92 protein-coding genes, 3 pseudogenes, 1 riboswitch and 2 other annotated features (1 of these 98 running past the window's edge) are annotated in these 115,343 nt (G+C 39.0%); of the genes and pseudogenes, 67 read left to right on the forward strand and 28 right to left on the reverse strand.

The genetic code is table 11. The features are described 5' to 3' along the window. Positions 1 to 142: pseudogene (locus OXPF_RS23145) on the forward strand (methyltetrahydrofolate cobalamin methyltransferase); the annotation flags it as partial. A gap of 383 nt (positions 143 to 525) precedes the next feature. Here OXPF_RS23145 and OXPF_RS12810 read toward each other — a convergent pair. After that, on the reverse strand, positions 526 to 1,200 hold the full coding sequence (locus OXPF_RS12810; RefSeq protein WP_054875622.1) for a TetR/AcrR family transcriptional regulator: 675 nt from the start codon (positions 1,198 to 1,200) through the stop codon (positions 526 to 528). 483 nt (positions 1,201 to 1,683) lie between these two features. On the opposite strand from OXPF_RS12810, the gene OXPF_RS12815 reads away from it, so the two are divergent. From OXPF_RS12815 to OXPF_RS12855, 9 genes are all read left to right on the forward strand, one after another. Then, positions 1,684 to 2,322 carry a cobalamin B12-binding domain-containing protein gene (locus tag OXPF_RS12815; RefSeq protein ID WP_054875623.1) on the forward strand — a complete coding sequence of 213 codons (639 nt, stop codon included), beginning with the start codon at positions 1,684 to 1,686 and terminating at the stop codon, positions 2,320 to 2,322. After that, positions 2,323 to 3,696: a uroporphyrinogen decarboxylase family protein gene (locus OXPF_RS12820; RefSeq protein WP_152967762.1), complete on the forward strand. Its 1,374-nt coding sequence runs from the start codon at positions 2,323 to 2,325 to the stop codon at positions 3,694 to 3,696. It abuts the gene before it with no gap. 64 nt (positions 3,697 to 3,760) lie between these two features. Then, positions 3,761 to 5,113 (forward strand): MFS transporter, encoded by a 1,353-nt coding sequence (locus OXPF_RS12825; protein WP_054875624.1) that lies wholly within the window; start codon positions 3,761 to 3,763, stop codon positions 5,111 to 5,113. Positions 5,114 to 5,360: 247 nt separating this feature from the next. After that, positions 5,361 to 6,026, forward strand: coding sequence for a DUF1638 domain-containing protein (locus OXPF_RS12830; protein WP_054875625.1), 666 nt, complete (start codon positions 5,361 to 5,363; stop codon positions 6,024 to 6,026). A gap of 192 nt (positions 6,027 to 6,218) precedes the next feature. Beyond that, positions 6,219 to 7,181: a pilus assembly protein PilM gene (gene pilM, locus OXPF_RS12835; RefSeq protein ID WP_054875626.1), complete on the forward strand. Its 963-nt coding sequence runs from the start codon at positions 6,219 to 6,221 to the stop codon at positions 7,179 to 7,181. Between the two features lie 374 nt (positions 7,182 to 7,555). Continuing rightward, positions 7,556 to 9,316: a putative bifunctional diguanylate cyclase/phosphodiesterase gene (locus OXPF_RS12840; protein WP_054875627.1), complete on the forward strand. Its 1,761-nt coding sequence runs from the start codon at positions 7,556 to 7,558 to the stop codon at positions 9,314 to 9,316. A gap of 14 nt (positions 9,317 to 9,330) precedes the next feature. After that, positions 9,331 to 10,218 (forward strand): GGDEF domain-containing protein, encoded by an 888-nt coding sequence (locus tag OXPF_RS12845; protein ID WP_054875628.1) that lies wholly within the window; start codon positions 9,331 to 9,333, stop codon positions 10,216 to 10,218. Positions 10,219 to 10,268: 50 nt separating this feature from the next. Continuing rightward, the gene (locus OXPF_RS12850; protein ID WP_054875629.1) at positions 10,269 to 10,727 is read left to right on the forward strand and encodes a chemotaxis protein CheX; all 459 of its coding nucleotides are present in this window, start codon (positions 10,269 to 10,271) and stop codon (positions 10,725 to 10,727) included. Positions 10,728 to 10,843: 116 nt separating this feature from the next. Then, positions 10,844 to 11,227, forward strand: coding sequence for a DUF2680 domain-containing protein (locus OXPF_RS12855; protein ID WP_054875630.1), 384 nt, complete (start codon positions 10,844 to 10,846; stop codon positions 11,225 to 11,227). Positions 11,228 to 11,266: 39 nt separating this feature from the next. Here OXPF_RS12855 and OXPF_RS12860 read toward each other — a convergent pair whose 3' ends face one another. Both OXPF_RS12860 and OXPF_RS12865 read right to left on the reverse strand, forming a co-directional pair. Continuing rightward, entirely contained in the window at positions 11,267 to 13,057 is a 1,791-nt protein-coding gene (locus OXPF_RS12860; RefSeq protein WP_054875631.1) for an ATP-binding protein, read from the reverse strand. A gap of 1 nt (position 13,058) precedes the next feature. Then, positions 13,059 to 13,742: a response regulator transcription factor gene (locus tag OXPF_RS12865; protein WP_054875632.1), complete on the reverse strand. Its 684-nt coding sequence runs from the start codon at positions 13,740 to 13,742 to the stop codon at positions 13,059 to 13,061. 266 nt (positions 13,743 to 14,008) lie between these two features. On the opposite strand from OXPF_RS12865, the gene OXPF_RS12870 reads away from it, so the two are divergent. The 7 genes from OXPF_RS12870 (at position 14,009) to OXPF_RS12900 (ending at position 25,867) form a co-directional block, all read left to right on the forward strand. Beyond that, on the forward strand, positions 14,009 to 15,967 hold the full coding sequence (locus OXPF_RS12870; protein ID WP_054875633.1) for an efflux RND transporter periplasmic adaptor subunit: 1,959 nt from the start codon (positions 14,009 to 14,011) through the stop codon (positions 15,965 to 15,967). Between the two features lie 21 nt (positions 15,968 to 15,988). After that, on the forward strand, positions 15,989 to 17,167 hold the full coding sequence (locus OXPF_RS12875; protein ID WP_054875634.1) for an ABC transporter permease: 1,179 nt from the start codon (positions 15,989 to 15,991) through the stop codon (positions 17,165 to 17,167). Positions 17,168 to 17,185: 18 nt separating this feature from the next. Next, a complete protein-coding gene (locus OXPF_RS12880) occupies positions 17,186 to 19,105 on the forward strand; it encodes an S-layer homology domain-containing protein (protein ID WP_054875635.1) in 1,920 nt (639 codons plus the stop codon). A gap of 56 nt (positions 19,106 to 19,161) precedes the next feature. Continuing rightward, positions 19,162 to 19,848, forward strand: coding sequence for an ABC transporter ATP-binding protein (locus OXPF_RS12885; protein WP_054875636.1), 687 nt, complete (start codon positions 19,162 to 19,164; stop codon positions 19,846 to 19,848). Between the two features lie 506 nt (positions 19,849 to 20,354). Next, entirely contained in the window at positions 20,355 to 21,971 is a 1,617-nt protein-coding gene (locus OXPF_RS12890; RefSeq protein WP_054875637.1) for an ABC-F family ATP-binding cassette domain-containing protein, read from the forward strand. A gap of 149 nt (positions 21,972 to 22,120) precedes the next feature. After that, on the forward strand, positions 22,121 to 23,566 hold the full coding sequence (locus OXPF_RS12895; RefSeq protein WP_054875638.1) for a DEAD/DEAH box helicase: 1,446 nt from the start codon (positions 22,121 to 22,123) through the stop codon (positions 23,564 to 23,566). 108 nt (positions 23,567 to 23,674) lie between these two features. Further along, positions 23,675 to 23,922 (forward strand) — a binding site (T-box leader). 223 nt (positions 23,923 to 24,145) lie between these two features. Further along, entirely contained in the window at positions 24,146 to 25,867 is a 1,722-nt protein-coding gene (locus tag OXPF_RS12900) for a glutamine--tRNA ligase/YqeY domain fusion protein (RefSeq protein ID WP_054875723.1), read from the forward strand. A 72-nt stretch (positions 25,868 to 25,939) separates the two neighbouring features. Here the strand turns inward: OXPF_RS12900 and OXPF_RS12905 are convergent, their stop codons facing one another. Next, entirely contained in the window at positions 25,940 to 26,458 is a 519-nt protein-coding gene (locus OXPF_RS12905; RefSeq protein WP_054875639.1) for a hypothetical protein, read from the reverse strand. 15 nt (positions 26,459 to 26,473) lie between these two features. Continuing rightward, positions 26,474 to 26,866 (reverse strand): hypothetical protein, encoded by a 393-nt coding sequence (locus OXPF_RS12910; RefSeq protein WP_054875640.1) that lies wholly within the window; start codon positions 26,864 to 26,866, stop codon positions 26,474 to 26,476. 538 nt (positions 26,867 to 27,404) lie between these two features. Between OXPF_RS12910 and OXPF_RS12915 the strand changes: the two genes are divergently transcribed. Both OXPF_RS12915 and OXPF_RS12920 read left to right on the forward strand, forming a co-directional pair. Then, positions 27,405 to 28,877: an FAD-dependent oxidoreductase gene (locus OXPF_RS12915; RefSeq protein WP_054875641.1), complete on the forward strand. Its 1,473-nt coding sequence runs from the start codon at positions 27,405 to 27,407 to the stop codon at positions 28,875 to 28,877. A 207-nt stretch (positions 28,878 to 29,084) separates the two neighbouring features. Then, a complete protein-coding gene (locus tag OXPF_RS12920) occupies positions 29,085 to 29,600 on the forward strand; it encodes a MarR family winged helix-turn-helix transcriptional regulator (protein ID WP_054875642.1) in 516 nt (171 codons plus the stop codon). Positions 29,601 to 29,935: 335 nt separating this feature from the next. Here OXPF_RS12920 and OXPF_RS12925 read toward each other — a convergent pair whose 3' ends face one another. The 6 genes from OXPF_RS12925 to OXPF_RS12950 form a co-directional block, all read right to left on the reverse strand. Next, positions 29,936 to 32,029, reverse strand: a complete 2,094-nt coding sequence (locus OXPF_RS12925) for an FAD-dependent oxidoreductase (protein WP_054875643.1) — start codon at positions 32,027 to 32,029, stop codon at positions 29,936 to 29,938. A gap of 54 nt (positions 32,030 to 32,083) precedes the next feature. Then, a complete protein-coding gene (locus tag OXPF_RS12930) occupies positions 32,084 to 32,455 on the reverse strand; it encodes an FMN-binding protein (RefSeq protein ID WP_054875644.1) in 372 nt (123 codons plus the stop codon). A gap of 277 nt (positions 32,456 to 32,732) precedes the next feature. Further along, entirely contained in the window at positions 32,733 to 33,986 is a 1,254-nt protein-coding gene (locus tag OXPF_RS12935) for an MFS transporter (RefSeq protein WP_054875645.1), read from the reverse strand. Between the two features lie 171 nt (positions 33,987 to 34,157). Continuing rightward, positions 34,158 to 35,519 carry a uroporphyrinogen decarboxylase/cobalamine-independent methonine synthase family protein gene (locus OXPF_RS12940; RefSeq protein WP_054875646.1) on the reverse strand — a complete coding sequence of 454 codons (1,362 nt, stop codon included), beginning with the start codon at positions 35,517 to 35,519 and terminating at the stop codon, positions 34,158 to 34,160. 20 nt (positions 35,520 to 35,539) lie between these two features. Then, the gene (locus tag OXPF_RS12945) at positions 35,540 to 36,178 is read right to left on the reverse strand and encodes a cobalamin B12-binding domain-containing protein (protein ID WP_054875647.1); all 639 of its coding nucleotides are present in this window, start codon (positions 36,176 to 36,178) and stop codon (positions 35,540 to 35,542) included. 784 nt (positions 36,179 to 36,962) lie between these two features. Next, entirely contained in the window at positions 36,963 to 37,661 is a 699-nt protein-coding gene (locus tag OXPF_RS12950; RefSeq protein ID WP_054875648.1) for a response regulator transcription factor, read from the reverse strand. 121 nt (positions 37,662 to 37,782) lie between these two features. Here OXPF_RS12950 and OXPF_RS12955 point away from each other — a divergent pair, with 121 nt between their 5' ends. Next, complete coding sequence (locus OXPF_RS12955) at positions 37,783 to 39,573, forward strand: sensor histidine kinase (RefSeq protein WP_054875649.1); 1,791 nt, start codon at positions 37,783 to 37,785, stop codon at positions 39,571 to 39,573. 171 nt (positions 39,574 to 39,744) lie between these two features. Further along, positions 39,745 to 39,830, forward strand: a riboswitch (cyclic di-GMP riboswitch). Positions 39,831 to 40,553: 723 nt separating this feature from the next. Then, positions 40,554 to 42,359: an ABC-F family ATP-binding cassette domain-containing protein gene (locus OXPF_RS12965; RefSeq protein ID WP_054875651.1), complete on the forward strand. Its 1,806-nt coding sequence runs from the start codon at positions 40,554 to 40,556 to the stop codon at positions 42,357 to 42,359. A 76-nt stretch (positions 42,360 to 42,435) separates the two neighbouring features. Here the strand turns inward: OXPF_RS12965 and OXPF_RS12970 are convergent, their stop codons facing one another. Then, positions 42,436 to 42,738, reverse strand: coding sequence for a hypothetical protein (locus OXPF_RS12970; protein WP_054875652.1), 303 nt, complete (start codon positions 42,736 to 42,738; stop codon positions 42,436 to 42,438). A gap of 154 nt (positions 42,739 to 42,892) precedes the next feature. On the opposite strand from OXPF_RS12970, the gene OXPF_RS12975 reads away from it, so the two are divergent. Beyond that, a complete protein-coding gene (locus OXPF_RS12975) occupies positions 42,893 to 44,197 on the forward strand; it encodes a hexokinase family protein (protein WP_054875653.1) in 1,305 nt (434 codons plus the stop codon). Between the two features lie 188 nt (positions 44,198 to 44,385). On the opposite strand, the gene OXPF_RS12980 is transcribed toward OXPF_RS12975, so the two are convergent. Beyond that, complete coding sequence (locus OXPF_RS12980) at positions 44,386 to 45,384, reverse strand: 3D domain-containing protein (protein WP_054875654.1); 999 nt, start codon at positions 45,382 to 45,384, stop codon at positions 44,386 to 44,388. A gap of 303 nt (positions 45,385 to 45,687) precedes the next feature. On the opposite strand from OXPF_RS12980, the gene OXPF_RS12985 reads away from it, so the two are divergent. The 4 genes from OXPF_RS12985 (at position 45,688) to OXPF_RS13000 (ending at position 49,572) form a co-directional block, all read left to right on the forward strand. Further along, positions 45,688 to 46,566, forward strand: a complete 879-nt coding sequence (locus OXPF_RS12985; protein WP_054875655.1) for a hypothetical protein — start codon at positions 45,688 to 45,690, stop codon at positions 46,564 to 46,566. 156 nt (positions 46,567 to 46,722) lie between these two features. Continuing rightward, complete coding sequence (locus tag OXPF_RS12990) at positions 46,723 to 47,622, forward strand: DUF2156 domain-containing protein (RefSeq protein WP_054875656.1); 900 nt, start codon at positions 46,723 to 46,725, stop codon at positions 47,620 to 47,622. A gap of 10 nt (positions 47,623 to 47,632) precedes the next feature. Then, a complete protein-coding gene (locus OXPF_RS12995) occupies positions 47,633 to 48,196 on the forward strand; it encodes a GNAT family N-acetyltransferase (RefSeq protein ID WP_054875657.1) in 564 nt (187 codons plus the stop codon). A gap of 125 nt (positions 48,197 to 48,321) precedes the next feature. After that, positions 48,322 to 49,572 carry an MFS transporter gene (locus tag OXPF_RS13000; protein ID WP_054875658.1) on the forward strand — a complete coding sequence of 417 codons (1,251 nt, stop codon included), beginning with the start codon at positions 48,322 to 48,324 and terminating at the stop codon, positions 49,570 to 49,572. 140 nt (positions 49,573 to 49,712) lie between these two features. On the opposite strand, the gene OXPF_RS13005 is transcribed toward OXPF_RS13000, so the two are convergent. From OXPF_RS13005 to OXPF_RS13035, 7 genes are all read right to left on the reverse strand, one after another. Next, on the reverse strand, positions 49,713 to 50,540 hold the full coding sequence (locus OXPF_RS13005; RefSeq protein ID WP_054875659.1) for a YihY/virulence factor BrkB family protein: 828 nt from the start codon (positions 50,538 to 50,540) through the stop codon (positions 49,713 to 49,715). Between the two features lie 206 nt (positions 50,541 to 50,746). Continuing rightward, positions 50,747 to 51,457 (reverse strand): response regulator, encoded by a 711-nt coding sequence (locus tag OXPF_RS13010; RefSeq protein WP_054875660.1) that lies wholly within the window; start codon positions 51,455 to 51,457, stop codon positions 50,747 to 50,749. Position 51,458: 1 nt separating this feature from the next. Further along, positions 51,459 to 51,830: a response regulator gene (locus OXPF_RS13015; protein ID WP_054875661.1), complete on the reverse strand. Its 372-nt coding sequence runs from the start codon at positions 51,828 to 51,830 to the stop codon at positions 51,459 to 51,461. Positions 51,831 to 51,851: 21 nt separating this feature from the next. Next, positions 51,852 to 52,334, reverse strand: coding sequence for a hypothetical protein (locus OXPF_RS13020; protein ID WP_054875662.1), 483 nt, complete (start codon positions 52,332 to 52,334; stop codon positions 51,852 to 51,854). Beyond that, a complete protein-coding gene (locus OXPF_RS13025) occupies positions 52,322 to 53,836 on the reverse strand; it encodes a TrkH family potassium uptake protein (RefSeq protein WP_054875663.1) in 1,515 nt (504 codons plus the stop codon). Before OXPF_RS13025 ends, OXPF_RS13020 begins: the two co-directional genes overlap by 13 nt. Positions 53,837 to 53,964: 128 nt before the next feature. Next, positions 53,965 to 54,636 (reverse strand): potassium channel family protein, encoded by a 672-nt coding sequence (locus OXPF_RS13030; protein ID WP_054875664.1) that lies wholly within the window; start codon positions 54,634 to 54,636, stop codon positions 53,965 to 53,967. A 19-nt stretch (positions 54,637 to 54,655) separates the two neighbouring features. Then, complete coding sequence (locus tag OXPF_RS13035; protein WP_054875665.1) at positions 54,656 to 55,267, reverse strand: potassium channel family protein; 612 nt, start codon at positions 55,265 to 55,267, stop codon at positions 54,656 to 54,658. A gap of 276 nt (positions 55,268 to 55,543) precedes the next feature. On the opposite strand from OXPF_RS13035, the gene OXPF_RS13040 reads away from it, so the two are divergent. The 18 genes and pseudogenes from OXPF_RS13040 (at position 55,544) to OXPF_RS13125 (ending at position 76,263) form a co-directional block, all read left to right on the forward strand. Continuing rightward, positions 55,544 to 56,773: a sensor histidine kinase gene (locus OXPF_RS13040; protein WP_054875666.1), complete on the forward strand. Its 1,230-nt coding sequence runs from the start codon at positions 55,544 to 55,546 to the stop codon at positions 56,771 to 56,773. Positions 56,774 to 56,793: 20 nt separating this feature from the next. Further along, positions 56,794 to 57,381, forward strand: a complete 588-nt coding sequence (locus OXPF_RS13045) for a response regulator (RefSeq protein ID WP_054875667.1) — start codon at positions 56,794 to 56,796, stop codon at positions 57,379 to 57,381. Between the two features lie 38 nt (positions 57,382 to 57,419). Beyond that, entirely contained in the window at positions 57,420 to 59,261 is a 1,842-nt protein-coding gene (locus tag OXPF_RS13050) for a HAMP domain-containing sensor histidine kinase (RefSeq protein ID WP_054875668.1), read from the forward strand. Between the two features lie 185 nt (positions 59,262 to 59,446). After that, positions 59,447 to 60,145 (forward strand): annotated as a pseudogene (locus tag OXPF_RS13055) (sensor histidine kinase); the annotation flags it as partial. A 106-nt stretch (positions 60,146 to 60,251) separates the two neighbouring features. Beyond that, positions 60,252 to 60,569 (forward strand): hypothetical protein, encoded by a 318-nt coding sequence (locus OXPF_RS13060; RefSeq protein WP_054875669.1) that lies wholly within the window; start codon positions 60,252 to 60,254, stop codon positions 60,567 to 60,569. Position 60,570: 1 nt separating this feature from the next. Then, complete coding sequence (locus OXPF_RS13065; RefSeq protein ID WP_054875670.1) at positions 60,571 to 61,617, forward strand: V-type ATPase subunit; 1,047 nt, start codon at positions 60,571 to 60,573, stop codon at positions 61,615 to 61,617. Positions 61,618 to 61,631: 14 nt separating this feature from the next. Then, positions 61,632 to 63,584, forward strand: coding sequence for a V-type ATP synthase subunit I (locus OXPF_RS13070; RefSeq protein WP_054875671.1), 1,953 nt, complete (start codon positions 61,632 to 61,634; stop codon positions 63,582 to 63,584). Between the two features lie 25 nt (positions 63,585 to 63,609). Then, a complete protein-coding gene (locus OXPF_RS13075) occupies positions 63,610 to 64,029 on the forward strand; it encodes an ATP synthase subunit C (protein ID WP_054875672.1) in 420 nt (139 codons plus the stop codon). A 1-nt stretch (position 64,030) separates the two neighbouring features. After that, positions 64,031 to 64,339: a V-type ATP synthase subunit F gene (locus tag OXPF_RS13080; protein WP_054875673.1), complete on the forward strand. Its 309-nt coding sequence runs from the start codon at positions 64,031 to 64,033 to the stop codon at positions 64,337 to 64,339. A 10-nt stretch (positions 64,340 to 64,349) separates the two neighbouring features. Continuing rightward, on the forward strand, positions 64,350 to 64,964 hold the full coding sequence (locus OXPF_RS13085) for a V-type ATP synthase subunit E (RefSeq protein ID WP_054875674.1): 615 nt from the start codon (positions 64,350 to 64,352) through the stop codon (positions 64,962 to 64,964). A gap of 15 nt (positions 64,965 to 64,979) precedes the next feature. After that, positions 64,980 to 66,749 (forward strand): V-type ATP synthase subunit A, encoded by a 1,770-nt coding sequence (locus OXPF_RS13090; protein WP_054875675.1) that lies wholly within the window; start codon positions 64,980 to 64,982, stop codon positions 66,747 to 66,749. A gap of 15 nt (positions 66,750 to 66,764) precedes the next feature. Next, positions 66,765 to 68,141, forward strand: coding sequence for a V-type ATP synthase subunit B (locus OXPF_RS13095; protein ID WP_054875676.1), 1,377 nt, complete (start codon positions 66,765 to 66,767; stop codon positions 68,139 to 68,141). Positions 68,142 to 68,153: 12 nt separating this feature from the next. Next, on the forward strand, positions 68,154 to 68,780 hold the full coding sequence (locus OXPF_RS13100; protein ID WP_054875677.1) for a V-type ATP synthase subunit D: 627 nt from the start codon (positions 68,154 to 68,156) through the stop codon (positions 68,778 to 68,780). A 170-nt stretch (positions 68,781 to 68,950) separates the two neighbouring features. Continuing rightward, complete coding sequence (locus OXPF_RS13105) at positions 68,951 to 69,667, forward strand: TetR/AcrR family transcriptional regulator (protein WP_054875678.1); 717 nt, start codon at positions 68,951 to 68,953, stop codon at positions 69,665 to 69,667. A 160-nt stretch (positions 69,668 to 69,827) separates the two neighbouring features. Then, positions 69,828 to 70,532 (forward strand): ABC transporter ATP-binding protein, encoded by a 705-nt coding sequence (locus OXPF_RS13110; RefSeq protein ID WP_054875679.1) that lies wholly within the window; start codon positions 69,828 to 69,830, stop codon positions 70,530 to 70,532. Beyond that, positions 70,532 to 72,910, forward strand: a complete 2,379-nt coding sequence (locus tag OXPF_RS13115; RefSeq protein ID WP_054875680.1) for an ABC transporter permease — start codon at positions 70,532 to 70,534, stop codon at positions 72,908 to 72,910. Before OXPF_RS13110 ends, OXPF_RS13115 begins: the two co-directional genes overlap by 1 nt. A gap of 24 nt (positions 72,911 to 72,934) precedes the next feature. After that, on the forward strand, positions 72,935 to 74,176 hold the full coding sequence (locus OXPF_RS13120; protein ID WP_054875681.1) for an efflux RND transporter periplasmic adaptor subunit: 1,242 nt from the start codon (positions 72,935 to 72,937) through the stop codon (positions 74,174 to 74,176). Positions 74,177 to 74,721: 545 nt separating this feature from the next. Continuing rightward, a complete protein-coding gene (locus OXPF_RS13125) occupies positions 74,722 to 76,263 on the forward strand; it encodes a CotH kinase family protein (RefSeq protein ID WP_242854409.1) in 1,542 nt (513 codons plus the stop codon). A 148-nt stretch (positions 76,264 to 76,411) separates the two neighbouring features. Here the strand turns inward: OXPF_RS13125 and OXPF_RS22510 are convergent, their stop codons facing one another. Further along, entirely contained in the window at positions 76,412 to 76,567 is a 156-nt protein-coding gene (locus tag OXPF_RS22510) for a hypothetical protein (protein ID WP_160317215.1), read from the reverse strand. A 181-nt stretch (positions 76,568 to 76,748) separates the two neighbouring features. Between OXPF_RS22510 and OXPF_RS13130 the strand changes: the two genes are divergently transcribed. Continuing rightward, complete coding sequence (locus OXPF_RS13130; protein WP_054875682.1) at positions 76,749 to 77,618, forward strand: tRNA 2-thiocytidine biosynthesis TtcA family protein; 870 nt, start codon at positions 76,749 to 76,751, stop codon at positions 77,616 to 77,618. Between the two features lie 80 nt (positions 77,619 to 77,698). Continuing rightward, positions 77,699 to 80,425, forward strand: coding sequence for a calcium-translocating P-type ATPase, SERCA-type (locus OXPF_RS13135; RefSeq protein WP_054875683.1), 2,727 nt, complete (start codon positions 77,699 to 77,701; stop codon positions 80,423 to 80,425). A 263-nt stretch (positions 80,426 to 80,688) separates the two neighbouring features. Here the strand turns inward: OXPF_RS13135 and OXPF_RS13140 are convergent, their stop codons facing one another. After that, positions 80,689 to 82,968: an ATP-dependent Clp protease ATP-binding subunit gene (locus tag OXPF_RS13140; RefSeq protein ID WP_083479942.1), complete on the reverse strand. Its 2,280-nt coding sequence runs from the start codon at positions 82,966 to 82,968 to the stop codon at positions 80,689 to 80,691. A 240-nt stretch (positions 82,969 to 83,208) separates the two neighbouring features. On the opposite strand from OXPF_RS13140, the gene OXPF_RS13145 reads away from it, so the two are divergent. The 4 genes from OXPF_RS13145 (at position 83,209) to asnS (ending at position 88,660) form a co-directional block, all read left to right on the forward strand. Then, positions 83,209 to 84,183, forward strand: coding sequence for an ATP-grasp domain-containing protein (locus OXPF_RS13145; protein ID WP_054875685.1), 975 nt, complete (start codon positions 83,209 to 83,211; stop codon positions 84,181 to 84,183). Then, on the forward strand, positions 84,173 to 85,540 hold the full coding sequence (locus OXPF_RS13150) for a YheC/YheD family endospore coat-associated protein (protein WP_054875686.1): 1,368 nt from the start codon (positions 84,173 to 84,175) through the stop codon (positions 85,538 to 85,540). Before OXPF_RS13145 ends, OXPF_RS13150 begins: the two co-directional genes overlap by 11 nt. Further along, complete coding sequence (locus tag OXPF_RS13155; protein WP_083479944.1) at positions 85,527 to 86,867, forward strand: YheC/YheD family protein; 1,341 nt, start codon at positions 85,527 to 85,529, stop codon at positions 86,865 to 86,867. Before OXPF_RS13150 ends, OXPF_RS13155 begins: the two co-directional genes overlap by 14 nt. Before the next feature lie 401 nt (positions 86,868 to 87,268). Beyond that, positions 87,269 to 88,660, forward strand: coding sequence for an asparagine--tRNA ligase (gene asnS / locus OXPF_RS13160; protein ID WP_054875688.1), 1,392 nt, complete (start codon positions 87,269 to 87,271; stop codon positions 88,658 to 88,660). A gap of 86 nt (positions 88,661 to 88,746) precedes the next feature. On the opposite strand, the gene OXPF_RS13165 is transcribed toward asnS, so the two are convergent. Further along, positions 88,747 to 90,291, reverse strand: a complete 1,545-nt coding sequence (locus OXPF_RS13165; RefSeq protein ID WP_054875689.1) for an FAD-dependent oxidoreductase — start codon at positions 90,289 to 90,291, stop codon at positions 88,747 to 88,749. Between the two features lie 227 nt (positions 90,292 to 90,518). Here OXPF_RS13165 and OXPF_RS13170 point away from each other — a divergent pair, with 227 nt between their 5' ends. After that, positions 90,519 to 92,075, forward strand: a complete 1,557-nt coding sequence (locus tag OXPF_RS13170; RefSeq protein WP_054875690.1) for an ABC-F family ATP-binding cassette domain-containing protein — start codon at positions 90,519 to 90,521, stop codon at positions 92,073 to 92,075. 39 nt (positions 92,076 to 92,114) lie between these two features. Here OXPF_RS13170 and OXPF_RS13175 read toward each other — a convergent pair whose 3' ends face one another. Next, complete coding sequence (locus OXPF_RS13175; RefSeq protein WP_054875691.1) at positions 92,115 to 93,497, reverse strand: MFS transporter; 1,383 nt, start codon at positions 93,495 to 93,497, stop codon at positions 92,115 to 92,117. Between the two features lie 613 nt (positions 93,498 to 94,110). Here OXPF_RS13175 and OXPF_RS13180 point away from each other — a divergent pair. Beyond that, the gene (locus OXPF_RS13180; protein WP_054875692.1) at positions 94,111 to 95,004 is read left to right on the forward strand and encodes an AAA family ATPase; all 894 of its coding nucleotides are present in this window, start codon (positions 94,111 to 94,113) and stop codon (positions 95,002 to 95,004) included. After that, on the forward strand, positions 94,976 to 96,289 hold the full coding sequence (locus OXPF_RS13185; RefSeq protein WP_054875693.1) for a VWA domain-containing protein: 1,314 nt from the start codon (positions 94,976 to 94,978) through the stop codon (positions 96,287 to 96,289). Before OXPF_RS13180 ends, OXPF_RS13185 begins: the two co-directional genes overlap by 29 nt. Before the next feature lie 323 nt (positions 96,290 to 96,612). Here the strand turns inward: OXPF_RS13185 and OXPF_RS13190 are convergent, their stop codons facing one another. Beyond that, entirely contained in the window at positions 96,613 to 96,801 is a 189-nt protein-coding gene (locus tag OXPF_RS13190; protein ID WP_054875694.1) for a CooT family nickel-binding protein, read from the reverse strand. A 495-nt stretch (positions 96,802 to 97,296) separates the two neighbouring features. Between OXPF_RS13190 and OXPF_RS13195 the strand changes: the two genes are divergently transcribed. The 10 genes from OXPF_RS13195 (at position 97,297) to OXPF_RS22515 (ending at position 109,378) form a co-directional block, all read left to right on the forward strand. Next, on the forward strand, positions 97,297 to 97,923 hold the full coding sequence (locus OXPF_RS13195) for a DUF3786 domain-containing protein (protein WP_054875695.1): 627 nt from the start codon (positions 97,297 to 97,299) through the stop codon (positions 97,921 to 97,923). 33 nt (positions 97,924 to 97,956) lie between these two features. Next, positions 97,957 to 98,703, forward strand: coding sequence for an ATP-binding protein (locus tag OXPF_RS13200; protein WP_054875696.1), 747 nt, complete (start codon positions 97,957 to 97,959; stop codon positions 98,701 to 98,703). 68 nt (positions 98,704 to 98,771) lie between these two features. Further along, entirely contained in the window at positions 98,772 to 100,739 is a 1,968-nt protein-coding gene (gene cooS / locus OXPF_RS13205; RefSeq protein WP_083479950.1) for an anaerobic carbon-monoxide dehydrogenase catalytic subunit, read from the forward strand. A gap of 14 nt (positions 100,740 to 100,753) precedes the next feature. Next, on the forward strand, positions 100,754 to 102,883 hold the full coding sequence (gene acsB / locus OXPF_RS13210) for an acetyl-CoA decarbonylase/synthase complex subunit alpha/beta (RefSeq protein ID WP_054875698.1): 2,130 nt from the start codon (positions 100,754 to 100,756) through the stop codon (positions 102,881 to 102,883). A gap of 157 nt (positions 102,884 to 103,040) precedes the next feature. Beyond that, positions 103,041 to 104,375, forward strand: a complete 1,335-nt coding sequence (gene acsC, locus OXPF_RS13215) for an acetyl-CoA decarbonylase/synthase complex subunit gamma (protein ID WP_054875699.1) — start codon at positions 103,041 to 103,043, stop codon at positions 104,373 to 104,375. Between the two features lie 36 nt (positions 104,376 to 104,411). Beyond that, positions 104,412 to 106,283, forward strand: coding sequence for an ASKHA domain-containing protein (locus tag OXPF_RS13220; RefSeq protein WP_054875700.1), 1,872 nt, complete (start codon positions 104,412 to 104,414; stop codon positions 106,281 to 106,283). Positions 106,284 to 106,325: 42 nt separating this feature from the next. Next, on the forward strand, positions 106,326 to 107,081 hold the full coding sequence (locus tag OXPF_RS13225; protein ID WP_054875701.1) for an ATP-binding protein: 756 nt from the start codon (positions 106,326 to 106,328) through the stop codon (positions 107,079 to 107,081). A gap of 36 nt (positions 107,082 to 107,117) precedes the next feature. Further along, a complete protein-coding gene (locus OXPF_RS13230) occupies positions 107,118 to 108,092 on the forward strand; it encodes an acetyl-CoA decarbonylase/synthase complex subunit delta (RefSeq protein ID WP_054875702.1) in 975 nt (324 codons plus the stop codon). A 43-nt stretch (positions 108,093 to 108,135) separates the two neighbouring features. Next, entirely contained in the window at positions 108,136 to 108,933 is a 798-nt protein-coding gene (locus OXPF_RS13235) for a dihydropteroate synthase (protein ID WP_054875703.1), read from the forward strand. 283 nt (positions 108,934 to 109,216) lie between these two features. Beyond that, positions 109,217 to 109,378 (forward strand): hypothetical protein, encoded by a 162-nt coding sequence (locus OXPF_RS22515; RefSeq protein WP_160317216.1) that lies wholly within the window; start codon positions 109,217 to 109,219, stop codon positions 109,376 to 109,378. 32 nt (positions 109,379 to 109,410) lie between these two features. Here OXPF_RS22515 and OXPF_RS21870 read toward each other — a convergent pair whose 3' ends face one another. After that, the gene (locus OXPF_RS21870) at positions 109,411 to 109,566 is read right to left on the reverse strand and encodes an aspartyl-phosphate phosphatase Spo0E family protein (RefSeq protein ID WP_083479951.1); all 156 of its coding nucleotides are present in this window, start codon (positions 109,564 to 109,566) and stop codon (positions 109,411 to 109,413) included. Positions 109,567 to 110,234: 668 nt separating this feature from the next. Between OXPF_RS21870 and hisJ the strand changes: the two genes are divergently transcribed. Both hisJ and OXPF_RS13250 read left to right on the forward strand, forming a co-directional pair. Continuing rightward, entirely contained in the window at positions 110,235 to 111,077 is an 843-nt protein-coding gene (gene hisJ, locus OXPF_RS13245; protein WP_054875705.1) for a histidinol-phosphatase HisJ, read from the forward strand. A 109-nt stretch (positions 111,078 to 111,186) separates the two neighbouring features. Beyond that, entirely contained in the window at positions 111,187 to 111,951 is a 765-nt protein-coding gene (locus tag OXPF_RS13250; protein WP_201779722.1) for a 4Fe-4S binding protein, read from the forward strand. 223 nt (positions 111,952 to 112,174) lie between these two features. Here OXPF_RS13250 and OXPF_RS22525 read toward each other — a convergent pair whose 3' ends face one another. Beyond that, positions 112,175 to 112,345, reverse strand: coding sequence for a hypothetical protein (locus OXPF_RS22525; RefSeq protein WP_160317217.1), 171 nt, complete (start codon positions 112,343 to 112,345; stop codon positions 112,175 to 112,177). Between the two features lie 46 nt (positions 112,346 to 112,391). After that, positions 112,392 to 112,589: a binding site (T-box leader), on the reverse strand. A 410-nt stretch (positions 112,590 to 112,999) separates the two neighbouring features. Here OXPF_RS22525 and OXPF_RS23710 point away from each other — a divergent pair. Both OXPF_RS23710 and OXPF_RS22530 read left to right on the forward strand, forming a co-directional pair. Then, positions 113,000 to 113,116 (forward strand): annotated as a pseudogene (locus OXPF_RS23710) (ATPase, T2SS/T4P/T4SS family); the annotation flags it as partial. A 7-nt stretch (positions 113,117 to 113,123) separates the two neighbouring features. Continuing rightward, positions 113,124 to 113,294 (forward strand): hypothetical protein, encoded by a 171-nt coding sequence (locus tag OXPF_RS22530; protein WP_160317218.1) that lies wholly within the window; start codon positions 113,124 to 113,126, stop codon positions 113,292 to 113,294. Between the two features lie 23 nt (positions 113,295 to 113,317). On the opposite strand, the gene OXPF_RS13255 is transcribed toward OXPF_RS22530, so the two are convergent. After that, positions 113,318 to 115,343 carry the 3' portion of an aminotransferase class III-fold pyridoxal phosphate-dependent enzyme gene (locus OXPF_RS13255; protein WP_054875706.1) on the reverse strand. The gene runs 593 nt beyond the window's last position, so 2,026 of the gene's 2,619 nt are visible here — the last part of the coding sequence; the start codon falls outside the window, past its right edge; the stop codon is at positions 113,318 to 113,320.

Consider the following 115,343-nt stretch of genomic DNA (forward strand, 5'->3'; position numbering starts at 1 on the left):
TTCGGCCATAATGGATCCTTGCAACAGAGATATGATGGCATCCCTTTTAGCAACTGAAGCTTTACTAGGAAGAGACAGATTCTGCAGAAACTTTACCAATGCTTACCGTAAAAATAAAATAGGGCCTATAAAAGAGCAGTAAAAGAATTATAAAACGTCCCGTTTTAAAAACAGGACGTTTTTTTATATTTATAGTATATTAACCATGTAGTGGGCATCGAATTTCAAAGGAGCGAAAAATAGCGAGGGACTGTTGCATTTTGAACAACGTAAATGAGCATTGTGAGAGTTCTGAACAAGTTCTTGATGACGCTGCCGAAGAAAATACTTAGAATTTTAGATTGTCTAAGCGATAGCAAGTTATCAAAATTCTTGTATTTTCAAGGCAGGGAGACTTAGAACTTGCAGAACTTGAACATAGCGAATCGAGTGTTCAAAATGCAACAGCCCCTGAGCGCGGCCGTTAAAATCAGGAAGATTTTCCGGCCGATAAGCTCTTTGAAATTAGATGGCATATGTCATTATCTAGACTAAAAATTTGATTTCACTGTAATCAAGAGAATCTGCTAAATCTATGGACTTTAAAAGTATGCTGTCAATTAAATTCTGGTCTATTTTAAGCATTCTGGGCACTATGGACTCTAAGAGATTTACAACCTGATTTACGGACATTTTAATATTATTTTCAAAATAGCTTAAAAAAAACTCCCTTCTTGCTCCGGAACCCATTACTACTATGCTTTGAAACTCCTCTTCAGTTACAAGTACGTTAAATTCTTTCAGCAGTCCTCTGTGTTTGGGTATAACTACATTTTTAAAGAACCTGTAGCTGGATTTATCATGAATAACTTCATAATAAAATCTGGCGTTTTTTTCATTTTCAAGTATAATTCTGTAAAAAATTCTTGATATCAGCATATGTTTAAGGAAACTTTGAGAAGGAGGGACGGTGAAGCTTCTTTCAATAAGCTTGGATATTTCAGAATAATATTGGGTGAATATTTCGCTGATTAAATTATCCTTTGTCTTGTAATGATAGGTAAAGACCCCCATCGGAATATTGATTTCCTTAAAAATGTTGGCAATTGTGGTTTTAAAATAACCTTCTTCAAAAAACTGAAGCTTTGCTGCAGCCATTATAACTTCCTTGGTGTTGTAGTTTGTATTTACTGAACCATTAGCATCTTCCTTGTTTTTCATAAATTACCTCGCATCATTCACAGTATTTACAGGTTACACATTTAAAACGCATTTATATAAATAATAACAATACTTTTAACAATATGCAAATTTTTAAAAAATGCTAAAAATATTAGTATATATTGACAAAAATGCGGAGAAATTTTATAATAATAATAAAAATATGCAAATTTATCACGAAATAGCACTATATATAGAAAAAAACATAACAACATATACATTTCATATTTTCAGCAAGCATATTTTCAATTCTTAAATTTTAGTATCTATGTTCTTAAAATTAAGCCTATATATTTATCCCTATTTTTATATTCAGACTTTTTCCTTAAAACCTGAAACTTATTGAATTAACTTCGGTGTACCGAATTTATATTATATAGCATTATGCAGTCATTATAAAAATAAGTAAGGAAGTTTGCGCCGAAGATGAAAGGGGGATAGTTTTTATTCCTGAATTATTATAAAAAATTGGAGGAAGAAATTATGGTAGATTTAAAAGCATTGACAGAATCTGTTGGGGAATTGGATGAAGAAAAAGTCCTTGAAGTATTAGACAGCTTCGTGGCAACAAATCCTTCAGAAGAAGACGCACAGCAAGTTGTGGCAGCCTGCCAGAGCGGCATGGCAATAGTGGGCGACCTTTATGAGAAAGGTGAGTATTTCGTAGGAGACTTAATATTTGCAGGAGAACTTCTTACAAACGCCATCAATACCTTAAAACCGGTATTGGGAAGTACAAACACCGCAAGCGCAGGCTCAGTTGTCTTAGGAACTGTTGCCGGAGACTTGCATGACATCGGAAAGAACATATTCAAAAGCATGTGTGAAGCAGCAGGTTTTACAGTTTACGATTTAGGAATAGACCAGCCGGCTGAAGCCTTTATTGACAAGATTAAAGAAGTTAAGCCAAATATTATCGGCATGAGCGGAGTATTGACCCTTGCACTTGAAGCAATGAAAGATACCGTCGATGCCATTAAAGAAGCAGGACTAAGGGATAGCGTAAAAATCATAATAGGCGGAAATCCCGTTACAAAGGAAGCTTGTGCTCAAATTGGCGCAGATGCTTTCACGACTAACGCGGCAGAAGGCGTTAAAATATGTCAGGGGTGGGTGAAATAAATGAGCGATGCAGTTTCCTTATCAAATGAAAGAACCCAGATGTATAAGGATTTATACAGAGGCAATGTCCCCACAAGGATTCCGGTAAGCAGTGCATTTACCTTGGATGCAATGATACTTTATGCAGGAATGGATATTGCGGAAATTTATTGGGATATGACCAAAGCTGAGGCAGTTTTTGACAAGGTGTGCCAGGACTTTTTCTCAGACAGTATGCCGGGAGGTACAAGAAGGTATCCTTCTTTTTATCAGTTATTGGGGTCCAAGCCCTTTATTATGGGTTCTACCGGTACCATGCAGCACCCTAATGTCATGGGAATGGGACCGGAAGAATATGACGAATTTATTGCTTCACCATATGATTGTATTATAGAAAAAATTTTACCCCGTCTTTATACCGAGCTTGATTCCGATCCTTTTTCAAGAGCACTTGCTTTAGCCAAAGCAGCAAGGGCACATGGAGAAGAAATGGCTACAACAGGAATGATAGCAGGAAAAATGAGAGCTAAATACGGTTTTGCTGCCATACCCGGCAATGCAACGACTGCTCCCTATGATTTCATGGCAGACTTTTTCAGAAGTTTTACCGGCATTTCAAAAGACATCAGAAGAATCCCCGATAAAGTAGTTGAGGCTTGTGATGCAATTACCCCAATTCTTATCAAAAAAGGCAAAATTCCTGTCAAATCAGAATATGGAGTAACTGTTATTCCCCTTCACATGGCTCCTTATATGAGGACCCAAGATTTTGAAAAATTCTGGTGGCCTTCATTTAAGAAACAGGTGGACACGCTGTCTGAAATGGGAATTAACGTATCCTTATTTGTGGAGCATGACTTCATGAGATATCTGGATCATTTATACGAGCTTCCCGAAAATACAATTATGCGATTTGAATACGGCGATCCAAAGCTCGTAAAAGAAAAACTGGGCAAAAAGCACATCATATCCGGATTCTATCCATTAATGCTGCTTCATACAGGAACAAAAGAACAGTGCATTGACAAGGCTAAGGAGCTGTTGGATATTTTAGCTCCCGGCGGACATTTTATGTTTGATTTTGATAAAAACGCCTTTGATTTAAGCGGAAACATAGTCGAAAACCTCAAAGCCGTTCAGGAGTATGTATATTTAAACGGCAGGTATTCAGAAGCTGAGCGTGCCGGAAATACAGAGCCTAAGCCGCGTGTAAACAGGACAGATGAGATTATAGCTGAGATTGATGCCAATATGAATTCAAAATATTTCTCCACCTGGTCTCAATATAAAGAAAAGCACACCGAGCTATTTGAACGTCTTCATAGTGTAGCAGCACCAAAAATTGAAAAGTTTGAGGATGTAATGTTCAACTTCATAATCAATTTGTGCTCATAAGACATATAAAAGATTACTTATTTATTAAGGTCAAAACCAAAAAAAATTATCGGAGGAGAGTAAAATGTCTGAAAAACTGAGCAATAAAATAGTTTTTGCCTATGGATTCGGAGAATTTGCCCTTGGTTTTTTAACAACCATGGGGGTACAGTACATCTCTTTCTTTTTAACTGATGCAGCCTTAATAGCCCCGGCAGTAGTTGCCACTATATTGCTTATAGGCAGGATAGCCGATACAGTGGATGTGCCTATTATAGGAATAATAGTTGAAAAAAGCAACCTCCCTTGGGGAAAATACAGGTCATGGTTATTTCTAGCAGCGCCTTTAATAGTTATCTTCAATATGCTTATGTTTACTAATTTTAATGTAAGCACACCTGTCAAAATATTTTACTTAAGCGCAGCCTACATTCTTGGATATGTATTCGTTAATTTCTGTTCAACAGGACGTTTCGCTCTTTTGCCCACATTCACCAGTGACCAGAATGAAAGAGCAAAGCTTGCATCCGCCAGGGGGCAGGGTGGCTCCTTAGGACAGATAGTAAGAGGCCTTATAACAGTTCCACTTATAGGGCTTTTAGGCGGAGGCAATGACGCTAAAGGGTATTTTTATACAGTCACAGTGTACGGAATCATAGTTATAATAGGTATGTACTGGCTGGCTTCATTGGCAAAGGATTATGACAAGCCGGGGGCTCAAAAAGCTTCTTCCCAGAGGGTTACATTAAAGGATATGCTTACCCAGGTTGCGACAAACAAACCCCTCTTAATACTCATGATTTCAAATACCGTTATATTGACTGCAACAAACATATTAACTGGATTTAACATGTATTATTTCAGATATGTTGTAGGAAGCCTTCTTATGATGTCCATATATTTCCCCATAAGCTTTGGCGGAGGGTTCTTAGGAAATGCTGCTGCACAATTTCTGGCTAAAAGATTTGATAAAAAGGCTACATATAATATAGGCATAGGATTCTGGTTTTTAGGCATGCTTTTAGTGTACTTGCTTGCAGGAAGCAATGCTTATTTGTTTATTGCCTTTGTCACCGTTGCACAGTTTGGTTTTGGTATAAGCAATGCAGTTGTTCCGGCTTTCTTCTCAGACACAGCGGATTACGGCGAATGGAAGACAGGCAAAAGCTCAAGAGCCGTTAATATGGGCCTTGTTATTTTCCCCATTAAATTAGGGGTGCTTATCGGAGGTTCCATAGCGGCATTTGCTCTTGCCTATATAGGCTTTGTTGCAAATACTCAGGATCCTGTAATCATAAATGGAATAAGGACTATGGCAGCAGTGCTCCCTATGGTTGTCAGCATATTGGCTGCGGTAATTATGTATTTTTATCCTTTGAATAGAGAAAAGATGGAATCAATTCAGCAGGAGTTGAAAAACAGGAAAGGTGTAGCTTAGTGTAAATTTTCAATGTAATTTATTCCATGGCTTATATTGCCGGAAGCTAAGATTATCACTTGCTTAAAGAAATGAAGAGGCGGCGGAGGTATAATTTACAGTCTTCCGCCTTTTTATTCTTTATATGTAAGTTAATGTAACCAATGAAAAAAATCATATATATAAAATGTATTTCATACATGTTATACTGGAGACGAAAGAAAAGTTATTATTTTATAGATTGCCAGTGAGGATTGGAGGTAATGTTATGAAGACAATTGCTGTTGCTTGCAAAACCTTGAAAAGTGAAATAATACACGTAATAGAAGAAATGAATATAGATTTTCCTGTCATATGGATAAAATCAGGGCTTCATAACACTCCTGAAAAGTTAAGCCATGCGCTGCAGGATACATTGGACACAATTGATAATGTAGATAACATTCTCATGCTTTACGGAAATTGCGGAAATTCATTAATAGGGCTTCATCATGATAAAGCCAGAATAATAATACCCAACGTTTCCGATTGCATATCCCTGTTTTTAGGCGGGGATAAAATAAAAAAGCAATGGGATGAAAAAGCGGTTTCCTATTATCTCACAAAGGGTTACCTTGAAAGTGAATCAAATATATGGACAGACTATACTTATTGCTTGAATAAGTATGGAGAAAAAAGAGCCAAAAGAGTAATGGAAGCAATGCTTAAAAGCTATGAGAAGCTGAGGATAATAGAAACGGGAGCATATGAACTTCAGGAGATACTTGAATCAACAAAGCAGATAGCATCAACCCTTGATTTAGAGCACGAAGTTATAAAGGGCTCCATAAATATACTGTATAAGGCCTTGAAGGAAGAGTGGGACGACGACTTTATAATAGTTGATCCGGGTGTACAGATTGACTATAAGCATTTCGGGGTAATGCAGGCATAATGCTTTAAAATTATAAGGGATAAACACTGTATCTTTATTATTGATACAGTGTTTTTTATTGAATACATTTATATGTTTGTGGAAAAGAATTTATCAATGGGGACACTTTTTAAACTCCCTCAGATTCATTCTTTAAAGAGGGAAATTGCCCTACTGCATTAGTGCTCCCTTAACATTAAAGGAGGATAAATTATGCTCTTCAATAAAAATATACTGGTTATGGATATAGGCAGCCGGTATGTAAAAGTAGTGCAGGGTAAAAGGTATAAAAACGGAGTAAGGATAACAGGCCACGGAATATGCGATGTAAAAGAAGGTTCTGAAGATATCGCGGAAGAAGCGGATGTAGTTGAAAAAATACATAAACTTTTAATGCAAAAGAAGCTCAAAGCTAAAAATGTATCTATGGGGATTAAAGGAAGGGATTTGATAATACGCCGTCTGAGTTTGCCCGACATGAAGCATAAGGAGCTTCAGCAGGCTGTATACTATGAAATAACAGAGTACCTTCCTATCGATTATAATGAATATGTGATAAACTCAAAGAAGCTTGATGTTATAAATAAGGATGGTGAAGCAAGAGCAGAGGTTTTGCTTGCTGCCGCACCTAAATCAAAGATAGATAAATATACGGATATATTAGGGAGATTAAAGCTTAAAGCGAGGGTAATAGACGTATTTTCCAACAGCATGTCAAATCTCTTTCAGAACCTGCCGCAAGAGGATGAAAACTCTGATGAGTGTATAGGCATACTTGATATAGGATATATATCAGCAACATTTGCATTGATGGAAAAGGGAAACTTATATCTCGAAAGAGAAATAAGTTTTGGGACTAAAGTGATTGATGAAAGTATATATAATACAAAGAATAAAACAAGAGATGCCATTGATGAAATCTTAGAGCATATAACCAAAATCATGGATTATTACATTCTGTCGGGTTCCGGAAAAAGACTGAAACTTATTTATATACATGGCGGCGGAGCAAAATTAAAAGATATCGAAAACTATATAAAGGCGTGCCTTAATGTAGAAACAAGGTTCTTCGGTCATGAGTTTCTCAATAATATATACGGCCTTGACAAGGAATTGATGGACAATATCCACCTGTATATTAATTGTCTGGGCCTTCTTTTAAGAGAAGCCAAATAAATTAGTTGCCCTTCATTTTTATTCTAAAGAGTGTAGATACAACAAAGGAACTATGCCGGAACACGACGGACTTCATATAATAAATTATAATTTAATTAAGAATTATTTACTTATTATAATTTATTTGCAATATGTTCATATTTTGTTGAAAAATGAAAAATGTTGTAATACAATTAAAACAGGAAATTATTGTAGTAACCTTATAAAAATTGAGAATTATTTATATATATTAGAAGCAGTATAATAAGTTATAAAATTTAATACTTCGAAGCTTGGAATTCCCCATGCTTGTAATATTTGGCATGGGGATTATAGCATACTAAAGTATATGCACACTAAAGTGTGAGCATGCTTAAGCATGAGAGGTGTAATAAATGGAACAGGATGTAAATGAAGTAAAAGAGGAAAATAATAGGTCCTATTGGTATAATTTTTCCGGAGAAAAACTTCCTGGCAGTAAAGAATTTAACCCGGGATATATTTCGGTTCGCATAACGTTAGTTTATATGTTTTTAGGAGCCTTGTGGATTTTATTATCGGACAAGGTGTTGGAAATGATAATTTCAGACAAGCAGGCATTGATACGTATAAGCATGTTAAAAGGATGGATATATGTAGTTGTCACCGGGATTTTGATTTTTGCCCTTATATATCCTGCTTTAAAAAAGATTAAAGCAAACGAAGAGAAGATAATCGAAAGCTACCAGGAATTAACTTCTACCTATGAAGAATTGGAAGCAGCCCATGAAGAAATTGCAGCATCTGAAGAAGAACTTCGCAGTCAATTTGATTCACTTATGGACAGTGAAAAGAAGCTCACAGAGAGTGAAGACAAGCTTCATCACATGGCTTATCATGACATATTGACCGGCCTTCCCAACCGCTGGGCACTGGATGAGAATTTTGGGAGAATCTTTGCCAACAGCGTTTTCGTAAGCGGAGCCCTTTTTTTCATAGACCTTGATAATTTTAAATTTATAAATGACTCAATGGGCCACTCTTTTGGAGATGAATTGATTAAATCCACCGGAGAGAGATTGAAAGAGCTGCTGCTTGATAAAGGAACTGTTTACAGGCTGGGTGGAGACGAATTCATTGTTGTTTTGGAGAACATTGAAAAGCAGGAAGATGCTGAGAGATTTGCCGCTCAAATTCTAATGGGATTTAAGAAGCCTTTCAAAGTAGGTGAAAAAGAACTTCATGTAAATATAAGCATTGGAGTTTCATTGTATCCTTATCATGGAATGGACAGCAATGAGCTGTTAAGATGTGCTGATATTGCAATGTACAAAGCCAAAGAATCCGGCAGAAGCCGCTATGTGGTCTATACCCAGCCTATGAATGAAATGGTTGCAGAAAGGGCTTTGATTGAAAAGAATTTGCGTACAGCCCTTGAGAATGATGAATTTGAACTCTATTATCAGCCACAGCTGGAAATAAAAAAAGGAGCAATTACAGGCTTAGAAGCATTGTTAAGGTGGAAAAGCAAGGAATTGGGGTATGTTTCTCCTTTAAAATTTATAAAAATTGCAGAAGACACTCAATTAATCATGCCCATTGGTGAATGGGTTTTAAATAAAGCCTGTTTATTTTTAAAAAAGCTTCATGACCAGGGAGAAGATGATATTAATATTGCAGTAAACATTTCAATGCTGCAGCTTCTGCAGGATGACTTTGCTGATGTGGTGCTTAAAATTACAGAGTCTCATGGCCTTAATCCTGAATTTTTGGAGCTCGAAGTTACTGAATCGGTCTTGATGGAGTCTTATTCTGCAATAGAAGGAAAACTTAAGCTTTTATGCAGCAAAGGAGTAAAAATAGCTCTTGATGATTTTGGTAAAGGTTATTCCTCCTTGAGCTACTTAAAGCTTTTGCCTATCAGTACATTAAAAATAGACAAATCCTTTATAGACAGCATCTCCACGGAAAGCGAGGACAAGGCTTTGACAGGACAGATAGTCATGATGGGCCGGACCATGGGCTTAAATGTAGTTGCGGAAGGCGTGGAAACTTTAGAACAGCTGGAATATCTGAACAAATATAAATGTCATAAAATACAAGGGAATTATTTCAGCAAACCCTTGCCGGAAAAAGACGCAGAAATGCTGATAATAAGAGGCGACGTTGCTCGCTGATAAAGGATGAGATTATGAGTGAGTTGGAAAGTTTATTAGACAAGCTTCATATTTTTGAAAAAATGTATAATGCCATGCGGATTGTTGACCCTGTCAGAAAAACTGTGCTGGAGCTTAAAAATGGCGATTTAAGCTACGGAGAGCATCCCTGCTTTGACATATGGATGAAAAATGCTATCTGTGACAATTGCATTTCCATGAGGGCATTTATTGAAAATGATACGGTTTTTAAAATAGAAAGCATGGGGGATAAAATATATATGGTCACTGCGGTGCCTGTGAATGTCATGGCAAGAAAACTGATAGTTGAGCTTTTGAAAGAAACCACCCAAAACCTGGTGTTTGGTGATGCTCAGCACGGCCAGGATGTGAGGATTTTTACCATGATTGAGCATATGAATAGGGTAGCTGTAAAGGACGCACTGACAGAGGTATTCAACAGAAGGTATATAAATGAAAGGCTGCCTGTAGACCTTTTAAATGCATACGCCAAGGATGAGCCTTTGTCTATAATATTTGCCGATTTGGACTTTTTTAAAAAAGTCAATGATACTTACGGGCACATGGCAGGTGATGCAGTGCTTAAAGAATTTGCTGGTTTACTGGATCAGCATATAAGTAAAGACAAAGATTGGGTGGCAAGGTACGGCGGCGAGGAGTTTATGCTCTGCCTTACAAATACCCATAAAAGTGCTGCAGTTGAAGTGGCGGAGAGAATACGCAAAAGCATGGAGAATAAGGTATTTACAGTAGGTTCAAATTCTATTAGCATTACCTGCAGTTTTGGAGTCCATACAATAGATGAAAACAGCCGGGATGCTACTGCAGATGAAGTTATTGAACTGGTTGACAAAAAGTTGTATGAGGCAAAACGCCTGGGAAGGAACAGAGTAGTTTATTAATAAAATGCTTTATTATACAAATGATAATGACGTGAAATGAGGAAAATAACATGAAAGTAGAAAATATCAATCCATTTATACAGGCTTCAGTTTCGATCTTGAAGGCTTTGTGCAATGTTGATGTTTCATTGGGGAAGGTATATGTAAAGAATCATCCATATCAGGCGGAACAGATAAATATTATCGTAGGTGTCGTAGGAGATATAAAAGGGCAGGTATGCTTTGAATTATCTAAAGATACGGCGAAGAACATAGCTTCAGCCATGATGGGCGGCATGATGATTGCCGAGCTTGATGAAATAAGCAAAAGCGCCATTTCGGAAATGGGAAATATGATTATGGGAAATGCCTGCAGTGTTTTCGGGGATAAATCCGTACATATCGATATTACCCCGCCCTACCTTATGACTGGTGAAAATATAGAAATTTCCAACAAGCTGCCCACGGTTGCCATACCATTGACCTTGGAAGCCTCTGGTACAATGACTATAAATGTTACCATGGGGTGATGATTGGTTTTTATTGTTACAGTTTTTTTTCATAAGTGCCGCAATTTTGTCACACATTATGCAAATAATAGTGAGGACAGGATAAAATCCTGAATAAAATGGAGGTGCTATGAAGAATGCGAAGAAAAATTTGTTATGCAATTACTGCTGCCATACTGACGGTATTTGTGTCATCTACGGCAGCACTGGCAGCGGAAGAGAAAGGCTTGCCATCTTCGGATGCTCCGAAAATCAATCAGCAGGTAAAGCTGACTGATGCTCAAAAAAATGAATTAAAGGCCATTTCTGAAAAAATGTATGAATTGAAAAAAGAAATGATTAAGAAGTACAGCGAATTTGGTATCATAACAAAAGAGCAGGCTGAAAAAAAGCTTAAAAGACTGGAAGAAATTCAAAAGAAAATAGAAGAAAACGGCTATATGCCAATGCAGCATAAGAATATGAAAAAGTATGATAAGGATAAACACGATAAAGAAACACCTAAAAAAGATTGTGACTAAGATACTCAAATAATTTTTTACAATGAAGAAGGAAGCATCTTATGCTTCCTTCTTCATTGTAAATTCAAACCGGGTACCTTTGTTTTGTTCACTTTCAACCCATATATGCTGGCCATGAAGCTCGATTATGTTTTTGGCAATGGAAAGTCCTAATCCCGTGCCGGAATTCTTATTTGTCCTTGATTTATCAACTTTGTAAAACCTATCCCATATATATGGGATATCTTCTTTAGGTATGCCTAATCCTGAATCTTCTATGGATATTCTGACTGCATCCCCTTCTTCAAAAAGGCTTATTTCTATTTTACCGTATCTTTCAGTGAATTTAATGGCGTTATCTATAAATATTATTATGAGCTGTTCCAATCTGTCGCCGTCAGCCGAAACAAAAAGGGAATCTTTAGGTTTATTGAAGGCAAACTTAATCTCTTTTGAATCAAACTGAGGCTTGAATTTAGCCGACACATTGGATATCAATTCCGTAATATCAACCCTTTGTATGTCAAGGACCACCTTGCCCGCCTGGAATCTGCTCAAATCCAGAAGATCATTTATTAGCTTTTCAAGGCGCAGAGTTTCGCTTCGGATTATGGTATGGTATTTTAAAATGGTCTTATCATCCTCTACAGTACCGTCAATCAAAGGTTCAATAAATCCTCTTATGGAAGTAAGCGGTGTTCGCAGTTCATGGGAGACGTTGGCTACAAAATCCCTTCTCATTTTTTCCAGCTTCACCGATTCGCTGATATCCTGCAAAAGTATTATAACTCCGTAAATATGTCCGTCCTTATATTTCAGAGGAGACATAATTATGCTGACAATTCTTCCTTCACTTGTCTCTTTCTCGTAAGTGATACTTTTGCCGTTTTGCAAGACATCGGAGGCATTTTTAAAAATATCCCCTCCATATATGTCATCTTTTAAAACAGGGGAAGACTTCTTTATATCAAGTAAATGTAGCGCCGCCGGGTTTATATGAATTATGTTAAGGCTTAAATCAAGGGCAATAAGCCCTTCCTCCATGCTGTATAAAATATCCGAGAGCTTGCTTTTTTCATTATTTAAATCCCCGATGGTGTCCTTTAATTTTTCCGTAAGATAATTAAAGGAGGATGCCAGGCTTCCTATTTCGTCCTTCCGGGATATACTGAGCTTTTGAGAATAGTTGCCTTCTGCCACATCCCGGGCAGCCTTTGATATGGTATGGATTGGCCTTGACAGTGTCCTGGAAATGAAAAAAGCTGTAATAAGAGAAAAAGCCAGGGCGGCTAAACTTGCAAAAACCAAAAGCGCAGTAGCCTTGTTTAAAATTTCATTGACCCCTGTAACGGGAGAACTCAATACAATAGCTCCTATTATGGTAGGGATATAATCAGTGTTATATATGGGAATGCCCACGGTTATCATAGGCTCATTAAAGAAAATGCTGTAACCGCTTTTAGATACTGTAGAGCCTCTCAATATCTGTGCAATGTCAGAGTCATCAAAAATTGTGGCCCTTTTAAGCAGCGGAAGGGGCGGTATATTATAGCCCTTTGGCCTGTAGCTGAAGTTTAAAAAATTTCCTGATTTATCGACTATAAGGGTGCGGGAATCTACAACGGCATCTATGGAATTTAAGACATATGCAAAAGTGCCTTCATCTATGTTGTGGTTTAAATAATCCCTGGACAATTCAACAATCCTGTTGCCTTTGCTTTTAAGTTCAATTTCTTTTTGTTCCGTCAGGTAATTTTCCAAGAGGCCGGAAAAAAGTACTCCTATGGAAAAAATGGCTATTAATATGGTAACAATAAATGAAATAATCAGCCTTGAAAATATGGATTTCATGCTATTTCACCTCAAACTTGTATCCTACGCCCCACACCGTCTTAATATCCCAAGGTAAATCATCTTTAATATTAAGCTTTGCTCTTATTCTTTTGATATGGGTATCTACAGTGCGTGTTTCACCGGCATATTCATAGCCCCACACCAGCTCTAAAAGCTGTTCTCGGGTAAATACGCGATTTGGCTTGCTTGCAATAATCCATAGAATCTCAATTTCCTTGGATGTGCACTGTATGGGTGTATCGTTTACCTTAACGGTATAATCGTTTAAATTAATCTCCAGTCCGGGATAGTTTAAAATCTTGTTTGAAGCGCCGGAGAAGTCTTCCACCCGCCGTAATACCGCCTTAATTCTTGCGGCGACCTCCCTGGGGTTAAAAGGTTTTGTTATATAATCATCGGCTCCGATTTCCAATCCTAATATTTTATCTATATCTTCACCTTTTGCCGTAAGCATTATGATGGGAACCTTGCTCTCGCTTCTAATAGCCTTGCACACTTCCAAGCCATTTAATCCGGGCATCATTATGTCAAGTATTATCACCGAAGGAGAGTGCTCCTTAAAAACTTTGATGGCATCTATTCCGTTATATGCCGAATATGTAAAGTAACCTTCTTTTTTAAGATAGAGGTTTAAAAACTCGTGAACATTTTCATCGTCATCTATAATAAGTACTGATTGCATTTTTCTCCCCTCCTATTACTTTATATTATATGTGTTTTATATTATATCAATAAAGCCTTTAACGAGAATTTTTGTTATACTATTTATAACAGAAAAATGTGGCAAAAGTATGGCGCTAAAATTTCAGCCGGAAAGCCAATTCAAATATTAAGATTTTTTGACAATTTGACATACTTTTGCCACATTTATTACTTATCATTATTAGTAATTTAGTCTCTTGAATTATAAAATATATGATGAGTATAAATTAAGGAGGGAAGCAAAAATTGAAGTTGAATCCAAAGGAAGGGCCCGTGGATATTTCTGCAGGAAGGATGAAAACCATAAACAAAAAAAACATAGCAATTATAGTGGTTATACTCATTGCGCTAATTGCAGCAGGCATAAAATTTCTGCCCGATATCATCAATAAAAGGTCAGCCTCCAATACGGACTATGATCTTAGGACTGACAGTGTTAAAAGGGGCGAGATAAGCACAAAAATATCCGGCTCCGGTTCAGTTAAATCATCCAACAGAGAAGAAGTTTACTCAAAAGTAGGTGCAACAATTAACAAGGTGTATTTTAAAGAGGGCGACAGGATACAAGCAGGGGATTTGCTGATGGAACTGGATAATTCCGATGCATTATTAACCGTTGAGAAAAACAGGAGCACCCTGACACAGACACAGTTAAGCCAGCAGAGCAATTTGGATGGTATAAATAGCCTCACTGTAGCAGCACCTTTTGATGGACAGGTTACCGACATATCTGTAAAAGAAGGCAGTGTTATTTCTAAAAACAGCGTAGTCTTAACCTTGGTTGACACATCGAAGCTTAAGCTTTTATTGGAATTCAGCAGTCCGGGAATTGCTGATGTCACCCCTGGAAAAAGTGCCATTGTATACATACAGGATTTCATGGAAATCGTTGAAGGCACAGTAACATATGTAAGCGCCACGCCTTATTCCTCACCATCTGGTGGAATACTCTACAGTGTGGAAATACAAATAGAAAACCCTGGTTCTTTGACTGAAGGGATGAAGGCCAGCGCCGAGATAGAAACCTCAGTTGGGCTTATAACCAGTATAGACAGCTCAGAATTGGAATATACCAACAAGACAGAGTTAAAAACTGACGGAGGAACTGTTGATAAAGTACATGTAAAAGCCAAGCAATACGTAAATGAAGGACAGCTTTTAATCGAAATTGAGAATAAAGATCTGTTAAGCAGCCGTGATACCACGGACATAAAGCTTAAGGAGTTAAACGAACAGCTGGATTCCTCCATAAGGCAGCTTGATTACTATAAGATCTACTCTTCAACGGACGGTGTCATAATACAGCAGGAAGTAAATGAAGGGGATACCATAAAGGCAGCCGATTTGCTATGCGTTGTGGCAGATGATCAGAATATGGAGTTTTCAATAAATGTCGATGAGCTGGACATTGAAAAAATAGAAGTAGGCCAGACGGTGGATGTTACAGTGGAAGCTCTTAGCGATACGGCAGTCAGGCCGTTAAATGGGCATGTATCAAAGATTGCCATGGAGGGAACCTCTTCAAACGGTGTAACTACCTATCCTGTTACAATAAAGATAGACAAGACTGACAAGCTAAGGAGCGGCATGAATGCCGACGGAGATATATTTATAACCCGAAAAACCGATGTACTGCATGTGCCCCTTCAAGCAATACAAAGGATAGGCGGCAGTACCTATGTAATGGTACAGGGTACGGCAGAGCAAATCGAAGAGATGAAGAAAAACGGCACATACATTGATATTTTCGCTCAAAGGACACCCGGTGCCCAGGGGTCACCTGGAGGGAATTCCGGCGGTACCGGAAGCGGGAATAACGGAACTGGCAATCAAGGCAGCACCCAAGCAAGGCCTAATAATAGCGGTGCATCAAGCGGCAATACATCCCTTTCACAAGGAGGTCAGGGTAATTTTAATGCTGCATCCGGAAGTCAGGGAAGCAGCCGGCAAATCACAGGCAGCATAAGCTCAGCCTTAAGACAGTATCAGGAATATTATGAAAAAGCTTTTGCAATTCCCACCCCTGTTGAGATAGGTTTAAATGACGAAGACAATGTAGAAATAGTCAGCGGCCTTGAGGAAGGGGATATAGTCATACTTCCTCCGATGCAGTCAAACACGACACAACAGGGCACAACAAATATGCAAAGACCACAGGGCGGTATGGCCGTACCAGCCGGCGGAGGAACAATGATCCGCAGATAGCACTTAAAGGAGTGAGGGAATTTGAATTTTTATCAAGCATTTAAAATGGCAATAAAAAGCATACTTGGCGGCAAGGTGCGCTCATTCCTCACCATGCTGGGTGTAATCATCGGCGTTGGTGCGGTCATTTCCGCTGTTGCCTTTGCAGAAGGAAGTACCAAACAGATAACGGACTCCATACAAAGCCTGGGAAGCAATCTTATCCAGATTAACATAATGGGCAGAAACAGTAACAGAAATGTGAGCTATGAGGACTTACAGAAGTTTGCGGAAGAAAACAGCGATGAAATAAGCGCTCTGGCGCCGCAAACCAATAGCAGCGTTACTGCCAAGGTAGGCACTAAAACCGTGAATACCAGCATAATAGGCACGGCTCCCGAGTACGAGCAGGTTAGGGATGTCCATGTTCAAAGCGGCAGGTTTCTTTTATCCTTTGATCTGGATTTCAATCAAAAGGTGGCGCTTATCGGTACTTATATTAGTAATGAATTGTTCGAAGGAGTTAATCCCATAGGTGAGAAAATAAAGCTTAACGGTGAGGTTTTTACTGTGGTGGGGGTGTTGCAGGAAAAGGCGGGAAGCCAGCAGCAGTCTGACGACGACCAGATAATAATTCCTGTCACGGTTGCCCAGAGACTATTAAGGACCGGAGCCATAAGAAATTTTTCATTGAGGGCAGTTGACGGAGACATGGTGGACGGTTTAATGGAAAAGTTAAATGCCTTCCTGACGGGGGTATATAATGACAGTAATAGCTTCACGATATTTAATTCAGCTCAGATGCTGGAGACTTTAAATAGCGTGACAGGAACCATGATGGTTATTTTAGGCGGAATAGCGGCCATTTCCCTCATAGTCGGAGGAATAGGCATTATGAACATTATGCTGGTTTCGGTAACAGAGCGTACCAGGGAAATCGGCATAAGAAAGGCAATAGGAGCTAAAAGAAAAGATATCCTTGTTCAGTTTCTCATAGAAGCTTTAATGGTTACAGGATTAGGTGGAATAATAGGAATTCTCTTGGGCATTTCGGTTATCAAATTCATAATCGGTGGATTCAAAATAGTCCCCGAGGTATATTCCGCCTTCTGGATTCTTCTATCCTTCGGAATATCTCTGATTATCGGCGTATTGTTCGGAATGTTTCCGGCCTACAAGGCTTCCAATCTTCATCCTATAGATGCTTTAAAATATGAATAGATAATTGGAGGGAGTGCAATGAAAGTTAAGAAATATATAGCGAGTGTAGTCTTAATGGCCATGCTTCTTTTAAGCTTTACAGTGACCAAGGCGGCGTCTTTTACACAAGATGAGCTGTACAAAAGTTCCATAACAAGGCTTGAGAGCTTGGGAATTATGGATTCAAATGAACTTGAGGCAGGTAGTTCATCAAGCATAGTGTCGAGAGAAGAGTTTGCAAAGTCCATTGTCAAGGCTTCGGGATTAGAGTACTCGGCAGTATCTTTAAGAGGAGTCACAATATTTCCCGATGTGACGCCGGGAAGTGAATTAAGCGGCTATGTAAATACTGTTTTAACAAAGAAAACCATGACGGGGCTTTTAGACGGAAGATTTCATCCCGAAGGGTCAATAAGCTTTGCACAGGCCTGCACTATAATGGTAAAGGCGCTAGGCTATGAGGATGCAGACCTTACAGGCATGTGGCCTAAAAACTACATGCTGAAGGCGGCAGAAGTGGGCTTGGTCAGCGGGATTGATTTAAATGCATCTCAAAGTCTTCCAAGGTGGGCAGCGGCAGTGATGTATGACCGGCTTTTAGATGCAAAAGTAAAAGATTCAGATAAGACTTTCGGTGAAGTATCGGGAGTCACGGCAGAAAGCAATATATACGGGCAAATAAGCAACCCTGTATACAGTCAGCCTGAAATTGTAACTAATTTCAATGCTGAAAGCAAAAGAATAGGAGCTATTGATTTAAGCGGAAATCCCAAAATAATAAGAAACGGGCAGCTGATTGATATTGCCGATATAAATGAAAATGAAGTCGTATACGAGGTAACGGATATATGGGGCAGCAAAAGGTACATACTCGTTGTGGATAACTCCGTTTCGGGAGTCATAACCAATATATCACCAACCGCTGTTCAGATTGACGGAACGGATTATCAGTTTGCAAGAGCCAGTACGGACTACACATCCTACAGCGTCAATGATTATGTTACCGCATACTTAGGCTATGACGGCAAAGTGGTAAACTTCTGGAATTTTGACAGCCAGGAAAATGGAAAATATGCCTTTGTAGTAAATACAAGTGTGGATGGACTATACTACACTGCTAAAATGATGACGGTAGACGGCAATATAAGAACCTATAATACCCAATCAAATTATGCAAGCTTGAAGGGACAGCTTGTTGAATATGAAGTGTCCGGTGACAGGGCAGTGTTAAAGAGTGTTAAATATAAAGAGCCGGGTGAATGCGTGATTCAAAAGGATACAAGGAAGGTAGACGGTGATTATGTATCGCCTAAGGCGGCTATCTTCAACCTTATATCGGATTTGAACGATGTAAAAAAAGATGAGGATGTAGAGGTTTCTGTTATCAAATGGTCGGATATGCCAAATGGCACAATTGACGATGGACAGATTCTTCATCTGGGAAAATCGGGAGAATTCAATGATATAAATCTTATACTGGTTGAGGACGTATTATATGATCAATATAAGAAAGCTATTGTAACGGATGTGACATTCCAGACTGAAATGAGACAGGAGGGGGATACCGAGGTTGAAGAGGTAGTATCCACACAATACACCCTTTTGATAGATGGAAAAGAATATAATTACACTTTCCGCTCATCAAAGCAAAAAGCTGAAGCCAGAGATGTGGTAAGGGTCAGAATGTCAAATGATACCGTAACCTCAATTGTTGATGTGCAAAGGCCGGTAAAAACAGACGCTGCAATAAATGCCATCGATTCAAATAGAATAAAGGCAGACGGAGAAACTTATTATCTAAGCAATAATCTTCAGGTGTATGTAAGAGACAGGTCAGGAAAATATATATTAAGCAATATTGGAGAAATAGCATCAAACAAAGATAAAAGGGTTACCCTTTATCTCAATAAAACCTCAAGCAGCAGCGATACAGCGGATGTTATCATACTGAGAAATTAAATTCACACGAAAACCTATACACTGCAGAAACATAAAATGCAGGAGGATTATAGTTTATGATTAAAATTAGCAATTTAAGCAAAATTTATAACACCGGAAGCATAGAGGTGGCGGCACTTAAAGATGTAAGCTTTGAGGTGGGAAAAGGGGAATTTGTGGCTATTATAGGGCCTTCAGGCTCCGGTAAATCCACTCTCATGAATATGATAGGCTGTCTTGATGTGCCCACCAGAGGGGAATATATATTAGACGGAGTAAATGTATCAAAACTAAATGATAGTCAGCTTGCGGATATAAGAAATCAAAAGATAGGCTTTATATTTCAGGGCTTTAACCTGTTATCAAAATTAAATGCCCTGGAAAATGTTGAGCTGCCCCTCATATACAGGGGGACTCCCGCCAGGGAGAGGCTGGAACAGTCCATAAATGCCCTTAGAGCTGTAGGTTTGGAGGATAGAATACACCACAAGCCCAGTGAGTTATCCGGCGGTCAGCAGCAAAGGGTGGCTATTGCCCGGGCAATAGCCGGTACTCCTCCTATTATGCTGGCAGACGAACCTACGGGAGCCTTAGACAGCAAATCCGGAAAGGAAGTCTTGGATACCCTTTTAAAACTCAATAATGAAGGTTCTACAATAATACTCATAACCCATGATATGAACGTGGCCTCAAAAGCCCGCCGCATAATAAGAATCATGGACGGTCAAATTTGCGGTGACGAAAGAGCAGCAGCAGAAATCTAGCCATCTCAAGCCTTCAAATCCCTTTATCTTATGGTAAAGGGATTTTTTATATAATCGAAAGTTCTCTTTCCCATTATATAAAAAACGAGAATTGCAAAGGACGGGACGTCATTGCCGTCAAGTGGGGGTGCTCAGTAAAAACACATTGGCATTTTTACGCCGAAGGGGGCATAGGTCCCTCAGGTAAGTTGCGCAGCAACTTTTTTATACTGTGGATAAATATATATTGCTATGTTATAATTTACAGGTAGTTTTATAGATTCGTATAATCATATAGTTATTCTAAAGGCAACTAATTGAAAAAAGCGATAAGCTTTAAAGGAAAGGTGACATTCCTTTAGGAGTGTCACCTTACATTAGCGGAATGCCCCCAACTTATGCGAGCGCGGCTGAGTAGGTTGGGAAGATAAGGGGGATATCCCTCAACAAATAAAAGGCGGCATCAATTAATTAGTGATATATTATTGAGGGTGTCTCATAACATTAAATAAAGGATGGTAGAAGATTTGATTAGTACAAGCAATATAAGTTTAAGATACGGCGGACGCAAATTATTTGAGGATGTAAATATAAAGTTTACTCATGGAAACTGCTATGGATTAATAGGCGCAAATGGCGCTGGGAAATCCACTTTTTTAAAGATACTTTCTGGAGAAATAGAAGCAAATACGGGAGAAGTGGCCATAACTCCCGGGGAGAGGCTGGCGGTTTTAAAGCAAGACCACTTCCAATATGATGAATTTGATGTGTTAAAGACAGTGATAATGGGGCATGCAAGATTGTTTGAAATAATGGAAGAAAAGGATGCACTGTATGCTAAGCCTGATTTTACAGATGAGGATGGAATAAGGGCATCAGAGCTTGAAGGGGAGTTTGCGGAGTTAAACGGCTGGGAAGCAGAAGCGGAGGCCGCATCACTGCTTATGGGATTAGGAATAAAAGAAGAGCTTCACGGGAGACTTATGAAGGAGTTAAGCGGTGCCGAAAAGGTTAAGGTAATGCTGGCCCAGGCCCTCTTCGGACATCCGGACATACTGCTTCTAGACGAGCCTACCAACCATTTGGATATAAAATCAGTAAAATGGCTGGAGGATTTTTTGCTGGATTTTGAAAGCACAGTAATTGTAGTTTCCCACGACAGGCATTTTTTAAACAAGGTATGTACCCATATGGCGGACATTGACTTTGGGAAAATAAAATTATATACAGGTAACTATGATTTCTGGTATCAGTCAAGCCAATTAGCACTTCAGATGCTGAAGGATGAAAATAAGAAAAAAGAAGATAAAATAAAGGATTTGCAGGAATTTATAGCCAGGTTCAGTGCCAATGCCTCAAAATCCAAGCAGGCTACCTCCCGTAAAAAATTATTGGAAAAGCTTACCCTTGATGATATACAGCCTTCTTCAAGAAAATATCCCTTTGTAGGTTTCAAACCCGACAGGGAAGCAGGTAACGACCTTCTGACAGTGGAAAGCTTAAGCAAAGTAATTGACGGTAAAAAGATACTGGATAATGTGAGCTTCACAGTAAACAAAGGAGATAAAATTGCATTTGTTGGACCCGATGAAATAGCTAAAACCACTCTCTTTAAAATATTAATGGGAGAAATGGAAGCTGATAGCGGCAGCTACAAATGGGGAATCACAACATCCCAATCCTATTTTCCCAAGGATAATTCCGAGTATTTCAACAATGTGGAATTAAACCTAGTGGATTGGCTTCGCCAGTACTCTACTGAAAAAGCTGAGACATTCATAAGAGGATTTTTGGGCAGGATGCTTTTTTCGGGGGAAGAAGCATTAAAAGAAGCAAAGGTTTTATCCGGAGGAGAAAAAGTAAGGTGTATGCTGTCAAAAATGATGCTCTCCGGCGCTAATGTACTGCTTTTAGATGAGCCGACAAACCATTTGGATTTGGAATCCATAACAGCTGTTAATAACGGCCTTATAAATTTCAGCGGAACGGTGTTTTTTGTATCCCATGACCACCAGTTTATTCAGACCATTGCAAACAGGATTATAGAAATAACTCCTAAAGGAATAGTTGACAGGCAAATGACCTATGATGAATATCTTGAAAATGAGGATATACAAAAAACTGTAGAAAGTATGTATATGTAGTATAATCTAAGAGCAGGCAGAACATAGCCTGCTCTTAGATTATTATTGTTGAAAATTGTGTATTATAATATAGCAAAGATATTTCAAGTATATCTTTATAAAGATTGATTTTTAATTATTATCTATAAATTTTTACGAGGTTAAGTTATATGGATGAAAAAAGCTTTAAATACTATGGGCTGAGCCCGGAAATACTGGAATCCCTGAGAAAACTTGAATATAAAGAACCCACAAAGGTTCAGGTGCAAGTAATACCTCAAGTGCTTGAAGGCAGGGATGTAATCGTCAGATCTCAGACCGGCAGCGGGAAAACCGCCTCCTTTGGAATACCGGTATGTGAGAAAATAAAGACAGAGTTTAAGGACCCTCAGGCCTTAATACTTACGCCTACAAGAGAGTTATGTGTGCAAGTTAAAGAAGATATATCAAATATAGGCAGGTTAAAAAGAATAAGATGCGCCGCAGTTTTTGGCAAACAGCCTTATGATGAGCAAACCAGGGAGCTTAAGCAGAGAGTACATATCATAGCAGGTACACCGGGAAGGGTTATAGACCACATAGAGCGCGGGAATATAATTACCGGCAGCATAAAATATCTGATTATAGATGAAGCGGATAAAATGCTTAATATGGGTTTCATAGGCCAGATAGAGACAATTATAAGCCTGATTCCAAAAGAAAGAATAACGTTGCTGTTTTCTGCAACCCTGCCCGATAAAGTCAGGTATTTATGTGATAAATATATGCATAAACCTGTAAGTATAGAGATAAATCATGATGTTGAAATACCGGAAGGCATTGAGCAGCAGTGGTATAAAGTCAGTGAAGACGATAAGTTTGATTTATTGAACAGGATATTTTATATTGAGAATCCTGAAAGCTCAATTATATTCTGCAGGACTAAAGAAAATACCGACATGCTTTATAAAGAATTGAAAAACAGGGGATATTCCTGTAATGCCATTCATGGAGGGATGCTTCAAAATGAAAGACTTCATAAAATGCAGAGCTTCAAAAAAGGTGAATACAGGTTTTTAGCAGCCACAGATATTGCTGCCAGAGGGTTAGATATTGAGGATATTACCCATATCATAAATTATGATATACCTCTTGAGGATGAAAGCTATGTACACAGGATAGGCAGAACGGGGCGAAAGGGCAAAAAAGGGAAGGCCATTACCTTTGTATGCCCTGATGAAGTTGATATGCTGCATAAAATAGAAGGATATATAGGCAGTGAAATTCAGTATAAGGAGATTCCTTCAATTGAAGAAGCAGAAAAGGGTAAAAAAGCATTTAATGCCAATACTAAATATACGCAGAAAATTAGGGCTGATAAGGGCAGCATGCTTAGTAAAGACATAACCAAAATTTATATAAATGCAGGAAAGAGCAAGAAAATCAGAACCGGTGACATCGTAGGTGCAATCACGAGTATAGATGGTGTTAAAGTTGAAGATGTAGGGATAATAGATTTGAGGGATAATCTTTCGTACATTGACATATTAAACGGAAAAGGTGATTTAGTTCTTGAAGCCCTTCAATATACGACCGTAAAAGGAAAGACTGTCAGAGTTCAAAAAGCCATAAAATAATTTCATTTAACTTTTCATTCGAGGATTTAGAAATTTTAAGCATTTTTTATAGCATGAAGCTTGACATTCTTATAACTGTAATAATATAATAATATATCAATAATATAAATTCAGGCTATGATGGAGAGTAGTAGGGATTTTTTGCCATTAAAGAGAGCCGGTGTGCTGGAAATCCGGTATGGCTGACTTGCCGAACAGGCTTCTGAGCTCCGGTCGAAAAAAGAAGGTGAAATCTTTCGAGTAGGCTTGGCGGTGTTCTCCCGATATAGAGAAGCTGTGCAAAATGCATAGACTCAAGGGGGCTTTTATCAGCCAAATTAGGTGGTACCGCGGAAGATTAACCTTTCGTCCTAAATAAGGATGAAAGGTTTTTTTATATACTAGGTAAGTTCTCTTTCCTGGTATATAAAAAACGAGGATGCAAAGGACGGGACGTCCTTGCCGTCAAGGAGGGTGCTTTAAAAGGGAGGCATAGATCCCTTCGGTAAGTTGCGTAGCAACTTTTTTATACTATAAATTAAAATAAATGGAAAAACTATACTATATAAAGCTAGGAGGTATATGACCATGAGCAAAAATATGGACGCCGGTAATGATGCTCCTGCCGGAAAGGAAGAAGGCGAGGAGAAATTACTATCAAATTTTATACAGGATATAATCGATAAGGACATGGAAGAAAACACATACGGAGGACGTGTCCATACCAGATTCCCCCCGGAGCCCAATGGTTACCTTCATGTAGGCCATGCAAAATCCATATGCCTGAATTTTGGAATTGCAGCTCAAAACAAAGGAAAGACCAATTTGAGGTTTGATGATACCAACCCCAGCAAAGAAGATACGGAATATGTGGAATCCATAATGGAAGATGTCCGTTGGCTGGGTTTTGACTGGGAAGACAGGATGTTTTATGCATCTGATTATTTTGAACAATTATATGACTATGCCGTAGAATTGATAAAAAACGGCAAGGCTTACGTATGCGACCTAAGTTCCGAAGAAATAAGGCAGTACAGAGGCACCTTGACTGAACCGGGAAAAAACAGCCCCTATAGAGACCGCAGCATTGAAGAAAATATTGACTTGTTCACCAGGATGAGAAACGGAGAATTTCCCGACGGTTCAAAGGTTTTAAGGGCTAAAATAGATATGGCCTCTCCTAATTTGAATATGAGAGATCCGGTTTTATACCGCATTTTGAGGGCTACTCATCACAGGACTAAAGATAAATGGTGCATTTATCCCATGTATGACTATGCCCATCCATTGTCGGACTACATTGAAGGCATCACTCATTCAATCTGTACTCTGGAATTTGAAGACCACCGTCCTTTATATGACTGGTGCTTGAATGAACTGAATTTAAAAAGTGCTCCAAAGCAAATAGAATTTGCAAGGCTTAATTTAAATTACACCATTACAAGCAAAAGAAAGCTCCTTGAACTTGTAAAGGGAGGCTATGTAAGAGGATGGGATGACCCAAGAATGCCTACCATATCCGGTTTAAGGAGAAGGGGATATACACCTGAAGCCATCAGGGATTTCTGTTCCAGAATAGGTGTGGCAAAAGCCGATAGCACAGTAGATATCGGCCTTCTTGAACACTGCATAAGGGAAGATTTAAACAAGAGGGCAACAAGAGTTATGGCGGTATTGAGGCCGTTGAAGGTCATAATAGACAACTATCCCGATGATTATGAAGAGGAGTTTGCAGCGGAAAACAATCCTGAGGACCCAAATGCGGGAAGCAGAATGGTGCCCTTCTCAAAAGTCATTTATATTGAACGGGATGATTTCATGGAAGATCCCCCTAAAAAATTCTTCCGCCTGTCTCCGGGAAATGAGGTAAGGCTCAAACACGCTTACTTTATAAAATGCGAAAGCGTGGTAAAGGATGAAAAAACAGGCGAGATAATTGAGCTTCACGTGAGTTATGATCCTGCCACAAGAGGCGGAAATGCTCCTGACGGGCGAAAAGTGAAAGGTACTCTTCACTGGGTATCTGCAAAGCATGGTATAAACGCCGAAGTAAGGCTTTATGAAAGCCTGTTTACCGTACCCAATCCGGGAGAAGAAAAAGAGGGTATGGATTACAAGGATAATTTGAATCCTGATTCCCTTGAAGTTTTAACCGACTGTAAATTAGAACCCAGTCTTAAAAATGCTGACTCCAAAGGCCGTTATCAGTTCCTGAGGATAGGATATTTCTGTGCAGATTTCAGGGATTTCTCAAATGAAAGGCCTGTATTTAACCGTATAGTAGGCTTGAAGGATTCCTGGGCTAAGGTTTCAAAAGAGTAATTTTAAATTGGGCAACATAAAAAGGAGAGCATCTTAACTGTCAGATGCCCTCCTTTTTATCAATTTTGTGTCTTATTTATCTATCTTCATTTTGGGCTTCCCTTTTGCTGTCGCCATAGTTATATCCCAATTATTATCATTTTTTACAGCTTTATATACTACATTTGTCCTATCACTATCTTTATAGCATACCATGACGTCATCCATGTCCTTACTAACAAGTATAGTTGGAACTGTTGAGCCTGCTGGAGCTTTCATAGCTACATCATCTACAAGGACAGCTATGGCATTTAATTTTTCACCAGCGGAGAATGCTTCGTATTTTCCGTTGACAAAATCATCACAAGTAGAAGACGTATAAATGAACGGAGTATATTGTGAATCATCAATTTTATGTGTCTTTATAATATCTTCATATGCATCATTAAGCTTTTCTTCTACCTTTATAGCACGCTGATTATGATCTTCTGATTTATAGGTTTTATTCTCATAAGCAAGTTTATTTTTATTTCTTGCATAAAACACTGTGCTTGGGATACCTACAATAATTATTACAGTTACTAACAAAGTGATTGCTTTTTTTGCTCTCATTTTTCTCACTCCTTTTTATAAAATATCAGAATCTTGTTGTGAAGCGGAAAAAGTCATATCTCTATCACCAGAGTTAACTTTGTAGTACCTTGAAACTTTTCCAACAAATTCACAGCCTAAAAAGCCTGGATCGCTTGGCCATGTACGGCTATCGTCACAAGTGCGTGTATTGGATACTTCCTTAGTCCAGTCAGAAAATTTATCTCCATCCACTGTTATATAATTACGCACCATTATAGCAGCTAATGTAGTATCGTAACCTGTTGTTTCAAAGTATTTTATAGATGAACTGCTTGCGTTCATACTTACTGTTTTGGTCGTAAGCGTTATTGCATATGCTGCGATAGATAATAATAAACTTATTGATATAGAAGATATAATTATAATTGAAAATCTCTTTTTCTTCATAATTTTGCCTCCTTTGCATTTTATGAATTTTTAAGGAAAGCCTAATTTGCTTAATATACGTATTACCCCCCATTCCGTTATAATATTCAACTCTCCTGATATATAGAGAGGAAATTTTTTCAAAAAAGTTTCATAAAATTAAAAAAAACTTGTATTTCTTTAATTGCATTAACTTTACGTAGCTGGCGGTTGAATTGAAAATCAATATGTGGAGAATATGAGCTATAGAATTATTGACAAGAATATGCTGCTATTATAATATGCTTATATAATAAATTTTTTTATTATAAATATATTTATAATAATATATATTTTGCATAATGCCTATCTGAATAGCGTACAAACAGTGTACAAGTTATCTTAGAAATAATATTTCGTAAGTTTAAAAGTCTTTCTCAGGATTGTTAATGTAAAAATTTTTAATTAATCAGGTTTTATTCCTTTACGAGGAGGAGGTGATGTTTGGGGCCGGGTTGTTTATTTATAATTAGCAAAATAAAGCTGCTTAAAAAATTTTTTATTAAAGGAGAATTGCACAATGACCAAGATGATAGTTGAAACTCAAAATAATATTCCTGTATATGATGAGGCGGATATACTGATTGTCGGAGGCGGTGCAGCTGGGCATTCAGCAGCAATTGCTGCAGCACGTGCAGGTGCTAAAAACATCGTCATCATGGAGCGTTATGGTTATATGGGCGGCGATGCCACCGGGGGATATGTCATCATGGTGCCGGATTTGTCCTGGTATGATAAGTCCTTTGTCCGGGGCATTCAAGAGGAATGGTTCACCCGCTTGGAAAATATTCCAAATGCCGTAAGAGCGCCAAGGTTAAATGAAATAGGCAGTGAGGACCCCATACTTGTAGATGCATGGAAGGCTATCCACGACTGTGTAAGCCGCAGTGCACCCCACCGCCTGGTTCGTGCTGTGTACTTTGAGCCAAACCAGCTTAAAATAGAAATGGATAAAATGCTGCTTGAAGAAAAAGACTCCATAAGGGTATGCTATCACAGCTGGGGTACAAAGCCCATTATGGAGGGAAATGATATAAAAGGAGTTATCTTTGAAAGCAAGGAAGGACGCAAGGCAATCCTGGCAAAGATAGTCATAGACGCCACAGGCGATGGAGACTTATTCAGCCAGTCGGGAGCACCTTATGCCAGCCTGTCCGATGGACAATCACGTTCCAGTACAACAGCATTAGTATGGCGAATAGGAGGCATTAACTGGGATCAGTTTGAAGAATGGAAACGTATCCGGCCGGATTTGACGGCCAAACTCAGGGAAACCCTCGCCAAGATTGCAGGCTTTAGGGCGATGCCCATAGCTTCAAACCAGAACGATATATGCTGGATTAACAACTGGCATGCAGATAAGGACTGTACTAAAATAGCAGACCTCACAGACACTGAAATCAAGACACGTGATACAATGAGGGACGTACTGGAATATTTAAGAGAAGCGGTACCTGTTGCCTTCCGGAATGCCTTCTTGTATGATATTGCACCCCAGACCGGTTTGCGCTGCAGCCGCCGTTTGAAAGGCGAATATATAATGACGGCTAAAGATTGGGCATTTGCAAGTCATTTCGATGACGTCATCGCATGGCACTCTACCATCTGCCAGATTAATGACTGCGGTCCGGTAGAAATTCCTTACCGTGCAATTCTTCCTCAGGCAGTGGAGAACATGCTGTGCCCCGGCCGTCACCTGTCATCTGATGATGTTGCAATTGACTGGCTGAACCTTATACCCCAGTGTGTCGGTACCGGCCAGGCTGCCGGTGTGGCTGCCGCTGTAGCAGTTGCAGATGGCACTACTGTTCGTAACGTGAACATTAAAAAAGTACAGGATATCCTGGTCGAGCAGGATGTACCGCTGCCACGCCACCCCAAAACTGATCCATCCTACATGGAATGTTGTGTTGAGCATGAATATGGATTATATACCGAACTCGCGAAGAAGGCTCACCAGGAGGCCGGTTTAGGAAAATACGTACAATGGTAGAGAAAGGTGAAAAAATGAAACCGGTTATATGCTGTACGGTTAATATCAGGCTTTGACCATCCACCTGAGTAGAGCTGAAATTGACAAAAAGTAAATGCCTGCGTATAATAATTCTATTATTATCAATACATGGATAATAAACCGTAATAACTATTATATTATTATGCTTTGAATATTTAAGCAGACTAGGCGGGTGATGTATGGCATATGGATAATGCAAAAGTAGCGAATGATGAAAAATCTACCGGGGTGTATACACAATTATATAAAAAAGTAATGGAAACTTTAGATAGTCAATCTGCAATTAACATTCAGATGAATTTCTGGTTTAATGAAATGATGAAATATCACGGTGTCAGCTATATTGAATACCGTGCCATCAGACTACTTAGAAGATTCCCGGATGGTCTTGAGCCTTCTGTAATTGCTGATAATCTAACTATTTTAAGACAGTCTGTAACTAATATGGCAGACGACTTGCAGGAGCGCAATCTTGTAGAAAGGATGCCCCACCCTGTAGATAGGCGCCGTATTTATATCAGGCTGACACCGGAAGGCCTGGAACTGGCAAATAAATTGGTAGATGAGATGAGCAGTATAGAGGCCAGTATATTTTTTCAATTTTCTAAAGAAGAAATGGAAACCTATCTGGATATACGTACCAGAATAATTAAATATACTGAGGATGAAATAAAAAAGCGTTATACTGAAAAGAGTGAATAAAATGCAAGAGGACGGGTGATGATTGTTTGAAATTTTAAAACAATTATTGTCCGTCCTTTATTTTAAAGGTATTGGGATTTTAACTATGTCTTCTAAGCTCTTGAATCTTAATATTTTATATCAATTGTAAGCCAATAATCCGCCTGCAAAGATGTAAATTGAGGCACTCAGTCGGCTCTATTCTTTTCACAAAAAGGAGAACATCTGAAGGGTAAGATGTTCTCCTTTTGTAAATTTTTTTGTAATCAATTATGAGAAAAATTCAATTTATTATTGAACAAACATAGGTCCCGGGACCCGTTAGCAATCAAAGATTGCTATAGCGGGTGGGGTTCTTATTTTCCGGTTGCTGCATTTATTCCGGCAATACGTCCAAAGGTAAATATATCAGCTATAGCATTTCCGCCCAGCCTGTTGCCGGCATGGAGTCCGCCTGTGACTTCTCCGGCTGCCCATAAACCGGGAATGATTTTGCCGTCCTTGTTTATAACATGAGCTTCGGTATCGATAACAACACCGCCCATTGTATGATGCAATGAAGATTTTCTGGGGCTTATACAAATTCCAACTTCATCATCAGAATCTATATAATCAAGATCTATAGCTCCGGATATAACTTCCTTTCCAAAGTCATCATCTTTTTGAGCTGCTACATAGCTGTTGTATTTTTCAATTGTAGCGCGCAGTTGTTCTTCGGTAAATGCGGGAGCAACACCGGCAGCCGGTTTTTTAGTAGCTTCTGCTAATTCGGCAAGGGTATTGCCGTACCATATATGACCGCCTTCAACCATGGCAGCCACACGTTCATCATATTTGGTGCCTTTTATAAGCTGTTCAGGCTTATTAGCATCTCCTCTGCCTGCATAGATAATATAGAAAATACCATCTTCAAGAGCCAGTGAAGTTTTAGCAAGTACATCACGTTCTGCATATTCATTTACAAACCTGTTTCCCTTGCCGTCAATCCAAATCTGTTCTGAAGCATCTGCCCAGATACCGTCAGTCATGGTTCCTTTGATGGGAGATGAAGAAGGCATCATCTGAGCAACTTCCATACCCGTTAGCTCTGCTCCTATCGTTTCTGCCATTATAATTCCATCGCCTTCGTTAGTGCCCATGTTTGTTGATAATGTTGTATCTGACAGGTCTTTTCCCCAATATTTATCATACTTTTTGACCATTGCCGCATTTGCGCTGTATCCGCCTGTAGCAAGGACAACGCCTTTAGCTGTATTGACAGTGATATTTGTGCCGTCTGCCTGCTCGGCTTTTGCACCAACTACCTTTCCTGATGCATCTGTCAAAAGCTCGGTACCTCTGGTTTCGGTATATATTTTAACGCCTTTTTCCTTTGCGACTTTTTCAAGTTGAGGAATGCGTTCAGCGCCTGACATGAAGCTGTGGGTCCTTGGCCACATAGCACCAAGAACGGTACCCAATCCGGGAGCGCCGCCGTATTTTGCATCAGCGCCATAAGATGAATTAAGGCCGGCTTCTCCCATCCATACGAAAGAATCAAGAGCGCTGTTGGCAAACTTTCTTGCAAGCACAATGCTTGGAGCAATCCATGTACCGTCAGTTAATTGACGAAGGCCTCCGGTATAAACATGCCACATATGCAGTGATACTGAGTCAAAACCCGGCATATCAACTCCGGCTTCCTTACCGGCATTTTTTGCATAAAATGCTTTGATATCAGCTTTAAGCTCTGTCAATACTTCTTGCCATTCGGGATAAACGTCAAATTTAAGCTTGGGATCAGCCGGATCAAGGGCAAGATATCCATCCATTGTAGCCTTTTGGGATTTAGTCAATATCATTACGCTTTGTGCTCCGGGATCAACAGCATTATATGCTGCTCCTGCCATCATAGTATTTCCGCCTAACACGGAACCTTTTTCAATAAGAATAACTTTGGCGCCTTGTTCAGCGGCGTTGATTGCTGCTGACAGGCCGGCACCTCCGCCTCCCATTACCAGAACATCTGTATCCCATGTTTGAGGTTCCTTAGGCTGAGCTGTTACCTTATTTGCCTTTAGTGCATCAACATCCAAACCGGCAGCTTTGGCAGCATTGGCAACGGCATTGATAATGCCATAGCTGGCTAAAGTTGCTCCGGTTACAGTGTCCACAGATAAGCTTTGATGCTCGATTATCTGTTTGGGTATACGTTCAACTGCTACTACCGCAACATTTGGAGTTTCTGAGTTCTTTTTAAACTCAATGGCTGTGATTTTACTGTCTTTAACAGTTATGCTTACAGTTATCGGTCCCTGCATACCATTTGCAGTACCTTCGAAATTGCCGTTAATGGGGTTTACTATTTCGTTTTTGTCTTTATTTTCTCCTTGTCCATTTTTGCTGTCAGTGCACCCTGCAATTGCAATAAGTATGCAAATGCATAATAACATGGAAATAAATCTTTTCATTTTTCTCCTCCTCATATTTAAAATTTATTAAATGATATCTTTTGCTGCTGTTCATTATTTTACTTCAGCCTTTGCTTCTGCAAGAGCGGTTTTTGCCGCTTCTATTGCAGCATTGCTTGTTGTGGTTGCCCCTGAAACTATATCTATTTCCGCTGACTGTTTTGAAATAATATTTTCTGACAGCTCTTTAACTGCCTGTCCACCAATATTAGGAGTTTCCTTTGGTCCTTCAACTGAGACATTGGTTATTTTGTCAGCATCAACAGTAATTGTTACAGTTACATCTCCATTAAAGCCTTTTACAGCAGCTTTGTATGTTCCAGGAGTGTATTTTTCTGATTCTTTGTTTGTACCTCCACAGCCTGAAAAAGCAAGAACAAAGCATAGGATAAGAAAGAATGATGTTAGCTTGTTTAAAAGTTTCATTAATAAGCGCCTCCTTTCATTTTATGCAAACTTTGTTTAAATATTAACATACCTTCGGCAAATAAATGATTAAATACTTATTAATATTTAACCTGGGTTTTAGTGCTTAGCTGTAAAATACATTAAGGTCTAAAAATAATTTCAGAATATTTTGCATAAAAAATCCCTTAAAAAGCCAATGAAGCCATTTAAAGGATTAAGAAACCTTAATAATCAAATAATTTTAATTAATTTCTAATTAACCTGTTTCTCTTTTGAATCAAAATAATATGATTTTTCAGCTTGCTTGCTTAGCAACCTGCAATGTCTCTTTAAGGAAGAATGTACATATAGCTTGTGTGAAATACAAAGCAGCAATTGACATTAAAATTACAAAGTAGCTTCCCGTTATATCGAGAACAATTCCAAAAAGTACCGGAGCTATCACGGAACCTAATTGACATAAGGCATTGTACATACCCATTACAGTACCGACATAAGGCCCCTTTGCTCTTTCAGCCTGCATGACATTGTTGGAATTACCGCCCAGTCCGCCTGTTAATCCCCGTACGAGCACAGTTGCCCAAAGCAGCCTGACATCGGGAGCAATGGCAAGAACTACGATGCATACAGCCTGAATAGTATAGCCTACCATTGCAAGATTCCGGCGTGATTTCAATAAATCAGAAAGCATACCGCACAATGTGGTTGAAAATATTGTCACTACGCCTGCAGCAGCAAGGATTCCTCCCGCTTGCGTCAATGAAAAATTTCTGACTTTCATAAAATATACTATAGCCCATGTAGTATATCCTGTACCTGCATTAATGCCCAGGAACTGAACAATTGTCCCAAGAAAGAATTGACCGGAAAAGAGCACTTTTAAGGTACCCTTCATATTTACAGCCCTTTCCTCGGAGGTTTTTTTCTTGCCTGTCTTGTTAGCAAGAGCAATTCCTTTTTCTTTTGCCATAAAGAAGACTATAACCCCAACAACCAGGCAAGCTGCTGCGGCCAATACATATGCATTCCTCCAGCCATGATTTTTAATAAAAGGGGCGTAAAACGCATTAACTATGAGCCCGCCCACAGCAGGTCCTGTCATGATGAACCCCATAGCTGTCCCCCGCACTTTATCTGTAAACCACCCTAAATTCATCTTTACGGTACCCGAATATACTGGTGAACTGGCAAGGCCTGCCAAAACCATTAACAAGAAAATCACTGTATAAGAATGTGTTAATGATACTAAAAACATGCAGATTGCAATTATTATTCCCGATATAGACAAGCACTTTCTTGGCCCGAAGTTATCAATAAAAACTCCCGCAAAAAAACCTCCGGAAACATTCCCTACGTAAAATGCCGATACAAGTCCGCCGGCCTGAGCCATGGAAATTCCCAACTCAGGAGATGCACTGGCTATGGATGCGGACCATAACTGACGTGCTGCAAATGAAACCGCAAAGGTCGACAGGCATAATACAGCTACTATCCAGCCATACCATGATGATTGTTCATCATTTTGGCTGCTTATCTTTAATTCTGCCACTTGAATTCCTCCCTTTTTATATTGACGGACTAAACTAATAATCACTCTTCCTTAAAAAGTGCATCTCTCCATTTCCTCATTTGTTCAAGCAAATTATTTTTATCCGCTGATAGGAATTTAAGCAAATTAAATCAAGCTCATGTCTTTTTAAAATTTATTAAGCTTATTGAATTACATAAAAGGAAGGACCATATTTGTATATTTGTTATAAGCTGACCGCATAAGCGGCTCAATTCTGTCATCCACCGGCGGGTATACCTTCTTAAACTCATCAAATGATACAATGTATTTTGATTTGAACTCAGGATACAGGTGTGAGTATTTAACGATGGAGTCTTCCGTTTTGGCAGTAGTAACAAGTTCTCCGGCATTATCATACTTGGAGTTCTCAAGTACATATTCCAAGGTAGCTATATAATTTTCAGTATTCAAATCGTTTAATGATAATGCACTCTTGTCAAACCTAAATATGAAATTTCCACCAGGTGCAAGTATATCTATAAGCTCTTTAGCCTTATCAATGCACTGCTGCTTTGTTCCATTCTTAAGGAGTGTCAATGGATAGAATCCCTCAAGGACCATCTTCTTACCGAGTTTATCTTTAAATTTCTGCGGGTCGCCGTATTCCATCCAGAGCCGTGTTCCTTGCGGAAGGTCCTGCATATGATCAACAAAGCGGGTCCAGTCGCTTTCACAGAAAATCTGCATTGCCTGGCCTCTTTCTGCACATATGTGGCAAATCTTAAGGAAGGTTGGCCAATAGAACTTCTCAAAGTCCTTTGTGCTCAGAAATGGTGCCATGTGGGTCATAATCATGTTATTTCCCAATAATGATGTTACAGGATTCATCCCTTTCCACACTAAATAGGGCACCAGTGCCTCGCAGGCATCAACAACCTTTTGGGGCTGCCTCTTAATATCCATGGGAATTTTTGTGAAGCCGCGGTTCATATCAGCTAAAAAGTCGAAGGGAACCGACTGGCCTATAGCCGAACCGGCAGGAGATGCAAAGAAACCGTATTTTTCTGATAACTCCCTGCCGACTTCAGCAACAATCCTGCCAAAATCCATTGATGCAAGCACATATTTTGCAAATGCAAGGCTTCTTGTGATAGGGTCTGTATCAAATCCGGGGTTTTGGCGGGGCAGGACTTTTTCACACAGGAAATCAAATGGATTTTCTATAAACTCGTCATATTCATCAGCTTCCATGTTTGAAGTTTCAGGATGCTGTATAAACCCGTTTGAACCCATGGTCATAGTCCTTGACTGCTGGAACATCAAGGCGACGGGATTCCTGGCATGAGCAGAAGGAAACATGTCGCCTCTTAAAATATCCATTATTTTTTCATACATATTAAGTACTGATTCCTTGGTGAAGGAATATTGAGCTTTCATTATATCAGTATTGCCATATTGTATAATATAGTCAATGCTTATGCCGTCTATTACAGGGAACCTTTCAGGTATAATGCCTGAATATACATCTGTAAAAAGCTTGGTGCGGTATTGTTTTAATTCTTGTGCGTTCATATTCAAACCTCCTTAAAATTCTACTTGACCCATCCCTGGCATATTTTTACTCCTTCTGCAGCATTGGTTGTGAATGCATCAGCGCCTATCTGCTCACAGGCTTCCTTGGTTACAGGATTTCCTCCTATGATTATCTTTACGCTGTCCCGAAGACCTGCTTCCTTAAGGGCATCTACGGTATCCTTCATGGCTTCAAGGGCAAGAGTCAATACACCGCTCATCCCGACTACAACAGGATTAATTTCCTTAACCTTCTCTACAAATGCTCCCGCAGGCTGGTCTATGCCAAGATCATAGACAACAAAACCTGCTGCTTCCGACATACTTTTGAATATGTTCTTACCTATATCGTGCAGGTCTCCTGCAACGGTTCCAAGGACTATTGAACCAACGCTAGCACTGCTGCCGGTTCCAAGTACCGGCTTTAATGTATTTATGGCGCTTGTTAAAAGCTCCCCTGCGAAGATAAGGTCTCCTACGAAATATTCGCCTTTTTCATAAAGATCGCCAACTATTGCCATACCGCTCTGGCATGCTGCAACAACTTTCTGTGCATCCTCTTCTGAAGGGTTTGTGGATACGAAACCTCTTAATACCTCCATTACCTTTTCTTCATCCAATTCTCCCACCGACGCTGTTAATGCCTTTAAGTCTATCATTACAATTACCTCCTCGTTAAAATATTTGAATTAGGCCTATAACAACAAATATTAATTTTATACTTCCACCTCCCCCTAAAGATAATCATCAAATCTATACAGATCAGCCTCATACCAAGTAGATAAAGGTATCGGCCAATCTTGCCACTGATAACTTATTGGCTGTATAGATGCTTCAATGTTAGTAAAGCTATACTGTTTTTAGCTATAGTGTACTTTTCCGGAATTAATAGACAAAAGATAATTTCATAAAGTATGCAAAGTTTAATATATAAAATCTCAGAGAAACTAAATGGCTGGAAATTAAGTCACATAAGATAGATAAGCGAGCAAAACCACGGAGCGCCCGAAGGACTTAAAAAACTTAGAGATACTGTAACCATTATAAAAATAAAGCTAAAAGACGTGAAATAAAAGTAGTATTTTGTGCAGCAGTTGAGGATAATGGACAACCTGTATCTATAGCTGCTGATAAAGAAAATTGTGAGGATTTTAAGTCTCTTTCTAAAATATATTCATAACTGCAAAAATATTAATTAAAAAGCTGTAAAAAATTTCAAACAAAATCAGTGAATAGGAATTTGCTGTATAAATACTAGCATATTTTTAACAGGTTAATGATTAAAAACTTATTAATATTTAATCAGGACTTTTGCACTTATTTATATAAAATATAGATGTATAGAAATAATTACCGGATTTTTTGTATAAAAATCCGGTAAAATGTAAGTGAGCAGTTTAAGCGATTAAGAAATCTTAATATTTAAATTATTAAAATTAATATTTAATTAATTTGTTTTCCTTGAGGATCAAAATAATATCCCTGGCCCCATTCCATTTTCAAGAATCTGGGGTTATTAGGGTCTTCTTCAATTTTATTTCTTATATTGTGTATATGGACAATAACAGTCCGGGCATCGCCCCAGCTTTTTTCTCCCCATACTTTAAAATATAATTCCTTGGGAGTATAATATTTTTCAGGGTTTTGCATCAAAAAAGACAAAATTCTGAACTCAGTTGAAGATAATTTCAGCTCTTCCTGGGATTTAATAATGATATGCCGATTTGCATCCAGTTTAAAACCCATACATTCTAAAACATTCTTAGCCTTATGCGGTACCTTGCTTGCCCTTCTTAAGTTTGCTTTGATTCTTGCTTCGAGGACCTTATTATCAAAAGGCTTTACTATAAAGTCATCACCTCCGCATTCTAAGGCTTGAACTATCGTATTGCTGTTATCAAGACAGGAAATAAAAATAATAGGACAATCATGCCACTCTTTTAGTTTGGAACAAAGATCTACGCCGTTTACATCCGGAAGCAAAATATCCAGCAATATAATATCATACTTATCCCTTGCACTTGCGAAGGCTTCGCCTCCGGTTTTAACCCACACAACTTCGTAGGTCTCTTCCTGCTCAAGATAATATAAAATTACCTTTGCTACCAGTATGTCATCTTCAATTAAAAGAACTTTCGTCATCTCTCTCCCTCCTAATATAATATTAACTTAATTGTTATATTTTTAGCAATACCATTTATAGTTCCTTGACATGGCCAAAAAAACATGGTTATGATTAAATAAGTAAAGAAAGGGAGTAAATATGAAAAGACATTATTTAAAAGCAATAGCGGTGTTTTTGCTTATATGCAGCCTGACATTTATTATATTTATAAAAATAAATAACGCTTTTGGTGTTTTGAACCATGGTGAGACATATCCTGATAATGAAAACAATATATATTCTCTTGCCGATTATCACTGGGATTCAAATAACCATACTTTTTTCATTGATTTGGTCAGGGAAAATGAAGAACAGCAATTAGAGCTTATCTATGCTAAATTGCCATCAGACATCTCGATAAACGGAACCATTCTTAATAAGGTATCCTCATCTTTTTCAAGAGTGTTGATAAATCCGGATTGGTTTAAAGATAACAAAGTAAGAGTGGTCTTTAATACCAATATTAATCCCCGACATACGCCGGTATACTTAACAACCACATCAGGTGCTTCAGCCGCATTATCAGCCTATGATATGGTATTTGCATTCAATCTGGGGATAACGTTCTTGATGTCTATATATGGAATCTCTCTTTATCGGCTGAAAAAAACCGAAAAGTATTTGTTATGGTTTGCGATTTATGCAGGTGCACTTACTTTATGGAGCGCTCTTCCCTTATTTATCGGTTCAGGTTTTAAATTAATACGATATTACGCTTATAACTGGTGCACTATACTGAATATTGTCATATGCTTTAAAATGTTTGACATCAATCTTCCAAGGTATTTTAATATACTTCTCAGCAAATGGGGGGTAGTCGGTGTTTTGGTGGTATGGTCTGTTTTGGAAACTATCTTTCCCATATTGCACAGTGAAATTTGCAATTACAGTTTATTTATATTCTCTATAGGAGCTCTCATATATGCCTGTGCAAACAAGCGGAAGGGAGCATGGTTAGTACTGTCCGGACATGCCATAAGCCAGGGAATGCGTATGGTAATGGCCCTGCCTTACCTTATAAGGATAGATGTAAGTTTTCTATTGAGGTCCATGCAGTATTCAAAGCTTTTTAACCTCCCTTTTGCTTTTTGCTGCATGTTATTAATTAATAGGCTTTTTGCAGAAAAATTTACTGAAGCTGAAGTTCTTGCAAAAGAATTAGAACAAATAAATCACAATTTGGATAAAAAGGTTTTGGAAGGTACTAAAGCTTTAGAAGAGCAGCATAAACGGCGGCATAATTTTATGATGAATATTTTTCATGATCTGCGCACTCCCTTGTTTGTTATACAGGGAAGCACTCAAAAAATTGCAAACCGGCCTGAACTTCTTAATGAGGAGCTGCCTATAATAAGTGAAAGGCTGGATTTCACAAAACATCTGGTTGAAGATTTATTTTTAATGGCCAAACTTGAAGATAAGCAGGTAATTCTTGAGACAGAGAAGGTTCCTCTAACAGACCTGCTTAAGAATATTATAAGTGCCTGCAGCCTGGAAGGAGAAAGTAAAGGGATTTGCATCAAGACAGAATTAAAATGCGATTACATTACCTGGGGAGATGAATATCGTCTTAAGCAGGCATTTCAGAATCTTCTTCTCAATGCCATATATTATACAAAAGCCAGCGGTCATATATACATTACTTCAAGAAAGCAAAAAAATTTTGCTGTAATATCCTTTGAAGATACAGGTATTGGTATAGCACCTCAGGATATAGATAAAATATTCGACCGGTATTATCGCATAAGCGGAAGCGGAAAACACCAATCAACAGGCTTGGGGCTTTCAATAGCAAATGAAATTATACAACAGCATCATGGGAGCATCAGTGTAGAAAGCAAGGTAGGGTATGGAACCATTTTTACTGTCAATTTGCCTATAATATCTTAATGTTGTATCTGTGCTTTCAGTTTCTTCTTAATTTCGACGAAAATATCCTCACAATCATTCAGAATTTTATCGAAATTTGAATTAAAATAAAGAATATATCAAAATATTGTATATTTGATATTGCATTTCCCTTTTTATGGGTATATAATATTTTTAAATACTTGATATAAAACTCGATAAAGGCATAATTAGTGAAAGCTAATGACGCAAAGCTATAGGGGCTAAAGTGTTTTACACTATGCCAGCCAGTTGCCGAAGGTTTGGATGAATACCCAGGCCTAAGGGGCAAGCTATACTTACGTCTCTTGAGCCCGGGTATTTTTGTTCGGATATGAGGTGGATTAGGTTTTATCCCGAAAAAAAGAATAAAAAGCAAATTAATAACTTCCCCATGATGTAGAATGTGCGTAAAGTTACCTTTAGTTTTAAAGTCCATTTCAAAACACCTCGATGAGCATTATTATCCCTGTAGTGGAAAATACACATCTGCTTTAAGTTACGTCGATGTTTTAATCAGTATAATCCTTTGCCGGTGGTACCATGTAATGACGGAAATACATGTGCTTATCCAAGGTATAAGGAAGACGTAAAATATACTGACATAAGTATAAAATAAAAAGGAAGGAGGGCAATTTACAAAAGTATAATCTGCGGTAATGCAGGCGATATACGCTTATTTAAGAGTGCTGCTTTCTATTTATTATTGAACGGTAGGTTGAATCAAAATTAAAATCAGATGAAAAAGCTCTGTCAATTGGCAGGGCCTTTTTACGCGTGTATACGTTGCAATTTTCAAAGTATGCTCATAGTTCTTTTAGTATCTGCAATAATACAATTAATGAACGGGTTAGGTGTTTAAAATATATTTGTATAAGTAAGTTGATTTTCCTTAAAAATTAATATATGTTATAATTTAAAGAAATCCAGGCTATATGGTTTTGGATTTCTTATTATTTATAAGAAAAAAGTGAGGAAAGTCCATGAATTTGCTGAGTGCGGAAAGTATTTCAAAAAGCTATATAGATAGGATTCTTTTGAATAATGTAAGCTTGGGTATAAATGAAGGAGATAAAATAGGGGTAATAGGAATAAATGGTACAGGGAAGACTACATTTCTGAAAATAATAGCAGGTGTAGAGGTACCTGACAGCGGAAGGATAGTAAAGGCTAATGCAGTCAATATAGAATACCTGCCTCAAAACCCTGAGTTTGATTACGATTCAAATGTCTTGGAACAGGTTCTAAAAGGAAATTCTGATAGCCATGACACATGGACTATTGAAAGTGAAGCCAAGACTGTTTTAACAAAGCTAGGTATTTATGATTTCAACGCAAAGCTAGGCATCCTATCCGGAGGACAGAAAAAAAGAGTTGCCCTTGCTGAAGCTTTATTAAATCCGTCTCAGTTGCTTGTATTGGATGAGCCCACCAATCACCTTGACAACGAAACCATAGAGTGGCTGGAGCAATATATAAACAGGAGAAAGGGTGCCCTTTTGATGGTCACCCATGACAGGTATTTTTTAGATCGCGTGGTTAATAAAATAATTGAAATAGACAGAGGCAATATATATACCTATGAAGGCAATTATGGGAGTTTTATTGAGCAAAAGCTTGAGAGAGAGGCTATTGAAGCAGCCAACGAAAAAAAGAGACAGTCTATTTTAAGGAAAGAGCTTCAATGGATAAGAAGGGGTGCTAAAGCCAGGACTACAAAGCAAAAGGCAAGGATACAGCGTTTTGAGGAATTAAGCGGGCAAAATGTTGAACTTAATAATGACAAGTTGGATATATCCGTGGCAGGAAGCCGCTTAGGGAGAAAGGTAATTGAGCTTCAAAACATCAGCAAATCCTTCGGGGATAATTTAATTATAAAAAACTTCACCTACACCCTTTTAAGGGAAGACAGGATAGGAATCATAGGCTCAAACGGAATGGGAAAGACTACCCTTTTAAATATATTAAACGGTACCATATTACCTGATAATGGGAATGTGGAAATAGGAGAGACTGTAAGAATCGGGATATTCTCACAGGAAAACGTTGAAATGGACTATACTTTGAGAGTAATTGAATATATAAGAGAAGGGGCGGAAATCATAACAACGGCAGATAGAGAAAAAATTAATGCCTCCCAGATGCTGGAGCGATTTCTCTTTCCACCGTCAATGCATTACACTCCAATTTCCAAGCTATCAGGGGGAGAAAAAAGAAGGTTGTATCTTTTAAGGATTCTGACTCAGGCTCCAAATGCGCTGCTTCTTGATGAACCTACTAATGATTTGGATATTGAAACTCTGACCATTCTTGAGGATTACCTTGACAGCTTTAAGGGGGCTGTCATTGCAGTATCCCATGACAGATATTTCTTAGACAGGATGGCTGAGAAAATATTCGTTTTTGAAGGTGACGGACAAATAATCCAGTATACGGGAAATTATTCTGATTATAGGCTGGATGATAAGGATAATAAGGAAAATAAACCGGACAGGGATAAAACCATAAATGAAAAGTCAAGACCGGAGAGGGCAAAGGATAAGCCTTTGAAATTTACCTTCAAGGAACAGAGAGAATATGAAGTTATAGATGATGAACTAAAATCCCTGGAAGAAAAAATACAGGAAATCGATTTGCTGATAGAACAGGCATCCAGCGATTATACAGAGCTTCAAAAGCTTTTGGAACAAAAAGCTGGAGCTGAAAAAGAGCTGGAAGAAAAAATGGAAAGATGGATTTATCTTAATGAGCTGGCAGATAAAATCGCCGGAGCAAAAGATAAGCCATAACAAAGGGACTGTTGCGTTTAAACAACATAAAGAGCATAGCGGATGCAGTGTTTAAAAACGCAACAGTCCCTTCCTTTTACAGCATTATCTGGAGGTCATCAATTCTTCTTCCGGGAGAGATTAATCTCTTGAAATAGCCCGAAGCCGATAAGTTCTTAGGCTGAGAGGTGGAAAGGGATGTGGCTTCCCACCCGTGCAAACCTAGGACTCCTATGATTTTATAATAGGGATTGTAGCTATCGGCTTTTCCCTTTTTCAATGCAGGAAGCTCTTTGAATGTAACCCCTAAGGGACTGAAATAAGTTATTCTGCAAGTCCAGCTGGTGTCGGCAGAGCTGCCTATGTCAGCATAGCAGTATTCCCACTGTAAATCCTGCAAAAATGTTTCCTCCTTTAATAATTGCTCTTATTACAGTATTACGTAGCAAGGTATATAATTGATACAAAAATATGAAGGCTTTGAATAAAAAATAATATGCACCTGCTTTGTGATATTATAATTATAGAAGAATTATAATAAAATGGGTGATTAAATGAAAAAGCACCGGGAAATTGTATCACAGTTTTTAAAGAAATATTCAATGGGACATGAAAGCATTGATATGAATTTTAGCTGCAGCACCTTCATGCGGGAGATGGAACAAGGCTTAGAGGGAGAATTAAGCAGCCTTAAAATGCTGCCTTCCTATTTATCTGCCCATAAGGAAATTTTATTGGAAGAGCCGGTTATTGTATTAGATGCCGGAGGAACCAACTTCCGTTCTGCAGTTGTTCATTTTGACAAAGATAAGAAACCGGTTATTGAGAATTACAGCCTCTTTCCAATGCCGGGAGCAAAAGGCCAGGTTTCCAAAGAAGAATTTTTTGGAACAATAATTGGATACATCGGCCCTTTGCTGAACAAAAGTAAAAAAATTGGTTTTTGCTTTTCGTATCCATCAGAAATACTTCCTAATGGAGACGGAAGGCTTATACAATTTACCAAGGAAGTTAAGGTAAAGGGCTTAGAGGGTGAAGTCATAGGGGAAAATCTTTTAAAAACCATGAAAAATCAGGGCTTTACTGATTATAAGGATATAGTTTTGTTAAATGATACTGCAGCTACCCTTCTAGGAGGCAAAGCTTCATGCCTTGACAGGCAGTTTGACTCATTTATAGGTTTTATATTAGGCACCGGCACCAACACCTGTTATATTGAAGAAAACATAAATATAAAAAAGCTTGAGAATCAAATACCGGTAATTGGGTCAATGATTATAAATATAGAATCCGGAGGCTATGATAAAAACAAAAGGGGAATTATAGATGATGAGTTCGACAGAGACACAGCAAATCCAGGTGAATACCTACATGAGAAGATGATATCGGGTAGATACATAGGAGGACTTATATCCTCAGTAATAAAAAAAGGAATAAATGAAGGGTTATTTTCAAAGGAATTCAGCCAAAGCTCTGTTAAATTAAAGGAAGTTACTACCCAGGAGATGAATGAATTTTTGTATTATCCTTATGGCGATAATAGACTGGCTTGCTACGGCAATTATGAGGATAAAATTATAATATATCATATTATTGATTCCATGATGGAAAGAGCGGCAAAGCTTACAGCCATACATTTATCCTCCATAATTTTAAAAACAGGAAAGGGCAAAAATCCTTGCAGCCCTGTGTGTATTGCGGCAGAGGGCTCTTTGCTTTACAAGTCCAAGCTGTTTAAGGATAAACTGAATTATTATGTGAAGCAATTTATGAATGATGAAATGGGTATATATTGTGAATTTATAAAGGGTGAAGATGCAACTTTGACAGGTGCGGCAATTGCTGCCTTGGCCATATAAAAAAAAGTTGCTGCGCAACTTATCGAAGGTGACATATGTGCCCCTTCGCCGTAAAAATGCCAAGGTATTTTTACTGAGCACCCCCACTTTACGGCAAGGATGCCCCGTCCTTTGCAATCCTTGTTTATAAAAAAATAGAAAAGAGAACTTACCTATTTTATATAAAAAGTAGGACAACTCTAGTTGTCCTACTTTAATATATATACATTTACATATTTTAATCCCCATTTTCGAGCTTCCTGCAGCGTATTAAAATATACATCTACAAATTCCCCTTTTATGGCTGAACCTGTGTCAGCGGCTATGGCAAAACCGTAACCTTCAACAAAAAGCTTTGTTCCATAAGGAATGAGAGTAGGATCAACGGCTATGGTGCTGTAGCCTTCCGGGTCTCTTACGGCTTTTCTTCCCGATGCTGTATAAGTTTTCCCGACGCCTCTGATAGCCCAGTAAGCCGTCGCCTTTGCCTTAAAGACTTTTGAATAGGTCATAGCCTCACCGCCTCTGGATACCGGCATATAAGGATAAGTGCCTGCTACGATGATTTTATCAACTGCAGGTTCAAGAATTTCTTCACTTACAACCTCCCGGGATACCTCTGTGCCGTCTTCATATGTTATTTTGGTAGTTACCTTTTTAGTTCCGTTTTTTCCTTCTCGCTTTACCTTTCTTTCAGTGTTATTAATCCTGCTGTTATACTCTATAGTTTCTTTATATTTAATGGGCACAATTTCATCAAGAGTTTCAATATCTACCTTTATTACCGTAACTATCAGGCCTTCGGCAATTTGGATATCCTTTGAAGGCAGGACCTTATCATCCTCGTCAATTTCTATTTTTTCAGCCTGAAGCATATTTAAAATACTGTCTTCTGCAGTTTGTACTTCAATTTCTTTTCCGCCGTACAATACTTTTATATTCACGGCTTTTTTAATGTTTATTACATCCTTATCCTTTACTTTTGCATCCGGCAAAGGCTGTATCTTGTCCTTTAATCCATAAGGTATGTCATTGTCTTTTAAAGCTTTATCTACAGTATCTTCATATGTTGTTATCTCAAATTGCTCTTTGCCTATGTACACAGTAATTGTTTTTCTGTTTAAGCATATATAGGTGATTATCGAAGCTGTTATGAGAGCCGCAACTAATATGAAAACAAACAAAGCTCTTTTTTTATCAATGACCATCTTATAATTAATAATAGCTTTCCCTCCTAAAACTTAATCTTTTAACATGATAGCTTTATTCATAGACTTTGTCAAACTCCCATGATTTTTATTACATTAATATAATTCATTTTTTTAGTGAATTTTGCCTTATTACAGGGTTTGCCAATCAATATGTATTTTGCTATAATTCAAATATCATTGAATCTGTAAACAGATTCAATGATATTTGAATTAAGAAGGGTAATTTTCTAACATATAAATAAGGAGAAACAGCGCGAATATACTTATAGTAAACAGCATTCTAAGGGAGAGGAAAGCCGTATGGGAAAGTATAAAAGGCGTTTCGGTGACAGATATGATGGAAGGTTATTGAGGAGTCTGGATCCCTTTTATAAAATAATGCCCTATATAATGAAGACAAGGGTGGATTCTCAGGTATATTTTCATGATAAGTTTGATGTTACGGAAACCGAAAGCTACCTGAAGCAAAAAAGAAGCCAGGGCGTAAAGAATATAGGGTATCTCCATGTTATCATTGCAGCCATGGTGAGGTTAATTTCGCAAAAGCCGGGTGTTAATCGTTTTGTTGCCGGTCAAAAAATTTATGCAAGAAATGAAATACTTATTTCACTGGCAGTAAAAAGAAAAATGAGCGTAGACAGCCCTGAAACCACTATAAAATTCAAATTTGAGCCGGATGATACATTGTTTGACGTGGTTGAAAAAATGAATGATGCCATAGAAAAGAACAAGAAGGAAGATTCTAAGAACGATACTGATAAAACAGCAAGGATTTTCATGCTTTGTCCGGGTTTTATAGTGAAATTCTTGGTTTGGTTTTTACAAACTCTTGATTATTTTGGACTTATGCCGAAAATAATAAATGAAGTGAGTCCTTTTCATACAAGTGCTTTTGTAACTGACTTAGGGTCTCTTGGCATACAGCCCATTTATCATCACATATATGAATTCGGCACCACCTCTACATTTATAGCTTTTGGAATAAAGGGAAAAGAAAGGGTTACTGACAGGGAAAGCAATACTACGGAGAAGAAATATATCAATTTTAAAGCTGTAGGAGACGAAAGAATAGTTGATGGTTATTATTATGCAAATGCCTTTAAATTATTTAAAAAGCTGGTGGAGAACCCAATAATTCTTGAAATGCCTCCGGTTGAAGTGTTTGAAGATGTGGAATAACCTATAGTTATAATTGACTTATAAGGCTTGAAAGTACGGTAATCCCGTGCTTTTAACTTTGACGTGCGCTAGGATAAGTCGCAATCTAAGCCTATGTATCAAGGATTGATAATTTTTCATAAAATATTGTATATAGTGTAACTAAGGAGGATATTGATGATGAAGTTTAAGCCTTTAGGGCTTGAAGACCGGGAATTATTTATGAAATATATGGGGGAATATTATTTCAATACCTACGAATATTCATTTGCTACATTATACCTTTGGAGAAAAATGTGCAATGTTGAGTATGCGGTATGTAATGATATATTGATTATCAAAAAATCCATAAACAATATGGGATCATATTTCATGCAGCCCATAGGATATGATTTGAATAATCTAGAGGATATCATACTGAAACTGGATAGATTGGAAAAAGAATGCGGCGGATTTATAAATTTATTCAGAGATGTTGAACTCCCTTTCCTCCATGACATTAATCAAACTATGGGAGAAAAAATCAAATTTGTCGAGGATACGGACAATTTTGATTATATATATAACAGCAAGGACTTAATAGAATTGACGGGAAACAAATATCATGGCAAAAAAAATCACTATAACCAGTTTGTAAATAATTATGATTATGTTATAAAAGAAATAAAATCCAGGGAAGTAATACAGGACTGTATGGATTTTTCACTAGCCTGGTATGAAAGCAAGGAAGAAAAGAGCGAGCAGCTTAAATTTGAACTCTATGGCGTAAAAGATGTACTGAACAATATGGAAGAATTAAATCTGTTGGGAATGGCGGTTTATGTGGAAGGAAAAATGGCCGGCTTTACAATAGGTGAAAAAGTCAACGAAAAAATGGCCATAATCCATGTTGAAAAGGGAGATCCGGAGTATAAGGGCATTTATGCCTTTATTAACAAAGAATTTGCCGAAAGAAATTTTTCTGAGGTAGAATTTTTAAACAGGGAGGAAGACCTAGGAATAGAAGGCTTGAGAAAAGTCAAAAGTTCCTATCATCCTGTACGGCTGGAAAAGAAATATATTGTAGATTTACAGTAGGAGGCGTACCATGAGAAACTTACTTGCAGGAAAAAGAGTGAAGCTGACGGCCATCAAGGAGTTTGAGCTTGACATTGTAGAAGGCTGGTTTAATAATGTGGAATTCTTAAGATATTATGACTATCTTCCTGCTCTTCCCATGTCGCGCAATACGGTAAAAGAACTTATAGAGGGTTTTGAAAACAACGATAAATATTTATTTGCGGTAAGGTCTAATGATGACGGAAAGATAGTAGGCATAGCAGGCTTTGATGATATAATCTGGAGCAGCGGTGTTGCTACCATTTTTATCGGTATTGGCGACGATAATTATAAAGGAAAAGGAATAGGCCGGGAAGCCATAAGACTTATGCTGGATTTCGGCTTTAATGAGTTTAATTTTTATAGAATACAGTTAAATGTATTGGCTTACAATGAGCCTGCCATAAGGTTGTATGAAGGCGCCGGCTTTATAATGGAAGGTGCCTTGAGGGATTTTGTCTTGCGGGACGGAAAAAGGCATGACCTTTATATGTATGGCTTGTTAAAGCCCGAATGGATAAACAGAAACAATAATACGAATAAAAATTTATAAATTGAAAAAGTTTCCATCAGATTTCCTGTGAATAATTTACCTGTAATTAATAAATCCTTAATACTTCAATGTAAATAAATGTTATTATTGTTTATAGATATTATAAAAGAAACGAGGAATATACTATGTTCGGTAAATTTACCCGTCAGGAAAAAAGCTGGATAATGTATGATTGGGCAAACTCGGCATATTCCGCTATCGTTACGGCATCCGTTTTGCCCATATTTTTTAAAAGCATAGCTAGAAATGCGGGCGTAAGTGCCAATATGGCAGATTCCTACTGGGGATATGCCACATCAGCCGCCACCCTTATAATTGCCTTGATGGCTCCTGTTTTGGGAACCATAGGGGATTATAAAAATATGAAAATGAAAATGTTTAAAGTATTTTTAGGAGTTGGCGTGTTATCCACCGGATTCCTTGCTTTAAAAGAACACTGGGTTTATTTGCTGGTGCTTTATATGGTCAGTGTTGTAGGTTTTACAGGAGCCAATCTTTTTTATGATGCCTTTATAGTGGATGTGACCGCCGAAGACCGTATGGACCTTGTATCTACCTACGGATTTGCATTGGGATATATAGGCGGCAGCACCATTCCTTTTGTCGCTTCCATAGCTCTTATTATGTTCGGGCCTAAAATAGGGATTCCAACTTCCGTCGCCACCAGATTTTCCTTTATTATAACGGTAGTTTGGTGGATACTCTTTTCCATACCCATCCTTAAGGATGTAAAACAGTCCTACTATGTTGAAGAAGAAAAACATATAGTTATAAACAGCTTCAGGAGGATTTTTGATACCTTTAAAAACATACGCCGATACAAGCATATTTTTCTTTTCCTTCTTGCATACTTTTTCTATATTGACGGGGTAAATACCATAATCCACATGGCGTCTGTCTATGGAGACAGCGTAGGAATTGACAGCAATACACTGCTTATAGCCCTTCTTGCTACTCAGATAGTAGCTTTCCCATGCGCCATTATTTACGGAAAGCTGGCAGAAAGAGTGGGAAACAGCAAGATGATTCTGACAGGCATTATAACTTATATTATAATCTGTATCGTGGCTTACAGGATGAAAACTGTAGTTGAGTTCTGGATATTAGCAATGCTTGTAGCTACTTCTCAAGGTGGAATCCAGGCATTATCCCGATCATACTTCAGTAAAATGATACCAAAGGAAAAAGCAAACGAATTTTTCGGTTTCTATGATATATTCGGTAAATTTGCAGCCATAATGGGTCCCGCCCTATACGCTTTTTTCAGCCAGATAACCGGCCACTCCCGCTATGGTGTTTTAAGCGTCATGCTATTATTCCTGGTCGGCGGTACACTATTTATCTACAGTACCGTTAAATACCCGCATTCCTCTTGAATGTAGGATTAGGCTTATTATCAAGGTTAAAATACAATCAATTAAATTATGGGTGAAAGAATTAAATATTAGAGGTGTTTACTAGCAAAAAGTCAGGAGAACATTGCGGCCGGAAAGCTCTTTGCTATCAGAGGCTATGACTAGTTTCGGCAGTCGGGGTTGTAGAGTATGGCGTTGAGTTCGCTGCCTATGAAGATGATGATGCTGTTCCAGTAAAGCCAGATTAAAAGGGCGACGGCAGTGCCGATGCTGCCGTAGGTTCTGGAGAAATTGCTGAAATAATTTACATATAACTCAAAGGCTGCGGAGAGAATGACCCAGCCTGCGGTTGCAAGGACAGAGCCCGGCAATACCCCTTTTATTGTGAGTTTGCAGTTTGGAATGTATAGATAAAAAAATATAAAGACCAGAAGTAAAGTTAATAGTGCCATGATGTAACGCAATATATCCCAAATTATATTAAAGCTTTGGGGAATAGATAAAAAATTTAAAATATGCCTTCCCAGCACTTCTCCGAAGACCACAAGTATAATAGATAATATTAATATTAAAGATAATGCCAGAGTAAACAAGATTGACAGAGCCCGGACCATTAAGAATGGCCGGGTTTCTTTGCGCCTATAAGCTCTGTTCATTCCGTACATAAATGAAAGAACTCCTGTGGAGGCACTCCAAATTGTGCCTATTATGCCTAAAGATATAAAAGCCCTATTTCTGGTTTCCATTATATTGTTTATCAAATCCACAATGAGTCCATATACATTGCCGGGAATAAATTCGGATAAAATAGACAGCTTCTCCATATCCACCAGGTTTGTATAGCTTATTAGGGTAACCGTGAAAATGAGGAAAGGAAAAAAGGATAATATAAGATAATATGCCACTTGGGCACTTAATGCAGTTATTTCATCGGCCATAAAATTTTTGTAAAGTTTATTTAATACTGTTTTCCATTTCATAAAACACATCTGAAGTTCTCCCCATACTAATAGGATTATAGGTTTATATTGTGAATTTTATATAAAAATAAAACTAGTTTTTTACAAACATGATTTTATTTTTTTACAAATTATATTAAAGATGTTCATCGATATAATGGCCTATTTAAAGGGAAATGCTCTGTCAGATAATAATTAGCCCGGTACCCTATGTGGGCCCGGGTTAATTGTCATTACTATTTGTTAGCGTTATCTGGATCATCGGTAATAGGGTTATTTTTATAGCCTAGTTCTATACCTTCTGAAGTATATATAAACTGTGCTGTCCTTTGAAGATTTTTGTTTGCAGGTTCATAGGTGTAGTCGATACAAAGGGCCATACGGTAGTATTTCTGTGCATCATGAAGTTCGTTATTGTATTCTTCCAGCACGCCTAAAAGGTTATATACTTCAGGGCTGTTTGTATCAAAGGATAGTGACTTCATAAGATATTTTTTCCCATTTATATAGTCTTTGGATACCATACATTTTTTAGCATACTGAAGGCTGGAGAGGAAATCTTTCGTATCAGCAGGGTTCAGGTTTATTCTGTCAAGTACAATCTTGACTTCAGATCTTATGATATCGGGTGCAAAGGGTTTTTTAATATAATCGACAGCACCGAGTTTCATTGCTTCTACGGCAGACTCAATGGTACCGTAAGCCGTCATCATTATAACAGATATGTCCTTATCTATTTCCTTTAGTTTTTTCAATACTTCAATACCGCTTAACCCCGGCATCTTCATGTCAAGCAGAACTACATCATATTTATTTGCACCAAATAATTCCAGCCCTTTGATGCCGTCTTCTGTCCAATCTACCTTATATCCTTCCGATTCCAGGCATTTTGCAAGCATAATTCTTATATTTTTTTCATCATCAATAACCAGTAGGCTATTATTCATGTTATCCCTCCACAAGAGAATGTCTGATCTTATCCAATAATTCTTCAGGTGTGAAAGGTTTTATTAAATAATCCTCCACACCAAGCTCTAGAGCTTTTTTTATGTCATCCGACTGGGCCTTGGCACTCATCACAATTACGGGTATATGCTTTGTAGCCGTATCAAGCTTTAATGCTTCAGCCACAAGGTAACCGTTCATCCTTGGTATAAGTACATCGAGAAGGACCAGGTCCGGATGGGAATTAAATACAGTATCTATTGCACTTACGCCATCACTTACCGTTGTAACTTCAAATCCGTGATTTTCAAGGTACATTTTTGTTATCACGGTTATATTTCTCGAATCTTCTACGATGAGTATTTTTTTAGGCATGCCGATACCTCTTTTCATAAATCATAAATGCCTTTTATAAATAAATATTGTAAGCCCCAATGACATTACAAGAAGTGCTGAGGCAATATATTTTTTTGAAGTATTTATAACTCTAGCGTTTTTATATCCCTTTTCAAGTATTTCAAGTCTTTCGATGTGAATATCCGGCTCTCCTCCATGCTGGCTGCAGGCTCTGTTAAAGATTCCTCGGGCTCTGACAATATCACCCTTATGGCTATATGAACCTGCAATACTGATTTTTTGGCCATCTGAATAAGGGATCCACAACCCTATGGAATTATTCCCGTCAAAAACATTAATCCAGGCATAATCGCCTCTTTTCATTACGTCCCCTATGACTTCGCCGGTATAGATAACCTCTTTGCCGTCATATTCCTTGGCTTTGTCTATAAGATCATTGCTGCTTATACCTTCTGCATATGCCGAATTTGTTAATAATACATAAAACAGGACTGTCATAAGGGTATATTTTATTTTGCCCATTTCACCTTCACCTCACTGATAATAAATGCAGCCAGGGCTAATACAGACATAAATTCAAGCCTTGCTACCCACATTATTGCTATATATACCGCCTTCAGCATATCCGGCATAGAAGCTTGGGTGATACCAATGCTAAGCCCCACGTTTCCTGTCACAGATGCAGATTCAAAAGCTGAGCTTAAAAACGGGTAGCCGCTCAGCACCCCGGCTGTTGTGCCTATAGTGAATGTTATCACATAAAGTATGACTATTAACATTGCACTGCGTGTATGCCGGTCTTCCAGGGTAATATCCCTTATATGATGGAATTTTTCAATCTGCACCATAGATTCGGGAATTATCATGCGCTTTACATCCTGCATAAATGTTTTAAAAATTATACCTATTCTCAGGCCTTTAAAACCTCCTGCTGTAGAGCATGCGCTTCCGCCGATAAGCATTGCGATTATCATTGCGAGAAGTGCAATATCTCCCCATTCATTATAAAATTGCTTTGCATAAAGGGTCATAAAACCTGTGGTAGTATGGCCGGAGATGAGCTGATAAATGCCCATCCTGCACATAGATATAAAATCCGGATAAGTATTAAGCTTCATAAGCCCTAGCATAACGAGTATTGTAGTTATGATTACCGTAATGGTCATGGAAATTATTTCTATATTTTTCCGGATTTCCGCCTTCTTTCTGGTCCATACCGCATAATGAAGGGCAAAGTTGAAGGATCCTATTACAAAAAGGGCTACTGTTAGCAGCTCATATGAAAGGCTGTGGTAATACATTATGTTTTGTGACTGGGGAGCAAACCCTCCGGTACTCCAGGCAGCCATGAATACCCACATGCCATGGAGCAAAGCCCTGTCAGGCTTCAGACCTATTAACATACCGTTAATCCATAATGCTAAAGAGCCAACTATGAGATAAACGATGCTGATATACCATATTACCCTGGCAGTGCTTATGACGTTTGGGAGAATTTGTTCATCTTTGGCTTCCCCGACATACATTTTATAGGCGCCGTTGGTGCCGTTTACAAGAAAAGTAAGGGCTAATACCACCATCCCCTGTCCGCCTACATAGGTTAAAATATGCCTCCACATATTGACTCCATTGGAAACATGGTCAAGGTCCTGTATAAGAACCAGCCCTGTTGTGGTGAAGCCGCTCATTACATCAAAGCATGCATCTAAAAACGATAAATAGTTTCCGCAGAGATAATAGGGTATGGCACAGAGCATCATGCCCAAAAGCCAGGAAAGGGCTGCAACTGCCATACCATGACCCCAGCCCAGCTTTTTACCCTTTGCCGACTTGCAAAGCATGACAAGTACGTTACCGCATATTAAAGAGGAGGAACTGCCTATTACAAAGTTCAAAAATATGTCCCACTCTCCGTAAGCCAATGCTGTAACAAGAGGAACTACCTGTATAAGCCCTATGCCTAAAGTAATTTTACCGACAAAATATCCAATAATCTCGAAGTCAATAAGCTTGTTCCTGGTCAATTTAAAAACCTCCGATGTCCACTAATAAAGCAGCAATTATGCTTAGTGCAATGAGAGCAAACACATACAAAACTTCAGAGATAATTCCCAAAACGCTGTCTTTTGTTTTTTTATACATGATAGTCACCTCATTTACTGCTTAAAAGATAATCTTCAAGCTCCTTCATATTTCCGTTTTTAGAAATAGCTATTACAAGATCACCTGGCTTTATTTCTGTAAACCCATTAGGTATAATGACCTTTTCTTCCCTTATTACAGAAATTAGTATACTGTTTTCAGGAAGATGCAAGTCTTTTAACTGCCTGTCAACGGCATGAAAGTCAGAAGGTATCTTAATTTCATTTATTGATATCTTACTGTTCTTTACAGTAATTAAAGTCCTTATTCCGGAAATATCCACTTCCCTTTCTATGATATCCGCGATATGCCTGGTACTGCTGACTGCAGAGTCCACTCCAAACTGCTCAAAAATATTTATGTTTTTAGGGTTGTTCACCCTTGCAATGGTCTTTTTGATACCGAACCTCTGTTTAGCCAGCTGGCAGGCTATAAGATTATCCTGGTCCCGCCCGGTCACAGCGATTAATGCGTCTGCCCTTTCTATATCTGCATCTATAAGAAAGTTTATATCGGTACCGTCGCCGTTAATAACTGAGATCCCAAGCGGATTTAAGTCATTTACTATTTTCATGCATAACTCTTTATTGTCTTCAATCATTATTATCCTGTGTTTGGTGGTGCATAAGGTTTTAGCAAGATGATACCCCACCTTACCTCCTCCTACAATGACTATATACATATTTCTCTCACCTTCCTGCCTATAGATATTCCGCCACCACCATGGTATCTCCATCGTCCACTTTTAGATTAGGTGTGGCAAATATAAATTCATTGCCTTTAATAACACCGAATATAAATGAATTATAGTTTGGTACAATGCTTTTAATGAACTTTCCTATGAACTTTTTATCTGGAGCGGTATATCTAAGGCTTACATCCTTATTTCCAAAAGATTGCCATATTGAGCTGCTGCTTTGACTGATTATATTTTTAACCTGGGCTACCACCAAGTTTGTCGGACAAATTGTGGTAAATCCCATCTGCTGGAAAACAAGGCTTCTTTCCGGGTCATAAACTCTCGTGATGGCCCTTGGTACATTGAAAATATCCCTGGCAATTTGGGAGACCACGACGTTCATATTATCATCAGGAGTTACTGCAGCCAGAACATTTGCCCTTTCGATACCTGCAGACCTTAAAATATCTTCATCAAGGGGTACTCCGGAAATTGTTATTCCATTGAAGCCGGAACCCAATTGATCAAAATTTTCCGGATTACTGTCTATTACTACCACATCATGGCCTTCTTCAGATAAAGCCTTGGCTAAATTAGAGCCGACTTTATTGCATCCTATAACGATTATATGCATCTCATCACTTCCCTTCCGTGGCAAAACTCTGAATTATGATACAGGGTTTTCTCATAGCCTAATTATAATCCCGGAATTTATAATTACTGAAATGTTGGCAAAACGGTGTTTGAAAAAAATCCTGTGTATTTTAAACTACCAGGGAAAACTAACTATCTAATTCGCACGGGTTTCTCTTATTTTTAAGGTTTACTATCGGTATGGCTGCGTGACTTTATATAATTGCCCTTATATACTTTTAATTAGATATAACATTCTAATAGGGTGAGATGATTTATGGTTAAAAAAATAAGAAAATTTAACGTACCATATACCTTGATCATATTTTTGTGTATAACCGCCGGAGGTGTGTCGGGGGTTTCATTATACAGGTTTAACCGGGTTTTATATCCTATTGTGCTGGCCATTTTTTCAGGAGCCGCTGGAAGCTTTATTATAAAGCTGCAGCAGATTAAAGAAAAACTAGCTGAAGGGATGAGATGTGAAAAAAATAAATTAAAGGATATTATAAATACCATGACAGATCCTGTAATAATGCTGGATGCTGATTATGAAATTAAGATTTTAAATAATACATGTGAAAGCTTATTAGGTATAAAGGAAATCAGTGTACTAAATAAGCATTTTATGGATATTGTGAAGGATGAGAATTTGTTTGGGTACATTTTATATTCATGCTCTTTGCATCAAAATACAGAACCAAAGGTTATATGCATTAATTCCGGGGGAAAGGATAGCTATTATAATGTACTGGTCAAGCCTATAGGAGACGATATCATAATAATACTCCGGAATTTGACGCACTTAAAAGAAATTGAAAAAATAAAATCAAATCTTATATCAATAATTTCCGATGAGTTCAGAACGCCTTTAACATCGTTGATGATAGGAATAAGTATGTTTACAAATGAAAATATAGGATATTTAGGCGAAAGGCAGAAGAAGATAATTGAGATAATTCAGGAGGACATAGAAGCATTATCAGATTTGATAGAGAAGCTTATCCAAAAATCAACGATAGAACTTAATAAATATGCTTTTGCCATGCAGCAGTGTAATATTGCCAGTATTATTGAAGAGTGCGTAAATAACCTGAATGAGGAAGCAAAAGATAGCGGTATTAGTCTGGCATATAACGCGGAACTCAATTTACCGGAAATAAATGCGGATTGCGGTCAGGTTGTATTGGTAATTAACAGTCTGTTGAAAAACACCTTAATGTATGCAAGATCCGGAGAAAGTATTACTATCAGTGCCTTTTTAGCATCAAAAAATATATGTATTAGCATAAAGGGTTCAGGAGAGGGAATACCGGCCGAATATTATGAAAGCTTATTTGAGAAACTTGCAGACATTAAAGATAATAGCTTTAAAATTCATAGTATGGGGTTGGAGATGGCAGCCGTGAGGGAAATAATTGAAGCTCACGGGGGAGAGATATGGTATGATAGCAAGCCGGATTTCGAGAATGTATTGACGTTTACACTGCCTATTCACTATCGTTAATACTATCCAAGGAGGTAATCATGGGTAAGAGGGTTTTGATAGTAGATGATATAAAGAATATAAGAAAGTTGTTGTCCACATGTCTTGAAGTTGAAGGATATGAAGTTATAACTGCAGTAGATGGGCAGCAGGCAATAGAAATGATTGAAAGAGAAAATATTGATTTGATATTTTTAGATATAAAGATGCCTGAGATAAGCGGAACCGAGGTTTTGAAGAAAATAAGAGCAATGAATAAGAATATGCCTGTAATAATAATGACTGCCTTCGCAACTGTAAAAAACGCAGTGGAATGTACGAAACTGGGGGCGGTGGCATATCTTCAAAAGCCCTTCAGCGCCGATAAGGTCAGGACGATGCTGGATGAAATGCAAAATGGCGGGGATAGGGATTGCTGCGATATTGAAGATTACATTAAGAAAGTAAAAAATTTAATTTCAAGGGATGATTATGAAGAAGGGTTCAGGCTTTTAAAAAAGGCATTATCCATTGACCCTTCAAGAAGCGAAATATACTACCTTTTAGGGAAAGTATACGAGAACAGAGGAGATAATGATAAAGCATTGAAGTTTTTTAATACTGCCAGACAATTTGATAATGGCAAATAAATGATTTATTGCACTGCCGGTTTATAGGAGGTCTTTTTATGCCAGTCCGCGGCTTAAAAGCCAAGATGTTCAGTGTATATATAATACTTATATTACTGCTTTTCGGAATAAGTATATATTTTATTATAGCTCTTTTTAATCTTGGCAGAAGTATAAACAGTTTAATGGAGGCAAACTATAAAAGCATAATTGCAGCCAGGAATATGGTCGAAACTCTGGATGAAGGACATATGACAGTATATTCTTATATAATTGATAGCTCATCTAAAACTTTAGAAAGATTTGAAAATAGCTATGAAAACTTCACCGCATCATATCTTAAGGCAGCCACAAACATTACTGAAGCAGGAGAAAGTGAAATAGTAAAGGAAATTGACTTATCCTTAAAGGAATACTATAACTCCGTACGGCAGCTTCAGGATTTTAGAATGGGGCACAGTATACCGGAGACCATGGAGTTTTATAACGGGTCTGTGGGACAGCATTTTATTGAGACAAAAAATTATTGTAAACAGCTTTTAGAGATTAATGAAGAGGCTATGTTTGCAGGTAAAAGCAAGGCAAGTGAGAATGCTGACCGCTCCATATGGGTAAGTGCCATGATTTCCATTATTATGGTTATCTTAGGCCTTGCATTGTTGTTTTATTTGCTGTCCAGAATATTTATTCCTATACAGCAGTTAACGGATTCAGTCAAACTAATTAAAGAGGGCAGCCTTCCTCATAAAATAAAAATAAATGGCGATGATGAAATAGGGAAGCTCGCATCGGAATTTAACAACATGACTGACAGGCTCCGGCACTTTGAGGAGCTGAATTTTGAAAAACTGGTCAGCGAAAAGAACAAGTCACTGGCTATTGTAAACAGTATTTCCGATCCTATAATTGTTACGGATAATGATTATAAAATAATACTTATAAACCCTGAATGTGAATCGGTATTCTCAATAAGCCAAAACGATGCAGCGGGAAGGCATCTGCTTGAAGTAATCAACAATAAAGCTATTTTCAACTCTGTTTACGAAACCTTAAAAGGTGTCCCTAAAAATAATAGAAGTCATCAGGACGTTATTTTATTAGAGATACGTGGGAAGGTTATATATTATGATATAACAGTAGCTCCCATACTCGGTAAAGACAACAAGATAAATGGTGCAGTTGCTATACTTCAGGATATAACTCATCTTAAAGAGGTAGAAAGGTTAAAGTCTGATTTTGTTTCTACTGTGTCCCATGAGTTCAGGACCCCATTGACATCAATAAGCATGGGTGCGGGTATGCTGCTTGATGGTACTGCAGGAAAGATAAGCGAAAATCAGAGGGAAATCATCTCTGTTATACAAGAAGAAGAGCAGAGGCTTGCCAAACTGGTAAGTGATTTGCTTGATCTATCCAGGATCGAATCGGGGAAAATGACTGTAAATATAAAGCCCTCTTCTATTGAAGATATTATCAAACCGACGATAAAATCGTTATCGGAGCAGGCCGGTTCTAAGAATATTTATTTAGAATATTATATAGATGAAAAACTCCCCATGGCCAAGGCCGACCCCGATAAAATAAAAGTGGTATTGACAAATTTAATAGGCAATGCTATAAAATTTACGCCTCAAGGAGGGAAAATAGAGGTATTTACCCATTGCATGAACAATCGGATGTATATTTCTGTTAAAGATAATGGAACAGGAATACCAAGGGAATTTCATGACAGGATATTTCAGGAATTTTTCCAGGGAAGGCAGGGGGCGGAAAGCGGTGCCGGTACAGGTCTTGGCCTTGCTATTGCCAGGAAAATTGTTGAAATTCACGGCGGCGATATATGGGTAGATAGTGAAGCGGGGAAGGGCAGCACATTTACATTTACATTAAAAACAGTTTGATTAGATAATATAAATTCAAAACAGATAATTTGAAAAGGGCAGATAGCTAAGTGAGGAATACATCCGCCTAGTATAGTATAAACTCAATGCATTCAAAGATCTCCATGGGAGCTTGTTCAGGTGTTTCAAAATCAGCATCTTGAATAAGCTCTCTTTTTAATGGCCTTTAATAGGGTTCTTAACGAAATCTTTATATGGGCAATTCCTTCGATTTACGGACGCCTTTAACGGGCATTTTAGGTGCAAGCTCCGCAATACTTGAAAATGGAGATTCACTGGATAAAGAGACCCACATCAAACTTGCTTCAGATATAAAGAAGGATTCACAATGGCTTATAAGGATGGTTGAAAATCTTTTATCTGTGACACGGATTAATGAAGGTACGATGAATGTAAAGAAGACACCGGAAGCGGCGGAAGAAGTAGTCGCCGAGGCAATCAGTATAACTAGGAAGAGATTTAAAGAACGTAAAATAAATGTAAAAGTTCCGGATGAACTTTTACTTATTCCAATGGACGGAACATTAATTGAGCAAGTAATTATTAATCTTATGGAGAATGCGATCAAGCACTCAGGAGAAAATACAACAATTGATGTAAATGTGAAAAAAGAAAATAATTTTGCAGTGTTTGAAGTAAGCGATAACGGTGAAGGAATTTCGGAGAATGATTTTCCCTATTTATTTGAAAGCTATGTTCCAAACGGTAAAAAAAGCTCAGATTCCTCACGTGGTATGGGTATTGGGCTGTCTATATGTATGTCGATTATTAAAGCACATAACGGTAAAATAGAAGCGGCCAATAAAAAAGAAGGCGGTGCAATCTTCAAGTTTACATTACCCCTTGAGGGAGGTGAAAGAAATTGTTTTTTTAATGCACATTAGTTTTTGCCTATATACATTAAAATTTCAATCAGACGTTAAAACTCGAATACAAAGCTCATTTTTGATTCATATTATAATCAATATCTTTGTGTGAGAGGTGTTTAAATTGGATGCAATCATAAGGCATATAATCGATATTGATAGCAGAGCCAGCATCATATTGACGGGAACTGAAGAGAGGATTAATGAAGCTCAAAGGGAAGCAAAAGAAACGATAGAAAAAATGAAAAAGGATGTATTAACGGAGGCTGAGCTAAAATCCAGAGAGTTGTATGATTCTGCACTGGAAGAAGCACAAAGGTCGGCAGAGGTAATAAAGGAAGAATCAAAAAAAGAAGTGCAGCACATTGAAGAGAAGTTTGCCGTAATACGTGAGTCCCTCGAAGAAAAAATATTTATACAGATTATAGAAGGGAACATATAAAGTGAATAAATTTATTCATTACGAGGCGGTAAATACAAAAATAAGGGCTTTAGAGAGCAGATTTTTAAAGGAAGAGGATTTTAATAACCTTCTTAATAAAAAAGGCATAAATGAGATAGCTGCTTATCTTAAAAATGAAACTCATTATAAGTCTGTTCTTCATGATATTGACGAAAATAAAATACACAGAGGAGAACTGGAGATATTAATAAGAAAGGACCATGTAAAGCAAATAGGAAAACTCATCTTTTATTTTAATAACAATTATAAAAAATTCTTCAGGTATGTCTTTTTGAAAAGGGAGATAGAAGATTTAAAAAAAGTATTGAGAAGCATTAAAAACGGCAAGATATCCTCTTTAAACAGAGAATCCTTTGCCCATTTAGGGCAGTTTTCCGGTATAAGGGTAGATTCTCTTCTCTCTTCAAAAACAATAGATGATTTTATCCTAAGTTTAAAAGGCACCGAATATTACAGTTATCTTTTGCCTTTAGAGGAGGAAAAGGGAGAAAAGAATATCTTTTTAGGTGAAATGGTACTGGATTTGGCTTACTTTGATATATTCTATAAAACTCTTGAAAGCCTTAATAAAAACGATAAAAAAATAATTGACGAGCTTCAGGGTACCAGTGTGGATCTGCTCAATATACAGTGGATATACAGGGGCATAAATTACTATAACATGCCAAGAGAGCTTTTGTTTAATTATACGATACCCCATGGACATATTTTGAGCGTGAGGGATATTAAAGAACTTTGCTATTGTACCGGCTTAAAGGAATTTGAGGATAAAATTCTCAATACAAAATACAATTTTCTCTTTGATAATGAGAATACTAAGAATATGTTTATGGAAAGAAGGAGCTTAAGGTATCAGTATTACATAGTAAAAAAGCTTAAAAAAAGACACAGGATGGATATACTTGAGGCCATTGCCTTTGATGTGCTCCTGGAGTTTGAAATAAGGGACATCATAACCGTTATTGAAAGCATAAGGTATGACATGCCTCTTGATGAAGCTAAAAAATTCCTGGTTAGAAAACTGTAGATGGAGTGGATAATGTGGCTGTTGAGAAAATGGAGATGGTAAGCGCCATAGGGCGTATCCATGATATAAAAATTGTTGCGGAGGAAATGGTTAAGTGCGGATGCATACATGTTGTAGATGCCATGGAAGATATAAAGCTCCATGCCGGTGAAGAGTACAAACATGTGGAGGAAATCATAAAAAGATTTGAAGGTGAAAAGGGGCAGCAGAAAATACGGGATATGCTTTACCGAACCATGGATGCCCTTGATATGGATACAACCGATATCAAAAGCCATAAAATCGGTGATATTGATATAGAGAAAATTAAGGATAAACTGACTTCCGTTTTCAAAGAGGCTTTGAAGTTAAGAAACATGCTGGACAAAAGCCAGGCCGATCTTGTGCGGATCAAAGAATTTAAATCAAAGGCTCAGAATATCAAAGGCCTTAATTTTACATTATCTGAACTGAGAAAGCTGAAATTTTTCAGTTTTAAAATAGGAAGGCTGAGCCGCCATTATTATGTAAAGCTTAAGGAAAATGTAGAGAACATTCCTTCGATTGTATACAGAATAAGTTCCAATAAAAATTACGTAACAATCATATGCTTTACTCCCCCTTCTTCAATAAATGAATCTGAAGTTATATTTAAATCCTTAGGCTTTGAAGAAATAGCCATACCTGAAATTATAAAGGATACACCGGATAATGCAGTTGTAAAGTTTGATAAGCTAATAAAAGAGAGAATCAAAAAAATAGAAAGGATTAAAAAGGATATAGAAGCATTGAGGGAAGAAAACAAGGACTTTCTTTTTACAGGGTTAAACGTTATGGATAAGTATCAAAAATCCCTGATGTTAACTGATAATGCTGTGAATACAGAACAGGTATTTTGCCTTTCGGGATGGATACCACGAAGCTGCAAAGAGGTTTTTTTAGAAAGAATAAAGCCTGTGGAAGATAAATTTGTCATGTCCTTCAGGGAGGATAATAAGGTAAAGATGGGGAAGCCGCCTACGGTTTTAAGCAACAATATATTAGTAAGGCCTTTTGAGTATATCGTAACCATGTATGGGACCCCCGAATACAGAGAAGTAGATCCTACACCATTTGTGGCTGTGAGTTACATGATAATGTTTGGTGCCATGTTCGGGGATGTAGGGCAGGGGTTTTTACTTTTCTTAGGCGGTTTATACCTTGCCGTTTTCAAAAAGTCAAAGGATTTTGGAGGCATATTGGAAAGAATTGGCATAAGCTCCTGCATATTTGGCCTTTTATACGGAAGTGTCTTTGGGAATGAAGAAGTGATTAAACCCATTCTATTTTATCCAATGGAAAACATCAATACAATGCTTTTAGGGAGCGTTATATTGGGAATAGTATTATCCTTTATAAGCTATGCAGCAAATTTTATTAACTGTGCCAGGGCTAAGGACATTGAAGAAGGTATATTCGGCAGGGAAGGCTTTGTGTCCTTGATGTTTTTAAGTATCATACTTCTATCAGCCTATAGCTTTTTTCAATACGGTAAATATTTATTGCCGCTGGGTGCAACAAGTGCAATTTTATTTATATTTTTGCTTCTTATTATAATGAAAGAGCCTATTGCAAGGCTTATAGAAAGAAAAAGGCCGCTGTACGAAGGAAACAAAGGAGACTATTATGTTGAGAGCATATTTGGCGTTATTGAGACTTTGCTTGGAATGCTGAGCAAAACCATATCCTTTGTAAGGATAGGAGCCTTTGCTTTAAATCATGCAGGTTTGTTTGTGGCATTTAAGACGGTGGCGGATATGACAAGGAACGGCACGGCAGGTTTTTTCGTCCTGGTGCTGGGGAATATCATAATAATATGCCTTGAAGGGCTGGTAGTATTTATACAGGGTTTGAGGCTTGAATACTATGAACTTTTCAGCAGGTTTTACAAGGGTGACGGTGTTGAATATCGCCCGGTTAGCTTAAAGTATAAAGAAGATACACTATGATGCACAAAATAAAGGAGGTTTTTAAATGTATATCATACTTGTTTTAATGGGTATTGTTATCACGGCAACAATCAGTACAGGAATAATGATGAGGTATAAAGAATTTGTAAGCAAGGAATATAAATGCAAAAGCTATATATTGTATAATCTTTTTTCCTTTACACCCCTTATGGTGGCGGCTGTCACATTCATGATTCCCCGGGTGGCTCATGCCGCAGACGGCAGCATGGGGGATTCGGGGTTGGGCTTTATCGCGGCTGCATTATCAACAGGCTTTGCTACATTGGGCACTGGCATTGCAGTAGGTTCTGTAGGCTCATCGGCACTGGGGGCGGTATCGGAAGATCCCAGGCTTTTAGGCAGGTCCCTTATTTACGTTGGCCTGGCAGAAGGAATAGCCATATACGGCCTTATAGTATCCATACTTATATTGGGAAGGCTTTAATATGAGAGCATATCTTATAAGCGACAACGTAGAAACATGGGTAGGCATGAGGTTGGCGGGAATAGAAGGCACCGTCCTTTATGAAAAAGAAGATATACTTGAAAAAATTAAAAAAATTTCAAGTGAAAAGGATGTCGGCATAATACTTATTACCGAAACGGCAGCATCATTGGCACGTAAAGAAGTAGATGATCTAAAAATTGAAATGATCCTGCCCCTTATTGCTGAGATTCCCGACAGGCACGGTACAAATCGGGAAAAGGACAGGATAACGGGTTACATAAAAGAATCCATCGGCATAAAAATATGAGGTGAAGACTTTGATAACGGTAGAAGACAAACTGAAGAGCTTTTCCGATGAAATCATAAAGCAGGTGGAAGCAGATTCTAAGGTTAAGCTTCAGGAATTCTATGACCACAGCAAGAGAGATATTGAAACAGAGAAAAAGAATATATTAAAGGAAGCACATAAAAAAATAGAGGATATGAAATTAAAGTCGGAGGCACAAAAAAAACAGATAATTTCAAAGGCCTCAATTGATAAGGATTATGAGCTCCTTAAGAAAAGAGATGAAATATTTCAAAGAGTTTTTGCTGATATAAAAAAAATAGCGGAGGATTATGTTAAAAGTGAAGAATATGAAGGTTTTCTTTTAAACTGCATTGATAAAGGCTTATCTTTTGTAAATGCAAAAGAAGCAGTACTGATTTTGACCCATGGCGATTTGGAAAAACACAAAGAGAAAATAGTTTCTTATTTAAAAAATAAAAGGCCGGATTACATAAATATTAAAGCAGAGGAAGGCGAAGACGATATGCTGGGAGGATGTATTGTGGAAAATAAAATGAGGACTTTAAGATGGGATTTTTCAATTGCAGCCATGATAGACAACAACAGGGAGCTAATAGGGAAAAACCTTGATGAAAACATATAAGAAGCAGGTGAGGCTATGGAGAATGCAACAGGTATCATAATATACATAAACGGGCCGGTGGTCAAAGCCAAAAACATGACGGCATTCAGAATGCGGGAAATGGTGCTGGTGGGGAAAAACAAGCTCATAGGGGAAGTTATTTCCTTAAACGGCGATAAGGGCACCATTCAGGTTTATGAAGAGACAGAGGGCCTTGAAATAGATGAAGAAGTCCAGTCAACAGGAAAGGCGTTGTCCTTAAAATTAGGACCCGGCATAATAGGAAATATTTTTGACGGTATAGAGAGACCTCTTATAAAAATCAATGAAATGAGCAAAAGCTTTATTCCCCAGGGAATAGGAATGATATCCATAGATGCGGATAAAAGCTGGCATATAAATATTAGTGTCAAGGCAGGGGATATAGTTTTTGGCGGGCAGATTTACGGGACTGTAAAGGAAACTCCGGTGGTGGAGCACAGGCTTATGGTGCCGCCCGGGATTAAGGGAAGGGTAATTGAGGCTGTAAGCAGCGGAGCTTACAGCATTGAAAATGTTTTGGTAAAAGTTGAAGATGAAAAAAAGGATATAGTTGAGCTTAAGATGTATCACGAATGGCCGGTAAGGACACCAAGGCCGGTAAAGGAAAGGATGGAGATGCTAAGGCCCCTTATTACAGGGCAAAGGGTGATGGACACTTTTTTTCCTGTTGCAAAAGGAGGAACTGCTGCAATTCCCGGAGGCTTCGGGACGGGAAAGACATCGGCACAGCATCAGCTGGCAAAGTGGTCGGATGCGGATATAATAGTTTATGTGGGCTGCGGTGAGAGAGGAAATGAGATGACGGAAGTCTTAGAGGAGTTTCCCGAAATTGCTGACCCTAAAACCGGAAGGCCTATAATGGACAGGACAGTTCTTATTGCCAATACATCGAACATGCCAGTTGCCGCCAGAGAGGCGTCCATTTATACGGGAATAACCATTGCCGAATATTACAGGGATATGGGATATCACGTTGCCATGATGGCAGACTCAACTTCAAGATGGGCGGAGGCTTTAAGAGAAATATCAGGAAGGTTAGAGGAAATGCCGGCAGAGGAAGGCTTTCCGGCATATCTCCCTTCACGACTGGCTGAATTTTATGAGAGGGCAGGATACGTTAATAACCTCAACGGGTCAGAAGGCTCCATAACAATAATAGGAGCGGTATCGCCTCCAGGAGGAGAATTTTCTGAGCCGGTGACGGAAAACACCCGAAGATATGTGGGAGTATTCTGGGGGTTGGATAAAGAGCTTGCCTATTCCAGGCACTATCCTGCTGTTAATTGGCTCACCAGCCACAGCGGCTACTTAAGCGACCTGTCGGAATGGTATGAGAGCAATGTGGCGCCGGATATGATGGAATTAAGGCTAAAAATGCTGAAGATTTTGTATGAGGAAAACAGGCTATTGGAAATTGTAAAGCTTGTAGGCGAGGATGTGCTGCCAGACGATCAGAGACTGGTCCTTGAAATTTCAAAAATAATCCGGGTAGGTTTTCTGCAGCAAAGCGCTTTTCATAAGGAGGATACTTATGTTCCCTTAAAGAAACAATATCTTATGTTAAAAGCCATAAATGTACTCTATGACAGGAGCAGTGCTGCTGTAAAAAGGGGGGCACCCATTTCCAAGATAAAGAATGATAAAATTTATCAGGATATCGTTAAAATGAAATACAATATACCAAATGATAAGCTTGACATGTTTGATGAAATAATTAAAAGCATAAATGATTATTATGACAGTCTGGATAAACAATATGCTTAAAAAAGAGGTGCAAAAGTGAAAAACCAGTATCTTAAGTTGGACAGAGTGGAAGGTCCTCTTATCGTGCTGTCTGGAGTAAAGGGGGCAGCTTATGATGAAATAGTTGAGGTTAAATCAAGAGGGCAAAGAAAAGTAGGGCGGGTAGTGCAGTTAGATGGAGACAGGGTGGTAATTCAGGTTTTTGAAGGTACATCCGGGCTGTCTACCCATGATACAGCCGTAAGCTTTACCGGAAAGTCTCTTGAAATTCCCCTTTCAAGGAATATATTAGGGAGAGTATTTAATGGCATAGGAGAGCCCCGAGACGGTGCGAGGCCAATTTATAGCGACATAAAAAGAAATATCGGAGGAAAGCCCATAAATCCTGTAGCCAGAATTTATCCCAGAAATTTTATCCAGACAGGTATATCGGCTATAGATGGTTTCACCACCCTTATAAGAGGCCAGAAGCTTCCAATATTTTCAGGAAGCGGAATGCCCCATAACGAGCTGGCAGCCCAGATAGTAAAGCAAGCTGCTTTATCAGGAAATAACAACGAGGAATTTGCAATAGTATTTGCAGCTATGGGCATAAAGCACGATACAGCTGCATTTTTCAGAAAAGCCTTTGAAAAATCGGGGGTTTTGGGAAAAGTGGTGATGTATATGAACCTTGCCGACGAACCTATCGTCGAAAGGATAACCACACCAAGGTGTGCCCTGACTGCCGCCGAATACCTTGCCTTTGAATTGAATATGCACATATTGGTTGTCATGACGGATATAACAAGCTATTGTGAGGCATTGAGGGAATTATCATCTTCCCGAGAAGAAGTGCCCAGCCGCCGAGGATATCCGGGATATCTTTACTCTGACTTGGCAAGCCTTTATGAAAGAGCGGGCATGATAGAAGGTATAAATGGCTCCATAACCCAGATACCCATACTTACAATGCCAAATGATGATATAACCCACCCTGTGCCCGACCTCACAGGTTACATTACCGAAGGGCAGGTTGTTTTAAGCCGGGACCTTGATAAAAGAGGTATATATCCTCCCATAAACATACTGCCATCCTTATCCAGGCTTATGAAGGACGGAATCGGTGAAGGTTATACAAGGGAAGACCACAAGGAACTGTCCAATCAGATTTTTGCAGCCTATTCCCGGGTACAGGATGTAAAGGCATTGGCTCAGGTAATAGGCGAGGATGAGCTGTCAGATGTAGATAGGATGTATATGGAGTTTGGAAGGCAGTTTGAGCAGCGGCTTGTTAAACAAGGTCAGGATGAAGACCGCAGCATTGAAAATACTCTGGATTTGGCATGGGAACTTTTATCATTGCTGCCTAAAGAAGAATTAGACAGAATGACTCCGGAAATCTTGAACAAATATTACAGGGAAAATACATAAGAAGGTGAAGGCATGGCAGTAAATGAAACGCCGACCAAATCAAATCTTTTAAGTGCTAAAGAGTCCCTTGAGTTTTCAAAAAAAGGCTATGAGCTCTTAGACAGGAAAAGGAACGTGCTTATAAGAGAAATGATGCAGCTAATTGATGATGCAAAGGAAATACAGGAAAAGATTAATTCTATTTTCCCTGAGGCATATGAAGCCTTGAAGGTTGCCAACATGACGGAAGGAATAGATACCGTTGAAGACATAGCTCTTGCCATAGAAGAGGCTAAGGATTTTGAAGTGCTTTTAAAAAGCGTTATGGGAGTTGAAGTGCCGTCGGTAAAATATGAAAAAAGGGATCAAAAACCCTCCTACAGCTTTTACCGTACCAACAATGCTTTTGACAGGGCGGTGAAAAGCTTTCAGGATGTCAAATACCTTGTCTACGAGCTGGCAGAGATTGAAAACTCTGTATACAGGCTGGCCATGGAAGTCAAAAAGACCCAAAAGAGAACCAATGCCCTCCAAAACATACAAATACCCAAATTCACTTCCCTGACTAAGCACATCCAGGACGCTCTGGATGAAAGGGAAAGGGAAGATTTTTTCAGGCTTAAGATGGTAAAAAGGCGCACTGCAAGAAGCAGGGAATGAAGATTAAAGAATAAGGAAGGTGGTACCGTTGACTACTTAAAAATAGTTTTATAACATTCCCTTATATACGATTTTTTTGTCAAGAGCTATCTTTGATTCCAAGATTGACATTAAGGTGAAAAATGGTATAATAAAATTAACCAACTGGTTAGTTGAAAGGGAGGTAAACCATGGAGCCACTAGAAAACAACGAATCCAGGGAAAGAATACTCAACGCTTCAATAAAGCTGTTTTCAGAAAAAGGTTTTGATGCAACTAGGGTCAATGAGATCGCGGAGGCGGCAGAGGTTAACAAAGCCCTTATATATTACTATTTTAAAAGTAAGGAAGAAATACTGGATTACTTGATCGATTCTCTTTTTAAAAGCGTAACCTCCCTGGCCATGGATTTTATTCATCAAAATATTATACAGATGATCAAGGAAGGTAGCCTGGATATTGAGGCTGATCGCCTTCACTTTATCAATGAGAATGCTTTAAAGTTTTTTTTGCAGCAAGCGACTATCTATATAGAAAATTTACTTGATTATGTTTTAGAGCATAGAGATGTTATCCGTATCCTTTTGCTTGAATCCCTTAAAAACGGCAAGCACCACGATGCGTTGTTCCGTTTGATGGATTTATTGAAGGAAAACGATGACAATCTGATTTATAAAACCATCTGGGATGCGGATAACGACTTTAACTTCCCTGATAATATGATACTTCACAAGTTCTTCTTTTCATTTATGCCTTATATCAATTTTGCCGCTTATTTTGATGAATACAAAAAGAAAAGTTCCTTAAACGATCAGGAAATTCGCAGATCTTTCCTGCATTCACTTAAGGCGGTTACTTTTTTTTCTATCTCGGGAAACGATATATTAATGCTGCATAGGTTATGGTAAAATGAACGGTTTCAGGCCAGGCTGTTTAAAAAACAGACGGCTTGAAATCGTTATTTATAAGCCTAATTAACCAAACGGTTAGTTAATATACTAATAATATAGAAGGTACATAAGAAATAATCCAGGAGTTCATTTAATTAAATATAAAGGGGGGAACCGAATGGAACCAATTATCATAGTTAAAGATGTGGTAAAAGAATATGTAATGGGTGAGATAAAAATACGTGCTGCCGACGGGATATCCTTTGAAGTTGCCCCAGGGGAACTGGTGGTAGTTCTGGGACCCAGCGGGGCGGGCAAAAGTACGGTTTTGAATATTCTTGGAGGCATGGACTTTCCAACATCCGGAGAGGTCTGGGTAAAGGGAAGGGATATATCCAGGTTTAATCAGAATGAATTGACAATGTATAGGAGAAAGCATATAGGCTTTGTGTTTCAGTTCTATAATCTTATGCCGAGTCTGACAACCCTTGAGAATGTCGAGATTGCAGCCCAGATATGCGATGCCCCTATGGATGCGGTTTCGGTGCTTAAAAATGTGGGCCTGGGTGAAAGAATGTCCAATTTCCCTGCTCAGCTCTCGGGCGGCGAGCAGCAGAGAGTGTCCATAGCCAGAGCCGTTGCAAAAAATCCTACACTGCTTTTATGTGACGAGCCCACAGGTGCCCTGGACTATATGACCGGCAAAACCATCTTAAAGCTGCTTCGTGACATAAACCGTGATTTTGAAAAGACGGTAATGATAATAACTCACAACAGCTCTATTGCACAAATGGCAGATAAAGTAGTAAGAGTCAAAAACGGCAAAGTAGAGTCGGTGGAGTTAAATGATAACCCGCTGCCGATAGAAAGGATTGAGTGGTAATGTGGATTTTCTTAAAAAAGTTCTATAAAGAGCTTGGAGAATCGAAGGGACAGTTCATATCCGTGCTGGCTGTTGTTATTATCGGTGTAATGTTTTATACAGGCCTGTATTCCGCCCTTGAGAGCCTATCGGGAGCGGCAGAAAGATACTTCAGAGAATACCGTATGGGGGATCTTTGGGGCTCAGTGTACCGGGCTCCGGAAGGAATAGTTAAAAGGATTGATGAGATTTCCGGGGTGAAAATGGTTACGGGAAGAGTGGTTCAGGATGTGAGGATAAGCATGAAGAAACGGGAAGCCATGGTCAGGCTTATTTCCCTTCCCGATGAAAGAGTGGATACCGTTAATGATATTCAACTGAGGTCGGGCAGCTATTTTTCCAACGATGCAGGAAATCAATGCATCGTTTCCGAGAACTTTTTCAAGGCTCATGGGCTGACAATGGGACAGACAATAGAACCTATCATAAACGGAGATCGGGTGAAACTGAAGGTGGTGGGCACGGCCAAAAGTCCCGAATATACTTATGAGATCCGTGAAGCCAGTGAATTGATACCTGATCCCGAAAAATTCGGTGTGGTTTATGTAAAAAAATCGTATTTACATTCCAGTCTGGATTTTAAAGGCTCCATCAATGATATAAGCGTGCTGCTGGAACAGCAGGCCGATATCAAAAAAGTCAAGGCCCAGATGGAAAAGGTACTGAAACAGTATGGACTTACGGGAATTGTTGAAAAAAAGGATCAGCTCAGCTATAGTTTGGTCAATGCCGATATAACTTCTTTTAAATCAATCGCCGCAATTTTCCCCATGCTTTTTTTTATTGCATCAGCGGTGATAATTTATATCACCATGACCAGGATGATAGAAAACCAGCGGACGCTGATGGGTGTGCTGAAAGCTTTGGGCTACAGTAATATGGACATTATGCTCCACTATCAGACTTATCCTTTACTGGTGGGAATACTGGGGAGCATTATCGGGGCGATTATGGGAGTATTCTTGGTAGGGAAAGGCCTACTGAACTTATTTAACTCCATATACAACCTACCTATAGAGGAAACCGCCGTTCATTTGAGTATTGTGCTCCCTGCCGCCCTTCTGGCCCTGGCATTCTGTGTTACCGCAGGCTACAATGCCTGCAGGAAGGAACTTCAGCTAGTGCCTGCCGAAACTATGAGGCCGAAGCCTCCTGCCTCTGGAAAAAAGCTGTTTCTTGAAAGACTCCGGTTGTTGTGGGAAAATATAAATTTCAGCTGGAAAATCATACTGAGAAACCTTTTCAGGTATAAAAAGCGCTCTGCAATGGCGTCTATAGGAATCATATTTTCAACAGCGCTGCTCCTGATCGCTCTGGGAGTCCAGAATTCCATGGATTTTCTTATGCAGGAGCAATTTTATAAGATACAGAGATTCGATATAAAAATCAATCTTTCCAGGATGATGAATGCCGATGAGCTGACCTATATAAAGAACATCGACCATATGAAGTCGGTGGAGCCCATATTTGAGAGTGGAATGGAGCTTATAAGCGGGTGGAGGAAAAAGAATATAGGTCTTATGGTACTTGGCATGGAATCAAAGCTTTATGGAATTTTCGACAGTACAGGCGACCCGGTGAAACCGCCGGAGGACGGGATTCTTCTTCCAGCTCGTTTAATGAGTACATTAGGCATTAAGCCGGGGGATAAGGTATATCTCAAGTCCTTTTATCCCGGGAAGAATGAGGATAAGGATAAGAAAGAAGTAAGTATAAAAGGCGCCGTATCTCAGTTTATCGGGCAAAGTGCAATATGCAGCACCGGTTATCTCAACTATTTGCTGAAGGAAGGAGTTGTGACCAATGCAGCCTACATTGAACTGGAGGATTCCAGATATGAGAAGCAGGTCATGGAAAACCTGAAAGATATACTGGCCATCAGCACCATTCAATCAAAATCGGAGATCATAGCCAATACTGAAAAAACCCTTGAATCAATGAACAGCATAATATACTTTATGATACTGGGAGCAGGCATTCTGGCCTTTGCGGTCATTTACAACATAACAAATATCAATATTTTTGAGCGCAGAAGAGAAATAGCCACCCTATCGGTGTTGGGGTTCACTTCAAGTGAGCTTAAAAGCCTGGTATTCAATGAAAACTTCTTTTTAAGCATCTTTGGAGCTTTAGTGGGCATCCCTCTGGGAAGATTTCTTTCCGAGCTTGTAATAACAATGCAAGCCACCGATACCATGTATCTGCCCCTGGTGCTGAATCCTTCAAGCTATTTTATCACCGTATTGATGATAATTGTTTTTACTATCATGGCAAATTTAGTGCTCACAAGAAAAATTCTATCCATTAACATGGTTGAGTCACTGAAAAGTGCAGAGTAATAAGATGTAAGGGAGGGCAAATAAGTGAAAAATAAAAAGTTGTGGATTTTGATTATCGGAATGGTATTTATAGCTTGCCTGGCGTTTATAGCCTTTTCAAATCAAGGGGCGGAAGTGCCTGTAACGGATGTGAAAAGGGGAGATATAAAAAGGTACGTGGAGGATATAGGTACTGTCAAATGCAAGGAACTGAAAACAGTGAGCATAGAGGGTAGCGGCCTGATACAAAATGTAGCTGCGGGGGTGGGACAACAGGTGAAGAAGGGGGAGCTGCTGCTTTCCATGGAGAGAAATCAGCTTGAAATACAGCTGAAGAATGTGGATGAAAAAATAAAGGAGATAAAGGCAGGCTTTGAAGGCAATGATATCAAGAACTATGCAAGCAGTGTGGAAAAGGCGAGAATTGCAGTTGGCCGGTCAAAGGATGCATATGAGTCGGCTCTGGAGGATTTCAACAAGGTTAAGATACTGGCTGAAGCAGGGGCGGCAAGTAATGCGGAGCTGAAGCAAAAGGAGGAAGCCTTAAAAAGCGCAGAGGCCCTGATGAGGACTGCTGAACTGAATTTGCAGCAGATAGAAGCAAACACTCCTGACAGTGTAACAACGGTCTATAAGGCTCAGCTGGAGCAGGCTGTACTTAGCAGGGAAAGCATGCTGCACAACCTGGAAAAGCAGGAGGTAGTTTCTCCTATAGACGGGGTAATTCTGGAAAGACACGTGGATGTAAATACAGTAGGTATGCCCGGTACTGTTGCATTTGTTATAGGAGATATAAGCAGGATAGAGATCGAGGCTGATATTCTGGCTGACGAGGTTTCAAATATCCAACCGGAAGATGAGGTTGAAATAACAGAAAGATCCGAGCAAAAGCATACAATAGGTGGCAAGGTTGTAAAAATAGCGCCAGGTGCCGTGGCTGTGACTTCGTCACTGGGAGTTAACCAGAAGAGGGTCGCTGTTACCATTGAGCCAGCAGGCCAATCAGAACTGCTGCGTCCCGGTTATGATGTGGATGTAAAGGTAATAACCCAGAGAAAGAACGGGGTGGTACTGGTGCCCTTAAGCTCAGTATTTGATTATAATGGGAAAGACTGTGTGTTTACAGTGTCTGATGGAAAAGCTGTCTTGACAACCGTACAAAAGGGAATACAGGATGAAGAATATGCGGAGATTATTGATGGTTTGAAGGAAGGGGATATGGTGCTGACCGCCCCAGATATAAACACCAAGGAAGGTATGAGGATAAAGCCTGAAAAATCTTCATGACAGAGGATCCCGGGACGGTTCACTGAGGAATAACTTAAAATAATAACCAAAAAAGAGGCGTTATAATCAATCCTATGGTCAAAGGGAAACGCGATCCATGCGCCTTTGAGGCAATAGATTTCTCTCGTATGTGATTTTTCGGATTCAGTATTATAATTCATATACAATTCACCTATTCCTCACAAAGTAATGATAATATTGCTTAAGCAAGCAAAACTGATCAACTTCTTATTTTTTATATTAGTTGTTTATCATTTTGTAAAAGTAAAGAACTATTGTTAATACAATATATCCGAAAGTCAAAGGAGATGAGTTCTATGAAAAGAAAGAAAATGCCCGCGTTTTTTGTGATTATATTAATAGCTTCCATGCTTATGTCCTCATGCAGCGCGGGTGATGCCCCAAGTGCTTCTGCGTCAAGTCAAACAGTATCATCATCTGATAGCACATTCGGGGCAAACGCCAATACCCTTTATGCATCTGAAATCGACAAAACATCGATTATGACCTTTGAAATAGCGGTTGATGAGGCAAGCTGGCAGACGATGCTTGATAACGCCATAGATGAGGAATATATTTCAGCGGATATCACGATAAACGGAACCATCATCAAAAATGTTGGCATTCGTCCGAAAGGCAATTCTAGCCTATCGTCAATATCCAGAGATGAAACGACTGACCGTTACAGTTTCAAAATCAAGTTTGACGAATATGTGGATGGGCAGACGTGGATGGGGCTTGATAAAATTGTGATTAACAGCAATTTTTCCGATGCGACATCCATGAAAGAGTATCTTAGCTACGACATTATGAGCTATATTGGCGTGAACGCGCCGCTCTTTGCCTATGCCGATATTTCAGTCAATGGCGAAGCATGGGGATTTTACCTGGCTGTTGAGGATGTGGACAGCGGGTATCTTGACCGTGTTTATGGCGGTGAGGGCGAACTCTATAAGCCTGACAACGATAATGGTATGGGCGGCGGGCAAGGCCTTGGCATGCCTGGTCAAAATCCTCAGGGGGGATCGCCTTCCTCTCTAAATGGGGAAAGTGGCGGACAAGCAGCGCCGGACACCTTCCAGCCTCGTGAACGCGATAATATGCCAGGGCAAGGCGGCGGGATGAGGGGGATGGCACAAAACGGTGTTTCATTGGAGTATACGGACGATAATGTGTCAAGCTATTCCGCTATTTTTGAAAATGCAGAAACAAAAACGGATGAAAATGATCATCAGCGTATTATAACAGCGCTAAAGAATTTAAGTGATGGAACCGACCTTGATACCTATGTGAATGTTGACGCAGTACTCCGCTATTTTGCGGCACATACGGTGGTCGTTAATCTGGATAGCTACATTTCAAATATGGGCCATAACTATTACCTGTACGAAAACAACGGGCAGATCAGCATCCTTCCGTGGGACTATAATCTCGCATTTGGTGGGTTCCAGTCCGGCAATGCATCCGATGTGGTAAACTTTCCGATTGACAATCCGGTTTCGGGGGTGAGCATGGAGAACCGCCCTTTGCTTTCCAAACTTCTTGAGGTTCCTGAGTATCTAGAAAAATATCATGTGTATTTGCAGGAGATTTTAGACGGTTATTTTAACAATGGTAAATTTGAGAAAAAGGTTGAAGAGATAAATGAAATGATCTCTGATTACATCAAAAACGACCCATCGGCATTTTATACCTATGAGGAATACCAGAACGCAATTACCGAATTGAAAAAGCTTGGTGCGCTTCGCGCTGAAAGCATACAGGGACAGCTTGACGGCACGATTCCATCTATGACAAATGGACAGCAGGCAGACCCTGACAAGCTGATTGACGCATCCTCGGTTAACTTGACAGCCTTAGGCTCACAAGGCGGAATGGGTAGCAGGCAAAATAGCGGATTTTCCATATTAGACGGCGTAGATATGGACACAATGCGATCGGCAATGGAGATCATACAATCGGTGAAAGGCGGAGCGCTTACCGATGAGCGAAAAAAAGCACTTTATGATTTGGGACTTTCCGACGAGCAGATTGCACAAATGCTGGGAATGGCGCAGAGAGAAGATACGGGACAGAGAGGATGGTAACACGTAGCAAATTGCATAAATATTATCGGTGAAAAGACAATTTTTAACTTTATTGCTGGCTGGTATATCAGGCTCAAACTTTGGAGTAGATGAGCAGTCTGATTTATAATAATGCATAAGAAGAAAAAGTAACAAAGAAAACCAGTATTTAATCAACATATAACAAGGCGATTTGCGCCTTGTTATTTTTTAAATACCATAAAACCTCTTGCTGACATGATACATGAGCTTGGGCGATACTGCCCACAGTAACCATAATGTGATAGATTGATTCAAAGCTTTTTACTCTTGCGCATCTTGGCATGACAAAACCTCCTTTGGGAGTATTAGCCTAACCAGAAGTGGTAAAATTATGCATGAAGATATAAGAGTGTGAGCTGTTCCGGGTTTTAGCTATTTTTTTCGACACGAAAATTATCAAGTAAATTTTATGATACAATATATACTAAAGAAGAGTTTCAGATTTAGTAGGAGTGAGAGATTTGATGAAGCAAATAGCCGGAAAGGGCTGCGATATACTAATCCCTTCAGGTGACATAAAGCCTGTATGGGATATTGAGCGCAGCATTGTAACGAAATTCAGAAGGAAAATATGGTCAAAATTCATTAAGGCAATTATAGAATTCAATATGATACAGGACGGTGATAAAATTGCTGTAGGAATTTCGGGGGGAAAGGACAGCCTCCTTATGGCAAAGCTTTTTCAAGAACTGAAGCGTCATAGCAAAAATAACTTTGAGCTGGAATTCATTTGTACCGACCCGGGCTATCATGAAAACATAAGGGAGCTTTTGGTTGAAAACTGCAAGCATCTTGAGATACCCATTAAAATATACGAGTCCAGGATCTTTGAAGTCTGCCAGGAAATAGCCGGTGATTATCCCTGTTTCATGTGTGCAAAGATGCGCCGCGGAGCATTGTATTCAAGAGCGCAGGAGCTTGGCTGCAACAAGCTGGCCTTGGGACACCATTTTAATGATGTAATTGAAACGGTATTACTAAATCTTTTTTACACGGGAAGCTTTAAAAGCATGCTGCCCAAATTAAAATCAACGAATTTCAAAGATATGGAGCTTATTCGCCCAATGTATTTCATTGAAGAGCATTTTATAGAATGCTATACAAATGAAAACGGCATATATCCTTTAAATTGTGCCTGCATGGTGGCTGCCGATAAAACCGGAAACAAGCGCTATGAAATAAAGGAATTGATAGAAGAGCTAAAGAAAAAATTCAAGGATGTGGATAAATACATTTATACAGCCACAAAGAATGTCAATATGGATGCAATTATAGGATGGCAGAAGGATGGAGAAAAATACTCCTATCTTGATTATTATGACGACGAAGACTAATAATTGGAAATTCTTGACGTAATATTTTTAGAATGATATGCTTATTCCGTTGTTATTAACTAATTTTGTGAGGTGAAAATATGCTGCAGCACTGGTATAACAAGACGGCTCAGGATGCAGCCAAAAAGCTGTCGGTGGATTTGTCCACAGGTTTGTCATTAAACAAAGTCCAGGAACTTATAGAAAAGCATGGTTATAATGAATTGAAAGAAAAGGAAAAGGAGACCCTCCTTCAAAAGATTATAACCCAATTGAAGGACTTCCTAGTAATCATATTAATTGCGGCAAGCTTGGTTTCTGCATTTGTCGGAGAAGTTACGGATGCAGCGGTCATAATAGCCATAGTGGTGGTAAATGCCGTTCTCGGAGTTATGCAGGAAGGGAAGGCGGAAAAGGCTCTGGAAGCACTTAAAAAAATGTCTGCCCCCAATGCACGGGCTTTCAGAAACGGAAGGATAGAAATCGTACCTGCAAAAATGCTGGTTCCCGGTGATATTATACATATTGAAGCCGGAGATATAATTCCTGCAGATATAAGGATTTTAGAAAGCGTCAACTTAAAGGTGGAAGAAGCTTCGCTTACTGGGGAGTCGGTGCCGGTGGAGAAGCATGCCGACAGGGTTTTTAACGAAGAGGTTGGTTTAGGTGACAGGGTCAACATGGCCTATATGAGCACTGTTGTAACCTATGGCCGCGGCAGGGGAATTGTCGTTGACACTGCCAACAAGACGGAGATAGGAAAAATCGCCGACAAAATCCAGGACATAGAAGACGAAGAAACACCGTTGCAAAAAAAGTTGGACGAGCTTGGTAAATGGCTGGGGATAGCCTGTCTTGGAATATGTGCGGTGGTATTTTTGATAGGACTACTTCGAGGCGGCTCCATACTTGAAATGTTTATGGTGGCTGTAAGCCTTGCCGTTGCGGCAATACCGGAAGGGCTGCCTGCCGTTGTTACAATTGTATTAGCCCTTGGAATGAAGAGAATGGTGGAAAGAAATGCTGTTGTGAGAAAGCTTTTGGCTGTTGAAACCTTAGGCTGCGTTGATGTAATATGTTCCGATAAAACAGGAACTCTTACACAGAATGAAATGACTGTGGTAGGCACTTACAGCCCGAGCGGAAAGTTTAAAGTAACCGGACAGGGCTATAACCCAACAGGAGAATTTTCAAATGAAAATGGTGAGATTATAAATTTATCGGATAATCCAGAGTTTAAATTGCTTCTGGATATAGGAGTGCTATGCAACGATTCTTCACTTATGAAAAAGGAAGAAGGAGATCAATACGGTATAGTGGGAGACCCTACCGAAGCCGCCCTTGTGGTTGCAGGTGCAAAAGCAGGGTGTGCAAAGGATGATTTAAGCTGTCAATATCCCCGTATAGCTGAAATCCCCTTCGATTCCGACAGAAAGATGATGACTACCTTCCATGAAAACTATTGCAGGGGAGTAGTGTCCTTCACCAAAGGGGCCCCCGATATAATTCTCGGTAAATGTTCAAAAATATATATGGAAGGTCAAATAGTCCCATTAATGGATGAAATGAGGCAGGATATACATACGGCAAACAGTAAATTTGCAAGCTCAGCCTTAAGAGTCCTCGCTTTTGCATACAGGGAATATGACAGTTTACCTTCAGATATTTCATCAGAATCAATAGAAAAGGACATGGTTTTTGTAGGCCTTATGGGGATGATTGACCCTGCAAGAACCGAAGCTAAAGATGCAATAGCTATATGCCGTAGAGCAGGAATAAAGCCGGTTATGATAACAGGTGACTATAAGGATACAGCTGTTGCCATTGCAAAGGATTTAAAGCTCATGGACGAGGATGACGGTGTTTTGACCGGCCAGGAGCTTGACAATATGTCTGATGACGAGCTTTTGCGAGAAGTGGAGACTACCAGCGTATATGCCAGAGTTTCTCCCGAGCACAAGGTCAGGATCGTGGATGCCTTAAAGAAAAACGGACATATAGCTTCCATGACAGGTGACGGTGTTAATGATGCCATGGCACTTAAGCGGGCAGATATAGGAGTGGCCATGGGCATAACGGGAACCGATGTTGCCAAAGGGACTGCAGATATAGTACTTACAGACGATAATTTTGCCAGTATAGTTTCAGCCGTGGAGGAAGGCAGGATTATATACAGCAATATAAGAAAATTCGTATTCTTCCTTTTATCCTGCAATGTAGGCGAAATACTAATAGTATTCTTAAGCATACTTTTAGGCCTGCCGGTGCCACTTATTCCAATTCAGCTTTTATGGCTTAATCTTGTAACGGACAGCTTCCCAGCATTGGCTCTGGGCACTGAAAAAGGCGATCCTGATATCATGAATATGAGACCCAGAAATGCCAAAGAGCCCATACTTAATAAATCCATGATTACAGGCATAGCAGTACAGAGTGTTGCTTTAGTTGCTGCTGTGTTAGGGGCATATCTTGTGGCACTTAATAGGTACCCTGACTATCTGGTCAATGCAGAGCATTTGATGTATGCCAGGACCTATGCATTTACAACGCTGATAAGCGCCGAGCTTATTAGAGCATATTCCAGCCGTTCTGAGCGGTTTACAATATTTAAAATAGGGGTGTTTTCAAACAGGATATTGGTATATGCCTCCATATTATCCTTTGCCCTCTTAGCAGCAGTAATATATATACCTGTCTTAAGGCCGGTTTTTGAAACAGTGTCCTTAAATATAAATGACTGGGGAGTAATACTTATGTTCTGTTTCGTGCCCTTCCTATCTGGTGAAATATATAAAGTTGTTAGAAGAAATGTATTAAAGCAGGAATAATGAAAAGGGGCTGTTGCGTTTAAACAACGTAAATGAATTGTGAGAGTTCTGAACAAGTTCTTGGTGACACTACCGCAGAAAATATTTAGAATTTTAGATTGTTTGAGCGTAAGAAGTTAAAAATTCTTGTATTTTCAAGGCAGGGAGCCTTAGAACTTGCAGAACTCGAACATGGCAATGCAGTGTTTAAAGCGCAACAGCCCTTACAGCCCCTTTGAGGAAAAAGAGTGCCTCCGGCGTTTTAAACGCTGGAGGCACTAACTTTATTGGATAACTATTTTATCATCTATGAGCTTTATTGTGATGCTTGAACCGTCGGTAAATTTCTTTAAAAGATACTGCTCGGTTATTTCATCTTCTATATATTTTTGTATGGTTCTTCTTAGGGGACGGGCACCGTATTTTTCATCGTAGCCGTGCTTTAGGATGAAATCTTTTACTTCATCGGAAACGGTAAGGGTTATTTTCTTTTCCTTTACCTCTTCCATGACTTCTTTTAACATAAGGTCTGTGATTTCAAGGAGTTCTTCACGGGTTAAGGATTTAAATACTATAACATCATCCACCCTGTTTAAAAATTCAGGCCTGAAATATTCTTTAAGGGCATCTTTAACCCTGCTTTCCAGCACATTGTAGTCATCCTTTGCAAACCCTATGCCCGCTTGTTTGAAATTAGTGCCGGCATTGGAAGTCATTACAATTACCGTATTGTCAAAGTGAACTGTCCTTCCCTGACTGTCTGTCAGCCTTCCGTCTTCAAGTATCTGCAAAAGCATGTTGAATACATCGGGATGGGCCTTTTCTATTTCATCAAGAAGGATTACCGAATAAGGCCTTCTTCTTACCTTTTCTGTAAGCTGTCCCCCTTCATCATAGCCTATATATCCCGGAGGAGCACCGATTAGCTTTGATACCGTATGCTTTTCCATATATTCGGACATATCTATTCTTATAAGGGCTTCCTCGCTTCCGAAGAGCTCGCAGGCCAAGGCTTTTACAAGCTCTGTTTTTCCTACTCCCGTCGGCCCTACAAATATGAAGGAGGATGGTTTTTTCTTCTTCCGAAAGCCTAGGCGGTTACGCCTTATGGCTCTTGATAATGCCGTTATGGCGTCGTGCTGTCCTATAACCCGGTTATGGAGCCTGTCTTCTAAACCTAAAAGCTTTTGAGTCTCTTCTTCCGTTATGCTTTGAACAGGAATTTTTGTCCATGATTCTATGACAAAGGCTATATCTTCTAAAGTAAGCTTTACTTCCTTGCAAATCTGTTCAATCTCCTTGATTTTGTTCTGAAGCTTTGACTCCTCCATCTTGTATCTTGCAGCCTTTTCATAATCGGTGCTGCTGGCTGCCTCCTGCATTTTATCCTGCATATCTTTTAATTCCTGCTGCAAGGCTTTTAGTTCAACCAAACCTAAATTTTTAAGGTTTGCCCTGGAGCTGGCTTCATCTATTACATCAATGGCTTTATCCGGAAGATACCTGTCCGTTATGTATCTCTCGGATAATATTGCTGCTGCTTCTATAATTTCATCGGTTATTTCAACGTGATGATAATCCTCGTAATATTTTTTAATTCCCTTTAATATTTCGATTGTTTCCTCTACCGTAGGCTCCTCAACTAATACCGGCTGGAACCTTCTCTCCAATGCAGAATCCTTTTCAATGTTTTTTCTGTATTCATCAAGAGTGGTGGCGCCTATAACCTGTATTTCTCCCCGGGCCAGTGCCGGTTTTAAAATGTTGGCGGCATTCATGGCGCCGCCCTGGGCTTCACCGGCGCCTATTATATTATGAACCTCATCAATAACAAGTATTATATTGCCGAATTGTTTGGCTTCGTCTATTATGGATTTCATACGGCCTTCAAACTGGCCCCTGAATTGGGTTCCGGCCACGATGGAGGTTAAATCCAAAAGATATACTTCAGCATCAAAGAGCTTTACCGGAACTTCCTTTTCGGCAATTCTTACAGCAAGACCTTCGGCAATGGCGGTTTTACCTACCCCTGGCTCGCCTATAAGAATGGGATTGTTCTTTGTACGCCTGTTTAATATTTGTATGACCCTGTCTATTTCCCTATGTCTTCCGATAACCCTGTCCACTTCATGATTTATAGCTTTATCTGTCAGGTTGATTCCATAAGTGTCCAAGAATTTCTTTTTAATTCTGCCCGTTTCACTTTTTTGTTTTACTTTGGGCATATCCTTCATATTAATAGGGGGAGGGATGTCAGGGGACTGTTCCTTGGGTTCTGTGCCTTCTTTATCCAATGGGAGCTGATCCTTTAAAATATTCATAAAAGGGTTCACGGCATTGGTATCTTCGGTACCCATATCCTGAAACATGGTATTCATCTGTTCGGTAAGATTCTGGAATTCATCGGGGGATATTCCTGCCTGCTGCATGAGCTGGTTTATAACAGGAAGTCCCATCTTCTTTGCGCACTCCATACATATTCCTACCATTTCCGATTTGCCGTTTTCGATTTTTGCTGTATATATAGTTGCAACGTTCTTATTGCATATTGAACACAGTTTCAAATTAATCATCTCCATACTATCAATAGTAAATTGATTATCAGTAAAGTATATCATAACTTAATTATAATATACTATTAGTTTTTTTGGGTTAATAAATTTAATATAGTTTAAATTATTCCTGCTAAAAAAGAATTTATTTTATGTAAATTAAGGGAGTTATATGTAATTCCCTCAAATTTTTTGTTTTTTATGGTCGCCGTTATGCTCAATATTCATAGCCTGTATTGAGGAGGGATTTTGATGATTGGCATTTTATGCAGCGATACCAAGGCCGAAACTTATTCATCCAGGCTTCAAAGGTTATTTAAAAGCTTTATCCAAAATAATGATAATTCAATTGTGGTTTTCACAATTGATGATATAGATTTAATCGACAGAAAAGTTTACGGATATATCCTTCAAAAGAGTGGTTTGAAGAATACCAGTACAGCTCTTCCTCCTGTAATATTCAATTTTTCCCTGCAGCACAAGAAAAACAGTATTGCAAAAATGAGATTTTTAACCAGAATGCAGGATATTAGTATTATAAACAATGTCAACAGATTTAATCAGCCAATGATAAAACAGATTCTTCTTTCATCAGGTTCTACTGCTAAATATATTCTACCCTTTAATATATATGACAGGGATAAAAGAGATTATATACCTGCAGACGATAAAAGCTATGTAGTAATACCTGAAAAAGGCTCAAGCATGTCAAAGGTTATATATGGAGGACAAAGGAAGGATATCGAGTACGAAAAGGGCAGCAGGTGTTTCAAAAACAGCTATATTTGTGATTATATTGATGCTGTAATGGAGCAAAAACGGTGGGTTTTCATGGAGATACCTGAGATGATGGAATATGATAATATGCCTGTAAGCGTGAGGATTCACATGCAGCGGGGCAACAAGGGAAGATGGACCATCATAGGCAGCAATATTTATCCTGAAGGCGCCGGGGAAGCTGAAATATATACCTCGGATTTGGATTATGCCGCCCTTAAAATATCAGATTATATTGGAAGATTTATGCCCGAAATGGGTATATGCTTTGTAGACTTAATTTTGGATGCACAGGGCAAGGCATATTTTTTACATTTCGGAGGTTTTGATGAAAGTCTCTTTTATATCATAAATAAGAAAAAGAGCGCTCAAAAATTTTATAATAATCTGTTAGCACCTAAGATAAACAAAGCAGGGGGGGGCAAAGGGGGCAGAGATTATGTGGGTTAATATAGAGATTATCTCAGGCAATAACAGGGAAATATCACTGCCTATACCATTGGCTGAAAAGCTTAATGATGATGTTACTGTAAGTTTTGGATTAATAGATGTGGCCGCAAAGGTGTACGGCGCCATTGATTTAACTATGCGGGGGGGAGTGGAGTTTGAAGAACCCCTTTTAATAAAACTGACTTCACGGCTTGCCCGGCTGCTAAATATAAAAAACACATCGGTATACCGCATGAAATATGATAAATATAACATCATACTGGGGCCATCCATAGGCTTGCTTTTAGGAAACAAAAACTATATGTACAGTCCGGAGCATATGGTAAAATACACTGATCGCTTTGGGATATACAATAAGATAGGCGGATTTATTTGCGCTTTTTCCCCCGAGAGCATTGACTGGGAAGAGCTTGTAGCCTATGGGCTTTATTATAATTACAACAAAAGAGACTGGCAGTATGGACGATTTCCCATTCCTTCATCTATATACAGGAGGGATTTTCATTCCCATCCCCATGATATAGAAAGGCTTATAACTGCGACAGGGGGAAAACTATTTAATTCCTGGCGCTTTACGAAATACAATCTTTATAATTATCTGAAAAAACATGAGGAGCTTAGTAAAAAACTTCCTGCGACGGAATCTACAAAGGACTATGAGACTGTAAAGAAATTTATCAATAAATACGGCAAGGTTATTTTAAAGCCTGTTTCCCTGTCCCGGGGCAGGGGAATATGTATTATAAGGAAAGAAAATGATGTATACAATATTTTTGACTACCGTTCAAAGGACCCTGTAAAGCTGATACTGGATGAAAGGCTTTTAAGGGGCTTCTTCAGATACAATTCCATGTTTTTTGAAAGATATATAATGCAGGAGCTTTTATCTTTGGCAAAGGTAGACGGCGGATTGTTTGATATAAGGGTAGTAATGCAAAAAGACAGTTCCGCCAAGTGGAAATGTTCGGGCATTGAATGCAGGGTTGCAGGTAAAGACAGCCTTATAACAAACATATCCCGGGGAGGATATGCGATGCATCTTGATGAAGCCTTTATAAAGGCTTTTCCTGAAAGTAATTATGAGGAATTGAAGCAAAGTTTAAATGATTTATGCTATAAACTTTGCATATATATGGATGAAACAAGGCATCATTTTGCCGAGTTCGGTATTGATATTGCCATAGATGAGGATAAAAGGTTCTGGATTATAGAAGTAAATGTATTTCCAAGCTTTAAAGGGTTTAAGGATATGGACTACGAGACTTATCTTGATATCCGCTATACCCCCTTATACTATGCTGCCTGGCTATCCGGTTTTGATTTAGACAGCGGAGGAGGTGGAAATGATGCTATATAAATTGCTGATTTGTGATGAACAGGGCAGCAAGATATATGTATCTCAAGAAATTGAAACAGTAAAAGGAGAAGTGAATGGAAGGATAAATTTATATGCAGGAAACAAAAGGATATCAGCAGATATAATAAAAGATAAAAATCTCAACAAAGATGAATTCAAAATTTCCAGGGATGTATTAAAAGCTCTGCATCTTCCTTTGAATATAAAATACCAGGTGAGGATTAATAAGGAAGGAATACGCTTCGGACCTGTGTTGGGGCTATTAATGGCAAAATATAAAGGAGGCCTTACTAAGGGAAAGCTGGAGCTTTTAAATCAATATGGAAATTTATACCCAATAACCGGCGGCTTAATTATGGCATTCAGTGTGGAAGGAATGGATTTTGACAAGGGAGTCATAGAAGGATATGCCTTAAAGATGGGAGTAGGAAATGGAAAATTAACCTGGCATAAAGGCATATTCCCTTTTCCGGAGGCTGTATATGAACGCGTCAATCCTCCGGAGGATATAAGGCTTAAGCTTAAAGAAGTAACGGATAACAGGATGTTTAATTCCTATTATTTTGACAAATGGCAGTTTTATAATATGATGTCTGACGCTTTGGAATTAAAGGGGCATATACCTCAAACAAGATATTATTCGGATTTTAATGATGTTGATATAATGCTTCAAAGCTTTAATTCCATTTATCTAAAACCTGCAAAAGGCACATTGGCAAGAGGAATAGCCAGCGTTTCAAAACTGGATGGAAGTTATATATTTCATCTGAAGCAATTTATAAAACCCGAAGCACCAAAATCAAAGGATAAAGCTGAAAGCTTCATAAATAGGATAATAAAAAGTAAAGGCTATATTGTCCAGCAGGCAGTAATTCCCCTGAAAGTCAGGGACAGAAATACAAGCTTCAGGGTGATAATGCAAAAGGATGAAACCAAGAAGTGGGGATGCACCTGCATAATTGCTTTAATTAGCGGCGCAGGAAATATATGCTCAAACTGGGGAGATGAAATGGCATTTGAGGATTTGCTGATAAAAAATTTAAAGCTCGGCAAAGAGAGGGTCAATAAAATAAGAAAGGAAATTATTGAACTGTGCACAAAAGCATGTAAGTTAATTGACAGGGAGGATGAAAACTACGGAGATATAGGCTTTGATGTAATAGTGGATGATAAATATAAAATATGGATTTTAGAAGCCAATAAAAAGCATTATCATACAGTGCCTCTGTGGATTGGTGATAAAAAATCATTCCAATCCATCAAGTCAAATGTGATGAAATATCTGACAGCTTTAAGCGGCTTTGATATTTTGACGGGAACTAATTAATGTTCCGTGATAAATCATTAAGCTTATGGGGTATATCCTGTAAGCTTAATGATTAACAAATGGCCTAAACTGTTGACATGTTAATTTTGTAATATTATAATTTTTTTGACAGAAGTTCAGCCTTTCGTCCCTGTTTTTTAGGATGAAAGGTTTTTGTATTGTGAAACTTTAGAATTGGGAATAATTTACGATGGGAACATACCTTCGACTGCCCCGTATTCATAAGTTGGGAACATACCTTCGACTGCCTCGTATTCATAGGTTGGGAACATACCTTCGACTGTCTCAGATTCATTGCTCAAAAAGAGAAGGTGTGTACCCTGACAATAACCGGAGAAGGTGTGTACCTTGACAATAACCAGAGAAGGTGTGCCCCCTTACATTAAACAGGAGGTTTTAATATGGAAGCAACTCTGATTAAAAGTCTCTACAGGGAAACGCAAAACTACATAAATCAGACGGTTACAATATCAGGATGGGTGAGGACCATCAGGGACTCTAAAACCTTTGGCTTCATTGAGCTAAATGACGGCAGTTTCTTTAAAAATGTCCAGATTGTTTTTGGAGATGCTCTTGATAATTTCAAGGAAATTTCAAAGCTTTCTGTCAGCTCTTCCATAATAGTAGAAGGTATTTTAGAAGAAACGCCCAATGCAAAGCAGCCCTTTGAAATAAAAGCAGCTAAAATTGCTATCGAGGGTCTGTCAGACCCGGCATTTCCTTTGCAGAAGAAAAAGCATTCCTTTGAATTCTTAAGAACCATTGCCCATTTAAGGCCGAGAAGCAATACCTTTTCTGCGGTTTTCAGGGTAAGGTCCATTGCCGCCTATGCCATACATAAATTCTTTAATGAAAGAGGATTTGTATATGTTCATACACCTATTATAACCGGCAGTGACTGTGAGGGCGCGGGACAGATGTTTAAGATTACCACTTTGGATTTAAATGATGTGCCAAAGGACCATGATGGAAAGATTGATTATGCTGAAGACTTCTTCGGAAAAGAAACCAACCTTACGGTAAGCGGTCAGCTATCCGCCGAAACTTATGCCCTGGCGTTCAGGAATGTTTACACCTTCGGACCTACCTTCAGAGCAGAAAAATCATATACGGCAAGGCATGCCGCAGAATTCTGGATGATAGAGCCGGAACTTGCTTTTGCTGACCTTGAAGATAATATGGAAATAGCCGAAGACATGGTTAAATTCATTATCAACTATGTAAGGGAAAATGCTCCTGAGGAGATGGAGTTTTTTAATAAATTTATAGACAACGGCTTGAGTGAAAGGCTGGATAACGTCGTTAATTCAGACTTCGGTAGGGTTACCTACACGGAAGCTATTGATATATTAAAAAAGTCAAAGGAGAACTTCGAATATCCGGTAGAGTGGGGAATTGACCTTCAAACAGAGCATGAAAGATATATAACCGAAAAGGTATTTAAAAAACCCGTATTTGTCACTGACTATCCAAAAGATATAAAGGCTTTTTATATGAGGCTCAATGACGATAACAGGACAGTGGCGGCTATGGACCTTTTAGTGCCGGGAGTAGGCGAAATAATAGGCGGAAGCCAGAGGGAAGAAAGGCTTCAGGTATTGACGGGCAGAATGGCTGAAATGGGCTTGAATGAAGAAGATTACTGGTGGTATTTAGAACTTAGAAAATACGGCGGTACCAGGCATTCAGGCTTTGGTCTCGGTTTTGAGCGGGTAATAATGTATTTGACGGGAATGTCAAACATAAGAGATGTAATCCCCTTCCCTAGGACTACAGGCTCGGCAGAATTTTAGCAATATTACCGGTTCAGCTTTATAAAAACTGATGATGTGGAAATGATAAATAAGGCTGCTCGATTTTGAGCAGCCTTATTTATCATTTATGACTGGCTTTCCGGGGATTTCAGAGGTTTTAATGCAGGCCCTTCAATTATATGGCCTTCGTAGGTAAACCTTGAACCATGGCAGGGGCAATCCCAGGACTTTTCCCCATCATTCCACTGAAGCTCACAGCCCATATGCGTGCATGTAGTATCAACAAGATGAAGCTGGCCTTTATCATCCCGGTATGCTCCTGTCCTCTTGCCGTCAACTTCTATAATTCCAGCCTCTCCGTTTTTAATGTCAACGCTGTCAGGTACAGGTTGCAGCTTGCCGGAGATAAGCTCTTCAGCCACATTAATATTTTCCTTTATGAATACCGGCGCCGAAGCTATAGGTGTAAACCTGGATGGGTTATATACATCTTCCCAGGGGCTGCTGCCCTTTGTAATAAGGTCTTTAATAATAATCGCGGAAGCCGTACTGTTGGTCATGCCCCATTTGCCGAATCCTGTGGCTACATATATGTTAGGAGTTTTGGAAGTGAAATGGCCGGCATAAGGTATGCCGTCAGGAGTGGAATAGTCCTGTGTGGACCAGCGGTAAGGTATATCCAAAACTTCAAATGTCTGCACCGCGAAGCTTCTTAATGCTTCATAATGGCCTGCCGTATTGCCGCCCTGGCCTGTCTTGTGGTGCTCTCCCGAAACAATTATAAGCTCATTATCATCGAGATTCTGATGGCGTAAGGAACGGGTGGGCTCTTCAGCTGTAATATACATGCCCCCGGGAAATTTTTCTTTAATTTTAATCCCTAAGGCATAAGACCTTTCGGGAAACAGTCTGGAGAAATATAAACCCTCCATATTTACAAAGGGATAGTGAGAGGCAATGATAAGATATTTTGCATTAACTTTTCTACCATTTTCAGTAACGACAGTGACAGTATCTCCCTCTTTGATATCCACAGCCCGGGTATTTTCAAAAATATAACTGCCGGAGTCTGTTATATCCCGGGAAATAGGCAACAGGTATTTTAAGGGATGAAACCTTGCCTGGTTATCAAAGCGTACTGCACACTTGATATCAATGGGCAAAGGAATTTCTTCCGCATACGATGCATTGATTCCAAGTTCCGAGGCTGTTTTTACCTCATCGGAAATCTGCTCCACATATTGGTCGGATTGAGTATAACAGTAGGCTGACTGCCTTTCAAAATTGCAATCGATATTTTTTTCTTTTATGATGCCGGCAATAAAATTAAGGGCATCCTCGTTTGCCTGTGCATATTGCCTGGCCATTTCTTTACCCAGCTGTTTCTTTATTTTATGATATATAAGTCCGTGCTGGGAAGTTATTTTTGCCGTTGTATGGCCTGTTGTGCCTTGAAGTATGCGGCCGGCTTCAATTATTGCGACTTTTAAACCTTCCTTTTTCAGCAGAAAAGCTGATGTAATCCCCGCCATGCCGCCTCCCACAACAGCAACATCAACATTTAAATCTTCCTGCAGTGCCGGATAAGGGGTTTTTGGCGTAGAAGATGTCCAGTAGGATTCAGGTGTTTCAGGAAGCCTTATTTCTTTTACGGCAGTGTCATTATTCATATATGCCCTCCTGTAATTTTTATTTTCCGCGTTCTATGTCTATCATTTGCTCATTGATAAAAAATATCCATATTTTACAGCCGATTGACGTAAAACTATAACCTTGTAAAAATTTTTATTGCAGTATAAAATAATATGTGAGGTCAGGGCCCGAAAAGGGTCTTTTTAATTGTGAAAGCCTTTAAAGGTTATATAAAAAAGTATTAAGAATAGATGGTGAGTTGACAATGAGCATATTGAATGTAGAAAATGTAAGCCATGGTTTTGGTGCAAGAAGGATACTTGAAGATGTTTCCTTTCGCCTTTTAAAGGGTGAGCACGTCGGCCTTGTAGGAGCAAACGGAGAAGGAAAGTCAACCTTTTTAAATATAATAACAGGAAAATTAATGCCTGATGAAGGCAAGGTGGAATGGTGCAACAGGATTACAACGGGATATCTGGATCAGCACACTATTTTATCACGAGGAGTGTCCATAAGAGATGTATTAAGAGGTGCTTTTCAGCACATGTTTGACCTTGAAAAAGAAATGCTAACCCTATATGAAAAAATGGCTGAAGCATCAGAAGAAGAGCTGTCTGTCATGATGGAGGATGTAGGGCAGATACAAAGCACATTGGAAAATAACGGCTTTTATATCATAGATGCCAAAATAGAAGAAGTTGCAAACGGTTTAGGCCTGGGGGAAATAGGCTTGGACAGAGATGTTGCTGATTTAAGCGGCGGCCAGAGAACAAAGGTTTTATTGACAAAGCTTCTTTTGGAGAGCCCTATGATTCTCATACTTGACGAGCCTACCAATTACCTTGATGATAACCATATAGTATGGCTTAAGCAATACCTTAAAAATTACGAGAATGCTTTTATACTTGTATCACATGATATGGTTTTTTTAAATGATGTAATAAACGTCATATACCATGTTGAAAATGGGGAATTGACAAGATATACAGGCAATTATGACCAATTTATGCAGCAGTATGAGCTAAAGAAGCAGCAGCATATGCAAGCCTATGAAAAACAGCAGAAAGAAATTGACCGTCTGGAGGATTTTATTGCCCGCAATAAGGCAAGAGTTGCTACCACAGGCATGGCAAAGAGCAGGCAAAAGCAGCTGGATAAAATGGAGAAGCTTGAGAAAACTAAGGAAAAAATAAGGCCATCATTTAAGTTCAGAGAAGCAAGGGTTCCGGGAAGGTTTATATTCCAGGCTGAGAATCTTGTGATAGGATACGATGAGCCCCTTACAAAGCCTATGACCATAGCTTTGGAAAGAGGTCAAAAGGTAGCCATAAGAGGAGTCAACGGGCTGGGGAAATCCACTCTTTTAAAGACTCTTTTAGGAATAATAAAGCCTGTTTCCGGCAGCGTAAAACTTGATGATTATTTGTACCCTGGGTATTTTGAGCAGGAATCTCACAGGGATAATTACAATACGGCAATGGATGAGATATGGAATGAATATCCCGGACTTACCAATTACGAAGTCCGGCAGTCCCTTGCAAAATGCGGACTTACAAACGAGCATATTACAACCCAGATGGCGGTATTAAGCGGCGGAGAAAACGCAAAGGTAAGGTTATGTAAACTTATGCTTAAGGACGTAAACTGGCTGGTATTGGATGAACCTACAAATCATCTGGATGTCGATGCAAAGGAAGAACTGAAAAAAGCCTTTAAGGAGTTCAAGGGCACAATTCTTTTGGTAAGCCATGAGCCTGAGTTTTATCAGGACTGGGTTACGGATATCTGGAATGTGGAAAACTGGACGACAAAAGTGGTATAAAAAAGCTCCCTGAAATGGGAGCTTTTAACTTTTAAAATATTAAGCATTAGCCGCGGCAGCTTTGGCTTTTTCTGCATTGGCAGCAGCGTATTTGGCTGCATCTGCATCAGTTATCTTGTAGCCGATGAGCATTATGAGTCCTGACAGTGCATATAATGCCGCCGGTATACCGCCTAGAATCCACATGAAGTTGTTGATGAATTCAGGAGTAGCAGTCATGCCGGCTTTATAGCCTATGAGTGCAAGGCCGTAAGCAGATATGGCTCCGCCGAATGCCATACCAAGCTTCATTGGTATGGTGTACAATCCTGTTGCTGTGGCACGGTAATCTTTTCCTGATCTGTAATATCCATATTCTCCTGTATCAAGAACATAGTTAGGTCCAAAACCTGTGAAGAAGTACCTGGCAACTGACATCACGCAATTAAATACTATATATACAATTAGAGAGTTCTTTGCAAATATAGCAACGCCAACGCCGCAGGCCGCCTGTATAAACAATCCATAAACCATAGCGTTCTTTTTGCCAAGCATTTTACCGATCTTAGGTCCTATCAGGCTGGCCACAAGACCAAATGCTGTAGTTACAGTCAACTGCACTGACATTAAAAGCCTGTCGCCTAAAACATATATGAAGTAGTAGGCGGCTATTCCGCTTACTGTCATAATGGCTATGAAATATATTGAACTTGCTATGATATATACTAAAAGCTGGTCGTTTGTAACTATAGATTTTACCAAATCGTTTATCTTTATGGATTTAGTATTTGACACGGCATCCTTGGGTGCAGGCAGGTCATATTTCTCCGATGCTTTTGATATAACCATGTTGCCGATAGCCATAAAAAGTGCGAATAATATTGCAGTGGCAGAGAAAGCGTTTGAGTCGCCAATAAATTTTGCCAGGAAGGTTATGAAAGGCAAAGTGACAGCCGAAGTCAGTATCATAGAAGCAGCGGTCCACTGGCTGCTTCTTATGGAAAGTCTGCTTCTGTCTTCCATATCGCTGCCGGCCATGGAGGACAATACGCCGAATTGAGCTGTCTGTATGAAATTCATAGAGAAATGAAGCATACCATAACCTATGAAGGTTATAACAACTCTGGCCCCCATGGGAAGAGCCGACGTGTTTAAAAACTGTATGGTTATACCGCTGAAAACTACCCAGCGTAAAATAATAAGCCAGGAGCGGTATTTACCCCATTTTAAATTGGTCTTTTGGAATATACTTCCTGAGACTAATCCGACGCTGAAGTCGAGGATACGGGCAACCAATAAAATACTTCCCATCACAGCGGGACCATAGCCTAAATTTTCCGTCAAAAACATATTCAAGTAGCTTAAAGGCATTGTATTACCGAAGTTGGATGAAAATGAGTAAAATGAATAGGCATTGATGTCCTTATTACTTAGCTTAGCCATTTTTTCCCTCCTAATTTTTCCATGCTCGTGACCCAAATCAAATTGAGTCATGATTAATATAATATAATTCAGATAGACATGTTTCTTATGCCATAATCAATAGCTGACGAATGTTATGGCATAAAAAGCTGAATCAATTAAATTATTGATTCGGATTTATAAAAACGCGCGCACGTTTTATATATAATTAAAATTGGCTTAAGTATTAAATTATTTTAAATGTTGTGAGCTATGAATATTGCTAAATATGCTTTTTGTATGATAAAAAATAGGGTAGGATAAAGCTTATTGATAGAGTTATTGAAATGTACTGTAGTGAGTGTAGAAAATTTGTGAAATTATATTTAAATTTTTATACCATAAACAAAATTGAGGGGTTGATTATGATACCCTATATAGCATAAAATACATTTATTAAGATATTAGAGATGAATATTACGTTGATTTCACGTTAGATTATTTAAAGTTGAAATAATCATAAAAAAAATTAAGTTATTGTAAAAATTATATATTTATAAAATTATTATTACATACAGAATCTTTCATTGTCAATACGAATTTATAGGTTAGAGGCGTACCTTTAACTGCATCTAACATCAAAGGAGAGAATTATATGGATATAATCACATTACGTAAAGCCCTTGAGTCGGAAAATTATATATTCGACGAGGAATTTTTGGTTACGGTATATGTTGCATTGAAGCTTGAAAAACCCCTTTTGATAGAAGGAGCTGCCGGCGTAGGAAAAACTGAGGTGGCAAAGGTTTTAGCATCGGTTTTTAAAAGCGAACTGATAAGGCTTCAGTGCTATGAAGGCTTGGATGAATCCAAGGCTTTATATGAATGGAATTATCAAAAACAGCTTTTGAGCATACAGCTAAACATCAATAACGAGAATAATGCTTCGAATAATTCCGGCAAAAAAGAGGTTGAGCAATTATTTTCAAGGGAGTTTCTTTTAGAGAGGCCTCTTATAAAAGCTATCAACAGTCCGGAAAAATGCGTTCTTTTAATTGATGAAATAGATAAAACAGATGAAGAATTTGAAGCCTTTCTTTTGGAAATTTTATCGGATTTTCAAGTATCAATACCCGAGCTTGGAACAATTAAGGCAAAAAATAAGCCTATAGTAATATTGACCAGCAACAATAACCGCCCTTTATCCGATGCATTAAAAAGAAGGTGCGCCTATCTTTATATTGATTATCCCGATGTTGAAAAAGAAGCAGCTATTATAAATGCAAAAATACCGGGAGTGACTGCCAAGCTTTCAAAGGAAGCTGCAGCGGCAGTTGCCTTTTTAAGGGGAAACAATAAAATTTTAAAAAAGCCTTCTATAGCAGAGACTCTGGATTGGGTGTCCGCATTAATGGCCTTGGGCAAGAACTGTTTGGATGCGGATGGAGCCGATAAGACATTGGGATTTATACTTAAAAACAGCGAAGATATTTTTGAATTCCGGAAGGATGGCGGATTTGATGGATTCTTTGACGAAAAACATAATTGAGTTTGCGGATGTCTTAAGGATAGCGGGTGTGAGGCTGAGTACATCCGAGGTCATTGATTCAATAACAAGCCTTAGATATATTGATATTTTGGATAAGAAAAGCGTGAAGACAGCACTGTCGTCCTGCATGGCCAAGGGGGAGGAGGAGAGGAATATATTTTCCGAAGCCTTTGATAAGTTCTTTATCCCTTTGGATGAAAGGCTGCAATACTTAGAGAGCAAGTCTGCCAAAATAGAGGAAATAAGAGCCCAAATCACACAGGAGGCAGCCGAGCTTAAATTTAACGGAGCTCCCATCAATTTGCCTGATGAACTCAAAGAGGTGTATTATAACCTTCCCATGGAAGAAAAACACAGTATAAAAGCCTTTATCGAGAAGTCCTTCTCAGGAATGGAAGGCCTGGCAGGTCCTCGGCTTCTAATGGAGAATATGGTGAAGGGTAAGCTTAACAACCTGAGACAGAATTTAAGCTCCGATGATTATAAAGATTGGAAGTCTTATGAGAACGCCCTGTCTGATGCAGGCCTTATTGCAGGAGAAGTTATTGAAGACATACAAAATAAAGACAGCCTCCTATATAAAAATATAGGTGATATAAAAGAGGAAGAAATACCTAAAGTTATAATGCTTATTAAGCAAATAGCAGAGAAGCTCAGAAGAAATATAAGAAGGCGTGAGCTTATGGTGAAGAGAAAATCCAAACCCGACCTTAGAAGAACCATAAGAGACAGCTTAAGTACCGGCGGTGTGCTTTTTAATATAAAATACAAAGCCAAGTCCAGGAAAAAGAACAAGCTTCTTGTTTTATGCGATGTATCGGCATCAATGTACAGGTTCTCGGGCTTTGCCATGCAGTTTATATTGGGAATGCATATGAATTCCTCCATTGCAGACACTTATATTTTCTCCGAATTTGCTGAACACATAAACATAACTGCTGCTGAAAACCCAAACAGCTTTGAAAGGAAAATCAAGGAGAGCAAAGCCTGGAGAAAGGGCACAAATATTTACAATGCCCTTGATTATATTTTAAATTCCAGATTTGTCCGTCTAAATTCCTCCACCATTGTCATAATTTTAAGCGATGCCAAGACTCTTGATGCGGCAAATGCCTCCGACAGTCTCAAACTCCTTGATGGAAAGGTAAAAAGGATAATATGGCTGAACCCTCTCTCCGAAAAGGAATGGTCCAAAATACCCAGCCTTGTTAACTTCATCCGCTACAGCACCATGCTGGACTGCAGCAATATAGAAAGGCTGGCTAAAGCCTGCAGTATGATTTAGTTTTATTTATTGGCTTATTAAAAGGTATTTGAACTGTCTCCAAGTCCTAGTGCCTGTAAAACTCGGCTTGGGAATAAGTCATACTCGCTGCCGCTCAGACAATAAGCTGGTGACATTCCTTTAGGAGTGTCACCTTTCCTTAAAGCTTACCAAGCCTTCGTTAATATGCACACAGACTTACGCAATGTTCTCATACCTTTTAATAAGCGAATTACAGTAAGTTAATCACAATAATGTTTTCGAATATATAGTTAGATACGGTTTTACGAAAAATGAAAATAGATAAAAACCACCGTTAAAACGGTGGTTTTTATCTGCCATAACTACTTTTCAAGTATGATTTTATGTCTAACTAAGGCTAATTCTTTTATTTTTGCCTTGATAAGTTTCTTCTGTCCAAATATATTTTCAAGAAGCAACCCGTCCTCCTGGGGAATCAATCTGTCCACACTTTCAAAAAACAGGGATTCACGGCCATTCTCATCAATCAGATAAACGTTGGATTCACACATGTTATCACCTCTTTTACTATATTACTCTTAATATATTAATCTAATAATTATCTAACGCTTCTATTATTATAATATAACGATTATTTGTAGTTCTATAACTTCCTTATGATTTTTATGACTTTGGAAATGAAAAACAGTGGCTTTTTCAGAGGGAAAGATGATATAATCTGTTATAATACACGATTGTAAAGCTATAGCTGTATTATATTGTTAATTTCATTTAAATTTTATATTAAAATCTGGCTTAAAATATTCATCTGCCCAATATATTGTTAAATAAATAGCAATCTTTTGACGCGGAAAATGGAGATAAATGTTATAACATAGTGCCCTGCCTTTATGTAGTACTTAAATTACAAAAACATAAGGAAAAATTACAAGTATAAGTTTACAAATAATATTACAATAATATCACAAGTAATATGCTTAGCCTAACAAATAAAGTAATTAAGAGGTTACCGGACTTTAACTTAGGAAGGCGTTGGGGATGATAAAATGGAATCTAATTTAATGAATGCATACCTGACTGCATATAAGATAGCCTGTCATCAATTCAAAGAAAGAAGTTATGAAGAAATTGCACTGAATTCCAATTCCACTTACGATGCAAATAAGAATTCCATACAATTGAAATACCTGAACAAAGAATATATAATAGATTGCTCAACAGGCGAAATATATATGGCAGAAGGGAACAGCGAAGTACCTGTAACCGTAAAAGTTCTTATACTCCACTATCTGCTCCATTCTAAGAGTGCGCTCTTAAAGGGTAAAACAATATCCTTTAAAGAAGTACAGGGAGGAGGGGCCATATATTATCAGGCTTTTAGTAAAAGAGCCGTGGCGCCCATGATTAAGACTTTTGCAAATAATCCGGAAGGCTTATACAAAGCCTCGGAAAGGCTTGATGGCACGATAGAAAAATTCGGCCATGGAAGTGTGACATTGAAGATTTTTCCCATGGTACCCGTCACTTATGTTATCTGGCAGGGAGATGATGAGGTGCCTCCCTCAGGAACAATACTCTTTGACGAGTCGGTAGAAAACTTTTTGCCCGTTGAAGATATAGTCCTTGCAGCGAGTTATGGCGTATACGAAATGATAAAACTTGCGAAATCGTAAAAATCTATTACAATTTGGAAGGTGATATCCAATATGAAGATTGCAGTATCGGGTAAAGGCGGAGTAGGAAAAACCACAGTATCAGCAAATCTTGCAAAATTGTTTGCACAAAAAGGATACAATGTTTATGCAGTAGACGCAGATCCTGACAGCAGTTTAGGCCTGGCTTTGGGAATAGATGAAACAGAATTAAGCAAAATCAAGCCCATCATAGACATGAGGGATGACATAAGCAAAATAGCCGGAGACGGTGCGATGTATACTTTAAACCCCGCTGTTAACGACTTGGCTGATAAATTCAGCATAAATATCGACGGCATAAAATTTTTAAGGATGGGCGGAATCAAGCAGGGAGGCTCCGATTGCTACTGCAAGGAGAATACTTTCTTAAAAGCCATAGTCAATTCACTTCTTTTAGATACAAATGACGTAGTAATTCTTGATATGGGCGCAGGTATAGAGCATTTAACAAGAGGGACTTCCAAAGGCGTCGACCTTATGATTATAGTTACCGAGCCAGGAAAATCAAGCGTTCAGACTGCAAGAATAGTAGAAAACCTGGCAAAAGACCTGATGGTTAAAGATATAAAATTCATTGCCAACAAAGTAAGGACGCCAAAGGAAGAAGAGTTCATCAAAGTAAATTTCAAGCCTGAAGAACTGTTAGGTGTCATCCACTACGACGAAGTAATCTCGGAAAAATCCATGGGAATTATAGAGAATTCCCTACAAATCGACAATCAGGAAATTAAAAAAATTCTTAATAAAATTGTATGTTGAGATAACTGCTGGTTAAAAAACTAGCAATCTTTGAACATAAACATTTTAAAAAAAATGGAGGTATGATGATGTCAACACAAGAAATCAACAGACGGACTGTTGACCCGGCTGCCGCGGAGATGCTGGAATATGCTGAGTCTGCAAAGATGAGCACAGCCTGGGACAGGTATAAAGCTCAACAACCCCAGTGTAAATTTGGTTTAACAGGTGTTTGCTGCCGTATCTGCATTCAGGGACCGTGCAGGATAATACCTACAAAAGCTGGTATGGACAAAGGTATATGCGGTGCCGATGTATATACTATAGTTGCCAGAAATCTTGTAAGATATATCGCTGGCGGAGCTTCTGCCCATTCTGACCACGGCAGAGAGATTGCATATACGCTTCTTGCAGTCGCTGAAGGACATGCTCCGGATTATAAAATTACCGATAAAGATAAGCTCATGAGAGTTGCTAAGAGAGTCGGAGTTGAAACTGAAGGAAGAGAAGTGCTTGAAATAGCAAAAGATGTTGCGATAAAAGCATTAGAAGATTTCGGCAAATATGATCATGATCCATGCACATGGCTTTATACTACTATTGATGAAGAAAGAAAAGCTAAATTTAAACAGACAACTATAGCTCCAACTGCTATAGACAGGTCAATTGCTCAGTTACTGCACCAGACTCACATAGGAGTTGACGCAGACCCTGTAAATATAATATTCGGAGGATTAAGGGCTGCACTTTCTGATTACACAGGAATGAGCCTTGCGACAGATATTACTGATATACTTTTCGGAACTCCTGTACCCGTATTGACAGAAGCCAACCTTGGCGTTCTGGACCCGGAAAAGATTAATATAGCCGTCCATGGACACAACCCGCTTTTAAGCCAGATGGTAGTTTATGCTGCAAGGGAACTTGAAGCTGAAGCAAAAGCTGCTGGAGCAAAGGGAATTAACCTTGTAGGTATCTGCTGTACAGGTAATGAAGTTTTAATGAGAGAAGGGGTTCCTACTGCAACCAACTTCGGTTCACAGGAACTGGCGATCATGACAGGCGTACTGGATACAATGATTATGGACGTACAATGTATTGCACCGGGAGTTAAGGATATCTGCGACTGCTTCCATACTTTGCTTGTTTCAACATCAAATATTGCAAAGATTCCAGGCTCATATCACGTGGAATTTAAAGAAGCAACTGCAATGGAAGATGCAAAGAAAATCATAAAGCTTGCAATAGAACAATATGCAAAGAGAAAACCCGAACTTGTAAAGATACCGCCATATAAAAAACAGGTCGTAGGCGGATTCAGTTTTGAAGCAATGATGGACTTATTCGGAAAGATAAACCCTGATTCACCTATAAGCGTTTTGACCGATGCTATAATGGCAGGAGAAATAAAAGGTGTCTGTGCCTTTGCCGGATGTAACAACCAAAAGACGGTACACGATGATCCAGGACTGACTATAGCCAGGGAACTTGCTAAGAGGGATATATTCATGGTTTCAACAGGATGTATGGCCGGCGCTTTTGCAAAAGCCGGATATCTTTCATCAGAAGGCGTTGAAGCTTATGCAGGACCGGGACTTAAAAAATTCATAAAAAGGCTGGAAGAAAATTCAGGGCTCAAAGCATCACTTCCATTGGTATTCCATATGGGTTCCTGTGTTGATAATTCACGTATAGCAAACTTATGGACCGCTATGGCACAAAACCTTGGTATTACTGTACCGCAACTTCCTTTTGCTGCAAGCGCTCCGGAAGCCATGTCAGAAAAAGCTATTTCAATAGGTTCATGGGTTATATCCATGGGCATACCGACACACGTTGGGGTATTGCCTCCTCTTGAAGGAAGCGAACTTGTATACGGAGTTGCTACTCAGATAGCTAAAGACGTATTCGGCGGCTACTTCATGTTCGAGACCGATCCTATGAAAGCTGCTGAAATAATAGCTGAAAAGATTGAGAAGAGAGCATGGAAGCTTAAGATACTAAAAGAGACAGCTGAAAAATACAACAGCAGTCTTGCATTAGTATACGAAGCTTAAGGAGGTGGAGTGAAATGGCAAATAAATTATTAAAACAAGCTTTTGACGGTGCGGTTATCGCTACCAGTTATGCAGAAATATTATTAGACCAGGCCATAAAGGAATATGGCGAAGACACTCCTGTCTGTTATCCGGACACAGCTTACAAGCTGCCTGTTATAACAGCTTTAAGCGGAGAAGATGTAAAAACGCTAAAGGACCTTGTTCCTATTTTAAACAGAGTAAGAAATGCATATGTTAAGCAAGACTTAACCTTCGAAGGCGGAAGGCTTAACGGCGAGGCAGCCTGCTATTCAGCGGAAATCATAGAAGCCTTAAGATATTTAAACGGTGCTAACCCCCATGTTGAACCCTGGACCGGATTCTTAACAGACCCGATTTTAAGAAAGTTCGGCGTTCCATTGGTTGACCTGACAATCCCTGGCGTTGCCGTTATACTTGGCAAGGCAAAGGACAGCAAGAGCGCTGCCAAAATAGTTAAGGACTTACAGAGTAAAGGTATAATGCTCATGCTTTGTAATGAAGTTATAGAACAGCTTCTCGAGGAAAATGTCAAGCTGGGTATTGATTATATAGCCTTCCCCCTGGGTAATTTCACACAGATTATCCATGCGGTAAACTTCGCATTAAGAGCAGGTCTTGCATTCGGCGGCATAGCTCCCGGAAAGAGACAGGAACAGCTGGATTATCAGAAAAGGCGTGTAATGGCATTCGTCCTTGCCCTTGGTGAACTTGACGAGGTGAGGGTAGCAGCAGGGCTTGGCGCTATAAATTTAGGTTTCCCTGTAATTTCTGACCAGAAGCTGGAAGACGAGATTCCTGATTGGTTTGTATCCGAACCGGATTACGATAAAATAGTAAACTTTGCATTGGAGCTTCGCGGAATTAAGCTTAAGATAGTAGACATTCCTGTTCCTATAACTATAGGACCTGCTTTCGAAGGCGAAACCATAAGAAGAGCTGACACTTATGTTGAATTCGGCGGCGGAAAGACTACAGCATATGAGCTTGTAAAGATGGTAGGCGCTGATGAAATAGAAGACGGAAAGATAACGGTTGTAGGACCTGAAATTGATGATATCGAAGAAGGTTCAAGGCTGCCTATAGGAACTTACGTAAAAATATACGGAAGAAAGATGCAAAGCGACTTCGAAGGCGTTCTTGAAAGAAGGCTTCACTACTTCACAAATTATGGCGAAGGCTTGTGGCACGTTGCCCAGAGAGATAATGCATGGATAAGGATAAGCAAGGATGCCAAAGCTAAGGGATTCAAATTTAAACACTTTGGTGAAATACTGATAGCAAAATTCAAGTCGGAATTCCCGGCAATAGTTGACCGTGTTGAAGTTGTAATATACACTGACCAGGCGAAGGTTGATGAAACCATTAAAGAAGCCAGGGCAATTTACGCAAGAAGGGATGAAAGGCTTAAGGGCTTAACGGATGAATCCGTTGAGGAATTCTATTCATGTACTCTTTGCCAGTCCTTTGCACCAAACCATGTTTGCGTAGTTTCCCCAGAGCGTGTAGGCCTCTGCGGTGCAGTTAGCTGGCTGGATGCAAAAGCTTCCTTCGAAATCAATCCTACCGGACCTAACAGTCCTATAAAGAAAGAAGGAACAATTGACGAAAACAAAGGTATGTGGCAGAGTGTAAATGAATTTGTTTACAATCATTCAAACAGGAACTTAGATACAGTTGCATTGTATACATTCATGGATACGCCGATGACGTCCTGCGGATGCTTCGAAGCAATACTTGCAATACTTCCTGAAGCAAACGGCTTGATGATAACTACCAGAGAACATTCGGGAATGACACCTTGCGGAATGTCCTTCTCCACACTGGCCGGTACAGTAGGCGGCGGCACTCAGTCCCCCGGCTTCATGGGCGTAGGAAGAAGATATATATTAAGTAAGAAATTCATCAAAGCTGACGGCGGTTTGGGAAGAATCGTATGGATGCCGAAAGAACTCAAGGAATACTTGAAAGATGAATTTGTAAAGAGAAGCGTTGAAGAAGGTTTGGGAGAAGACTTCATTGACAAGATTGCCGATGAAACTGTTGGAACAGAGACAGAATCAATACTCCCGTTCTTAGAGGAAAAAGGACATCCGGCTTTGACAATGGACTCTTTATTCTAAATAGTGTAGAATAGGTATCGGACTTTAAATTTTTAAAGTCCGTAACCTATTTTTAAGAATATACTGTATTAGTACAGAAGATAACCTTTATGTTGTACTGGTACAGTGCAATATGCTATAATATAGCAACAAAATATTTAAGGAGATGAAAATTAGAATGGCACTTACAGGACTAGATATCTTCAAATTATTACCTAAAAAGAATTGTAAAGAGTGCGGGCAGGCAACATGTCTTGCCTTTGCAATGGCATTGGCTGCTTCTAAAACTTCACTGGACAAATGCCCCTATGTTTCCGAAGAGGCGAAGGAAACGCTTGGCGGTGCATCTGCTCCTCCTATTAAGCTTGTTAAGGTTGGAAAAGGTGACAAGGAAAGAGAAATGGGCGATGAAGTAGTATTGTTCAGGCATGATAAGGCATTTTATCATCCTACATGCTTCGCAATCGAAATTTCCGATAAATTAACCGGTGCTGAACTGGATGCAAAAATTGAAAAAATAAACGGATTGGTATTCGAAAGAGTAGGACAGAAGGTTTCCGTTGATTTTGCAGCCGTTAGAAATGAATCAGGAAATGCCGATACTTTTGCAGCTGCCGTAAAGGAAGTCGCAGCTAAATGTAATTTTGCCCTTGTCTTAATAAGCACCGATCCCGATGCAATGGCGAAGGCTTTAGAAGTTGCAGGAGATACAAATCCATTGATATATTGTGCAACGGTCGAAAATTATGAAAAAATGGTTGAACTTGCTAAGAAATATAGCTGTCCTCTTGCAGTAAGAGGAAACGGACTTGAAGAAACTGCAGCTTTGGTTGAAAAAGTTTCAGCTTCTTATAAAGAATTGGTAATAGATGTAGGGACAAACCAGCTTTCACAGGCTTTAGCCGAATTAACTCAGACAAGAAGACTTTCAATAAAGAAAAAATTCAGACCTTTTGGATATCCGGTAATTTCATTCACATCAAAGGACAATCCACTGGACGAAGTAATAGAAGCCAGCGTATTTGTAGCTAAATATGCCAGCGCTGTTGTATTAAAAGCTGATGAAAAAGCACAGATTCTTCCTCTCATGGCTTTGAGAATGAACATATATACAGATCCTCAGAAGCCGAGCCAGGTAGAGCCTAAAGCATACGCAATAGGAAACGTTACAAAGAATTCACCGGTATATGTAACTACCAACTTCTCATTGACTTATTACACAGTTGAAGGCGAAGTTTCCGGAAGTAAAATACCTGCATACATCATATCCTGTCCAACAGACGGTATATCAGTTTTAACAGGGTGGGCAGCAGGCAAATTCACTCCCGACAAGATTACAGAATTTATTAAAGCTTGTGGAATTGAAGAGTTGGTAGACCACAGAAATCTGGTTATACCGGGAGCTGTTGCAGTAATTAAAGGAGCGCTTGAAGAAAAATCAGGCTGGAAGGTAATCGTAGGGCCAAGTGAAGCTTCAGGCATTCCTTCCTTTGCAAAGACTCATTTCGCATAATAGTATATATAAATAATTTTAAAATGAGGGAAGTTTATGGATAAGTTTTCAGTAACTATAATGCCGGAAAATTTAACAGTATATGTACCACAAGGCACCAATCTTATTAATGCTGCAAAGACAGCCGGAATTGACATTGAAAGCCCCTGCGGATGCAGAGGCACCTGCGGCAAATGCCAGGTAAAGATTATAAACTTAGGCGGTGTTGATTGCCCCGACAGCGATTATGTTCTTGCCTGCCAGACAAGGGTAGAAAAGGATATGGTTATTGAGGCGCCTCAATTTTCAAGGCTTACAAAGCATAAAGTTCTTCTCTCCAGTGAAGAAAAGGAATCGTTATTGGAGCATGGGTATTTTAAAGATGTTGAAGTAAATCCTCTCTGCAAAAAAATATATGCAGAGCTGGATAAGCCGGATCTTACAGACAGCATGAGCGACCTTGACAGAGTCAGGATGCACCTTATGAAGAATTGCGGAATAGAAGATGTAAAAATCAGCATAAGTGCACTGAGGAAGCTTTCAAATGTGGTAAGAGAAGGGGACTTTAATATTACTTTGACCATTGTTACCATAAAGGACTCGGCGGAAATCATAAATATTGAGGCCGGAAAGCCTGATAGTCCTTCGTTGGGTCTGGCAGTTGATATTGGTACGACAACGGTAGTCGTGAATCTTATAGACACCGAAAACGGCAAAATAATAGACTCAGCCGGTACCTATAATAAGCAATCAGCCTATGGTTCCGATGTTATATCCAGAATAGTTTACTGTGATGAGAATGATAATGGCCTTGAACTTCTGCAAAAGGCGGTTATTGAAACCATAAATGAACTCATAGATACTGTCTTAAAAAAGAATAAAATAAACAAAAGTGATATCCCGGTGATGGTATGTGCGGGAAATACAGTCATGAGCCACATGTTTTTAAACATGCCTCCTACCTTTATAAGGCTGGAGCCCTATGTGCCGGGTGCATCCAAATATCCCGTTGTCAGCTCTAAGGATTTGGGTATAAACATAAATCCCGATGCTAAAGTCATTACGCTGCCGTCGGTTGCCAGCTATGTAGGCGGCGATATAACCTCGGGTGTTTTATCAACCTTGATGTCAAAATCTGAATTGCTTACATTATTCATAGATGTAGGTACAAACGGAGAGCTGGTTTTGGGAAATAGCGACTGGATGGTATCCTGCTCATGTTCGGCAGGTCCTGCCTTTGAAGGATCTGGTATAACCTGCGGAATGAGGGCTATGGATGGAGCAATTGACTGGATTGAAATTGATAAAGAAAGCATGGAAGTCAAAGTAAGAGCTATAGGCAATAAAAAACCTCTCGGAATATGCGGTTCAGGCCTTATATATTCCCTTTCCGAAATGCTGGATTCCGGCATAATAGACAGGGCGGGCAACATTTTAGAAAACGGCAGCTCCATAAGAGTAAGGATGGGCAATGAAGGAAAGGAATTCGTACTGGTTTTTGCAAAGGACAGCGGAAGCGGCCGGGACGTAGTCGTTACCGAGGGTGATATAAAGAATTTGATAAGAGCCAAAGGAGCAATTTTTGCAGGCATAAGAACCATGCTGCAGCAGGTGGAATTGGATGTGGATGCCATAGACAGAGTGTATATTGCAGGAGGCTTTGGCAATTATATTAATATTACCGATGCAGTCAATATTGGTCTGTTTCCAGATTTGCCCGCTGATAAATATGCATACATTGGCAACAGTTCGGTTCATGGAGCAATGCTTGTGCTCTTATGCCAGGAAGCATTATATGAGATAGAGGATATATCAGATAGAATAACCTATATTGAATTATCTATCGGAAATAAATTTATGGATGAATTCATATCGGCGTTGTTTATACCACATACAAATTTAAACCTCTTTCAGAGGTGTGGGGTATAGTATTGCCGGATGTAACATTTAGATCTGAAAGGAGTAGAGCTTATGACAATTCAAATAGCGGTAGCCGGTAAGGGAGGAACAGGGAAAACTTCATTTTGTGCATTGCTTATAAGATATCTTATAGATAAGGGTAAAAAGCCCGTACTTGCAGTGGATGCCGATGCCAATGCCAATCTTAACGAGGCTTTAGGCCTTCAGATTGAAGGCGAGACGGTATCGGAGCTTATAGAAAAAACAAAGGATCTAAATGGTATACCTGTTGGCATGTCTCAGGAGACATATATTGAATACAGGCTGAATGCAGCTCTTGCAGAAAGTAAAGATGTCGACCTCATTGTAATGGGAGGTCCCGAAGGCCCGGGATGTTTTTGTTTCCCTAACAATCTTTTAAGAATGTATCTTGATAATCTGTCAAAAGGATATGCTTATGTTGTTATGGATAACGAAGCAGGTTTAGAGCATATAAGCCGCAGGACAACAAAAGATGTTGACGTGCTGTTTGTCATAAGCGATATTTCGGCAAGATCTGTACGTTCGGCAGGAAGGGTAAACCAGCTTGTAAAAACCTTGAAAACCAAGGTTAAGAGAATATGCCTTGTATTAACCAGAGGAACAGAAGAGGACGCTGAAAATTTAACGGAAGAGATAAATAAAACGGGGCTGGAGCTAGTGGGAATAATACCCAATGACCCAATGATTACGGAGTTTGATATAAAAGGAAAACCCCTATTTGAGCTTCCTGCGGATTCTCCTGCTGTAAATGCAGTGTACAGAATGCTGGATAAACTTAAAATATAAAATAGATTTCAGGATAATTAGAAAGGAGAAATTAAGATGCCAGTTCAGACCATAAAGGAAAGAAATGCAGGTAAAGTTGGAGTTGTGACTATCGGAGCAACTCAGGAACAGGGCGGTACCAGAACCAGTGTAGTAAAAATTGGAGGAGAATCAAGTTTGCCTTTCCTTCATTTTGAAGGCGAAATGCCTAATAAACCTGTTATAGCAATGGAAGTTGTAGACAGAGTTCCGGAAGAATGGAACGATGAAGTAAAAAATGCATTTACAGGAGTTTTGGACAATCCTGTTGCATGGGCTAAAAAATGCGTGGAGGGATGCGGCGCTGATTTGATATTCCTTCGTTTGCAGAGCGCAGATCCGGAGCTTGGAAACAAATCTCCCGAAGATTGCGTAAAGACTGTTAAAGACGTTTTAGCAGCTGTAGGTGTGCCACTGGCAGTTGTAGGCTGCGGTGTTGATGAAGTAGATAATAAAATAATTCCGGCGGTTGCAGAAGCCTGTGCAGGAGAAAACCTTCTCCTGGGATTTGCAAGTCAGGAAAACTACAATACCATAGTTGCAGCATGTATGGTTCATAAGCACAACCTTATCGCACAGACCCCATTGGATATCAATATTTGCAAACAGCTCAACATTCTTATAACTGAAATGGGCTTGACAGCAGATAAAATAGTTTTGGATACAAACATAGGCGGACTTGGATATGGTATTGAATATGCATATTCAATACTTGAAAGAGGAAGGTTAGGTACTCTCCAGGGTGACAGAATGCTTGCTATGCCTACATTAGGTACTGTTGGATTCGAAGCATGGAAAGCAAAAGAAGCCAATGTAAGCATCGAAGAATTCCCGGGTTGGGGCGAACAAAAGGAAAGAGGAATTCTCTGGGAAGCAATGACAGCTACAGCACTACTGCAGTCAGGCTTAGACCTCCTTGTAATGAGGCACCCTGAAGCAGTTAAGCTCGTACAGAAAAATATTGCTGACCTTATGGAACCAAGCAGTGTATAATATGCCATCAATGATAAATTAAATATGAAGGAGAGAAGAAAGTATGGAAATTATCGGCGAAAGGATTAACGGTATGTTTAAGGACATACGTGAAGCCATAAAAAATAAGGACAAAACAGCCGTTCATGAATGGGCAATAAAGCAGACAAATAACGGTGCTGCCTGGCTGGATATAAGCACAGGAGCTGCGGCAGAAGATCCGATGGATGCCATGAAATGGCTTGTAGAAACAGTTCAGGAGGTAGTTAATACTCCTCTTGCAATAGATACAACCAATTATGACATAATGGAAGAGGCTCTTAAGCTTTGCAAAAGGCCTGCACTTATCAATTCCTGTCATGCAGACAGATATAAAATAGAGAGAGTATTCCCCATGGCAGTTAAATACGGCGCTAAGGTTATAGCTCTTGCCATGAGTGAGGAATCAGGAATACCTAAAACTGCGGATGCCAGGGTTGCGCTTGCTATGGAACTGGTTGCGGCGGCAGACGAATTCGGATTGCCTTTTGATGATTTATATATAGATCCTCTCCTTCTTCCTGTTAACGTTGCACAGGATCATGGTGTGGAAGCTATGGAAGCTTTAAGGCAGATAAAGTTACTTTCAGACCCTCCTCCTAAAACAACTTGCGGCCTTTCAAACATTTCTCAGAAATGTGCAAACAGGAAGCTGCTAAACAGGACAATGCTGGTTATGCTTATGGCCTGTGGCCTTGATTCGGCCATCGCCGATGCAGCAGATGATGATTTGATGGAAGCTGCAGCTACAGCAAGGATAATAATGAATAAGGAAATCTACTGTGATTCTTATATAGATTTATATAAGACAAACAAATACTAAGAAATTTAAAGAAGCTTTTGAGCAAAAATGCAAAAGCTTCTTTTTTTTATTAAAATTTTCTTAAATAAAAAAGGAAAAAAAGAAATAGTGTAGAATAGTTATTTGGTAATAATTTCAAAAAAAGTTTAAAAAAGTTATTTTTGATTTGATTATTTTAAAATAATCATGGCGTATGACTCCAATTAAGTTAAAACTCTCGTATATTATTGCAGAGTTATGGAATATAATATAATGTTTACCGCTAGTCCATCAAAAAATTGTAAATCAGCGGAGGTTAATGATTATGGATGATAAGTTGGTTAACTATGGAGAAAAACTAAAAGAGTTATGCACTATAATAACGGGCATATTTGATGACTTAAAAAGCAAAGGAAAAATTAGCGAAGAAGAATACATTAAACACACTGAATTGAAGAAAAAATTTTTGGATGAAGATGTGAAGTAATTCAAAAAACAGAAGTATGCTATGTATAAGGCTCAAACCTTGTCTCTGTTATCGTCAGCATAATAACTGGCAATAAGGGTATCAAGCTCTCTGCTGAATTCAAGTATTTGTTTTTTGTTCTGTTCATTTTCTATGATAATTCTGTTCAATTCTTCCTGCAATTTTTTAATTTCATCAATCAACCTCATATTCTATAAACCATCTCTTTCAAGATATTGGTAACGACATAAACTATTATACAGTTTTCGTGTCTTTTATTCAATACAAATGGAATAATTTTGAAAAATATAGTTTTGCATCACATAAAAAGGAAATATGTCTTTTAAAAATGTCGAAAGAATTTACATTATTTTAATTGTGGTTTTACATTGACAGGATAATATAGAATCATAATCTTTCATCACAGTTCCCAAATTTTTATCAGCCCGCAAGGGCTATTTTTTTATTCAAAAATTTAATGTTAAAATAAACTGAAGAATTTCTACATATTATACATATATAGAAAGAATAAAGGATGTATTAAAGATGGAGGGACTGGGGACATTTGCTTCATATGTGGGCTTTCCAGGTCCGTGGGTCAAGCAGGTTGTCTTTGTTTGTATCCTGGCTCTTATAGGCAAGCTTGCCTTTTCAGGCAAAGACAAAAAAAGCTCACTATTCTGGAATATTCTTTTAATAATTGCGTTCATAACCGCATTAAATTTGTTTGGCAATTTCTATAAATAATTATGATTTATTTGGCTTTAAGCTGGTATTGTATTGAACAATACCGCTTTCATGTTATTATATAAATATAGCAATGCTTCATAATTTAACTACAGGTTTAACATACGAACAACGAACACGGAGGCTAATCATGGGATATTCCAATTTTCACACTCACTGCATATTTTGTGACGGCAAAGGTGAGCCGGAAAGCTTTGTTCAGGAAGCTGTAAAACAGGGTTTTGATGCACTGGGGTTTTCCAGTCATTCTCCGCTGTCCTTTAATTCCTGGACCATGAAAGAGGAACGCATCGAAGAATATTTAAATACCATTGAAAATTTAAGGGTTAAATATAAGGATGACATCCAGGTATACAAGGGTCTTGAAATTGATTATATTCCAGGTATATATGGTCCCCGGTCAACAAGATTTGAAAATCTCAATCTGGATTACAATATAGGCTCCATACACACCATAAAAGATGAGAAAACAGGGGAATACCCTAATATAGACGGAAGCTCCGATGAATTCGAAAGGATGCTTAATGGCATGTTTGGCGGCAGTATGGAAAAAATGGCGCGGAAATACTATGGGCTGGTAAGGGATATGGTTGAAATACATGCGCCTGATATAGTAGGCCATTTGGACCTGTTAAAGAAGAACAACAGAGGAGGAAAGTATTTTACCGAGGAGGAATCCTGGTATAAGGAAGAGATAGCGAAAACTCTTTTTGTCATATCAAAATATCGTTCAATAGTAGAGGTAAACACCGGTGGTATGTCGAGAAATTATATTGATACATTCTATCCGTCACCTTGGATATTAGAAGAGTGCAGAGAAATGGATATCCCCGTTGTTCTAAGTGCCGATGCCCATGAGCCTGCAAACATAAGCGCTTTTTTCAATGAAACGGCGGCTTTTTTAAAGGATATTGGATATGCAAAGCAGAGAGTGCTTTATAACGGAAAGTGGGCTGATGTGGGTTTGGAATAGATGAACTTCATTATGGATTAATTGTGATATAATCTAAAATGGATTGTTAAAAATTTAATATGCTAATTATATTAGATAAACTATGTTTCAATATTGAGGGGGAGATATTTTGATTAAGCTTTCAGACATTGAAGAAATAGCTTCAAAATTCATATTGGCTTCGCCTTTAAACAAAGTGAAAGAGTTGGATATTGAGATTTATGAAGTACCGGTGTTCTCGGTTGCCGGAGCTTGCGATCCTTTGTTTATGAAGCTTAAAGATGAAGATGTCATAAGTTCTAACCATATGGCGCCCACTGAGTGGCTTGCCGGAGCAAAATCCGTAATATCTTATTTTCTGCCCTTTTCTTATGAGGTAAGAAAATCCAATATAGGTGCAGGGCTGCCTTCAAAGGAATGGCTGTATGGCAGAATAGAGGGGGAAAAATGCAATAACGCCCTCAGGGATTTCATTGCCTCCGAACTTAAGGAAGAAGGCTATGAAGCTGTAGTACCTGCATTGGATGAAAGATTTAAAGTTGAAAACAGAAAAAGCAACTGGTCAGAGCGTCATGCTGCCTATATCGCAGGCTTAGGCACTTTTTCGTTAAGCAAGTCCTTAATAACATCCAGGGGCTGTGCCGGACGCTTCGGCAGCATCATAACCAATTTACCCTTAGAACCCAATAATCGGCCTTATAACGATATTTATGATTACTGTACATTCTGCGGCGCCTGTATTTTGCGCTGCCCCTCGGGAGCCATTACCTCCTCCGGCAAGGATACAGCCGTCTGTTCCGCTTATATTGATAAAGAAATACTCTCACGGTATAAGCCCCGCTATGGCTGCGGCAAATGCCAGACCATGGTGCCCTGTGAACACTCTATACCGTAACCCTTTTCTTGTAGGCATTCGAACTGCTCCAAGGTCTAGGGCCTGTAAAACTTGGCCAGGGCATAAGTCATAACTCGCTTAATATGAAGTAAATTAAAGCAATGTGAGCATTCTATACTATAAGCAATATCATTGTAAAAGCACAGGAGACACTCCTCTTTTAAGAGGAGTGTCTCCTGTTTATTGTACTTGAAAGGTATGAGAGCAATGGTATATGAAATTACTACGCGAACATGAAGGCTGTGCAGTAGTCACAGCTGTCGTCTGTATCTGATTTAATATCTTTCAGGTATTCATAGAAGGAGTTTCCGCATCCTTCAGTTATATATGTGCATGTGCACTGCTTGTCATCTTCTATTTCTTCTCTTAATGTATCCAGGTTTTTGATTGCCATTTTATATTTCCCCCCTTTTAAATATAAAAAAACAGATTTCTGCCCCTTATGGGGCGAGAAATCTGCTCGCGTTACCACCCAAATTTATAACTTCATCAAATAACGGCATGTTGCCGGCAGGTCCTACTTAATTTCAGCCTGCAGCTCGAGGGTGAGTTTCAACAACCGTAAATATGGGCTTCCACCGTGTCCCCATTCTCTTTGAAATACGATATTGTTTACTTATCCCTGTCAAAGCTTTGTTATATTTTTATTAATATACAGCTAATTAAACCTTATGTCAACAGATTTACATAAAGTTTAAATATTAAGAATATTCGTATCAGCTTTTATCAATATATTAACCTTAAATTCCAACGGCAAATTTATATAAATTTCACCATAATTTTACAAAGGTAAGGCGATAAAATGGTGCGGATAAAATCTATGAAAGGTGGCTTTTTAACGGCATGAAAAGGGTTTTTATGTCGTAATATTTTAATAGAAATTTATGGTATTTAATGTATAATTATGTTCCCTCAGGGATGAGATATTAGCCGATATAGAGAAATATTACGGTAAGAACAGAGCGGAGGAAGCAGCCAGCGATTATGGCCGTTCCTATGGCTTTAAAAGCAGGCTGGCACCGATGCGGCGGCAGAAGATGAAAATGCTGCGCCTATTATAAAGTTTTTAAATACCGTTATTGAAAATGCACTTCTATTTGGCGCATCGGATATTCATATAGAGCCGGATGAAAAGGATATGAGGGTGCGCTACAGGATAGAGTAGGATAACATTGAAGACTCCCGAAGGCAGCCTGCAGGGAGCTGAAGCCCCGGGGGAAATAAGTGCTCAAATCGTGTTTTATCAATATATTTTAAATGACGGTGAGAGTGCGGCAGGTTTCAGAGACACATCTGAGAGCATAAAAATAGGCTTCGATAAAATTGAAGATATGTTCAGATAAAGAAGGGCTCTTTCAGCCCTTCTTTATCTTGCTCCCACGCCGGAGGATAAAACTTTTTTGTTATCCAGCCATACATCTTCATGTAAAGGCTTGTTAAAGCTCATAAACCCTGCAATCTTAAAGCCATGTTTATATGCTAAGCTTCTCATAGTTAACATGGTATCCAAGGTTATGCCCGATGCCCCGAGACTGTAATTTTCGTAACGGTGCTCCAATGCCAGCATCATGGTTTCAGACATGCAGGCATAAGCCAAACCCTTCTCAAAGCCAAAATCCCACCCTAAGGAAGGCCTTCCCGGCACTTCAATGATTCCGCCGTCAATTACAACAACATCAGGGCGCAGTCTTGCCATATCTTCGCTGACATTTGAAGGCCTTGACATGTCGCATACAATTGCCCGTTCCTTTAAATTGCCTGGGGTAATAAGCCTCTCGGTACTGCTGGTGGCACTTATGACAACATCGGCATTGAGCATTTTATCGATATCAGCCGTAATTACAACAGGTGAGGCAGCCTTGCTGTTCATTTTGGCAAAGCCTATGAATTCCTCGGCGGAAGCCGTATGAGGAGGAAAATTCGCATATGATAAAAGCTTATGCCCTATGCTGCCTTCAGGAAATTTATTACCCTTATAAATTAGTGAGGATAAATACCTGTAAATTTCAGCTGCCACAATGTACAGCCTGTCAAAGCTGGATTTTTTATTTGTGGAATTTCCTATTAATATAATATTTGAAATACTCTCGGATAAAAGCAGTGAAACTCCCCGGCCGATTGAGCCTGCAGCACCTATTATGGCAGCGGTTGATGATTCTTCTTTTCTCCCCAGGCGCTCCAATGCACATCTTGCAGTTTCGGCTGCACAAACGGCGGTATAGCTGTTGCCTGTCGTTAAGGGTATGCCTTCATCCTTTATGTATAATCCGCCCCCCGATACAACGGAGGTATATGCTCCCAAACCGACTATCTGTGCTCCGCTTTCCTTTGCAATAGCCAGTGCCTTTTTTATCTCATCCAATGCAAGCTTTTTTGGCATGGTCATAAGCTGTTCTGCCGTTTTGGGTATCACTATAAATTCACCATAAGCCTTTTTGCCCTTTGCAGATACTACTCTTGTTTTTGAAATTACAAAGGGTTCCACCAGATCGTTCCAGGTATCAGCCAGTTTTTTAAGCTGAAGGGGGTTGAATACGGACAGGCTTTTGTCAAATTCAGTATAGTTTTTTAAATCAATGGGGTGAACCAAAAAAGCAAACCGGCCTTCGCTTTCATCCACAGGATACGGTACTTCCTCTCTTATCTGAAGCGGTGGCTTGAAATTCTTCAAAAATTTTGTACCCGTAAGATAGGTTAAAAACCTTCCGGTGTTTTTTGACTGAAGAACTTTAAGCATGCGCTCTATACCGTTTAAGGCACTAACGCACTGCCTTTGGGTTATATTGAGAGGAGGCTCTATACGGATTACCATGTTTCCGTTTAAGGTAGGCGCCACCCTTATCCTCTCATTATTTAAAAGGTAACTTGAAATTACAGGTGTCAAAAGCTCCTGCTCTGCCATTATTCCAAGGAGGCTGCCGGGGAAAATATCCTTATCGGTATTGAATTCCATGCCCAGCATAAGCCCTCTTCCTCTTACCGATTTTATTATTTCCGGATATTTATTTTGGAGATTTATAAGGCCTTCTTTCAATAAGCTTCCGCATGCCCTTGCGTTTTTAATGATATTTTTGTTATCAGCCTCTAAAAGCTCAATTACCTTTATTCCCACCCTGCAGGCAAGGGAGTTTGCTGCAAAAGTGGAAGAGTGCTTCATTGCAAATTTTTCATTATATACTTCTTCTGTTGATATGCAGGCTCCTATGGGAATTATACCCCCGCCCAAAGCTTTGGACAGCAATAATACATCTGGAAAAACATCATATATTTCAGAGGCAAACATTGCTCCTGTCCTTCCAAGTCCGGTCTGTATCTCATCAACAATTAAAAAAACTCCGTATTTACCGCATAATTCCTTTGCCCATTTAAGGTAGCATTCCGGAGGCTCCACA

The organism is Oxobacter pfennigii, assembly GCF_001317355.1.
Lineage (GTDB): Bacteria > Bacillota > Clostridia > Clostridiales > Oxobacteraceae > Oxobacter > Oxobacter pfennigii.

Coding starts and splice junctions, on each gene's coding strand:
- OXPF_RS12810 (WP_054875622.1), bottom strand. CDS start 1,200: ATGAAAAACAAGGAAGATGCTAATGGTTCAGTAAATACAAACTACAAC.
- OXPF_RS12815 (WP_054875623.1), top strand. CDS start 1,684: ATGGTAGATTTAAAAGCATTGACAGAATCTGTTGGGGAATTGGATGAA.
- OXPF_RS12820 (WP_152967762.1), top strand. CDS start 2,323: ATGAGCGATGCAGTTTCCTTATCAAATGAAAGAACCCAGATGTATAAG.
- OXPF_RS12825 (WP_054875624.1), top strand. CDS start 3,761: ATGTCTGAAAAACTGAGCAATAAAATAGTTTTTGCCTATGGATTCGGA.
- OXPF_RS12830 (WP_054875625.1), top strand. CDS start 5,361: ATGAAGACAATTGCTGTTGCTTGCAAAACCTTGAAAAGTGAAATAATA.
- pilM (WP_054875626.1), top strand. CDS start 6,219: ATGCTCTTCAATAAAAATATACTGGTTATGGATATAGGCAGCCGGTAT.
- OXPF_RS12840 (WP_054875627.1), top strand. CDS start 7,556: ATGGAACAGGATGTAAATGAAGTAAAAGAGGAAAATAATAGGTCCTAT.
- OXPF_RS12845 (WP_054875628.1), top strand. CDS start 9,331: ATGAGTGAGTTGGAAAGTTTATTAGACAAGCTTCATATTTTTGAAAAA.
- OXPF_RS12850 (WP_054875629.1), top strand. CDS start 10,269: ATGAAAGTAGAAAATATCAATCCATTTATACAGGCTTCAGTTTCGATC.
- OXPF_RS12855 (WP_054875630.1), top strand. CDS start 10,844: ATGCGAAGAAAAATTTGTTATGCAATTACTGCTGCCATACTGACGGTA.
- OXPF_RS12860 (WP_054875631.1), bottom strand. CDS start 13,057: ATGAAATCCATATTTTCAAGGCTGATTATTTCATTTATTGTTACCATA.
- OXPF_RS12865 (WP_054875632.1), bottom strand. CDS start 13,742: ATGCAATCAGTACTTATTATAGATGACGATGAAAATGTTCACGAGTTT.
- OXPF_RS12880 (WP_054875635.1), top strand. CDS start 17,186: ATGAAAGTTAAGAAATATATAGCGAGTGTAGTCTTAATGGCCATGCTT.
- OXPF_RS12885 (WP_054875636.1), top strand. CDS start 19,162: ATGATTAAAATTAGCAATTTAAGCAAAATTTATAACACCGGAAGCATA.
- OXPF_RS12895 (WP_054875638.1), top strand. CDS start 22,121: ATGGATGAAAAAAGCTTTAAATACTATGGGCTGAGCCCGGAAATACTG.
- OXPF_RS12900 (WP_054875723.1), top strand. CDS start 24,146: ATGGACGCCGGTAATGATGCTCCTGCCGGAAAGGAAGAAGGCGAGGAG.
- OXPF_RS12905 (WP_054875639.1), bottom strand. CDS start 26,458: ATGAGAGCAAAAAAAGCAATCACTTTGTTAGTAACTGTAATAATTATT.
- OXPF_RS12910 (WP_054875640.1), bottom strand. CDS start 26,866: ATGAAGAAAAAGAGATTTTCAATTATAATTATATCTTCTATATCAATA.
- OXPF_RS12915 (WP_054875641.1), top strand. CDS start 27,405: ATGACCAAGATGATAGTTGAAACTCAAAATAATATTCCTGTATATGAT.
- OXPF_RS12920 (WP_054875642.1), top strand. CDS start 29,085: ATGGATAATGCAAAAGTAGCGAATGATGAAAAATCTACCGGGGTGTAT.
- OXPF_RS12925 (WP_054875643.1), bottom strand. CDS start 32,029: ATGAAAAGATTTATTTCCATGTTATTATGCATTTGCATACTTATTGCA.
- OXPF_RS12930 (WP_054875644.1), bottom strand. CDS start 32,455: ATGAAACTTTTAAACAAGCTAACATCATTCTTTCTTATCCTATGCTTT.
- OXPF_RS12940 (WP_054875646.1), bottom strand. CDS start 35,519: ATGAACGCACAAGAATTAAAACAATACCGCACCAAGCTTTTTACAGAT.
- OXPF_RS12945 (WP_054875647.1), bottom strand. CDS start 36,178: ATGATAGACTTAAAGGCATTAACAGCGTCGGTGGGAGAATTGGATGAA.
- OXPF_RS12950 (WP_054875648.1), bottom strand. CDS start 37,661: ATGACGAAAGTTCTTTTAATTGAAGATGACATACTGGTAGCAAAGGTA.
- OXPF_RS12955 (WP_054875649.1), top strand. CDS start 37,783: ATGAAAAGACATTATTTAAAAGCAATAGCGGTGTTTTTGCTTATATGC.
- OXPF_RS12965 (WP_054875651.1), top strand. CDS start 40,554: ATGAATTTGCTGAGTGCGGAAAGTATTTCAAAAAGCTATATAGATAGG.
- OXPF_RS12975 (WP_054875653.1), top strand. CDS start 42,893: ATGAAAAAGCACCGGGAAATTGTATCACAGTTTTTAAAGAAATATTCA.
- OXPF_RS12980 (WP_054875654.1), bottom strand. CDS start 45,384: ATGGTCATTGATAAAAAAAGAGCTTTGTTTGTTTTCATATTAGTTGCG.
- OXPF_RS12985 (WP_054875655.1), top strand. CDS start 45,688: ATGGGAAAGTATAAAAGGCGTTTCGGTGACAGATATGATGGAAGGTTA.
- OXPF_RS12990 (WP_054875656.1), top strand. CDS start 46,723: ATGATGAAGTTTAAGCCTTTAGGGCTTGAAGACCGGGAATTATTTATG.
- OXPF_RS12995 (WP_054875657.1), top strand. CDS start 47,633: ATGAGAAACTTACTTGCAGGAAAAAGAGTGAAGCTGACGGCCATCAAG.
- OXPF_RS13000 (WP_054875658.1), top strand. CDS start 48,322: ATGTTCGGTAAATTTACCCGTCAGGAAAAAAGCTGGATAATGTATGAT.
- OXPF_RS13005 (WP_054875659.1), bottom strand. CDS start 50,540: ATGTGTTTTATGAAATGGAAAACAGTATTAAATAAACTTTACAAAAAT.
- OXPF_RS13010 (WP_054875660.1), bottom strand. CDS start 51,457: ATGAATAATAGCCTACTGGTTATTGATGATGAAAAAAATATAAGAATT.
- OXPF_RS13015 (WP_054875661.1), bottom strand. CDS start 51,830: ATGCCTAAAAAAATACTCATCGTAGAAGATTCGAGAAATATAACCGTG.
- OXPF_RS13020 (WP_054875662.1), bottom strand. CDS start 52,334: ATGGGCAAAATAAAATATACCCTTATGACAGTCCTGTTTTATGTATTA.
- OXPF_RS13030 (WP_054875664.1), bottom strand. CDS start 54,636: ATGTATATAGTCATTGTAGGAGGAGGTAAGGTGGGGTATCATCTTGCT.
- OXPF_RS13035 (WP_054875665.1), bottom strand. CDS start 55,267: ATGCATATAATCGTTATAGGATGCAATAAAGTCGGCTCTAATTTAGCC.
- OXPF_RS13040 (WP_054875666.1), top strand. CDS start 55,544: ATGGTTAAAAAAATAAGAAAATTTAACGTACCATATACCTTGATCATA.
- OXPF_RS13045 (WP_054875667.1), top strand. CDS start 56,794: ATGGGTAAGAGGGTTTTGATAGTAGATGATATAAAGAATATAAGAAAG.
- OXPF_RS13050 (WP_054875668.1), top strand. CDS start 57,420: ATGCCAGTCCGCGGCTTAAAAGCCAAGATGTTCAGTGTATATATAATA.
- OXPF_RS13075 (WP_054875672.1), top strand. CDS start 63,610: ATGTATATCATACTTGTTTTAATGGGTATTGTTATCACGGCAACAATC.
- OXPF_RS13080 (WP_054875673.1), top strand. CDS start 64,031: ATGAGAGCATATCTTATAAGCGACAACGTAGAAACATGGGTAGGCATG.
- OXPF_RS13090 (WP_054875675.1), top strand. CDS start 64,980: ATGGAGAATGCAACAGGTATCATAATATACATAAACGGGCCGGTGGTC.
- OXPF_RS13100 (WP_054875677.1), top strand. CDS start 68,154: ATGGCAGTAAATGAAACGCCGACCAAATCAAATCTTTTAAGTGCTAAA.
- OXPF_RS13105 (WP_054875678.1), top strand. CDS start 68,951: ATGGAGCCACTAGAAAACAACGAATCCAGGGAAAGAATACTCAACGCT.
- OXPF_RS13110 (WP_054875679.1), top strand. CDS start 69,828: ATGGAACCAATTATCATAGTTAAAGATGTGGTAAAAGAATATGTAATG.
- OXPF_RS13115 (WP_054875680.1), top strand. CDS start 70,532: ATGTGGATTTTCTTAAAAAAGTTCTATAAAGAGCTTGGAGAATCGAAG.
- OXPF_RS13125 (WP_242854409.1), top strand. CDS start 74,722: ATGCTTGATAACGCCATAGATGAGGAATATATTTCAGCGGATATCACG.
- OXPF_RS22510 (WP_160317215.1), bottom strand. CDS start 76,567: ATGCCAAGATGCGCAAGAGTAAAAAGCTTTGAATCAATCTATCACATT.
- OXPF_RS13130 (WP_054875682.1), top strand. CDS start 76,749: ATGAAGCAAATAGCCGGAAAGGGCTGCGATATACTAATCCCTTCAGGT.
- OXPF_RS13135 (WP_054875683.1), top strand. CDS start 77,699: ATGCTGCAGCACTGGTATAACAAGACGGCTCAGGATGCAGCCAAAAAG.
- OXPF_RS13145 (WP_054875685.1), top strand. CDS start 83,209: ATGATTGGCATTTTATGCAGCGATACCAAGGCCGAAACTTATTCATCC.
- OXPF_RS13150 (WP_054875686.1), top strand. CDS start 84,173: ATGTGGGTTAATATAGAGATTATCTCAGGCAATAACAGGGAAATATCA.
- OXPF_RS13155 (WP_083479944.1), top strand. CDS start 85,527: ATGATGCTATATAAATTGCTGATTTGTGATGAACAGGGCAGCAAGATA.
- asnS (WP_054875688.1), top strand. CDS start 87,269: ATGGAAGCAACTCTGATTAAAAGTCTCTACAGGGAAACGCAAAACTAC.
- OXPF_RS13165 (WP_054875689.1), bottom strand. CDS start 90,291: ATGAATAATGACACTGCCGTAAAAGAAATAAGGCTTCCTGAAACACCT.
- OXPF_RS13170 (WP_054875690.1), top strand. CDS start 90,519: ATGAGCATATTGAATGTAGAAAATGTAAGCCATGGTTTTGGTGCAAGA.
- OXPF_RS13175 (WP_054875691.1), bottom strand. CDS start 93,497: ATGGCTAAGCTAAGTAATAAGGACATCAATGCCTATTCATTTTACTCA.
- OXPF_RS13180 (WP_054875692.1), top strand. CDS start 94,111: ATGGATATAATCACATTACGTAAAGCCCTTGAGTCGGAAAATTATATA.
- OXPF_RS13185 (WP_054875693.1), top strand. CDS start 94,976: ATGGATTCTTTGACGAAAAACATAATTGAGTTTGCGGATGTCTTAAGG.
- OXPF_RS13190 (WP_054875694.1), bottom strand. CDS start 96,801: ATGTGTGAATCCAACGTTTATCTGATTGATGAGAATGGCCGTGAATCC.
- OXPF_RS13195 (WP_054875695.1), top strand. CDS start 97,297: ATGGAATCTAATTTAATGAATGCATACCTGACTGCATATAAGATAGCC.
- OXPF_RS13200 (WP_054875696.1), top strand. CDS start 97,957: ATGAAGATTGCAGTATCGGGTAAAGGCGGAGTAGGAAAAACCACAGTA.
- cooS (WP_083479950.1), top strand. CDS start 98,772: ATGTCAACACAAGAAATCAACAGACGGACTGTTGACCCGGCTGCCGCG.
- acsB (WP_054875698.1), top strand. CDS start 100,754: ATGGCAAATAAATTATTAAAACAAGCTTTTGACGGTGCGGTTATCGCT.
- acsC (WP_054875699.1), top strand. CDS start 103,041: ATGGCACTTACAGGACTAGATATCTTCAAATTATTACCTAAAAAGAAT.
- OXPF_RS13220 (WP_054875700.1), top strand. CDS start 104,412: ATGGATAAGTTTTCAGTAACTATAATGCCGGAAAATTTAACAGTATAT.
- OXPF_RS13225 (WP_054875701.1), top strand. CDS start 106,326: ATGACAATTCAAATAGCGGTAGCCGGTAAGGGAGGAACAGGGAAAACT.
- OXPF_RS13230 (WP_054875702.1), top strand. CDS start 107,118: ATGCCAGTTCAGACCATAAAGGAAAGAAATGCAGGTAAAGTTGGAGTT.
- OXPF_RS13235 (WP_054875703.1), top strand. CDS start 108,136: ATGGAAATTATCGGCGAAAGGATTAACGGTATGTTTAAGGACATACGT.
- OXPF_RS22515 (WP_160317216.1), top strand. CDS start 109,217: ATGGATGATAAGTTGGTTAACTATGGAGAAAAACTAAAAGAGTTATGC.
- OXPF_RS21870 (WP_083479951.1), bottom strand. CDS start 109,566: ATGAGGTTGATTGATGAAATTAAAAAATTGCAGGAAGAATTGAACAGA.
- hisJ (WP_054875705.1), top strand. CDS start 110,235: ATGGGATATTCCAATTTTCACACTCACTGCATATTTTGTGACGGCAAA.
- OXPF_RS22525 (WP_160317217.1), bottom strand. CDS start 112,345: ATGGCAATCAAAAACCTGGATACATTAAGAGAAGAAATAGAAGATGAC.